Origin of the sequence: Candidatus Syntrophocurvum alkaliphilum, assembly GCF_009734445.1 — a bacterium.
GTDB classification, from domain to species: domain Bacteria; phylum Bacillota; class Syntrophomonadia; order Syntrophomonadales; family Syntrophomonadaceae; genus Syntrophocurvum; species Syntrophocurvum alkaliphilum.
On sequence record NZ_CP046457.1, the window covers coordinates 1,167,672 to 1,283,014 of the forward strand.

Sequence of the window (115,343 nt, forward strand, 5' to 3'; positions counted from 1 at the left end):
TTTATTAGTTTTTCTAAATTGCGTAGCTTTTTATCTCCATGTGGTATTGATGCTAAAATCTCCATATAATCAGTATGTAATAATATTTGATTAAATAAATTTTTAGCATTTTCTATTCCACCTAAGGGCAAAAGTTTAGCAAAGATATCTTTAGCTCTAGTAACAATCCACTTATCATCTGCTTCACTTTCAAAATAACTTAGAAGATTAATTATATTCCCCTCTTCTTTGGAGCGCATTAACCCCGCCATACTTAAAAGCATATCATCAGAAAAACCAAAAATAGGTGACCTAAGAATAGAAAATAGCTTTAACCTATCATGTGGCTCAAAAATAAGTGAATATAATGTTAATATATCCATTATTTCCTGCCTATTCCAAAAGCCTAATCCCCCTAAAACGCAAAATGGTATGCTTTCCTTTTCTAAAGCATTTTCTATGGTCTTTAAGTTAGTTCTACTACGCATAAGTATTGCAATATCTTTGTAATCAAAACCTTCATCAACAAGATTTTTGATTCTCCCTGCTATGATAACACCTTGATAGTCCTTTTTACTCGAAATATTTGACTTCTCATATTGAGCATTTAAAGCTTCCTCAAACTCATCTAAATTTTTATCATCAGCAATTAATTTCTTAACTCTTTCCCACCTAGTAATAGCTTTCTTTTCCTTTATGGTTTCTTTTTCATATGTTATTAGCTCCACCTTAGCACCAGGCTTTACTTTATCAGAAGGACGGTTTAAAGACTCATACGGATTAAGCAAATGATTAAAAACCTTGTTTACTGCATTTATAATATTAGGTGTACTGCGATAGCATGTAGAAAGATGCTCTACTTTCCCACAAGCTAAAATCTGACTACAAGCATCATTAAAAACCTTATAATCAGCACCTCTAAAACCATAAATAGATTGTTTATAATCACCTACTAAAAATAATCTACCTTTTGGTATAATACCTTCTCTAAAAGTTAGCTTATCAATAATCTTTTTTTGCAAAGGATTAACATCTTGAAACTCATCTACTAACAAATACTTAATTTTAGAAAAATAACTATTACAGACATCTTCATTCTGTAGTAGCTCTAATGATAAAACCTCTAAATCATTAAAATCTAAATAGTTTTCTCTCCGTTTATAATCACTATAGATTTTATCTAACTCTACTATAATTTCAGCTGCTACTATTTCTAATACAGTAGTTGGATTATTTAAATCATTCACATCTAAAAGTATATTTTCCCTGATAATAGGTATACCTAATTCTTTCAAAGACTTGTAAGCACTGATAACTGAACCTTTAAGCTCATTTATTATATTAGTTGAATAGTTTTCTATAATAACATTAAGCTTTTCTTCATTTTCTAGATTTGCAGTATATTCATTTATTAATTCTTCCGATAACTCTGAAAGCTTCATCTTTGCATCTACTTCCTCCGTTACTGCAAACAAAGGGTCTAATCCTAGCAAGTAATAATTATCCCTTAAAAGCTTTCCACAAAAACCATGTATAGTATCAATATTAGCTGTAGATATTAACAGCCTTAATTCTGCTAACCTCTTTCTTTCTGCTTCAGAACTACTACTTTCCATGTATTTAGTAAGCTCTTCACGTATCCTATCCTTCATTTCAGTTGCCGCTTTACGAGTAAAGGTTATTGCAACTATATCACTAAGCTCTATATCAGGACTTTCTAAAAGAAGTCTAATAAAACGCTTAGTCAATACTCTAGTCTTTCCTGATCCTGCACCAGCACGCAAAGCAGTATTTGCAAATATATCTAAAGCATTAGCTTGTTCTTCATTAACATCATATTTCTTACATATATCTACCATAATTAAACCCCCTTACCCTCAAACCTTATCTTGTCATACCTACACATCCCATTATATGGACAAACAAAGTAGGTTGCGGGACACTCTTTAGGAGAAAAGAATCCCTTTTTAATCTCATCTATTGTCTTCAATACTTCACCTTCTACCCACTCTAATAATACATACATATTATTTTCATCTATTAGCTGGGGTCTTTTTCTCTTTTCAAACAAGGCTAGCTTCATATCTTTACGGATAATACCTTTCCATTCTAACTTCTCAATACTGTAATATAAAAGAGCTATACACTCAGTTTTTGATACTGCATACTCCTTTTTTATATAATTATCAAATGCGGCATAATAAATAGGCAATTGAAAATCTTCTGTTTCAATGCATTCCTTTATCGTCTTTACATTCCCCTTCTTATAATCATAAATAATATATCTACCCGTAAAGCTTCCTGTATCATCAAACTCCAAATCAACCCTATCGGCTACTCCTCTAATTTTATTATCACCTAAGTAAATTTGGAAAAACTTTTCTAATAACACTGGCTTAAGCCTAAAACCAGTAGCTTCAAAATACCTAGTTAAATTATCAGCATCATGATATATAAAAGCCTTAATAGTATTAAAAAGCTCACTTCTATAATAATCTTTAACTATTTGTGGCTGATTTCCATAATCAAAATCTTTTTCTACACTATCAAAAACAGCCTGTAGCCGTTCTATATCAACTTCCTCTGGATCATCCTTACCTTCATAATATTGTTTTAAAACCTCATGATAAAGAAGCCCTATACTTAAACCACTTAGTGGTTCCTGTTCATCATCATCAAGATTAAGAACCCTTTCCGCAAAATATCTAAAAGGGCAATAAACATAACTATTTAATTGAGATGGACTAAAACCATACCAAGCATCTTGCTGTGAAAGTTTAGGATTATTAAGTCTACCATCAAACTCATCAAAAACAGGATTAAACTCCCTAGAAATCTCCATATAAGCTGCCCGTGATGAATAAAGAAGTTTTTCTTTAAAAGAGCTATCCAGCCATGCATATTCATTAATCAGCTGAACATCGCCATTATTCCAAAGATTAGTGTTTAGTTTTCTTATCGCCTCAACTTTGCTAGCTGGCTCAACATTATATCGCATCCGTTTGCGCATACTTACAGAGTAAAAGGTAACTTTCTCACAACATTCTTCAGTTAAAATTGCCGTAAAATCATTGATAAATCCAGATGGAATCATTAAAGCACCATTTTCATCAGTAACCCTATATGATACGTTTAACCTATTGCGTGCAGTTGCTAAACATGCATTAAACCTTATCTTTTCCCTTTGTAGTTCCCATAAGGGAGTACCTAAATTAATATTTAGTTTAGCTAGCTCTAAAATCTCATCTGCATTAAAAAGATAATTTCCATTTCCACTAGAAGGGAAAATTCCTTCATTAATACCTAGGATAAAAACAGTATCATAATCTTGACCTCTAGCTAAATCAGGATTTAAAAACTTCACTCCACCATAATCCCTATTATTTAGACCAGTTTGCTCTTCACTTAATAACTTCACTAGTTCCTTGTGTAAACTGTCCAACCACTCTACAGGTTTTATGGGCTCAAAACGAACCCAAGTATTTATAAGGTTTTTAATCACCTTTTCAAACCCCTGTAAAGCAGTTAAATCCCTAATGAAAACATCTTGAGAAATAACCCCTTCCTCGTAAAGATAGGTTAGTTGATTTCGAAGATCTAAATTACTAAGTACCTTAATAAACTCTTGTAATGCCTCGACTTGCCCATCTGTATTCTCAGGATTAAACTCATCAAAAACATTAAAATAATCCTCTAATTCCACCGGAATATCTTCAAGACTACACTCTTCTACTAATAGCTGCTTAAAAAAGTCAAAATAATCTTCTGGTTCATGCTCATTTATAACCTTTTTAGCCAACTTTCTAAATAAACTACTTTCGTAATAATCACTAGATTGTATTTGTTTAGGTAAAATATATTTAGAAGTTAAAAGAGTAACAAATGAATCAGCAATGTAATCCTTAACCCTTAGTCTTAAAACACACAGTATATCCTTTATTAGGGGAACAGTTAGTAGATTATTACGCTGATTAATATTTATAGGTAGTCCATATTCATCAAAAACATCTTTTACTTTTTCACTATATTCATCATTATTATTGCAAAAAACAGCTATATCATCTGGTTTAGCCATTTTTTCAATTAATAACTTTTTAATCTCTCTAGCCGTTTGCCGTATTTCATAATCTATACAAGGACTTTTGCTTATAATAACACTTGATTTTAATACTTCTAAATCTCGTTTATTAGAATATATCTGCTGACTTATACATCTTAAATCAGGATTAATATAAGGCTTGTCACTACTAATAACTTCAACCTTAAAATCAAGATTTGAGAAATCTTTAATAATCTCACTATATATAAAATCCATATTATACTCATTTTTAAAGGGAACATTAATATGTATATCTATATCAGTTCTATTTATCATCTCTTTTATAAGATTAACATCAACTGGATCGATATTTATAAACCCATCTATAACAAGCATCCTAGTTTCATCCAGTATTTTAGAATTTTGCACCTGATTTAAGGCAAGCACAGAAAAATCATCTAAGTCATAAACACTCATACCTTTTTTATAATTCTCATAATCCTTATATATCTTTGCTATGGCTTTTAACTTTACTCCTAAAGTCCCATCTATACCTAATGCCTTTTCATTCAATTCTTCTGGACTAATATGTAATCTTTTTAGTTTTCTAATAGTTTGTTTTACACCACTAATAAAGCCTGATTTAGCTTTAACCCTATTAAAAAGAAAATTTTTAGGCTGTTTTTCTAGTATTTTTCTTATCACTAATCCAACTTCGTATTCTGAAAGAACATTATTTTTTCTAATTAAATCTGTAGTTAGCATTTCTTCTAAATCAGTAAAGGTTAAAATATAGCAGTTGTATAAACCACCTAGCTCCTTTATAAACAACTCCCTTACATCAAACATTGCCTCTCTTGAAGGAAGAATATATATAGCTTTCATGCCATTTCTGATACTATCAGCACACTTTATTACTAATTCTTTTCGCATATTACTATGGAAATTGCCAAGGTATAACTTATTCAAAAAATAACCTCCCCAAGCTATTTTTTATCCAAAAAATCTAAAACTACATCAATATACTGCTCTTGGTTTTCTATAAAGCCATTAATATGACCTGCTCCTTCTTCAAATACAATAAAAAATACTACCTGTCCCCCTAAAAATTAAAAATTTATTGGATTGTACGAATATTTTGTAGGTGATAAAATAATTATAGAAAGAAAGATAAAAAACTTACTATATATAACATAGTAAGTTTCCATTCTAATTTTCTAATAGTCACACCCAGTTCTTAATTTTTTGTTTATATTAAAAAGATTCACACCCAGACGACATTTCATTACTATTTATTACTACCTTTATTTATAAAGGGTTTAACATTAACCAAAACTGAAAAATAGTTAAACCTACACTTGGTATATGTATGCAATGCTGAGTATAAATATACGCTCTTGCTCTTATAATTATCCATTCTCTACTAAGCTTTTAATTGGATAATTGATTCTGCTGCAAAAAGTAACTACAACAAACTTAAGGCTGAGCAAACATGTTTATCTAAGTCCCGAATAGCAAGGCGTGGTGCATAGATCACGGTTAAGTATAAATAAAAAATCATTTTAGATAATAAGTGCTAAGCTAAAATGAAGGTAAAGACCGATGAGTGGCGTGATAAACATGTTTGCTCAGCCGATTCCATACTCTAAGTTTAGCTTTTTGCAGTGGAATCATAATTTAAAAAATAAAAAAGGAGGGATAGTTATGTTATTAGAAGTTTTAGGGTTCTGTGTGTTTGTCGCTTTTGTCCTCATAGTAAATAACATCTTATTTAAAGAGGATTGAAAAATTACAGATATGATTGTCAATCATAATAGCATACGTAGTTTGTTTACTTGCAGCAAACCAAAATATATAATGTTTCCTTTTAAGTGATTTGAGGACCTATTGCAGTCTGAAAATTACTATTTTTTTGCTTAAAATAATTGAAAGCCTTAGCAAAAATTTACTAAGGCTTTATAATAATATTGGTTTTCACCCTTCTTTCACCATCAGAAGGTTTGTTTAAAACATCACCATCATAGTAGAAAGTACTAGAGTCTCCTCCATCTAGATTATAGGCATCACGAACATTAAACTCAATTAGCTTTTCCTGTGCTTCTTCTAACGTTACTCCACTACTCCAGCCTTCTCTTCTTCCATCAATAACAATAAAAAGTAAATCTCCATTGGTGAAATGACCAATCATAGTACGAGGCTGCCTAGTATTGGCCCAATCTTCAGGTATAGGTTGCTTTTCACCATCTTTTAATAAAGTTGGTAAGAAACTAGAACCATGCAAAATGTTGTGCTCACTTATCTCTTCTCTGGTTTCAAAAAAACCACCTACTAATTGTCCACTATCATTAAATCCAACAAAACTTAAACTAGTATCAGGTGAAAATGATACAATCTCCCCATCTACCACTGTAGTACCTAGGGTAACAAGCCCACCATCATGCCAATAAAAGCCACCAGCATTCACCGCTAATATCGCATCATTTCGCTCTGCAGCTTCTCGAGTTGTCTCCCCAGGGCTAGGTTCTACCTTGTCCTGAGCTAACACTAATTCTAATGCCTCTATGTCATGCAAGCGCACCTTAGCCATATAACCACGATATCCTACCTCTTCTAGAGAATAGACTTTGGTTGTAGATTTATCACCAAAGGTTTGTCCTATAGGGTCCCCAAGCATATTAGCCAGCAAATAATCCAGCATCTCAGAAGACATTTGGCTTTGTTTGTCTGATTGTTCAAGTAATTCCTGCAATGACGAATGTTGTTTTCTATATTCTTGCAATTCTTCATAGGCATTACTATGGATATAATTTATTAACTGGTATGAAGCTTCAGTATGATTAGACAGATTTCCAATAGCTTCACCTAAATCAACCAATTCATTTGATATTTTATAAGCATCTTCTTGAAACGCGTCATCCTTTATGTATATGTCTTCCATTTCATTTAGTGTAAAGTGTTGAAACTGAGCATATGCCAAACCAACACCTAAAAATGGCATTACGACAAATAAACTAAATAAAGTAAATAATTTTATCTTAAAAAGCACGAACGGCCTCCTCCAGCTTTTCTAGCTGTTCTTCAAAGGTGGTAAGTTGCCTTTCTAACTCTATCATCTGATCCTGCAAGCTATGACGTGTTTCATCAGTCCCATCCATGGTTTCACCAGTTATTTCAAGCATTTCTTGAATCATAGCTATCTCATTGCGAATCTCTATAATCTCTTCATTAGACTTATTTATCTCATCGTAAAAAAACTGCATGGTCTCAGTTATGTTTTGTTCAATAAGCTGATTTTCATGCTTTATTTCCTCAATCTGACTTGCAACTACTGGGTGGGTTTGTTGCAAATAATTTGAAGTAAAATAATACCCTCCATAAAAAAGCCCCGCCCAAGTAAATAATATAAGTACAATATATATTATAGTTCTTTGTTTGTTAGATTCCATAACTCTGTTTTGCTCCCTACCCATTTCCCTTTCATCCATAATTCTCCTGACACCCTTTCTTATAAACAATAAAAATATAAGCTATACCGTTATATAGGTATTTTCACTAGAAGTTTAACATATTAAAAAATGTAATAACATAATTATACACAATAATCCATTTTATTTGTTTGGAATAATTAACCACTAGGTGCAAAGCTTATACCTGTTGTATATTAAAGGTAAATGATATAATATTCGATAATAAAAGAAAAATGTAGAAAAATGTTTTAAGGGTATGGGGAGAGGTACTTAATGAATCATATAAATACAATTTCTAATAAAAAAATAGTTGCTAAAATAGTCAGTGTGTTAGCCATAAGCTTATTGTTTGCTTTTAGTTTTTCCGACAAAGCTTGTGCTCATTTTGATGATATTGCAAAAAATGAGCCAATATATCCTTATTTGGTGTATTTAAACAATAAAGATGTTGTTACCGGTTATCCAGATGCTACATTTAGAGCTACTAATTCTATAAGTAGAGCTGAATTTGTGGCGTTAGTACTACGTGCAAAGGATATTGATATAGTTAGTGGGGACAAGCTCACTTTTACTGATGTTAGCTCTGATTTTTGGGCCTATGATGTAATAGAAACAGCATATAAAGAAGGAATAGTAAGTGGTTATCCTGATGGTACTTTTAGGCCGCAAGCAACAGTAACTAGAGCTGAGGTTGCTACAGTTATGATGAACTTAACTAAATCTACTGGTAGTGCTAAGTTAGAAATAGATGATATAAATGGACACTGGGCTGAAGAACAGATTAAAGCTGTAATTAATGCTAATGTTATGGAATTAGCAGATGCTGGGACATTTTCCCCAAATATTGCTGCTAATAGAGAGCAATCTGCCTATGCTATAGCACGTATGATGGTTTTGGCTCCAGAGCTAAGGAAAACCGAATTATTAACATCACTAGTACCTCTAAAAGGTGAGGTGAAAATCTATAGCGATGAAGATGTTAAAAAGGTGCAAAATGAAACTGTATGTGATATAGGTTATAAGATAACCACAGGAAAAGATGCACAAGCTATATTAACTTTTCCTGATGACTCCAGTATACTTATAGATGAATTAACTGAGTTAAAAATAAATGATGCTATTGGGCAGTCAACAATAGGTGTGGATGGCACTGAAATAGTTGTTGTTGACTGGTTAGAGTTAGAATTATCAAAAGGAAAGATTAATGGGGTGCTAGCTTCTAATTATTTTAGCCAAGATGATAAGGATATCGTTTTGGAAGAAGCCCAAGAAGTTCCATGGTGGAAAGAAGCAACTCAAAAAAGAACTAGAGTAAAAGTACAAATGCCTGGGAGTATTGCCGAAGTAAAGGGAACTATTTGGGAGAATATTGTTGATGAGCAAAACCATAGAGTAAGCGTTCTTGAAGGTGAAGTAGACGTAATATCATCTGATACTAGTGTAAATGTTAATGCAGGACAGGAAACTAATATAGTATCTCATTATTCACCACCAGAAGCACCAAAACCTATGAGTAATCCAACATTAAATAATTGGGCAACTGTCGATGATTGGGTTGAAACAACAGTTAAAGCTATTGAGAATACTAGTACAGTAATGGGTATTGATATTACTCAAAAAACCACTATAGTTAAAGACCAGATTAATAAAATAAAAAACACTACTAATGAACAAATACCTAGTTCACCTAGGCGTTCGTCTAGAAGTAATAGTGGTGGCACGGTAATAACTAATCCAACAATAGAAAGCATTAAAGGCGTAAATAATATAGAAGTAGAATACGGAACAGAAGAAAGTGCTGCTATAGATAAACTAGCTGAAAGCACTACTATACTTGATAGTGATGAAGATAGTCATACTGTAAACTTAAATTGGACAATAAAAGACTATGATAAAAATAAAGCTGGTGCCTACTCTGCAATAGGTGCTTTTGAACTACCTGAGGGAGTAGAACAATCAGACCCAGAGACTGCTTTAGAAGTTGAAACTACGGTAACAGTAAATGAAGAGGTAAAACCAACTATTGATAGCATTAATGATGTTAGTGACATAACAGTTGAATACGGAACAAAAGAAAGTAATGCTATAGAGAAACTAGCTGAAAGCACTACTATACTTGATAGTGATGAAGATAGTCATACTGTAAGCTTAAATTGGACAATAAAAGACTATGATAAAAATAAAGCTGGTGCCTACACCGCAATCGGAACTTTTGAACTACCTGAGGGAGTAGAACAATCAGACCCAGAGACTGCTTTAGAAGTTGAAACTACGGTAACAGTAAATGAAGAGGTAAAACCAACTATTGATAACATTAATGATGTTAGTGACATAATAGTTGAATACGGAACAAAAGAAAGTAATGCTATAGAGAAACTAGCTGAAAGCACTACTATACTTGATAGTGATGAAGATAGTCATACTGTAAGCTTAAAGTGGACTATACAAGAATATGATAAAAATGAAGCAGGTACCTACACTGCAATCGGTACTTTTGAACTACCTGAGGGAGTAAAACAATCAGACCCAGAGACTGCTTTAGAAGTTGAAACTACGGTAACAGTTAAAGAAGAAGTAAAACCAACCATTGATAGCATTAATAATGTAAATGACATAACGGTAGAATACGGAACAGAAGAAAGTGATGCTATAGATAAACTAGCTGAAAGCACTACTGTAGTTGATAGTGATAATGGAGAACATACCGTTTATTTGGATTGGACAATTGAAGATTATAATGGAAATGAACCAAGCTCCTACACTGCAATCGGTACTTTTGAACTACCTGAGGGAGTAGAACAACCTGACTCAGAGACTACTTTAGAAGTAGAAGCTACTATAACAGTTGAAGAAGAAGTAAAAGAAATATCCATAGACAATAATCTAAAAGATATAATAATAACTCAGCTTAATTTAGAAGATAGCAGTATAACAAAAAATGATTTAGAACAACTTACTGAATTGGATGCTAGTAATGCAGATATCACTAATATCAATGGTTTGCAATATGCTATAAACTTAGAAAAGCTAAATATAAGTGATAATGAAATAACAGACTTAGCACCTTTACAAACACTAAGCTTAGTAGATTTAAATGTAGCGGGTAATTCTATAGATGATTTCTCAGTACTAATAGACTGCTTAGATAACAATAGTACTTTAGAAATAAGTCACAACGATATTACAGAAAACCCAAATTCAAGTAATTTTGAAGATTTTGAGCCATTACTATTAAAAGGTGTTAATATAACCTATACACATAACAAGACAAGTATTATCGGTTATATTAATATTAAAAACAAAAATGAAAATAACATAATAATAAATATCTTTAAGAATGATGAACTAATAGAAGAAAAGATTGAAATTCAAACCTTTGGTCAATCTAATGATTATGCAAAACTTAACGAAATAAGCAATTTACAGCCCGGTGAATATAAAGTAGTTTACGAATATCAAGAAGAAGTAAAAAGTACAATTAACATAAACTTAGAAACTAACCAAACAAAATTAATTATGATCCCATAATAATCCTGTAACCTCCTTGAATTAGGTAAGATTTTTTAAATGCTTAATAAATAAGAGAACCCTAGAGATGGCATAGCCTTCTAGGGTTTTTTTATTGAATTATAGTTTAATATTAAAAATATTAGCTATTTTGTGTAACCCCAAGTTTTTTTACTGTATCTCTAAACAATTGTACTTTCTTACTGTTTGTACCCTCAGCTCTACGGTTATATAGCACATCTGGATATGGAAAAGTTTTCTGTAACCATCTTTGTTCTTTTTCACTATAATAAGCACCTATAATCAAATGTTTTTTTAAGTCTACTTCTTGTTCTGAAAAAAAATAAACTATATTACCTACTTTCCTACCTGCACTCTCTAAGCAAGTAATCGAGTATGTTGGTTTTTGCTTTCTTAATCTGTCTATAACAGGTTTACGTACAAAAACACCAATATATATTTGTCTATCATCCATATTAATCACTCCAAAAAGGTCCTTCTAATATTAATAATATGCAAAATAAGTGCCATTTGCTACAAATTAGTAATTATGGTACTAAATAACACAATAGTGTTACTCCTAGACATAAAAAAAGCTAATGATTAACACTTGGTTTTACTTTTATCCTCACTGGAACATAATTTAATCTATTATTTCTACTATACCAGTCTCACCGTTTCTTCTAAAAACTTGACCATCTTTAAGTTCAGTGGTAGCTTGGCAACTGCTATAACGCAGCCTACCTCTTATCATAAATAAGATACTATTTGTTATTAAGGTTATATTTTGCTTTTTTTTTATGTACTGATTGTTCATACATGATAATGAAATAGATTCTCAGATTGACTTCTTTTTTATTAAAGGAATATTTGGTAAAAATGAAGAAATAAAGTTTTAAATGTTAATCACTTAGGAGGATTTTATATGCGAAAGATTGCTATAAGTAATCAAAAAGGAGGTACTGGGAAAACTACTTCAACTATCAATATAGCTTATGGTCTGCAAAAAAAAGGACAAAAAGTATTAGTCATTGATCTTGACCCCCAAGCTAATCTTACTGCCTCCTTAGGAATAAGTGATAATACTGCCCAAAAAAATATTTTTCACATTATGAAAAATGAATGTCATGTAAATGATGCTATATTGGACATACGAAATGTATCAATCATACCTGCAAATATTAATTTGGCTGCTTGTGAGACTGAATTTTCTAACATAGCTGGTAGGGAATTTATTCTTAAAGAATCTTTACATGAAATTAGTGACTTTGATTTTATTCTTTTAGATTGTTCTCCTAGTTTAGGCTTACTTACTTTAAATGCTTTTGTTATGGCAGAAGAGATTATTATTCCTGTTCAAGCAGAATTTTTGGCTTTACAAGGTATGAGTAAATTATTAGAAACTATAGAGATAGTTAAAAATCGTATTAACCCTTCTCTTAAAATAAGTGGTATTATATCAACTCGTTATGATAATAGAAAAATATTAAATCGTGAAGTTGTAGAAAAACTAGAAACACATTTTGCTGACAAACTATTTTCAACATTTATAAGAGAAAATATTTCTTTGGCTGAAGCACCTAGCTTTGGACAAGATATTTTTACATACCGTCCTGATTCTGCTGGGGCGAAGGATTATTTATCTTTATGTGAAGAGATTTTAAAAAGGAGTTGAAAGTGATGACTCAAAAAAAACGAATGGGTAAAGACCCTTTTGAACAATTAGAATGGATACAAGACAGCCGTGATCCTAATATAGAAAAAAATCTAGCTTCAAAAGTACAAACAGAAAATACTAGTCAGGAAAAAGCAAGTAAAACTAGTATTGAAATAAACAATAATCAGCAAGAACAAATTTTGAGTTTACTCAATGAATTAAATGATAAACTTAAATCATTTGAAAAACAGGAAAAAGAGGTTGCACAATTACGTGAAGAAATTTCTGCACTTAAAAAGCAACTTGAACATGATATGATGTTAATTAAAAACCCATGGATGATATGGTTTCCATGGGCTATTTTCAAGAAATAATTCTGCCTGTTTCCTGACTTTAAAATCGAAAAAGTTTAGCCTATTTTCATTTCTTAAATATAAAAGCTCAAAAACAAAAAATAGCAAGAACTATTTCTGTTCTTGCTAATATACTTAATGTTTTAAAATGAACTTTTGCAGACGCATATTCCCATACCTTTTACTAAAAGATAATCATATTTAACCCTAATCCATTATATCTTTTTCACTACACCAATTACTAAACCAAGAATATTGGCCTGCTCGTTTTGAATTTGTATAGGTTCATAATTATTGTTCTCAGGAATTAAAAGAATGGTATCCCCCATTTTCATCCATCGCTTCATTGTAGCATCATCATTAATAGCTACAACTACAATGTCTCGGTTATAAGCCTCCTGTTGTTTTCGAACAAGTACATAATCTCCATAATGAATTCCAGCATCTTGCATGCTATCACCTTTTACCTCTAGCATAAAACATTCGCCTTGCCCTTGTAACCATTCGTTGGGCAAGTAAAATCGTTCTCCTATCTCCTCATTCATATAGAGAGGTACACCTGCAGCAATATTGCCATATATCGAAACACCCCTAGTGTTATCATCTGAGTATATAGTTTCCTCCACACCTTCACCTTCTTTAACCGTCAATACATATGGTTCATAAGGGTCACGAATGATTTCATATTCACAATTATGTTTCAAGTCATTATATATATATTTTTCTATGGAAGAAGGGAGCATAGATGTATGAAATGGAGGAATATCGTCCACTTTTTCATGCTCATTATTTATTACAATCAGTTCATTGCCATCTGTTACTATGCCATACTGACAAGTCTTGCTGTGACTCATATAACTCTTTAGCTGTGAAAAACCCTCTTTAACACCTGTTCCAAAATATTTTACCTCAATAAATATAAAAGGTATGAGATTGTTATTATTATAAATTGACACTGCAATGTCTACAGAACCCACTGCAGAGAAACTATTAACCTTATACTCAACATCTATCAATTCAGATGGGTATTTATAAGTTTGTTTTAATTCCTTAATAACCCACTGCCTAACTTTTTCTTCTTTGGAATAAAGGTTAAATATTTTTTCTCTAAAGGCATAATTATCTATCCTTATATCATAATACTTCCTAAACTTGCTGTATGAATTGATCCTTAAGTAATTATGGTTAATTTCCTTGATGAAAGGAGAAGGGGTACCGCTAGAACTCAAATAAAGAAGTTCATTAGCTCTAGTCATTCCTACATATAATAACTTTCTATCGTTTGACATTTGAACACTTTCGTCATCTATGTCCTGATACGATATAAATGGCACTAGACCTTCATTTAGACCAATAATGAAGACTACTTTAAATTCTAATCCCTTAATGGAATGCATAGTAAGAAGTTTCACCATATTGCTTTGAAAATCCGAATCTTTCTTAGTAATGATATTACATGGAATACCTAATTTATCAAAGTATTCTTTTGCCTCGTGAAGTTGATTTCTATTTTTAGCAATAACCACAATATCTTTATAGTCATACCGTTTTATAAGATTACCTTGTATTTCTTTTGCTACACTATTCAATTCATTCTGTGGTTGCCTAAACCATCGGTATACAGGAAAATAACCTTGACGGTCAATCAAAGATGGTTTTACAAAATTTTCATCATCAATGATATTTTGATCCTTCTCAATTAGGCTATACGCTGCTTGAGCAATTTGCGTTGTAGTTCTATAGTTTTTTGCTAAAGTATTACTTTTCCCCGTCATATCAAAACCAATGGTGGTAAAGCTTCTGCCTTTGACTAACCATGAATGTGGGTATATGCTCTGAGCAGTATCAGTTATAAAGTATATACTACTGTACTCTTCTTTTTGGTACATCAATTTTAGTACCTCAAGCTGTACTCTAGTCAAATCCTGGCTTTCATCAATAATGATATGAGTATATCTCTTACCCACCATTTTCTTAGCTTGCTCTAAAGCAATTAGAGCCATATCCTTAAAATCTATGTATCTTTTTTCCTTAAGGCGTTCATTGTAAAGAATCATGAGATCAAAGATTGCTTTTCTTGTATTGGAATTTTTCATTAATTTCTGGGGGCCTTCCTTGCTCTGATGATTCATTCTGCCCAATCTATCTGCATTTTGATATTCCTCGATCTCCATATAATTACAAGATTTAATCCAGTCAATTTCATCCATTAAAAAAGATATATTCCTATGATCCAATATATTTATATTGGAATATTCCTTTTTTAATTCTGCAACACATGCAGATAAGATTGCATATTTTGTTCTACTGTCTGATATTACTTCACCTATTTGCTTATTGTGCTTTTTATATTGACTAAAATATTTATAAAGAATACTATCGATTGTATGTATATCAACTTTTTTCTTATTTTTGCCAAAAATATCTTGAAATGGCATTTGGTTTTCTTCTTCTACTTTTTCATATAAATGCTGGATGTAATTAACCAGCGTTTTATTGTATGTTACCATCAAAACATTGTCATCTTCCCCAAAACAATAATTAGTTAATAAAAAGGGAATTCTATGAACAGCTACAGTTGTCTTGCCTGAACCAGCTACTCCCTTGATTAAAACATGACCATTTGGCTTAGCTTGTATTAACCTCTTTTGTTCCATATTTAACTGCATAGCAGATCCTCCTCAGAAACTTAAACACTATTTAAATAATTATTTGCTTCGCGGTTAAAACGGTTATTTTTAACATACATTATAATCCAAATAATTCTATATTTCTTTTAAATACCCTTTTTTGTTTTAATTATTGTGTATACATGAAACAATAACACCACAAAGCATTTGTTTATATCCGCGAACTATAAGACCCCAGGGTATAAAAAATCCGTCAGACTAATGTTTGAGGGAGCATAATCACACTTAGATATTTACTTGAAATTTTCTCGCACCCCTAAAAATTTCATTATTATAAAAACTTGCTGTCTTGTTATAACCATATTCCAATCCCCTTGCTAATAAAATATAAACTCTAGTTTTATAATGTTTAAACCGGACACCCTTGTGTCCGGTTATTTTTTAGAACTGTAAATTTTAAAAACGATATTATCTTTACGGTCTAACTACTGTAACGTCCTCATTTACTACAAAATAGTATTTATCACTTTTCTTTATTGGATGTAGTATATAGGGTACACCCCTTTCCATATTTGAAAGTTCATTACTTGCAATTTCTGCTATAAAACATTGAGGGTCGGCAGAAAAATTCCAACCGTTTAATTTGGCTTTAACATCAGCTCTTCCTGGAGACTTAAGAATAAATGGCCAGCTATCATAAGGAAGTTATCTAAAAAAGTACACATTTGCTGATAATCTTGCCCTGTTATCCATTCCTTTGTGAAAATAGCAAACTGCTATTTTTCAAACCTAGCGTAGTACTCCTCTAACTTTTTATTACACCTATCAATTATCCAATCTTTATCATCACTACTAAGCTTTTTGTACACACTTGGGTTAAACATTATCCATTCTATTTCTTTACATCTTTTCACAAAGCTCATATCAGATACAACTTTAAAGGGATTTCTAAATATCAAGTGTTCAACATCTTTTCTACTATAATCACCTTTAGCAAAAATACTTGCTTTCTTTTCAACTACTAATCCTTTATCTTTACGTCCTTCATAATAATCAATAAAAAAATCTATTAAATCTTGAACTTTTACTCTTCCAGTATCATTGCATCTATCAAGCATTGCCATAAATAGAACTGGTTTATAAGAATAACTCATATCCATAGTGTTTATATACTCTATAAACTTCTCCTTTATATTTGCACTAGTAATGAGATCCCAATTAAACTCTTTAGCGTATTTTTCAATACTTTCTTTGTGGAAATAATTAAATCTTCTCGTATCACTTATAGGAACAGATAGATCTGGTTTTATCTTTCCATTTTTTATATATGATTCAATTGTTCCTTCCTGCACATCAACCATACGTACGAATTCAGTCTGTGATAACATATTTTTCGCTTCATTTTGCCAGTCAAATAAATCAATAACCTCAAAGTCCTTAGCATCTATAGGAATATCTAAATACATAGTTGGTTTTTCTCCTTGATAAACCATGTTTTTATCAAATTGCTTTTTATCTGGTGGTGCCACTACATATTCAAATGGACGGTATTCGGCAATATTAAGAATTCGGTGTAAAGAACATGGTGTATTTAACATTCGGGCATTATCAACAAAATCAAATACTAATAAATCCTCTTTACCTTCACATTTTCTTGTTCCCCTTCCCACCTGCTGTAAATATATAGTTTTAGACATTGTTGGTCGTGCCATAAATAGCACTTCAGTTCTGGGACTATCCCATCCTTCATTTAATAAGTCACATGCACAAAGAACATTAACATTACCATTTTCATATTCTTCAAGAATTGAATTACGATAATTTAGTTTATCTTGTCCTGAGATAGGTCTTGCTTTAACACCAGCTGTCTGTAATAATTCAGCTATTTCTTGAGCATGCTTTACACTGGCGCAAAATATAACTGTCTTTTTATTCTTTACGTATTTTAAATATGTATCTACAATTAATTTATTGCGTTCAGGAACATATATCTTACTTTCTAAATCTTGCATATTATATTTAATTCCATTAATTCTAACATCAGATAAATCAACATTTGTTTTAACTCTAATGCATCTAATTGGTGCTAAATAACCATTTTCAACAGCTGTTTTCAAATCCATTTTGTGGGCTGTATTTTGAAAAAGTTCTAGCATATTTTCGCCATCCATACGTTCTGGTGTAGCAGAAAGGCCTAGAATAAATTTTAGTTTGAAATAATTAAGAAGCTTTTTATAAGTTTTAGCAGCAGCATGATGACATTCATCAATAATGATGTAATCAAATGAATCAGGGAAAAAATCATCAAGATTTCTAGAAATGCTTTGTATTGTTGCAAAAATCACTTGTTCTGTTTTACTTTTTACACTCCCAGTATACCTACCTCGACTAGCTTCTGGCCAAATATTAGCAAAAGTATCTTCAGCTTGGTCTGCTAGCTTAAGAGCATTTACTAAAAATAGAGTTCTACCACCTACGGATTTAGCATCTGTAGCAGCTGTAACTGTCTTTCCAATTCCAGTAGCATGATATAATAAAGCTATGCTCTCACCTTTAGCACGCATATTTTGTAAATTCTCTATAGCTTCTTCTTGGTATTCACGCAATTCTATTACCTTTCCTTGTTGAAGTGGTAAATAATCCTCGAAGGCTTTAAAAAATGGATTTTCTCCTAAAAAAGTAAGTAGTTCGTCTTTAACTTTTTCTGGTTGTTTCATTAGCTGTCTATAAGCCCAACGAAAAACTTTCCATTCATTATGCACTAAACTATTTTGTTTTAATAAATCATCATAATATTTGTTTTCTGAAACTAATTTGGGATTATGATAGGTTTCACCATCAATCTCAATTGCAATTCTCATATCTTCATTTTCAAGAGCAAAATCTATGTATCTTTGATTACCATAAATATCTTTAAAAGGATATTGAACATATAATTTTTCTTCTTTTTCAGGACCAAAAGCCTCGCAAAACAGTTGTACAAAGATATCTTCTGCTTTGCTGCTTACAGCATTAACACTTTTCTCGTAGTGATACACAATCTAACACCCCAATACACAGTAATATATCCTCTTCTCCGGTATTACTCCCCTAACTCCACCAGTAGGATTATCTAAATCTCCTTTATACCTTGGGATTAAGTGTACGTGTACATGAAAAATAGTTTGTCCTGCATCTTCGCCACAATTAATTCCAATGTTATAGGCATCAGGTTTATATTTTTCATCTAGTAGGTTTTTACAATCCATAACCAGTTTATCTATAGCCTGTCTTTCTTGTATTGTAGTATCAAAGTAATCAGCAACATGTCTTTTAGGAATTATTAGCATGTGACCAGGATTAACTGGGTATTTATCATATATAGCAAATGCTAAATCATTTTCTAGAACTTTTTCTTTTATTTCACAAAAAATACATTTGTCTATCATATTTCTTGCTCCTAAGTAACAGCATGTTTCTTCCCATTATACAATATTAACCAATTTAAGCGGAAAGAAATAAAAAGAATCCTCATTTTTTTGATACTTCTAAGCAAAACACTTTTAATAATAATTTAATAACATTACACCTATAGCTAATTAAACAACACTTTTTAAAAAACACTTTAGCTTTTAATAACTTATTATTTCTATATTATTAACAGTAAAAATAAGACAAATAACTGCAGGATATTCATCAAATCTTATAGAAACAATTTAATATCTTTTTCAATAAGACACGCAATAATGTACAAATTGCTTTTAAGTTCTAATTTAAACTAAAATAATTAACTTAATTTTGTAGGCTTTATAATATATGAAAAGTATCGAGGGGAGAGAGTATTTTGAAATCCAATTTATCCGCAGAAGAAACACCTTTGCATAAAATTTTTTCTGATGATTATTTGTTCACGATTCCTCCTGTTCAAAGACCTTATTCTTGGACTACTGATGAATCAGGAGAATTATTAGATGACTTACTTGAATTTATAGAACATCATGGAGTATCAGAAAAGAATATTAGTAGTATCCATGAACCTTATTTTCTAGGTAGTATTGTTTTAGTAAAACAAGATGATCCTTCATCAGAAATTTTAGATGGACAACAAAGACTTACTACTTTGACTATCCTAATTGCTGTTTTAAGAGACATTTTAGGAGAAGAATATGCTTCAGAACTTGACAGTATGATTGTACAAAAAGGTAGTAAAATCAGAAATATAGAGGATACATTTCGCCTAAGGCTACGAAATCGCGATAGTGAATTTTTTAAAAAACATATTCAAATAAAAGGATCAACTTTAAAAATTAACAAAAGTACTACTTTTAATACTGATAGCCAAAAAGCTATTATAGAAAATGCTATTTATTTTAATGAAAGACTTAATGAGCTTAATGAAACAACTATAAAAACATTGCCTAGTGTAATTGCTACCCTTTGTTATATTGTAGTAGTCTCTACTCCTAATTTTGATTCAGCATTTAGAATTTTTACTGTATTAAATGACAGAGGATTAGATTTAATGACAAGTGATATTTTTAAAGCTAAAGTTATCGGAGATATAGTAGAAAGTGAACAAGATTCATATACAAACAAATGGGAAGATGTTGAAGTATCATTAGGAAGAGAGCGTTTTAATAAACTTTTTGACCATATAAGAATGATTCTACAAAAACGTAAAGGTAGTGCAAATTACAAAGCAGAATATGATGAAATTTTTTCCCAAATAAATGGTAAAGCATTTATTGATGAAGTCTTAATTCCTTATGGTGAAATATATTTAAAATTAGTAGATTATAATTCATATTATAGTAATAATCCTCGGCTATTAAAAATACTAAGTTTATTAAATAAAGTTGATAACAACGATTGGATTCCACCTGCTATGTTCTACATGTTAAATAATAATAATAATTTAGAAGAATTTTTATATAGGTTAGAAGTTTTTGCAGGTACAAGTATGATTTTAAGAAAAAACTTTAATTGGAGAATGTCAAAGTATTCGCAAATTCTAAGAGAAATGGATAAAGGAGTAAATGTATTTAAAAGTGATTCAGCTTTAGAAGTTAAGAAAGAAGATAAAATAGAAGTACTAAATAAACTAAATGGTGAAGTATATACAGATTTAAAAGATACAGCTAGAAGGTATCTACTATTGCGTTTAGACTCTCTTTTAACTGATGGACAGCCTTACTATGACCATTCTGTTATTACTGTTGAGCATGTATTACCACAAAAACCAAAAGAGAATAGTGAATGGTTAGACAATTTTGATGATCCATCCCAATTTGTTCACAAATTAGGAAATTTAGTATTGCTTACACGAGCTAAAAACTCACAAGCTAAAAACTATGATTTTCAAAAGAAAAAAACATCGTATTTCCAATCAAAAAATGGTATAAGTTCATTTGCTTTAACAACTCAAGTTATTCAAGAAGATTCATGGACACCGGAAGTCTTACAAACAAGGCAAAAGAAATTAATTAATTTATTAAAAAAAGCTTGGAAGTTAAATGTCTAAAAATAAACATCAATTTAAAAAATAATTAAATAAATAGATTATGATGTACCATTTCATGAAATAGTACAGTTCATGGAATAAAGCTATACAATACGGTCTGCTTCCGTTTTTTTAAATGGAAATAGACAATTTATGTTTTTAAATATTTTTGATTACATTTGTAAAGATGTAAAGAGAGTAGTCTATATCTGGCATTATAATTATTGCTACTCTTAAAAAAATACTTAAAGAACTTCCATTGCAAAAAATATTTTAAATCGAGCAAACCAATTAATAAAGGTCTAAAGTTTCAGAATAATAAAAATATGATTATAAATTTAGATATTACCAAATCATATCTTTATGACTACTAAAATTTCATAACATTAAAATTAAAATTTTTTACATCAGAATTCATAAGATTTTCAAGGAGAGTGTCAAGCTGCTCCCCTTTTTTTGAAAATTACCAGTTTCTTATTAGGTATGCTATACCTTTTATATTATTAGATAAAATATTTGAAAGAATAGTAATAATTAGCCTATAGAGGAGCCAATATGATTAATATACCAGGTGAAATACACGTTATAATTACTAAGCTTAATAGTTTTGGAAACTATACAAGATGTTAGTAAAATAAATTTCTATCTAATATATGTAAAAAAGAGATTTATAATCATATCCATTGCCTATACTATTTTCTACATATGTTTTAGCTATATTTTTGTTTAAGCTTTAACCTATAATATGAAATCATTAATGCCTATCTTCTTTAGATAAGTTACTATTAATAACCTGATTCAGCTTATCTCGTAGTTTTATTTCTTCACCACTTTCGTTTGTGGCAACTCTTAAAACAGGTATTCCATATTTATTCAGAATAGTGTCTTTCATCTTATCCCTTTCCAATTGTCTTGGATTGTTAGCATGATACGCATACCCATCAACTTCTACTACTAAAACCGGCATTTTATCTAGTTTATTAAAGATAACAAAATCTGTGTGTGTTAATATATTCATAGCAAATTTATATTCTTCACTATTAAGCTTGTCTGGATTGCGAATAAGCATTCTAAGTGGTTTATGTATAACCCAGTTTAAGTTTGCAAACTGTAGCTCACTAAGCACTTTTTCAATTACAGCATTTATTAGATTTTCCGAATCAAAATAAGACACTTTTTTCCTATTCTTCATTTGTTCATATATTTGTTCAGTATATTTTTTATAAAGTAAATCAAATACTGAATATATTTTACTATCAATAATTTCAAAGTTATTGTATTGAATATACTTTACCAAATCCCCAATATTTGAATTGTCAATTTTTTCGTTGTCTGATACGATTAAGATTAATCTATCAACCGCACGTGATACAGCTACATTAATTAAATTAGGATCATCAACAAATTCATTAATTTCATTTACGACAGTTGATAAAATCACAATATCCCTTTGTCTACCTTGATATTTATGAACTGTGTCTACCTCAATGTTTGTTTCATTTTCCTTCTCTCTTAATTTATTCGTTTGTTTCCTGTAAGGTGAAATTATAGCTACAGAGCTCATGGTATTATGATTTTTTAGCTTAGGTATGATTTCTTGTTGAATTACATCGATTTGCCGTTGATTATATGTTCCTCTAGCATGATTACCCTTAGCTGTTTTATACACAACTATGGGATTATGCCTTTCTTGTTCTTCAGTTAATACTATAAGTTCATTATTATAGAATTTTTGATTGCAAAAACCAATAATTTTAGGGTGACACCTATAATGCTCTTTTAATATCGTTTTACACACTTTGCTACTATACAATTCTGAAATTGAAGATAATATACTATTGTTTTTGTAATTATATGCTTTATTTAGTTTATAATTATTAAATATTTTATTTGTTAAGTCAGCTTCTTTTTTAGGTACAACCATAGGTAATTGTTTTAAGTCACCTACAATTACAGCATTTTTAGCACAAGATAGCGCTAATGCGCCAGTAACAATATCTACTTGTGATGCCTCATCAATAATTACATAATCAAATAAATAATTATTACTTATACAACTCTTTAATGAATGGGTAGTGCTTAAAATAACTGGGTATTCTTTAATAAACTGTTTAAAATCTTTTTCTTTCCATAAACAATTCTTTGTAAACACTTTTCGCTCTTTATTTTTCATATACTTTTTAGCTAAATTTGCCTTAAATAAACTCATAGAAATATTTGTGTATCCCTCAGTAGCATTATCAAACCGAAAACTTTCCAAACGTCCGTTTAAGTTATTAATAATCGCGCTTAACTCTGCAGCCTTATTTTCATAATATAGTTTTTGAAAAAGTGCTATTATTTTTTCATTAGAATTATTATAAAAAGAAAAACTTACTATACCATATAATAATAGATTTTTTAATTTATAACTTAAAGAAATAGCTCTATCACTTTCTATCAATTGCTTGAATTTTAACCATAGTTTTAATACCGTATCAGAGTTATGCTTGAATATAGAACGATATGGCTCCATCCTTAAATTATTTTCATCGTAATAAGTATTAAAATACTCTTGTTCTACTAATAATGCAGATAATTCCTGTTTGTAGATTGCAACCTTATTTTTTATTTCTAAATGCTCTTCTAGTTTTATTTTGCTTATTAATAATTTTTGCTCAAGGTCTTTATAAGTTTTGTTATCTAGATACCATGTCTTCATGTCAGGATATAAATGAGTTTGTTCAGAGAAAAATTTTTGTTTGTTTTCATTATTTCCTAAAAAAGCTGCTATTAAATCTACGCCTTGCTCCTGAAGTTTTTCTAAAACATTTGCTGTTGCAGAGTTATTGTTAGACACAACAGCTACTGTTTTTTCATTTATTATTGCATTTGCAATAATGTTTAAAATGGTTTGTGTTTTTCCAGTTCCTGGAGGGCCTTCAATGATGCTTATTTGTTCGCTAAACGCTTTTTTAGTTGCAGTTTTTTGACTCAAATTAAAACCAAATGGAAATATTGAAAGTATATTATTTTTTATTTTAGGCAACTCAATTGGGTTTATATATTTTGCTAAAACACTACTTGGATTGACATAGTTTATTCTTTCATATTGCTTTCTTAAAAAGCTTTTTTCATCTTCATCTCTAATACTAATTTGTGTAGAAAGATGTTTTAAATAATCATAACAGCTGATCACATCAGAACTTTTTATATCAGAATTATTAAAAGATTTTTCTTTTATAATAATTTCATTACGATGATAAACAATATTATATCCGTTAACAAAAAAGATTCGTACATACTCACCAAAATTAACTATTTTCTTAACTTCAGAAAATGGTTGTTTATTAATATAAACTCTTGTTGTTTCGGGGTTTAAAAGTTTAGGATTCTTTAACCATATTACATTACGTGGATTGTATGAGTATGTTTTATTGTTAGCATATGTAATCATGCACTTACTATCTTTATACTCACATTCTTGTATTGATTGAGTTTTATCTTCACCTTTTACTATAATAAGATGCTTTTCAACATCCATTGTTAAACTGCTTCCTTTCTAATTGGAATATTTAATTAATATTCATCTATAAAGTAATCTGAATCAATTTTCTTTATTTCATATGTATTTACTGTTGTAACTCCAACATCAAAATCAATCATCAAACTAGCCAATTGTTCTCCTTCAATGAGAATAATTTTACTATCTATCAGTTTCACATATTCAATAGCTTCGTTACTAAAATTTGCAGTAGTTATAAAAATGCCTTTCTTTGCACTCTTTCCCATTAAGGCACCTGCAAACTTTTGTATTTCTGGTCTCCCTACTGTTCCCTGCCATCTTTTAGCCTGTATATATATTATATCTAATCCAAGCCTATCTTCTTTTATTATTCCATCAATACCTTCATCTCCACTTTGGCCAATTGCTTCCCCTGCATCTTTCCTTGAGCCTCCATATCCCATGCTTACTATTAGCTCTACAACTAGCTTTTCAAAGAATGTTGGAGAGCATTTTTTAATAGTATCTAAAAGCTCACTAGCAAGCTCACTTCGTATTCTCTGATAGTTCATCTCTAGTCCTTCTTCAGGATCTATTTCTTCAAAACTATTATTTACTGTGGTATTGTTAGAATTTTTTCTAGTATTTTTGAATTCTATAAATTCTGGATATCTCTTTAGAATAGATATATTAATTTCGCTAGGGTTTTCTTTAAGTAACTCTTGTCCTCTACTAGATATTTTAAAGTGAGCTTTTTTGGTGTACTCAATTAACCCAGCTTTTTTCAAATATGTTCTAGCCCAACCTACTCTATTACGAAATACAGCTTGTTTGCCACTAGGTAATAATTCTTTTATTTCAGCGTCTGTTAGTTCAAAATGCTTTGCTAAATAATCATAAATTTCAGCTAGAGAATACTCTCTTCCATCTTCAATATATTTTAATAACGGCAACATAACACTTTGATAATCTGGAATACTCATGTAAACACCTCTTAATAATGATATACATATTGTTTCTATAATTTACCTTTTTCTTCTTTATATACTTAAATACCTTTTATTTTTGTCTTCACTTGCATGTTATTGTATTATATATTTTTCTATAGATGGTGGAAATAGGTGTATAAAATGCTAATACCTTCGCACTATTTTATGCTCGTTGTTTAATATAATTAGTTTAGTTATTAACTTCTGTTACTAATAATAATTTAACCATTTGCACTAAACCTACATTTTGGATAATTACTCTCTTCTCCAGTATTACTCCCCTAACTCCACCAATAGGATTATATATCTCTTTTGTTCTTAACAATTAAATGTATCAGTAAATAAAAATATTGTTTGTCCTTCATACTTGAAAACTTAAACAACATCAACAACTTTATTTGATTTTTTAAGAATAAAAGGTGGTATTGGTTTTTCCAATTCCCAAACAAAACTAATAGGTTTTGATCCCTCATGAGAAACATAATTAGCCTTACCAAGGAAGTAAAATGGTGATGTAATAGAATTTTCACTTCTATACCCCCTTACAAAAAGCAGTATTGTATTTTTATTTTTTCTACTATTAATATATCTTTGGCCAGTTGGCGATGAATCTGATGTCCTGCTTTGTGATTGCCAATGAAACATTTTTTCACTAATAGCGTAATCATCATATTGTGTTGTAGCAGTAAAGTGCTTTTCGGACTTATTTATAGTTATAAAAAATAGATCTGTATTTTTATCTTCTAAATAAAGTACCCCTTCTCTAAAACTCTTTTTATGATCTAAAGTATGCACACCAAAAGCTGCTAATATCTGATCTGTACTATATCTTGCATATACTTCTAGAGGACAAGCATAATCAAGGTTAATTTCTTCTGCCATATAATCAATATTGTCTCTATTATACTTAAGCAGTTCGATTATCTCTTCAAATATGTATTTATTATCATGCTTAAGTTTATTTATATAATAGATTAAGTCTCCCTTAGGTGAGTCATTCCAGACAGTATAGTGAAACATTAGAAGCATTATTTTTTCTTCTTCACTTAGACTCTCTAAAGAATAATTTTCTTGATTTAAATATGAAATTAAGAATTCTAGTAATTTTAAAGAATTTATATGCATTTGTTGTTTTGCACAATAAACTAACCACACTTTAGCACATTAAAAATAAATAAAATCCGTTTTAATCTGCAAAATTAGCAGATTAAAATTCTTTAAAAACCAAAGTTTTGCAAATTAAAACAATTAAAAAAGCCGGTACAAAGACCGGCAAAAAAATATATTACATACCTAAATCTATTGCAGCTAATCGAACTGCCTCGTCATCAATATACTTTAGTCCCTTTTGACAACCAAAAACTAGACTATTAGTCGCTAGGCTATTAATCAAACGTGGCCATCCACGACTTACAGAAGTAATTGCTTCAATTGCTGCATCTGAAAATATAGGATAACTAGATCCAGCTAAAGTCATTTGGTGTTCAATATAAGCTTTAATTTCTTCTCTAGACAAAGCTTGCATTTTGTATCGCATAATAAGCCTTTGGTTTAATGGTTGATGATGTCCTAGTGATAACTTCATACTTAAAGATGGCATACCACACAGTATAAGAATAAAAGGATTTTCTGCATCCATAGAGAAATTAAATAGCATATGTAAATCACTTAAAAAGCTTGAAGTTGCAAATTGTAATTCATCTAAAACAATAAAAGGTGTAATCTTTTTATTATGGTAAAAGCTTAAAATAGCCTCTTGAATTTGTTTAAAAAGATCAATTTTTCTAGAAGCAGGTTCTAAATCAAGACTATAAGCTAAGCCTCTATAAAAATCATTAACAGTAACAGTAGATAAAGGGAAATATACAGTCTTGTATAAAGCAGGATTAAGAGAAGTGGTAAAAGATCTTAATCCTGATGTTTTCCCTGAACCTGCTTCACCTACTATCATGCCAATTCCACGATTATCTTTTAAATAATTAAGTCTAGCAGTTAATTCATTGTAAGAATTAGAAGTAAACATATTCTTAGAATTAATTTCTTTACTAAAAGGTTTAGAAGATAAAGAATAAAAACTTTTAAACATAATTAACTATCCCCCTTTTGCGTTGAAGCCTGATGAAAAGAAAGCTTCTGTTCTGGGTTATCTAGAGAATAGTCACGTTTAATAATAGCATTATCAGCTAAAGATACTAACTTACCATATTCTAAAAACTCATCATTTTCATATACCATTACCTTATCCATATTTTTAGGATCAAATCTTACTTCAACACGTTTACCTATAAAAATAGAAGAGACCTCATAAAACTGATTGTAAAGAGAAATAGTAGAATCATTATTCACCTTGCGTTTCTCTCTTTTTAAAAATAGATTATTAACCCATAAAGGGTCATCAACCACCTTGATTTTGCTTGCCTGGGACATATACTTATCAAGAGGTGAAATTTTCAAAGCAGAATGTATGCGCCTGTGATAATCCTCTTCTAACCATCTTAAAAAAGCGTTATTAAGTTCTTCTAAAGAAGACGGCTTTTTAGGGATTAACGGTAAAAACCTATCTCTTACAGTGCGAAAAAATCTTTCTATTTTCCCTTTACTAGCAGCATCATACGGCTCGGTATGTGAAATAGCAGTTCCCATTCTAGCGCATGCTTCATGAAATAGAGTAGAGCGATAAACCTTAGCATTATCAAGATAAACTACTTGAGGAATACCCCTTCTAAGTAAAGCCTCAACATATATACTCTTCATACTCTCAAAATTTTGCTCTACATCAAATCTAGCAAAAGTAACAAGTCTTGAACAATCATCAATAAATGCAAAAAGATAAGTAGGTTTTCTTTTTCCATTAACATAAAGATAAGGTCCAACCATCATATCGCCTTGCCATAGGTGATTAACTTCATCATAAGCAAATTTTTTTCTAACCTTAGAAGATGATTGTTCTACTAAAGGTTTAGCTAAATTTCTTTTAGCAAGAAAACGGTAAACTGAATGATAAGATATCTGTGAACGTAAAAACAAGCCATCTTTAACCATCTGTTCATAAAGTAGCATTACACTAATACTAGGGTTTTCTTGTCTATAGGATATTATCTTTTCACCTAAAGATGAAGAAATAACTCTAGAAGAGCCCTTGTCTTTTCTGCCTTTAGGTTTCAGTGCATCTAAGCCGCCTTTTTTGTAATCATAAAACCAGATCCGAATTGTTTTAGCATTATACTCTCTTTTACCGTAATAAGGGACATCATGGACTTGTGATGCTAATGTCTCTAAATACTCACTAATATCTTCAATTTGATTATTAAGAATTGGAGCAACAAGAGAAAAGCGAAATAGAGCTATTTGTAGTTTTTGTTCTTCTGTAATAGCCATTTAAACACCTCCAGTTATTATTGGAGGTTAACCGGTTAACCTAATTAAATATATTTTATTAGTAAATACCTATATAAAGCTAGGCAAAAGGTTTGTGGAATAAAAAAATTGTTTAAAAACTTCTTAAAAATGTTAAAATGAAAGTGCCATAAAGTTATTAATTATTTGATCATAATGACCTTTTAAGGTTGTTTCTCTTGGCGGAGGGGTTAAATATTTTAATAACTGAATGGCTTTTTTATTTTCATCTCTAGAAATGCCATACAATTGCTGCTTCTCTCTTAATGCAACTATTAAAGCATTCATATTCCTTAAAAATCTAGCTTTATAAAAGGCTGCTTGTTGCCTTGATAATCTTGTGGGAAGTTTACTAAAAATTTTATTAAGTTCTTTTAATATAAGTGGGCGAGAATGCTGAAAATATGGTAGTAGGAAACTTGGGATTAAAGAAGTGGTTTTCTTGCAAGAGCGACAATAGTACCTACAGATTTTTATCTGGTATTCCTTCTTATAATAAATGACATTTCTATAGTAATACCCATGCCTATATAACTTAATCCTAGCTTTACAGCAAGGACATTCTAAAATATGAGGAAAAGTATTATTTACTGTAGTTTTTATATACTTTGAAATTTTATTTGCCTTTGTCCATATAATTTGCAATATTATTACCTCCATAATAATCTGCAAAAAGTTTAGCAAATTATTATGGCTTTAACATCACTTTTATTAGTTGTAATTTGCAAATAAAGTAAGGGGTTTTGTATAGTTTAATGTGCTAAATAACAGCCATTACCCTTTTAAGAGCAGAGTTTAATTCTTTATCAATACACTCTATATAATTTCTTTTTAAGTTCTCTAAATGACATAATTCAAAAAAAGTAGCAGTTTTATATATTTGCCAAGGTTGTAGTTGATAATGATTTAAGAAATTACTTAATGTAAGAGGCTTATTTGTTTCATGTTTGTAGTTTCTAATCATTTTCCTTAAGTTGTTTTTATTGGCATAGGTTTGTTTAATATTATTTAATATATATTCTTTTGCTTTCTTTTCAAGCTGTACAAAACATCCTTTGGGTAAGGTTGGAAATTCATTTTCTATTTCTTCCTCAATAGAGTTTTCAGTTTTTCCTACTACACTTCTTAATTTACTTCTAAAATTAAATTCTTTATTTGCTTGTCCCACAAAATCAAGAACAGTTAGAACATCTTTATTTTCAGTTATTCTTAGTCCTCTACCTAATTGCTGAATAAACACTGTAGAGGACTCTGTAGGCCTTAAAAATAGTACCGTATTTATTTCTGGAATATCTATCCCTTCATTATATAAATCTACTACAAAAATAAACTTAATTTCTCCCTTAATTAATTGTGTTTGAGCATTGTTTCTTTCCTCTAGTGAAGAATCTGAATCAAGATTAATAGAAAGAATGTTTTTCTTATTAAAATACATACTCATATATTTCGCATGATCTTTACTAACACAAAATCCTAAACCTCTAACAGCAGCAATGTCATTAATATATTTATCTAAAGACCTAATAATAAGGTTCGCCCGCATATCGTTTCCAGTAAAAACATTACTTAACTCAGATATATCATATTTTCCTCTAACCCAATTTATTGAATCCAAATCTACGCTATCTGTTACACCGAAATAGTGGAAAGGACATAGAAGACCTCTATCAATAGCTTCATGAAGCCTGACTTCATACGCTATTCTGTTATTAAAATATTTTAAAATATCTTCTCCATCCATTCTCTCTGGTGTAGCTGTAAGACCTAGAAGTATATCTGGTTTAAAATGATTTAAAATCCTATCATAGGAATCTGCAGTACCGTGATGAGTTTCATCAAGTATAATAAAGTCAAAATAATCTTCATTAAATTTTTTATATTTTGAGTCTGCATTTAATGTTTGAATTGATGCAAATAAATAATTATCAGAACTTGGGCTATGTTCTCCTACCCACAAGTCCCCAAAGTTTTGGTCTTTTAAAATTGTTCTAAAGGTCATTATACTTTGCTGCAAAATTTCTTTTCTATGAGCTAAAAAAAGGAGTCTACAATTAGGATTTTTCTTGTAGTACTCCTTGAAATCAAATGCTGACACCACCGTTTTCCCTGTACCAGTTGCAGCTACTATTAGGTTTTTCCTAGAGTTAAACACCTTTCTTTCAACCTCTAACTTATCTAATATTTCCTGTTGATAAGCATAAGGTCTGATATCAAATGTAATTCTAATTTCATCTGTAGTAGTTTCTTGACTCAATGATTGTTTAAGGAGCTTGGTATCATTTACATTATTTATATCAAAGGTCATAAAATCTTTTGCATTCCAATAGGTTTCAAAAGTTATTCTATACTTTTCTATTACTTCTTTTGATGTATACTCAGATATTTTCATATTCCATTCAGTACCTTCTGTAAGGGCAGCCTTAGATAAATTTGAAGAACCTATATATGCAGTACTAAACCCTGTTTCCCGATGAAAATAATATGCCTTGGCATGAAGCCTAGTTCTTTGTGTATCATAAGATATCCTGATTTCTGTATTAGGTAGCTCAGCTAACATCTTTATTGCCTTAAAATCTGTTGCCCCCATATAAGAAGTAGTTAAAACTCTCAGCTTTTTGGTTTTCGTATGCTCTATTAAGGAATTCATAATAAGCCTTAATCCACTATACTTGATAAACGATACTAATAAATCTACCCTGTCAGCTGTGGCTATTTCTTTATTAATTTCACTATATACAGTAGGTTCTACATGAGAACCAGTGAATAGTGAACTTTTAGATATAGAGGTTATAGGTTGTATTTCCTTAATATCCTTATTAATAATCTCCTTATCAAATACACCTCTTAATAGATGGTTTTCATTTATTTTATAATTCTTAAACTCTTCATCATCTATATATTCAGCAAAGGAATTAATTATTTTATTGGCTATTTCTACTTGTTTTAATACATCTTCTTTAGATGATTTATAGTAATTTAGTCCTTTTTTAAATATATAGCTTAAATATGTAGTTAAAATTAAATTAGCATCTGTATAGTCAATTATTTCTTTATATATTTCTACATCATTTATATTCTTTTTTATCTCTTCATTCAACTCTTCGTTTATGACCTGTTCATATAGTCCCTTCTTAAGGTTCATTTAGACCCCCACTTCCTGAAAAACATATATTTATTAAATCCACATTCTTTTAATATATCCTCTTCTCCGGTATTACTCCCCTAACTCCACCAGTAGGATTATCTAAATCTCCTTTATACCTTGGAATTAAGTGTACGTGTACATGAAAAATAGTTTGTCCTGCATCTTCGCCACAATTAATTCCAATGTTATATGCATCAGGTTTATATTTTTCATCTAGTAGTTTTCTACTTTCCATAATTAGTTTATCTATAGCCTGTCTTTCTTCTATTGTAGTATCAAAGTAATCAGCAACATGTCTTTTAGGAATTATTAGCATGTGACCAGGATTAACTGGGTATTTATCATATATAGCAAAAGCTAAATCATTTTCTAAAAATTTTTCTTCTGTATCGCAAAATACACAACTATTATTCATTACACTAATCTCCTTTGGGTAATTAACACCATTATACAATATTAGCCAATTTTTATGGAAGGATAAACCAGAAAAAGAAAAAGCTGAGATTTAATATCTTCAGCTTAATAAATTCATACTCAAAACTTTCATCTTAAGCAAACTAATATTTTGATGTAAATCCCTCTAAAAGGGGCTAATCCCTTATAGGTACGCTAAAAACAAAGAAATGTAGTAAAGCCAGTTAAGGAGGGAAACAAGTTTCAATTCCTTATAGGTACGCTAAAAACTATTCCACGGTTCATTGAATTTAAGTATTTTATTTTTGTTTCAATTCCTTATAGGTACGCTAAAAACTACAAAGTAATAACATCTAAAACCTGTGCTAAATGGTTTCAATTCCTTATAGGTACGCTAAAAACATTCAAACTCTATTCTTTCTTCATTATCCATGTGTAGTTTCAATTCCTTATAGGTACGCTAAAAACTATATCTAGCTACTTCACGAGCTGATGTTGCTAGAGTTTCAATTCCTTATAGGTACGCTAAAAACCCACTAGGGTGAAGAAGAATACATGGTTTTAGCATTTTTGCTTTTCCATGTTAATTTATTCTAATATTTATATTTTTCTTTGTAAAGCCCTATATTACAAGATTTTTATTTGTCGTCGACCCCTGAGGTTTTTTACACTACTGGAGGTCGACGACAAATTTTATGAGTTATATATTAATACATTTTGAAATATCTGCTTCATCAGACAAACTAGTTTTCATTTATTTAAAATAATCATCTTCATCACTTATGTCAGCCCAGTCATCATCTCCATGATAATAGTTGTAATTTTCATCTGAGTTTAGCTCTTTAATTAAATCGTCTAATTCTTCATCATGGTATTCTTCTTCGCAATGCTCTTGTTCCCAATAATCTGATTCTAAATAGAGTTCCTCATCAATAGATTTTTTAATAGGTGTATTACTTTTTTGATTAATTATATTAGGTTTATTTGTATTTTGTTTTTTTTGCTCATCATTCTCTGCTTTGCTTAGTAATACTAATTTATTTAATCCTTCTAACACTAATCCAGATTCAGTCATTTCTAATCCTATTTTTTCATAATTTTTAAATTCTTGTGCTTGTGTATATAATTGCAAAGCTAGTTCTGGTTCATTATTAAGTGAAGCAATACGCGACATTACATTTATAACATATGAATCTTTTCCAAAGTATTTAATCATCTCATTGCAGTATGCTTCTGCTGTACTTACATTACTTAAATCACAATAAACAGCAGCCAAACCAACAAGTGAAACAGGATTTTTTCTAATTCTTAAAACTTTTTCATAAACAATAATGGCTCTTTTTAAATAAGTATTATCTCGAGTTTTTTTATAAAGTTTTCTATAGGTTGCTCCTAATGTATTATAAGGATATATACTGTTAGGGTTAATTGCTATTATATTTTTAAGAGTCTTTGCAACTGCTTTTTGATTATTTGCTTTCTGATAATGTTTAACCTCTTTCCAGGCGATTCTTAGTTCAGCATTATCTTTCTCTTTAAGCAAATAATTTCTTTTATTCATCTTTACTTCACTCCTTCCATAATTCCCCTTATTTTTCATAACCTTTAAAAATGAATAAAGCCAATATAGTTATTTTACTTTACATTACATTTAAAAGTAGGACACAAGTATTACGAAATAAAAAAAATTCGCTTCAAGCGAATTTTTAAAAGATATTCATAATTTACTTTAGTATTATTAATATTAGATTATCGGATCTGTCTTGCTTTTTCTCTTAACTGTTGTAGATTTATTATTTCTGCTACTTCGAAACTAGTTGAAATAACATTACTAATTGGTTTGAAACGAACTATAGCTGGAAAATGTCCAGCAAGTCCATGAATTAGAGAAATTAATGCTGCTGTACTATAATTTAAAGAAGGTGGATTAATCAAGAAAGGTTCTGTTTGCCACTGATGTGATGTAAATCCAACTTCCTTTATTATAGAAAACAACTGCTCTTCTAAATTTTTTTCTATATCAATAAATGTATCTATATCCCTTATCTCAGTTACTTTAATATTTGTAATTTCTTCAATTCTTTTTATATCTTTATCATGCATGGGATGTGAAAAATTTATAATAATCATTAAATTACACCTCTATTTCAAAATTATCATTATATCTATTAATAGCTTGGGTTAAGGAATGTTGGAGTTTTTCTTTAAGACCTTTTGGTTCTATAAGTATAACCCTTGTTCCCCACTCTCTAAGTTTAGCTAAAATATAAACCTCTTCTTCATCGTAGTAATATGTTTCTAAATAAAACTCTTCAGTATCTTCATGCCAAAATACATGGGTATCTAAAAAAGAAAACGAATTAAATAATCTAATATTTTCTGTTGTAAGTCCTGCTGGAATCTTTATAACCATTTTCAAACGTCTTTGTTCTAATTTATTTTCTAATACAATAACATTTTGTAAGAATTCATCTTCTGAACATTTTAATAATACAACTCCCGATATTAGATTTAATGGTGTTCGCATTATAAAAGGAGCATAATCTCCAGTTTCTCTATACCAAAGCAAATACCATTCTCCTCTGGGATAAAAAAATTCTAGTTTATATGGTATTCCTAGTCCTGAAAATTCTTCTTTATTTCTATTTCTATACTTTAGTTCTAACCTATTTCTATTTCTAATAGCTTTAGATAATAATCGATAAATTGTTTTATCTACGGGTTTAACCTTTGGCAATCCTTTTAAGATAACATGTTCTGGTAATATATAATCATCAACATTATTTAATTTATTATTAATTTTTGAAATTGTTGATTCTTCTAAAAATATTTTTGCTTCTTCTTGTTTGAGCATATATTTTAACCAAGTAATTTCCTTATATGTAGGAGGAAATATAATTTCTTCATTAGTATGACTTAACCTATAGTATTTTTCAAATAAATCAGCCATGTTATTACCTCATTTTTTCATGTGATAAACTCTTCTCTTTTTTTAGTTTAATACTCCAAAAATTACTAAAAACCTTCTATATATTTATAATATAAAAAAATCCCGGTCTGTTAGTTTGTAAACTGAACAGCCGGGCTACAGTAATTTTTTAATTTGTTTGTTCATTATATTGTTGTTAAAAACTTCCATATTGCACTTCCTTTCTTATTTTTAGTTAAACCTTATATTATTTTAATTGCATGTATAAACATTAATATTATTGACATCTTTTTCTCACATCCTTTCATAATTTTTGTTGTTACATTTAACGGTAGTATTTTTTTCATCTCTTTCAAAATCTATATTAATAATACGTTTGTTTTGCTTCTTTTTAAAGGACATATCTATTACGAAGGAGGATTTATTTTTTGAGAATGAGTAAGATTGTCAAATTAGAAAATAAAGATATTTAGATAGGTTTTAAAGAAAAGCTTCATAGGAATAGAGGGGGGGTATCAATCTGTACCCCCCTTTTTAAAGTGTCTATCTCCTTATAGGTAAACTAAAAAATATAGTCAAGCCCAATTAATGTTCGATGCCCCACTGGGATTTCAATTCCTTATAGGTACGCTAAAAACGCTTTTGTCAATCGTGCTTGCTGTAACATGATAGGTTTCAATTCCTTATAGGTACGCTAAAAACGATTGTACTCCATTTGTTCTCGATTTAAAGCCAACCTGTTTCAATTCCTTATAGGTACGCTAAAAACCAGGAGAAAGCAGCTATAAAATACTTGAAACGTTAGTTTCAATTCCTTATAGGTACGCTAAAAACTTGTCCAAGTTTTTTTCACATCCCCCCTTGGATGAGTTTCAATTCCTTATAGGTACGCTAAAAACCCACTAGGGTGTAGAAAAATACATGGTTTTAGCATATTTGCTTTTCCATGTTAATTTATTCTAATATTTATATTTTTCTTTGTAAAGCCTATATTATAAGATTTTTATTTGTCGTCGACCCCCGGGGTTTTTTACACTACTGGAGGTCGACGACAAAAATAATGCTATTTTAACTGCATATCATTTTCAGCTTTGTTCAGCAGAATTAAAAAACTATTCCAATCGTCTGTGTTTTTTTCAAATATTATATTATTAAATCTTTTTTGTAACTCTTTTATTTCTTCTTGTTTATCTAAAGAAGCTAGAAATGGATTTTCTCTATAGCCACAGTGGGTTATATCATTACGCAGTTCTTTTAATTGTTTCCAGAAATCGAGTATTTCTATATCCTTTGAGTTTGTTTTTACTAGCTCATTTAATAGATCATTATATTTATCACGGTATTTTTCAATTAAATAGCCTTCACCACTATAATTTGGATTATTAAGAATCAGTTTAGTTATTAACACTTCATGCATATTTGTCACTGCTTGCCAATATTGAGAATGATTTATTAACCATTCAACCAGATAACTATAGCGTTTATCAAATTCATTTTCATTTAGCTTTTCAAATTCATTTTCAAAACGTTCTAAAATTGGTATGTATGGTTTAGCCCATTGCTCTATTTCACTACTCATTTTAGTGTAGTCAATTTTTTCATATAATCCCATAACCTGCTTTAGTTTTTCACTATTATTAAAATTTAGACAGGAACTAATATTTTCTAAGTTATTAGAAACTTTTTTCATTACTTTAGGTGTTAAGTCACTATTCCTCTGGTATGCTAATTGATGTTCATTATTTATTAGTTTTGCTAATAAGTTTTGGTCACCATAATCAATAAAATCATATATTCCTCGAATCCAATCTAGCATTGTTACAAAACGTGTTAAGTCAAATGTAGGAGATATCTTTACCCCATCTTTATCTTTTCTTGCTTCATAAGCTCCATAATAAACTGCTTCTATAACACAATTTTTCACAACTTTTAAATAATAAATTGCAATTAAATTGATAAAAGGAATAGAACGAAAACCATGAGTAATATCAAATATTACCTTACTATTATCTTCTACATTATTAATAATACTAAAAAAGATATCCCATAATTCTTCCTCATTACGACCATCGGGAATATCTACAAAGTTTAGTCTATCGTATTCGGTTAATTCATCTTCTAGTGCTTTTTTATGAATTCTTTTTGCAGCTTCAGTAACTATTATTATAGTTTTATCAGGTTTTAATGCCTGAACTACCACCTTTTGAAACAACTTTGTTTCCACTCTAATATTCTCATCTTTTTTCTTAAATTCATAGGTTGCTACTCCATAGTCAGACGTTCCTAATGTACTTATTAGTATAGTTTTGTCTGTTTCTTTACTTAAATTAATATCTTTTAAGTTATCTGTTTGAGGCTGTTTGTTATTATCTGTTTCTAATAGAGATTTACCTGTTAGTATAGAGGTTAATTTATTCCAATCGTTTTTACCATTTTCATTTATTACTGATTTAAATCTAGCAAATATATTTTCTATAGATTTTTTATCAAAATTAGGAGAACTGTCTTTAAACCCGCAATGTGCTATAGCATTACGATAATCTATTAAATTCCCCCATAAACTAATTATTTTTGGTTCTTTATTATTTTTTTTAAATTCTTCACTTAGTTTATTGGATATTTCTTCACGTTTTTTAAAGTCATATATCTCATTTTCACTAGAACCATATATCTTTATTAAGATTTTTGATATATAAAGTTCACGCATATAACTAAATGCTTGAGCATATTGCTCATGTGTTAACAGCCAATCAATTAAGTTTATAGAGCATTGAGCAAAATCACTGTCTACCATCATAGAAAAATCTTTTTCTATTTTTGCTAACATAGGATATAAGGGTTTAGCCCTTTTTTTTACTTCTGTTTCGATTTCGGTTCTATTGCTTTTTATATTGATACTATACTTAGTTAAAGCATCACTTAATTGCTTACTCCTACTAAAATGTAGACAGAGATCAATCTCTTGTAAATTATCTGCTAATTCATTTAAATATGTAATAGGCTCGTTATTTTGTTTCAAATCAATACTTTTTATTAATTCTACTATAACTTTACTATCACCATATTTTATAAAATCTTCTAGACCTTTTATCCATTCTAATAAATCTGCAAATATACTCAAATCTACAGCAGGAGTTACTGGAACCCCTTTTTCAAAAGCTCCATAATAAACTCCATTAACAGTACAATTCTTAACTGCTCTTACATAAGCTATAAGTAAGGCTATTATCATAGGTATAGAACGGAATGAGTTAGTTATATCAAATACTAGCTCCTCATTTTCACTTATTTCATTTATAAATATAGAAAAGATTTCCCAATACTCTTCTTCATTTTGCCCTTCTGGTATTATAACTGGTTTTATTGGTATATTGGTATCAAGATTTTCTATTAACAATTCCCAATTCTTTTCATATGCTCGATTAGTTAGAAAAACAATTACTTCAGTAGGTTTTTTGGCTTCGATTATAGCTTTTTGAAAAAAGGAAGTTTCTACACTTATTCCGTCAAACTCGTATACAGTTTTCTTATAATCTGTAGTTCCTAATAAACTAATTAACTTCATTATTCTCCACCCCTGTTTTTCTATTTTCGTTCCATTTTTTCTTTTAGGGCTTTGAGTTTGTCAAAATTTGCTTGGTTTAATGTTCCAGATGATTCATTGTTATGATTATTATTAGTTTTATTATTTTTTTCTATTTGTACCTTATTATATAAAGGGATTGTATTCTCTTGTGCTAAGCGTGCTAACCAACCACTGTAGTAGCTTAATTCACTTATACTTGCACCTTGTAGCTCTTTTCTTAAAGTTTTTTTCTTTTTACTTAAACCAAAACCCATTTCTAAAACAGTTTCATATTGTTCTTTAGAGCCTCTACTAGCTTTTATTAAATGGGATTGTGGTATAGTTTGTAATGTTTTTATTATTTCTGATTCTTCAATACCGTCAGGGTTTTCTCTTTTTAATTGCATTAATATAGTATTTATATTTTGAAAAACACCATTGCCAATGTTGTTTTCTCTGCCTCTTTGGTCTATAAAAGTACCAAATCCAGGAGTAGAGATTACTTTTTCAGCTAATTTTAACATTTTTATATTTTGCAAAATTAATCTCCCCCTTAATATGTTTTATTTCCATCACGTATAGGCCAAGGATTACCAGCAGGATTATCCCAGTTTAATATATTACTTAATATATTAATATTTGTTTTTATATCTTTAGGAGCTTTTTCTCTATATTCTTTAGCAAGTGTTGTAAAATCAAGCTCTTCTTTCTTTAAACCATAACGACTTTTAATATCTTCATACTTTTCAAAAGAAAATCTAACACTACCAAAATAAGCTGGTTTACCATAACCTATTTTGGGGGTTATAGCTTTATCTAGTCCAAAAGAGAAAGCTAATAAAGACAGTTCTTCATAACTTAAATTATTTATTATTACACTACCAACAAGTGTTGTTCCCGCAGGTATGAATTCATGAGGAATACCATTTTTTCTTTCTTCTGTTTCTTTAGAATGATAATAAAACTTCCTACCCCGGAATCGGTAGTTTCGGGAGTTATTATTTAATAATTTTAGTTTTTCTAAATATTCTTCTTTGGTACAAGTATTGCATTTATCAAAATCATTACATACTTGACAATAATATAACCTTTCATTTCCATAGCCATTTTCGGGAAAGGGACGTAATCTATTTTTTGGATAGTCCTTTTTAAAAGGGCTTTGTAATTGTGGTAATAATCTGGTTTCTAACTTCACTTCTTCAATAGGTGAAAAATCTTCAAAAATAATTTGCCCTTTATAAGATACATCTCGTGAGCTAAAACCAAATAATCTACAACTTACACAGGCATCTTGTTTTTGGCATACAAATCTATTACTAGATGGTAAAGCTTGATTTAAAAACCTTTTTGGTGGTTGAGGAGCACATGAATATGATACTGATTCTGTAATACTGCGAATAGCCCCCTTAATGCCGGAACCGGGAATATAAACTCTATTATTTAACTCTGCAGTCATAACAGTAAAATCATTTTTATTATCTTCAAATCGGTATTTGCCCTGCGAAACATGGACTGGACTTAAGGTTTCCATTTTTAAAAACAATTTGCCGCTATATCTGTCTGGATGTATTTTATTATGACCTATGTATTTTTCACTTTCCTTTTTTTCAAGTAGTGGAACAAATGCATACGGTTTTTCTGATAAAATGGTACCTTTACTCATGTTACCCACCTACCTTTGTTAGGCTTTTACTTACATCTACTTCATAAAGAGGACTGCCTTCTTCTAATAGTTCTTCCCAGCCATTTAGATTAGAAGTAAAATAATAAGCCTCTTTTTTATAGTCTAATTTTCCTCCTATATCTTCCTTTTCTCTACCTAGTAAAAAACCCTCTTTATTAGAACGATAATCTCTGATTTTTATCTTAATATCTGATACAGTGACTCTACCCATTCCACGTGTAGTGCCACCACCAATTCCATATAATCCATCATCTAAATCTTTTATAGCCCAAAGACTTAGTTTTAATTGTTTTAGTTCATAATTAGTCAAAAATATAGAAACATTAAAAACAGCACTCTCTACTACTTCTTGGTCATATAAAGCACCCTGTTGAGCAGCTCCTGTAATGCGATTTATTCCTACACCTTTTTTTATGCCTGTAATCACTTCACCTATTGGATAAGCATCAGGAAAAGCTATTCTAGAAGCAGTTAAGGTACTACCAAATAATTGGCAAGCAAGGCACATGTTTTCATATTTTTCTTTTGCAGTATTATCACTTAATTCTTTTTGTTTATTTGAACAAGACTGGGAACTATTAGTAACATTACAGGTTACGCCCCCTAATAGATTAATTATTTGTTCACAACGAGTTCTGATTACCCCTTTTAAACTTGCTCCTGGAATATATACACTTTCTTTTCCTCCATAAAAAGATCTAACACATTGCATATCTGGACGATTAGGCTCTAGTACATTTTCTTGACCACTTCGTATAGCTAAAGGGGAAACAGGTTTTATATTAAATGAGATTATGGCTTCATTTTTCAGATCTTTAAACAAGCTTATCTCTCCCTTCCAGCATTAGATTCCAACACTTGTAGTAGTTGTTCAATAGATATATCATTGGCACCAATTTGCTCAACTGCTTTAAGTAAATCATCACGATTGTATGTTTGAGATTCAAGTGGCTTTATATCCACCTTTGCAAGCTCGTGTTCAAATATAAGTTTTTCTTCCTTTATAGTTTTTACTCCAGAATTATTCTCATCTATATATGTTTTTGCAATAACAATATCTTCTAAATGAACTTTGCCTAGACCACGTGTGCTTTTCCCACCTAAAGAAATATCTCCATTAGATAAAGCAAATAAAGCTAACAAAAAGTTATGCCATGTATCATCTTCTAAATTATCTGCAATAGCCTCGAAATGAAAAACAGTTCCAGCAGGTACAGCTTCAAAGTCATATAATAATCCTGATGATGCAGTTTTAGTATCTCGGTCTATAACTACTCCATTACGTGTTTCATAAAAACCAACCCATTTTTCAGTATCAACTGTTAAGTCTCTTAGTTTTACTTTTCCAGCATAGTTGTGATTTCCAAACAATCTACATACAGGACAAAGGCCTGTATATACCTCATAGGCATTTTCTTCAGGACTTTTTTTGTTATTTTCTTTCCATTTTTCCAAACAAGGTTTTTTAACTATATCACATGCATCTGCCCCATCAGGTTTACCCCAATTAGCATTTATAATTCTTTCCATAAATGAACGCCAACTACCTTTTAAAGAAGATGCTGGGATCAAGGGACGTTGTAAGCTATCCTTTATTACTGGACTATCACTAATACTAGGACGAAAACCAGTCTCATCTCCACCAATATGTAATGCCGTATCACACACTAGGTAAGCAGTAATCTTATATCGATTGTGGAATTGATTTAGCAAATAGTGTATATTTTCACCCATTATCGTTTACCTCCTCTGCCTTTTGGATTAGATTCTTTTTTCCCTTGTTGACGATTATTATCTGAATTAACAACATAAGAACCCTGCCAATAAACATAGCCCAAAAAGCGTTGGATTAGTTGATTTTCTATATTTTTTTTATTTATTTCTTCTGGTAAATCTATTTTTTCAACCTGAGTAATAATTTTTTCTATTTTTGACCACAGTACTTCACCCATTACTTTATTCTCACTACCACACACTTTTGCCCAACCTGAATTTTTATCTCTTCCAATTTTATAAAAAATATAAGCCTTTAACTCTAACGCTACTGTCATTTGTAATGATGCTTCTAGTAATGTTCGGAGTTGTGTTATTCCAAATCCTCTACCTTTTATAATGTTATCGATTCCAGAAGTATTAAAAAACTCTTCACATAATTTTAGTAAAAATTCACTTTGCTCATCTATTATTTGTTGTTCTAGTTGTTTTTGTTTAATTTCATTAACTAACATTACAATTAATCCCTCCCTACTGAATACTTAACATGAAAATCATTACATATTATTATTTCCCCACAACCATTTTCTGTGTTTTTGCCTATGCCATTCGACTCTAAATTTACTAGCTTATTAATAAAGGAACCATCAACTAATTCTTTATTAAATGCTAAAACTATAACACTACCTGCTAATGTCCAAATAACTGGTGCAATCATTTTTTCTGCTGTACCCATACGAGTATCCCAACCTCGGCGTATTTCATATTCTCCAATAAAATCTATTAGTTCAAATTCTTCATCTATTTCTATAAGGTTTAATGACTCCTTAATAGAGTTCTTTATAGCTTGCATATATTCATTATTACTATAATATTTATCAGTAGTAATATATTGGTCTAGGTTTAAATCTGCATCACTTTGCAAATCTAGACTTAAATATATTTTATCTTTTGATTTCTTTGTAATTTTTTTATTAAAAGCATTTATTCTCTCTTTTAAATTGCTAATTACATCAGTGTTATCAGTATAATAATCAATAATTCTACATTTACCTAATCCAGCACGTGTATATGCTCCAAACCTTAAAACATCAAAAGGAATTTTTAAACTCTGTTCATTTAAAGCAATATTTTCTGGTATATCCCATGTTGTTTCCATTAATAATCTTTGTTCTATACTTTGCCAATCAGCTATTGTATCAATGGAATACAAACGTCCTTGTGCATTAGTGCCTGTTGTAGCATCAATACCACCTTTTGTAATCAGTTGTCGTTTGAACGATTGAGGTGTGTTTTTTTCATTTTTAAACTTTGTTGGTGGGCTTTCTAACCTTTCAGAACAGTCTGGACATACTAGTTTTTCAGCTTGAGTTGCATTTAAGCTTTTATGCAATAAATCAACTGGGCGATGACTACTGTTATACTTACACAGCAAACTTGTTTTAGACCAAGGACTACATCCTTTTGCTTTAATATTAGTCAATTTTATTTGGTCAAAGTTTTTACACCATGAAATATATGTGCATTTTTTACAATACTCACTATTTTTAAATTCTAAAATATTAGTAAATGTATTATCTTCATAATCTAACGCTATACAATTATCAAGAATATGCTGTACTAATGAAGCACGCACAACATTACCCGGAATATATTCTAAAGAACGGATATAGTTGTTATTTTGTTTGCGACCACCAGCTAGCAAAGGGGATAATGCTTCGAAAATAATCTTGACTTTCATCATGCACTTCCCCCTTCACTGATATCATTTATTTCATATTCTTTTTCATTCACAAAAAATCTAGGAGTTATATTTACCCAACCTAAACCCCTAGTTTGATTTCCTCCTAGCGTTCTTATATGTTCAATAGATAAACGGAGTAAGTTAATTTGCTGATCTATACTGACAGTATTTAATCTCAATGAACCTTCAAAACTACCGGCAAAAGCTATAGCCTCACTAGGTGAAAATACCTCTTGATTAAATAAGAGTTTATTACCAGCTACACCCCTTTGTCGCTCTATAGTAACACCCCTTCTAGGCATCATTAAGGAAGCAATATAGCTTTCAGACATGTTATCTAAAACAGGATATAAATTATCAAAATATAAAGCCCCCGGATATGTGTTTCCTGCTGCTCCAAAATATGCGCAGACTATACAATTTTTGCAGGGTTCATTACCATTGACATCATTATTGCAAACCTCAATATCTAAAGCTCTAGCCATTATAGTGGTATTATACCTCATTCTACCTTTTATAGTTGTCCCAGGAACAAATGGAATATTTCTAGCATCCCTTAAAACATAAGAATCCATAATCCCAGCCAAACCTGTACCAGAACTAATACTATATGCTGAATCAAACCTAGCTTCAAGCTCTACTTTTAATCTAGTTGGCATTTTTCTCATCACCTACTTTCGGGCTATCTTCTGTATAACTCCATATTTCTAACATATCACTCCAAGGTGTATATAGAATTTCATCTTTCATTCCTTTTTTGAAAAATGGTTCATCACTAATGAAGTTAAAACCTATTTGTATTTTATTTAATGCACTAACTATACGTTCTCTTTCCTTATTCTTTAATCTCCATACATTATATAAATAATAAAGTTTAAATTCTTCGCGAGTCATTTGGAGTTGTGCCTGCATAAATCTGTATATCAAAGATTTTTTACTCTTTGCCTCATCATTAGTTTCAGATAGTATATGAATTGCATCAGTAAGTGCTTCTGTTTCTAGCCAAGTAAGTGGCATTAAGCCATTACTTTTAAGTAAATTTGCTTTTTCTTTGCGAAGTGAAAGAATATCATCAGTGAAGCTACCACTAGATTCAATAACCATTAAATCTAAAGTGCCATTTTTCTTTTCCTTTTCTCGTAATACTTGTGATCGTTTTTTAGCATTTTTAAGTAAAGCCTTACAGTTATCAAACATGTGAATAAGTGGGAAATTATATCTAGCTATAACCACACCAGCAGAAAGGGTGATAGCTTCTTTATCTGAGGAAAGGTTCCGAAAGCTATCATCAAAGAATTTGCCCATTTGAACAGTTAAGGAGATTGCTCGAGATGCAGGTACATACATTAAAACATCGTCTCCGCCCAAAGCTATTATCTCAGCTTTTAAATCTGGCATAACTAAACTCAATGCTTTATATACAGCTTCTTTAGTGACTTTTTCTGTCTTATCACTAAATGTTTTACTAGCTACTAAATTATCTAGAGACATTACAATTTGTCCCATGTTATTACCATCAGCATATATTAATGCAATATGATTATTATTAGAATCTTGCTTAGCTAAACCTTCTAAATGCTGTGGTAAGTTCAATTCTTTTGGTTTTGGTATAGAGTTCAGTTCACAATAGTAAAAATATTCCTTATAATAACTTTTTCTACCTAGATGGGCACCAGCTAATACTCGATGATAACATGATGAGCAAAGATATTCTTCTTCATCTAATAATCTTTTCTTATATGCTTTGCGCATATTACAGTGAGAACATAATGTATCATCTTTACAAAAACTATAAGAATCAGTAATTTTATCATTTTCATCACTTAATCCTGCATTAATATCATTTAAGTTGTTGTCGTGATGAATAATAGGTATTTTAATCCTCTGTCTTCGTTTTAGTTGTTCTTCTAATTTTGCAAGGGTTCTTCTATATTTTTCCCCTAACCACAACATAGCAATATTAATTGTAATATGTGCTGTACTACACTGAGCTGTAACACTAACCTGTCGGTGTAGAGTTTCAATTTCTTGAGTTAGCCTTTTTCCTTCCCCGGCAGGGACAATTGCTAAAACACTTCCACCACCAGCATAAACTACAGACTCAGGAACAAAGAGGTTTCCGATTAGATGTGGAATTCGTTCACGATTTAGAATATCTAGTATCCGGCTAGCACCTCGAATATTAGGCAATTTATTTGTTTCTAAAAAATACTCTTTAACTTTTACTGCACTATATTTAACTATATCAACCTCATGAAGAAGGTTTTTGCTTTCACTTTTTCCTGTAATACAGTTATCAACTAATGAGGTCATCTGTACTAAGTTATTATCTTTATTTGCAAAATCACCTAGTTCTCCCAAACAATCACTTAATAAAAAATCTCTTATTTTTTCGTCCCATTGCTCTCTATCCGACTTGTTTAATAGAGCATAAACTAAACCTATTCTAATTTGTATCCAATCAATCCATGGCCAAAATATACCTTTTGCTCGTTCTGGTTCTAAAGCTTGTGCAGGAACATCTAGTATCAAATTAATTAATTCAAGCTTAGTATTTTGATTATTGATTAAATCTTTATAACCCTTATGCAAGGAATTAGACTTAATATAGTTTGAAAAATATTGCTTTATTTCATCTTTAATTATTTTTAAATCTTCTTTTTTCAAGTAATAGTTTGTTTTTGTCAATGGATCTTGCCATTTAATTGCTTCATTTGGTATTTGCTTTTCCTTAGCTATTTTTTCGATAATTCCATCACGCTTTAATTTAAACCAATCAATACAATACAAGCACTTCACTCCTTTCGTTTATTTCTAATATTTTTTAAGTTTACTGTATATAATGTTTAATTACCTCTTTATTTTATATCATGGCTTATATTTCCAGTAACTTTGACAATAATGTGCCTTATATAAATAAAAAGTTATATTTATATTGAAGTACAGTAAAAAGAATGAACTGTCCTAAGGCATAACTATTAATAAAACCTAAGTGTTTTACGAGTATGTAATGTCGTAATAAATAGTACAAAAGCAAGTATATGGGTTAATGCTAAGTATATAAAAAACTAATCAATTAATTTATACTGGTATTATGAGATAAATTATTACATGTTATTTGTAACCTACAGGATTGTAGAACAATCATAAAATCACCTGCCCATTATATGACTAATACCATCATGATTCTGCATAATTTCACTAAATCCTGCCAAAAAGTACTAGTAGTCTAATACTTTTTTCCTAAATTGTTATGAGGATTGTTTGTTCTTATTAAAGGAAAATGTATCAGTTACTTTATCCTTAACTTTTCCCATAGCCGATACACACGAATCATAGCTAGAATAAACAAAATCAGATGTCACTTTAGTTGTATTTTTATAAAAGAGTGTAGCTACAGATTTTATAGAATTTGATATTATTGACCCTAACATCTTTGAGGCTTCAGCAGTTGCACCTTTTAATATGGTAATCTTCTCTTCTTGTTTTAATGGCATACTATACTGTTTAGATATAAAACCAACACGCATAACCAAAAATGAATTTATAGCTCCTTGAAAAACTGAATTAGCAAATAAAGCCCCAATAGACCCTGCACTGCCAGCTATTGTTACATATATACCTTCTGTGAAGTTTTCCATAAAAGGTTCTAACTGTGTTTGTACTATTTCAATATCATCCATTTCTGTTACCACTAAAACAGTAGCAAAAACATTAATATATAAGTTTTTCAATTCTTTTATAGAAGGTTTTTGATTATATATAAGAGCAATTTTAGTAGTAAGTTTAATGAGCAAAATAAAAACAACTAAGCCATCGAGTTTTCCATACTGTGATATAGAAGTAAATAAAAATACTTTTTTAGCTGTTTTTTTTATTTCTTCATCAGCTAATTCATCCAATTTTTTCATTGCTATATCTACATTTTCATGAGTTTCTAGATTAAATTCTATTTCTTTTAAATTTTCATTATCTATAAGTCTGTTTTCAATAAGTTGTAAGTAGTTTTTATAATCTTCAGTATCTTGTAATGGTGGTTGTGGTAAAACTTCTGGCATTTGTCGCCATATAGATGCAATATATATAATCAATATTGTAAATAAAGCTATTATTATAACAGTTGAAACAATTCCCAAAATATGATTCATTGCAAAAATGCTTGATATAAAGCTAACAATTTGATTAATAAAGAATATTATGAGTATACCTAAGATCATTAATTTTATTGCTTTTAGAATTGCGTTCCACTTATCCAATCATCACACCTTCTTTTTGTATTAGTTTTATATTAATCTTGTATTAAATAGTCTTCTACATGTCCAAATGGTATTTCTACAATATCTTTCATATCATAATAGGTTATAAGTTTAGGGATGTTTGCTAATCTTCCAATAATACATTCTCTTTTATAATCTATTTCATCTATTAATACCCAAATATGCTCAGACCATTTTTTATCTATAGTAATAAAAGGTGCTTTAATATAGGCATTTTTTGTTTGATAGTTTTCTGATACTTCTTTTAGCCAAATGTCCCTAATTTGTTCTTTCCTATTTAGAATCCTATATAAATTAGTTTTTTCCAGATTATTATCTTCAAATCTCATAGTTTGCTCCTTTCATTTTTTAATAAACAGAAAAAATAAGACCTGATGGGTAGGCTACTTAAAAAACATGGGGTTGTATTTAATTGAAAGAATAAAATTATTTTTAATGAGTGCTTGCATCCTTTATTTTTATGTTATATCTATAATAATTTTTTTTATTTTTATAGAAAAGGACACAACTATTACGAAGGAGATTTTTTAATATGAGAAGTATAAAAAGTTGTTGAAAATATTGGTATTAGACATGACATTAATATAAATTCCTTATAGGTACGCTAAAAACGAAGGAGACGAGTTCGAAATTGATGCCGAAACGTAGTTTCAATTCCTTATAGGTACGCTAAAAACGTTGCTTGGTTTCCGTTCTCTACTGGATTATGAGTCGTTTCAATTCCTTATAGGTACGCTAAAAACCGTTGGTACAACCTTTTTCTCACGTAACCATTTATAAGTTTCAATTCCTTATAGGTACGCTAAAAACTTAAAACAAGTAGTTAAAATTGGCAAAAGAGAATTAAGTTTCAATTCCTTATAGGTACGCTAAAAACCGGAAAACTACAAGGGCATTTAATAGCACTTCAAAGTTTCAATTCCTTATAGGTACGCTAAAAACACCAACCCATTCAAAGAGTTCCTGAGTGGGCAAAGAGTTTCAATTCCTTATAGGTACGCTAAAAACACGTGCTGTGAGGTAACTCTTGCAGCACGGATTATGTTTCAATTCCTTATAGGTACGCTAAAAACATGAAAGGATGATTTTAATGAAATTAATAAATTGGGGTTTCAATTCCTTATAGGTACGCTAAAAACTATGCCATGCTTGTTGATCCGAATGTAGTTCTGGTAGTTTCAATTCCTTATAGGTACGCTAAAAACATAATACAGGTGACATAGGAGCACATCAAGATTTTGGTTTCAATTCCTTATAGGTACGCTAAAAACCTGGCGCGCAATTTGAAATAGTAAAGAGCACTGAGTTTCAATTCCTTATAGGTACGCTAAAAACTTTTAGCACTTAAAAAAGTGCGAGGATAGGAGGAAGTTTCAATTCCTTATAGGTACGCTAAAAACTTACAAAACGGGAGAAGCAACCGCAGAATATAGATGTTTCAATTCCTTATAGGTACGCTAAAAACACCTATCTTGGTCAAGGTAAACTTCTCCGTTTTCGTCGTTTCAATTCCTTATAGGTACGCTAAAAACCTTTCACTGATTTATCTATGTCTTTAGCTATATATTTGTTTCAATTCCTTATAGGTACGCTAAAAACGGGGTTTATTGGGCTAATCATTTTTCTACTATTGGTCGTTTCAATTCCTTATAGGTACGCTAAAAACCCACTAGGGTGTAGAAAAATACATGGTTTTAGCATTTTTGCTTTTCCATGTTAATTTATTCTAATATTTATATTTTTCTTTGTAAAGCCCTATATTATAAGATTTTTATTTGTCGTCGACCCCCGGGTTTTTTTACACTACTGGAGGTCGACGACAAATTTTAGAGGAAGTTGTCTTCTCCTCCTTTTTCTACTCCCATTATTTGCCGTTCTGAGTATTTTGTTGTTCTAAAGGTATAAAATATTACTGAATCATATTATTTATCAATTATTTTTGCTAATTCTATTTTTAATTTTTTAAAACTGCTTTCATTGATATTTCCTTCTAAAACAGAGTTTTGGACCCAGTATAAATATTTGCGTGAAGTTTTTAAAACTTTATTTACTCTTTTTTGCCCTACATCATATACCATTATTACAAAAATAATATCACCACCTTGAAACAAATGGGGTAAAATCTTTTTCGCCCATCAAATGTTTTTCTAATTTGTATAATTCCATTCGTATAATTCTTCGATATGATACTTCTCGACCTAGATCTCTATGTTTTATAGTAGTTCTTAGTTTTTCTTCCCAATTTTCCACAAATATCTTTCTTCCTTTTTCATTCATTAATATACCATTTAGTTTTTTTTCAAAATGTGTTTGCCTTAGCATGTTTTTTGCTAATAATGAAAATATCAATCGGTCAACTAGTATAGGTTTAAATATTTCTGCAATATCTAGGTTTAAAGTAAATCTGCGAAAATTTGTGGTATGTAAAAACCCTATTCGTGGGTCTAGGTGAGTTTTATAGATTTCACTTAATACTGCTGTATAGACTAAGGTGTTTCCAAAGCTAATTAGGGCATTTATTCTATCTTGTGGAGGTCGTCTATTTCTTCCTTCAAAAACAAAATCTTTTTTATCTATTATGGTATTGAACGCAGAATAATATATTTCTCTTATATTACCTTCTAATGCCATTAGTACTTCAGTTTTATCACATTCTTCTATGTTATCTGCTAATGCATTTATTTTTTCTATTTGTTCATTTACTTCTTTACCTCTGTTATTATAGTATTTTAAAACTTCTAGCATATTAGATACTGCCCCTTGAACAATTAACCTAGATATATTCATACGTTTATTATAATCTAGATAATATTCTGCCTGTCTTAATATCATATAACCGGAATTTAGATGTTCTCTAGGATAAAAAGAACCAACATAATATCCATAATTATTTAGAAAATGAAGTATTATTTCTTTTTGACTTAGGTATTCTAAAAACCTTTTGTTTAGACTTACTTCTCCAAATATTATTATTTCTTTAACATCTTCTACTGGTATATATTTTTTACCTTCTGCTCCATCAAAGTATATGGTATTATCTTTACGTTTGAATTCACCATCATTAAAGACATATATTGTTTTTTTCAAGATGTAATCACCATCCTTTATGACCAGCAAAATTCATTATAAGCACAGTTATAACAAAGTTTTATTTTTTTAGCTGAAGGAGCTTTTGTTTCAGCTACTATTTTTTTTATATTGGTAATCGCTTTATTTATCTCCTTTTCATCAACATCTTTTAACTCTATTTCTAATTTGTCTTTTTCTTCTGGAAATAGCAGTTCTCCTTTAGCCTCTATACCCATTTCTTTTAATTGTAAAAGGTAAAATTGCAGTTGTCTTTTTGCACTTTCTATATATTTTGAACTTTTTTTAACTTCCCCTACTATTACTTTATCTCCTTTGGTTTTTATTAAATCGATTTTTGCATTTCCTAAATCTATTTCTTTTTTTTCTCGGTTATATGTATTTTCACTTATTATTCTACCTATACGAATATTTTCATTATCTTGATCAGGAAATAATTGATGAGCTAAAAGCCATACTTGTCTATGACATATGTAGTAATACCAAATATATGTTCCAGTAACCTGAAAATCCATTTTATCACCTCTTTACTAAGTTAAAAATATAGCTCATAATCCTCTTTTCCTAGGTGATGGGCTAGTCCTGTTTCCCATGAGTATAAGTCTTTATCTATTAATAAATGTATAGGTAGGTCTTTGTTGCTTACGCTTAAAGAAAGTAGTATTTTAGGAGTTACTGCAACAATAAATTGCTGCATTAAGGCCATAAATAGTTTTCGTTCATTATGGGACAATTGGTTATATTTTTCGCGATCACTGTAAAAATCATATATTTCATCTACTTCATTCAGATTAAAAATTTCCATTATATTTAATGTTTTTTCTATGTTAGTAGAGTTTTTCATCATTATTTTTTCAGGTTTATTTTCATAAAAATTTTTCAAGACAATAAGCTCTTGTTTGGTTGGACGAGCTATAAATAAGCTATGTTTGGTATAGTTTTCACCAAATGGTTGTTGACCTGCTAGTAAGCTCCACTCTCCTCTTGCTGCCTTTGGTAGTAGATTTAATATTGCTTTATTATCATTTCTTTTAAAGGTGTTTTTATAGTAGTCATTTAGGTGCTGTAGAAATTCTTCTTCTTCCCAATCTTTACATTTATGTATTAGTCTATCTGTTTCTTCTCTTTCAACTACTGAGTTATATACCCATTTGCGAGAATCTTCTTTACCATTTTGCAGATAGTTTATTATTTCTAATGTACCTTTTTCTTGTAACATATGGCGATTTATTCGTCCGGCAAATTGAACGTGTGAAGGATAAATAGCTATGGGTCTTATTCCTTTAGTAAAACTTAAATCTACTCCAGCTTCTAGTATTTGAGTTGATATAACGATAATTTTTTTGTTTAGTAATTTTAAGCTGTAATCTATAAAAGCAATTATAAAAGCCTTGTGTATTGGTGTCATTAGTCCATTAAGGTTAAAAATAATTATCTCACTTTTGGTAGATACCGCATCTATTTCTTCATTTCCTAAAATATTGTTTAAACTGATATGGTTTTTTTGTTCAGCCATAATAGTATCTTTGCAATTAATAAATACCTCACATGCATCTTTTATAGTATTCATTACTACACATATACTTTGAGATTCTTCGGTATGTATTTTTTGTGTTATTTCTCTTTCGGAATGAATTAAATCATTATATGAAACAATGTATCTTGCAGGTACTGTAACAGAAGTTTCTATTTTATAAGGTGTATTTTGTAATCCATATTCAAATGGTGGAAGAGTAGCTGATATAAACAAAACTTTACAATTATATCGTTTGCAGGCAATTTCTAATTGGGCTAAAAAGAGATTCCACACTGCTGAATTTATTATTTGTGGTTCATCAATTATAATAAAGGCATTTTGCAAAGCTGGTAAGCGTATAAGTTCTTGAGCTCTTTTAGGAAAAAATGCACGAAAAAGCTGATTAAAACTAGTACATACTATTTCTGATTGCCATGATTCTAATGTAATAATATCTTTATCTTCATGTATTTCTTCAGACATAAATGCTAAATGATGATGTTGCATTACATCTATTTGTGTAGCTTGACTAATTTCTAATGATGCTTGGGATAATATAGATAAATATGGTGCAGTGTAAATTATACGACTCTTCTCATTTATTAAACATGATTCCATAGCTATACGAGTTGCTGTTATAGTTTTTCCTAACCCAGTAGGTAATACTAGTGTATAAATATCGTTATTTGAGTTATTGCGATAAATCTCTAAGGCTTCTTTTTGTGCCTGTAATCTTTTTTCAATTATTGTGCTTGCTTTGTCTTTTTTTATTAGTTCTTCAGCAGATAATTCACAGTATTTTCCAATATGCTCTATTGCGCTTTTCACCTGGTTTTTATCTATTTTTACTTCATCTATTTGTGCAGCATGAAATCGATCAGCACTTATAAATGAGGCTGTTTTGTCTCTTAGACATAACAGCCTAGCTATATAGTTTTCATTAGTATTTTCTATTTTAGCTTTTTTGTTAATAATATTACTCATTTCTAAGGCTTGCCACTTAGCCCATTGTTTTGAAAAAGCTTTTTTATTCTTTAACAATATTTCATTACTAGGTGCTTTTTCATTTAAGCTAGGGTAATATTTGCTAATAAAATGGTGTAATCCTATTAAATCAATATCAATAAAAATAATATCTTTACTTAAAAATTGTTCATATGGAGATTCTGCTATAATATCTTCTAGTTTTCCATGATGGTCACATATATCTCTACTTATTTTTAAAATTGTAGTTTTGGCAATAGTACGTTCGTTTTTATCTGCTAGTAAATCTTTTTCCCATTGCTGGTATAGTTCATGGGCATAAAAAGTAAATATTATAGCACCTAATACTGAATGTATTGGTCTTTTGTTTGCTGTTAGTTTATTTTGCCATTCTGTTCTAGCCTTACCTAAGTCGTGACATAATCCACCTAAGAAATATAATTGTTCTTCATAAGAATTTGCTTGATTTCCCCATGCTTGTGCTACTACTTCTAAGTGGGTGGTTAATAGTTGTTTTTCTCCATTTATATCTGGTCTAGCTAGACAATCTTCAAATTTTATTACCATAGGCATACAATTTCTCCATTATCTAATTGACAAAACTTATAATCTTCTATTTTATTATTTTTTTTAAAGGAAATATCTTTGCCAGAGGTTTCATATATAACACTACAGGTTTTCCCAAATGTTCTATTACCTAAGTATTCGTAATGTAACCCTCCTACCCTTGCATATTGCATATTTTCATTTGGATATAGTTTTTCTATAGCATTTATAGGAATGACAGTTGCACAATTAATTTTGTCATTTACATGACTTTTCAATTCCTCAGCATTGTAGGTTCCTACATATTTAGGAAAGCATAGAGCAAAGGCACTTCCTAAATATGTCTGATAATGACTCCAAGAGTTTTGTAAATAGTGCTTTAGTTTATCTAAATGCTCACCATACCAGTAAATTCTATAGTATGGTTCTACTAATAACTCTATACTGGTGGGACGATTAAAGTCACCACTGCCCATCCAACCTTTACCTAACATAGAAAGCTGTTGCACACTTTTACGAACTGGACTCATAACCCTTATACCAACTTGAGCTTTTCCATAATAATCTGGTAAACCTATTATTGAGCCTGCTAATCCTCTTACAGTAGTTGGAGGTATAAAGGGGTAAGTAGCATGGGTATTCATGGTATCTGGCATTCTAAAATGAGCTATACTACTTTTTAAATCAAAAACTAATATTTCCACTTTTTCACCCCATTCAAATAGCCTACCATGGTTTTTGTAATGTTCCTTCTATATTACCTATGGTTTTTATCCTATTGTCTATCCAGTATCTTACATTTTTTATTTTATCTATATTGGATTTTATGGTTTGTTCTAATACCTGTAAATCTAAGCATATATCTTCTAAACTATTGGGAGTTTTTTCATCGGTATTATGTACTAGTTTTACACCTTCCTCTAGGTATCCGATTCTAAACATAGGATCATTATATTCTATGTGTAATAGGAATAATGGTTGTTGTATTCCTCGACCTCTAGCCTGTCTATGTTTTGTGCCATTCCATAAACCTTCTAGCAATAAATCTACATCCTCAGGTTTCATTTTGCTTTCCTTAGCTATATTAGCATTTATTATTGCTGGTACTGCAAATACAGCAAAAGGCACGATATAACTTGTCCAGATAGTACCTTGACCTACTTCTTTTGTTTCTGCTCCTTCAGCGGTATTTTTTATGTCACTAGATGGCATTACTACTGTGCCTTGTATATATTGACTTTCTACTGGATGCATAGAGTGTGCCCAGCCAAATTGAACTGGTCCAGTTAGTTTAAAGGTTTCTTTTTTAACACTATATACAATCCCAAATGTTCTAACATCAAATGCGTTATCTGTTAATACTTCTTGCATTTTGGCACTTTTATGTTCAGACTTTTTTTTAATTTCTTCGGCTAGACTTGATCTACCTAAAAGTTTTCCTTCTGGAGTTCTTTCTTCTCTAACAAATATATAATTAGTTTTTCCTCCATCAGGATATTTAGCAGCTACATAGTCTCTTATGTCTCTTTTTATGCTTACATCAGATAAAGATATTCTGCCATCTTCTTCCCCAAATATCCTCCTAGCATTAGAGTCATTTAAAGGGTCACGATTAGGTATGCCATCTTTTACACTTTTTACAAAAAGTATTTCACCACTATTTATCATCACCGTTTACCTCCTTATTATCTTGGTTTCCTTTCTTTTTTCGCCCCATTGAATAACCTGCCCAAAATGCACACATAAAACGATCTTTGTCTTTTTTTATTTCATTTTCAAAATCAGGGTAATTCATAGATATAACTGCGGCTCTTTTGAGTAAATCATTACTAACCTCAAGATTTAATCTAGCAACATATTCCTCCATCTTGCCTAGTGCTTTTGTTCTAATGGCTTCAGGAGTTAAACTACTACCGTAGTTTAATACCCTATGTTGTATAAAGTCTTTTTCGTGGTTTTGCATATAATATATGCTAGAAAATCTTTGTACTATTTGACCTGCAGCAAACCCTAATTCATCTATAGTAGTAAAATCCATTTCTTCAACTGGAGTATCAAAACTTAATTTTATTAATTCATTAATGTTTTTCACTTCTAATATCCCCCCTTGCTTCTTTGAAATTTCTTTATTATAACGATTTAATAGAGTGTAGATACTAAAATAGTCTATGGCTTCTTTTTGTAAATTAAATATAGAGGTTGGTAACCTACTTGCTTCTTCTGTCATTTTTAATGCTGTATGACGAAAAAACATTTTATCATCTACCGGGAGTTTTTTAAGCATTTTTTCCATTATTGACCATAGATAAGCTGCTCCATAAGCTGTTGATATTAAATATGGCAGACTAGATATTTGTTGCTTTTTATAAAGCACACCATTTTCACTTAATAAAGTGTACTTTAACATGTTTTCTTCCATATTTTCTCTGATTTCGTCAATTATAGAACCAATGCTTTCTATTGTAGTAGGCATAATATCTTCTATAATGGCTCTTAGATGGATATTTAGTTTTCCAGGTTCACCCGAAAAGTAGATAAGATATAGTCTCCACTCCTCGTTTAAACATTGTTCGGGTATTCTAGATACAAAACCAGTGATATTGTCTAAATGTTTTACTGCTATGTTTTTATTTGGGGTGTTAATAGAGCTATCCATAGAAACCTGTAATGCTGTAATCCAATCATGTATTTCATCATTATCATTTATTTGTTTATCTAGTAAAGGTAGGGCTAATATGCTCCCATATATATCCGCAATATCAGATTTTTTGCCATGTTTTACTTTTGCTACAGGAGCAAAAAGCTCTTTAGTTAAGTTCTTATCTACTAAATGCGCTAGTTTGGCAAAAATGTTTGCTCCTATACTCAAACTAGAATAACATTCCTGACAAAGTGCCATACTATTAATTAAGCTTTTTTCATTACCATAGCTTAATGGAGCCTCCCAAGTTGTAGGTATCCAGTAAAGTGCTTTGTTATATGCCGAAACTACTTCATTTTTTTTATCACAGATTGTGCATATTCCTTTTTCTTTAAATCCACCTTCCCTACCTTCGGTAAATTTTGAGTCCCAGAATTTATCCAGAATTTTAGCTGTGTCTGCTATTATGTAGATATTTTCATCTGTAGCACTTTCTCCTATCAGCACCTCATTATTAGCACATTGTGAGGTTTCAGAATAACGATAAGGGCTATCTTCATTGTCAATATATATAATTGCCATTAGTCCAAGTTGTTTTTTATCTAAAAAGCCATTAATACCTATTAAACTCTCTTGTAGTTTTTTAGCTATAGTCTCTACCACGTCATTGTCTAATTCTAAAGATATGGTTTTTTTTAAACGACCATTAAGAAATGATTCTATATGTGTTTTGTCTTCTATAAAGTTTTTAAAATGAGTTTCATATATTAGGTAGTTTGGAACTGCATATCTTCCCTGAGCATGTAATGGATTTCCTCCACTAGGTATGATAAAAGGAAAAGAAAGTGATTGTTCTATATCGGGCATAAAAACCTCTTTATTTTTGGTTCCTTTAGTATAGTTACCACATTCTTTTTTAGGCCATATACTAACTTTAGAATTAGTAGACCTTTTATCAATTTCTATGATTATTAGATTTGTTAAAAAATTTCTAGCATTAGGACTAGCATTATCAGTTATTAGTTCTAAAATTTTAACATTTGGTATAGTCGATTTTTTAATGTAGTCGCCTATTCTAATGAAGTTTTGAAATAATATAGCTTTCACCTCCTGACTAATAGTATTTTTTTCTCTTAATTAATCTCTTCCCAACATCCAAATCCTTGTGAGTTTTTGGAGCCTAATCCTGTAGAGTAAGATAGTTGTATTAGTTCTGGATTACCTGTTAGTTTAAATAATCCATCATAGCCTATTATTACTGTGTTTTTATACGTTATAATCTTTTTAAACTTTTTTTCTTGATTGCCATTAGGAATAATATTAAAGTTTTTATCTTCTGGCTCTACACCATTTATAGCTTTATATTTGTTTATAAGGTTTTGTCTTATTATTTCAACACCTTGCTGATTCCATGGTGAATAATATTCAGTTTTTTTGTTGTTTTCATTGTTAAGAGTTGTGTAAGCTACCATTGGTGAAATCATTTTCACTTTTTTTTCTGCTGAAAATTGTGGTGTACGATGTACATTTATAGTGCTTACCTCTAATAGGTTATTTCCTAACCAACTATCATCTTTACGCATTAAAGTTTCAGCTAAATCAGTTATAAATTGCTCTACTGCGGAAGAAACAATTAATTTTACTGGTGATTTAAAACTAATAATGCCTTTTTCGGGATTAATCCTAAATGTCCCCATTAGACGTGAAAATGTAAAAAGCTTAAATTTTTTCTGTTCTAATTCATATCCTTTTTCATGGATAAAAGCACTATAGTCTTTATCACTTAAATTGTTGTAAAGGTATGCCTGTAAAAAATAGTTATAATGCAAAGGTAATATAATGTCACGCTTAGAATTAAATTCGATACTTATTCTCAAAAAATCACCCTCTTTACCTTGGTTAATATTTCCAAGTTTCTACAAAATACACCCTAAATCCTGCCATTGTTTTATAAATATGAGTATATAATCTTAGGACTAAGTTTTATAGGTCAAAAGTATTACGATAGTCAGAAATATAAAAAAACCTCTATTAAAATATTTTTAATAGAGGTCAATTCCTTATAGGTACGCTAAAAACAGGCCTTCAGACTTCCCTGTGTTGGATATAGCCAAGTTTCAATTCCTTATAGGTACGCTAAAAACTCAAAGGGTTTATAGATTTCTATGATCCAGACAACGGGAGTTTCAATTCCTTATAGGTACGCTAAAAACATTAACGAGCACGCACAAGAAGATCATGTTGATTTCAGTTTCAATTCCTTATAGGTACGCTAAAAACTGATAATGAATGGGTGTTCGAAGTCTTTGAGGATTTCGGGTTTCAATTCCTTATAGGTACGCTAAAAACCCACTGAAGGGTAGAAAAATACATGGTTTTAGCATTTTTGCTTTTCCATGTTAATTTATTCTAATATTTATCTTTTTCTTTGTAAAGCCCTATATTACAAGATTTTTATTTGTCGTCGACCTCCGGGGTTTTTTACATCACTGTAGGTCGACGACATTTATTATTAGTTATTTAATAAATATATCATTTCCTTAAATTCTTCTTTTATCTCCTGTCGCAGTTTAGAAGGGGCTATGACTTCTGCTCTATGTCCAAAGCTTCTTATCCATGGTTTTATTTCTCTAAACCCATTAACTGTTATTTTATAATCAAAATAACCTTCATTTTCATTATATATTTCTCCCCATCGGCCTTGAGTTATAACTCGTTCTTTTAAAAAGTTATTATTCCCTTTGATGTCATCATGATAAAAACGAATATGTATTTCACAGTTTAATCCTGTTTCTAAAATCCAACTATTAGTCAAGTCATTATCTATAGTATTTTGTAGTGATAAAAACTCGCTTTCATCTATTGTGTTTTCACCTATTTCTATATCATGTATTCGATCTAATCGCAGTCTTTGCATTTCACCTGTAGATTTGTTTTGTGCTAATAAGTACCATCTACCATAACTACAATCAAAGATCAATTTTAAGGGATATAAATTATATTTTTTATATTTTCTATTATTCTGGTTACTGCTACTACTACAATAAGCTATTGGCATATGTGATGGAAAATAGGATACAATAGTATTTTTCCTTTCGCTTATTGCCTGACTTAGTATATGAGAGCAGTCTTCATCTAATATTCGGCTTAACATAAAGTATCGATGTAATGCTACAGGCGAATATTTGATACTGTGCTTATTTGATAAATAACTATCTAAATTATTTAATAACATATATCCTAATACTGAAAAAGGCAAGTAATGAATACAAAAGTATATGTAATCGCACAAATGTACTATTTCATCTTCACTTAGGTTATCAATTAAGTCATTATTTAATGAATAGACTAATCTCCGATTATTTTTACTAGTGGATATAACTTTTAAGTCTATTAAATATTTTATATATCGACGTAGTGTTTTTTCGTCTATTTCATCTTTTTCGCTTAATAAATCTAAAATATTATTAAGCGTTAATTTTTCATGATTGAGAATTTTTATTATTTCTTCATATCGGCTTTTTTCTTTTTCTTTTATACTTTTCAAACAAAAAAGCTGGCTAAGAACAAAAACAGGACTATTTTTATAGTAATCATTATATATCCCCTTAAAAACTTCTCTATTTCTAATGTCTATGGCTATTTCCTCATCCATTTTTTTTGCATCACTTATTTGATACATTGCTTTGTCTACCATATCAATAGATATTCCTAATCTATCAGCTAATTGTTTTCTATTGAATCCTCCCCTAAATAAATATAGGAATCGTATTAGCTCTTTTTCTAGTTTAAATTTTTCTACTGGCATACATATAACCCTTCCCTTTTTTCGCCAATTAGGTAATGGCACATACTTTCACCCACTTTTTTTGGTTATTATTTCCACCATTCTACAATAAACCCCTAAATCCTGCCAGTGTTTTGTAAATATGAGTATATAATCATAGGACTAAGTTTTATAGGTCCAAAAGTATTACGATAGTCAGAAAAGTAAAAAACCTCTATTAAAAATAACTTAATAGAGGTCAATTCCTTATAGGTACGCTAAAAACATGGGTTCTACATGGACCCTGAGTTGATAAAGAAAAAGGTTTCAATTCCTTATAGGTACGCTAAAAACCACCGATCATTATAGCGAGGATAGTTAGTCCGATTGGGTTTCAATTCCTTATAGGTACGCTAAAAACAAGGAGTACATCAAAGACAATTACAAATGCCATGAGTGGTTTCAATTCCTTATAGGTACGCTAAAAACCTAACTTCAATATGTCACCCTTTTCCAGAAAATAGTTTCAATTCCTTATAGGTACGCTAAAAACCGCAGGTATGGTTGTGCCGACATATAAGAAGTTCCGTTTCAATTCCTTATAGGTACGCTAAAAACATAGTCCTAGTCTGTAAGGGTTGTCCTGTATGGGTGAGTTTCAATTCCTTATAGGTACGCTAAAAACCAAATAAAATAAGAGGATATGAATATACCCTCTTATGTTTCAATTCCTTATAGGTACGCTAAAAACACTTAAGTCAAAAGAGTGTTTGGTTTATTGAAGAAGGTTTCAATTCCTTATAGGTACGCTAAAAACCCACTGAAGGGTAGAAAAATACATGGTTTTAGCTTTTTTGCTTTTCCATGTTAATTTATTCTAATATTTATCTTTTTCTTTGTAAAGCCCTATATTATAAGATTTTTATTTGTCGTCGACCCCCGGGTTTTTTTACACTACTGGAGGTCGACGACAATTATTATTAGTAATTTAATAAATATATCATTTCCTTAAATTCTTCTTTTATTTCATTTCATAAGTTTAAAAGGAGCTATAACTTCTGCTCTGTGCCCAAAGCTTCTAATTAATGGTTTTATCTCTCTAAATCCATTAATTATTATTTTATAATCCAAATAATTTTCATTCTCTATATATTTCTCCCCCATCTATCTTGTGTGATTACTCGTTCTTTTAAAAGGGTATTGTTTAAGTAGATATTTCCAAAAACAACCAAGCTTTGTTATTAGTTATTAAACAAAGCTTGGTAACAATCCTTGTATTTTTAGTTAATCTTTTGTTTATCTAAATACATTCTTTTATCAGCTAGTTGTAATAATTTTTCTATATCAACACTATCATCAGGATATGCAGATATACCAATACTCAAACTCAAATCAATATCGTGTGGCCAATTATAATTCGTTATGTTATTTTGCAACCTATGTTTGATTTTTAACGCTTCATCACTTGATGTATTAGGTAAAATTATAATAAATTCATCTCCACCATACCGGGCAATGATATCATTTTTACGACAATGGTATTTTAGATATTTAGCTACTTCATATAGAATTAAATCTCCTTGTAAATGACCAAACATATCGTTATATAATTTAAATTGATCTAGGTCTAAAAACATTATACTTAAGTTGCAGTTTTCTTTACTGTTATGTTTTTTCATATTTTGTAGTATTTTTAATGCCTTATCTCGAGTGTATATCTTAGTAAGTGAATCATATGATAACTTTTTTATTAAGACCCCTTTTTCTTGAAGTAAATATATATATATCAATAAAAATCCTATGGTTATTGATAAAGTAAATATGAGCTCACAATGTCTAGTTACATCAAGCATCACACTTGCTATTCCTGCTAATGTACCAATTATGAAAAAAATATATCCAATACTCTCTAAATAGCTACTTTTTTTATATGATTTATATTTATCTCTATTACCCCAAAAATAACTAAATATTGCTACAATTAATAACAGTATTCTACTAACTAATAAAATAATTTTCACTCCCTCCTGTTTAAAATAAGTTATTTGCATAGTTATTTTAAAGTTAATAGGATTTTTAAAACAGGACAGAAGTATTACAATATAATAATTTGCGTAAAAAAACTACCTGTTGATATATCAATAGGCAGTTTATAATAAATACTGTTTAAATTATAAAATTATAATATAGCTTTTTTTAATATATTGTAATCATGCTTAATATCAGAATACTTAATTAATTTAATCCTCATAGCAATTGCTGTTTCTTTGAGATCAGTAAAATTATTCTTAGGTTCATTGTAGTATACTAAGATTTTGTTTACAAAAGTACCACCTAAAAGGTCCCCATAAACTTCTAACTCTTCTAATGCATTTAGTTGCCAGTTCCCAATTTTACATGAAATAATTGTTAGGCGAGAATTACAGCTTAATACTACATCTAGTTCATTATTGGGTGGATCTATATCAGATAAACTCCAATCAAAAGATAAACTTACCTTTATATCATCAACTTCAGGAAAGTCTTTAACAGTGAAGTATGTATATAATTCAAGGGGAGTTCCCTCTTTTTTTAGTATGCTTTTGTAATTACTAAAACTATTTGTTTCTTCAAGTTCTGGTTTTTTATTATCTTTAATTTCATATTTATTAACAATACCTAATTTTTTTAATCCTGATAACAGTTTATTATCGATTCTAGATAATAATTCGGGATTATTTATACGTGAGAATATTGCTCTCCAACTTTCAATATATTTAAAAACTAAGTCCACATATTCTCTTAATGTTTTTTCATGTTTTAATACTTCTGTTGTTTCTTCTGATTTTATTTTTACTCTACATAGCTTGATATAATCATCTATAATTAGTTTTGGTAATAAATCATTTCCATCTAGGAAATGTAAATCAGTTTGACCAGTGTTTAGAATTACTCCATTTTGTGTATCAACATATATAATATGAGAGTTCTTTTCTACCCCAGCTTGTAATACACCAAAAGACATAGGTTTAGTGCCAGTGGTTGCATTAATTATAGTATTGTTATTACCATATTCATTTATGATTTCTTTGCTTATTTTATAACTAACTGTTGCATCAAATGAATCAGTTACCCGAATATAAATGTTTGTATTTGGTAATTTATTTTTTATAGTATCGCTTAGGTTCTCCATTAGTTTTATAAAACGAAATTCTTCTGTAAATATAAAATAAATATTGCGGGGTTTAAATTTTAAAACAGCTAAATAATTAGGTATTATTTGGTCACTTATTAGTAAAACCATACATTCTACACCTTGCCTCGAAGGTGTTTCAGGTAATAAAACTTTTTCTATTATTTTTTCAGGATATTTATTTACAATATTGGCTTTAAGTATATTAATTCCCATACGGCTAGCTCTTTTTTGAAATTTATCTTTTCTACTTATATCACTATCCATCACTAGAGTTTTGTTAGTAAAGATACCAGCTATATTTCGGGCTTCATTTTCTATAGAATTTAAATATTCAGTTGTAGCTTTATAATCATTAGCATAGCGAATTATATTTAATTGAGAATTTGTACTTATATATAATTCAGAATAATTATTGATACCAATATCATCTATATTTTTGTGATTCATTAATTTATAAAAGGAGTATATTAATGATGGCATGTAAGGTTTAAAAAACCAATGCCTAACATCTTTATTAATAATACATTCAATATGATCAGAGTTTATGTTTAATTTGTTTGTTTTTATAAAGTTAACTTTACTAAGTAAAAATATAATTGATGTATATATTGAAGGAATAAGGAGTTCTGTTTTATTGTAATTATCTTCTTTATTAAAATATTTGCAAAAATCTTTCCATTTATCATTCATGTTTACAATGTCATTAATAATTTGCTCTAAATGTGGTCTTTTTTCTTTTAAGAAATTATTTAATGTTTCATCATAAGCTTTTCCTCTAAGTCTAATAAAGTGATGGATACTTAGCTTTGGTAAATATCCATCTATATCACCTGTTCTCATATTTAAAAAACAGTTGTTATCTGTATTTACATAAATAATGTGGGCATCCATTTCAAAACCTGCTTGAAATGCTCCAAAAGACATGAGTTTTGTGCCACCAGTAACATTTATAATAGTTTTTTGGTTTTCATTTTTTAATATCTCCAAACAAGTATTATAACTAGAAGTTGGATCTAAAGTTTGTAGTTTTTTTTCGATAAATTTAACTTCATCGATTTCTTCAGAAATAGTAGTTTTTAGGTCATTTTTGAGTTTGATCATTCGTTCTTCTTTACTATGAATAAAATAGATAGTGTTTGGTCTATAGTGCATAACACTTAATAAATTAGGAATTGTTTGGTCACTGATTAATATAATCATTGATAAATATTTTTTACTTGTCATAATAGTCTCCTATTAAATAATAGATTTAATTTGGTCTTTGCATAGGTCCCCAACATTCATAACCTTTATTGGGAGTGTTTTGGTATATCAGAGTTGATGTCATATTACTAAGTTCTGCACCAATTACTGCTGCTAACATTATAGGACCTGCCATAAACAAATGTATTTTATCTACACCTTTTTTTTGTATCTGGCTTTTTGATTTTCTAATATCCTTAACTATTTTATCAATATTACTATTATTGATTTCATAATTATGGCTATAATATATAATCATGTCTTTTGGAATTGTACCGTTTCTTTTAAACTGTTCAAATTCAGGTTGATTAGCAATGTAATTTTCTACTTGTGCTTGAATATCTTGATCTACTAAAGCATCTACTATTAAAAATACTGGTCTTTGTCCTGGCTCTCTCCTTATCCTTTCTAGCTCTTGTTTTCTTTTCTTAGTAACAGTTATTAGTAGCCATAAAGCATATAAAACTGGTATAAATGCAATGATGCTAGTAATTGAACCGATGTAAGAAACAATGTCTAAGTAGGGCATATAAACCTCCATTCGTTAGCTAAATGTTTTTAATATACAGAACCATGTTCAGCAACTCTATCATGTATGCTGTAGGCTACCTGGCAATAATATCAGGAAGTTCCTTATATGGAGTTAAAGTAAACTCTTCTTCTAAACCTACTACTCTATGAATCATGGGTCCTGTTTGATTAGTTTCAAGACAACTAACGTTTTCTGTAAAACTAATCTCTATGTCTCTTTTATATACTTTATTTGGTTTTAATCCAAGATCGTTTTCTTTTTCAGGTTTTAAATAAATTATACCTTGAACAGCATTTTGATTTTTTGCATTATTATAAACTAAATGAGTAACACTCACAAAAGATGCGTTACATATATTTAAATGTTCCTCATAGTATTCTTCAGCTACTTCTTTCCCGAAAAAGCACAACCTACCAGTTTCAATAAAATCTTCTGACATTAATTCATATGAAGAGCGGTAGTCACCGTCGCCTATATCACGACCAATTACTGTATAACTTCTATGAATGCCATCGTCTTCCTGAAATGGATCATTATTAATATCTTTATACTTTGGGTAATCTTTAAACCTTTCATAGTCTTCTAAGGTAAAACCAGGCATAATTTCATCATTTTCTATAGCAAACAGTTTGCTTAAGCATTTATTTTTAAAATCCTCTGCTGTCAATGACTCTATAAAATCTATCTGGCTTTCATGACTGGTTTCATTTTCTTCTTTCTTCTGCCCATTATCAGAGCAAGAGCATCCTGACACCATGAATATTATTATTAATATCATGATTGATAAAACGTTTAATTTATTATTTTTCATAAACATCTCCCTTTGTAAATTCAATTTTTACATATCCTTTAATGAGGAATTGAACTAAGTTAGATTCCTCTAATATGTCATTTGTATCAACCTTGGTAATAACTTGTTTTATGTCCCTTCCCTTTTAATGGCAGATTTTATATGTTTGCATATACTCATCTCCCTTAAAGTTTTTTTATAAATTATAATCAAATATTAATCAGGATATATAATTTTTATCTTATATATCCAACTTAGCATAAGATAAGAAAACTTATTGCTATTTAAAGCCTAGGTTCTATTTCCCACCCCCTTATTTAAGAAAAAATTATAACTATGTTTATATAATAAAACCCAATTATTCTTTTAACTATGACAAATGTATTACAATAATATAATTAATACTTCATTTAATTAATTAAATCTAATAATTAATTGTATACGCCATAATATGCCAATAACCTCTTAAAAATAGTAAATTCTTACTAATAAGTGGATATTTTTTATTAAACATTGTAATAGATTTGTCCTAATAACCATTTATAAATTTGATATAATATGAAAAATTAGAAGATTTCAAAAAATGAGCTGGGTGACGCAAAATGATTTATATACCAGATGAAATACACTTTATAATTAATAAGCTTAACAGTTTTGGAAACCATTGCTTTTTGGTAGGGGGTTGTGTAAGGGATTACCTACTTAACAAAAAGCCTAAGGATTTTGATATAGTTACTACTGCTACAATAGATGAAATTAAGCGGCTATTTACTAAGGTTATAAGTACTGGTGAAAAACATGGTACTTTGACAGTTGTTAATGGCAACTATGCTTGTGAGGTTACTTCTATTAATAGTGGTGAAAGTAATTTGGATATTAATAAACTGTTAAAAAGTAATTTATTAAAACGTGATTTTACTATAAATTCACTGGCTATGGATATTAATGGTGAGATTTATGATTTTTGTGATGGGAAAAATGATTTGTTTAATATAATTATAAAGTTTAATTTTGACCCTGTAGATAGGATAAAAGAAGATCCCCTTAGAATGATGCGATTTGTTCGTTTTGGATGTGAATTAAATTTTAAGCAAGATGAGCAGAGTAAAGTAAGTATTTTTAAAAATGCACATTTAATTAATAATGTTTCAAGCGAAAGGATTCGGGATGAGCTTTCAAAAATTTTGCTCTCAGATTATCCTGCTAATGGTGTTAAGCAATTATTTAGTTTAGAGCTTTTGCAATATGTTATACCAGAGTTAATAGACTCATATGGTTTCAACCAACATTCTCCCTATCATGATAAGGATGTTTTTAGCCATACTTTAGAAGTATTAGAGCATAGTCCTAAAAAGTTAAATATTAGATTAGGTGCTCTTTTACATGATGTAGCTAAACCAGTTACTTTTAGTATTGATGAAAATAATATTGGTCATTTTTATAATCATCCAAAAGTTGGAGCACAAATGGCTGAAGATATACTTAGAAGTTTAAAATATGATAATAAAACTATAAATAATGTAAGTATTTTAATTAAAGAACATATGCACAGAAATAGATTTTCAAGCCATGCTGAAGCTAAAAGATTTATAAATCGAGTAGGAACAGATAATATAGATGATTTATTTGATTTACATATAGCTGATATTAAAGGAAGTAAATATTCTAGTGCTATAAGTGATGTTGAATATAATAAAAAGCTAGTTAAAGAAATATTGGAAAGTGATGAAGTATTAAGTATAGCTGACTTAGAAATAAATGGGTATGATTTAATGGAGTTAGGTTTTAAGCCAGGCCCTAAAATAGGTGATATTTTAAAAAAACTACATGAATTGGTTTTAGAAAATCCAGAATTTAATAGAAGAGATAAGTTACTAGAAATAGTGCAAGATGAATACTGCTAGATGTCATATAAAAGAAACCTTCCTAATGAATGATTTCAGGTGCAAATTTGGTGCAAAAAAGATTTAATTAAATACTTTTTTACCTAATACAAAGAAACACAGAAAAAGAAAAAAGCTGAGAACTCTGTCTCAGCAAATTACCTATATAATGGTGCCCGAGGCCGGGGTCGAACCGGCACGAGGGTTTAACCTCGCGGGATTTTAAGTCCCGTGCGTCTGCCTATTCCGCCACCCGGGCATGATAGCTTATTAATTTGTTGTTGCCATTTTTTATTCTATGGAGGGCGGGACCGGATTCGAACCGGTGCATGGTGATTTTGCAGACCACAGCGTTAGCCTCTTCGCCACCCGCCCATAGTGATTTCGGGCAAGCTAATTATATCAATTTTGGGGGACCATTGCAAGAAAAACAATGGTTATATTTATCGCAAAATAAAAGCGCTACCTTTGTAACGCGAGATAATCAATGGAGCGGAAGAAGAGATTCGAACTCTCGACCCTCGCCTTGGCAAGGCGATGCTCTACCACTGAGCTACTTCCGCTTAACTAATGGTGCCTCGAGGCGGAATCGAACCACCGACACGCGGATTTTCAGTCCGCTGCTCTACCGACTGAGCTATCGAGGCTTAGGCACTCTTTAGTGCAAGAATCATTATAAATGGAGCTCGTTAAAAAGTCAATAGTTATTGTAAATTTAGAGATTTTATATTTTTTAAGATCCATTTGTAAATTTATGGCGGAGCTGACGGGAATTGAACCCGCGATCTCCGGCTTGACAGGCCGGCATGTTAACCGCTACACCACAGCTCCGCAACATTAAGAATTATATCACCTGGCATTAGTATAGTCAAGAGTACCATGATAATATTTTTTTAAAATTTTTCTTTTACGAATTATCCATAGTATTGTGCTTCTCTAAGTTCGATTAGTACTGTGAATTTCTCATTGGTAATAGAATACTTAATTTCTATTACCTCCATATCAGTTGTAGATATAAATGTATTAATTAGTTTTTCTAGTTCTCGAGATGATCTTGCTTCAATTACTTTTACCATTCTATTTATTTTCATTTTATCCCCTCCTCCCTTTTATTTATAATATGAAAATAAATATATAACGTAACACAATGCACTAGTTTTCACAGTAATTATGTATCATATTAAAAAAATTATGAGCCAACATATTGCTTTAATAATATAAACTCACCAAGTAAACACTAATTTAAAGGAGGTGATAAAATGCCCAAAGATGTTCAGATGGGTCGTTATAAAAAGGATAAAGAATCAGTAGCAAGTGCCAAAGGTAAACTTAAACTTAGCTATGCATCCGCTGTTTTAGCCAATTTCAATAATCTTTTTCAAGAATTTAGCATTAAGGGTAAGGATGCTTTTAAGAAATATTCAAAAAAATATCCTGAATAATTGAGTATTACACCGAGTGACACTCGGTGTAATGTCATGAATTAAATATATCTTCATAATACTAATAGTATCTTTAAGTACATTTGTTTTACATGATTTTATTCATACACCCCTAAATATAGCCATTTAATTAGGGTATGTATTAGGAGAATATAAAAGTATTAATAAATATATATTATAATTTTCCCTGATAGTTCCTATAATAATCTACTTGTTATTGCATATTAATCTATATGGCATTTGTATATATTAGGTGTTTCTAATAGAATAAATAATATCATAAAGCTTATAATTTATATCCATTTTTGGCATATACTGGCAAATGCTTTTTGGTGCTCAAATTTATTGGAGGTGTATAGTTATTAATACTTTGGAAGTCGATAGTCTAGACTTAAATCATGAATGGTATGATTGGAAATGGCAGATTAAAAATAATATAACAACTATAGAAGAATTAAAAAAGTTTGTTGAAATATCAAAGGAAAATGAAATCAAAATTAAAAAAGCAATAGATCTTTTCCCTATGGCAATTACCCCATATTATGCATCAATTATGGATCGTAGCAACACAAAATGTCCTATTCGAATACAAGCAATTCCTAGTGAACTAGAACTACATACTAGTGATTATGATTTAGAAGATCCATTACATGAGGATGCTGATTCACCCGTACCAGGGTTAACTCATAGATATCCAGATAGGGTGCTTTTACTTTCTACTAATGAGTGTTCAATGTATTGTCGTCATTGTACAAGAAAGAGAAAAGTTGGAGAAGAAGGATCTACTATATCATTATCTGCTATTCAAAAAGGCATTGATTATATAAAAGAAAATAAGAGTATTAGAGATGTAGTTATATCAGGTGGAGATCCATTTTTGTTAGAAACAAAGCGACTAGAAAAAATTATTTCTGAACTAAGAAAAATAAAACATGTGGAAGTAATAAGGATTGGTTCTCGTACTCCGGTTGTACTTCCTATGCGAATTGATGATGAGTTAGTTGATATGCTTAAAAAGTATCATCCAATTTGGGTAAATACTCACTTTAATCATCCTATGGAAATTACACCAGAATCAAAGGCTGCTATTCGAAAGTTAGCAGATGCTGGTATTCCTTTAGGTAACCAATCAGTTTTATTAAAGGATGTAAATGATTGTCCAGTAATTATGAGAGATTTAAATCATCTTCTAGTTAAAAATAGAGTTAGACCATATTATTTATATCAATGTGATTTATCTAGAGGTATTGAACATTTTAGAACTCCTATTTCTAAAGGTGTAGAAATATTAGAATCCTTAATAGGTCATACTTCTGGTTTTTCAGTACCAACTTTTGTTGTAGATGCTCCTGGTGGTGGAGGAAAAATTCCACTACAACCAAATTATCTATTATCTTATGGTTCAAGAAAAACTATTCTTAGAAATTATGAAGGTGTAATCTCTGTATATACCGAGCCAGAAGACCAAACTTGTACATGTCCACCAGATTGTAATATATGTAATAGTAAGAAAAACAAAAAACGGGACATAATAGGACTAGAGAAACTTTATAGTGATGATAATGATACTATAAGTCTTATACCTGAAGGAAATACACGAAATGCAAGAAGGGATAATGATGAAACAGACTAATGATGTACAAATTTATACTGAAAACAATGAACAGTTAAATGTATCTAGGTGGGGTATAACAAGAGAAATAGAAGGGGATTTTTTTAGAGCTAATTTAGATTTTTCTCCATATAATGAACGAATCTCAATTTTAGATTTTAATATTATTAATCCTGATGGTATGAATGAATTTATAGGTATCATTGATGACTTAGCAAATTATAATGAGTTTGGTAAGGTATGGGGAAAAATTGACGAAAATAATTCTAGTTTATTTCTTGATAATGGCTTTAGTGCAGAGGCAGTCATATACGATTATTTTGGATTTAAGAAAAATGCTGTTATATGTTCAAGGTTTTATGGAGATAGAGGCAAATCAAAGACTCATAGTGAAAATTTATCAGTATTAGAAACTGTTTTAGCTAAAGCAGAGGAAGCAAAAAATAATAATAATATGCCAGATGGATATAGTTTTAAAACAGCGGATACAGGAGACTTGAATAATTTAGCAAGTTTATTTAAAGAAGTTTTCCCAACATATCCATATCCAGTTTGTGATCCAAATTATCTTGAATCTACATTAGATCATATTATATATGGTTTGTTATATAATGCTGAAGATAAGTTAGTAGCTGCAGCTTCTGCTGAAATAGATTATTCAGTAGGAAGTGCTGAAATGACAGATTTTGCTACACTTTCTTCTGAACAAGGTAATGGACTTGCATCCATACTTTTGGAAAATTTGGAGTCTACTTTACCTGAAAAAAATATACATTGTCTTTATACTATTGCTAGAAGTACTTCTTTTGGTATGAATATGGTTTTTGCTAAACATGGATATCGTTATACCGGTACTTTAGTTAATAATTGTAATATTTCAGGTGGATTTGAAGATATGAATGTATGGTGTAAAAGCACCTATCCACAAAAAATTTGTTAGATAATTCTTAAAAGGGCTAGTTGAAAAAACTAGCTCTTTTTTTATGCTAAAAAATAAGTTATTGCTTTGAATTTAATATTTTTTGTAAAATTGATGCTTAATTTCACATCTTTATACTAAAAATAGTATAAAAGGATTTCAGGAGGTAAATTAAATGCGCAATTATGTAGCGACCTCTTTGTATAAGGATGTAAGTAAGGAGGATTGGAATAGTTGGCAGTGGCAGTTACGAAATAGAATAACAACTATAGAAGATTTAGAACAAATTGTTAATTTAACTGATGAAGAACGACAAGGCATTGGTAAATCTTTGGAGTTTTTACGGATGGCTATAACACCTTATTATGCAATGCTAATGAATCCTGAGAACCCTATGTGTCCCATTAGGAAACAGTCAATTCCTACAGTAACTGAGATTAATTCAATAGATAATGATAATGATATGGATGATCCTTTGTTTGAAGATGTAGATTCACCAGTTCCGGGAATTACTCATAGGTATCCCGATAGAGCTCTTTTATTGGTTACGGATCAATGTTCAATGTATTGTAGGCATTGTACTAGGCGCAGAATGGCTGGGACTACTGATAAGGCTCTACCTGTAGAGATGTTAGATCAGGCACTTCGTTATTTGCAGGAAACACCATCTATTAGAGATGTAATCATTTCTGGTGGAGATAGTCTTTTAATGTCAGATGCTAATATTGAAAAAATTTTAAGAAAGCTTAGAAGTATTAAGCATATAGAAATAATTCGTATAGGCACAAGAACACCAGTAGTTTTGCCTTTTAGAATTACAGATGAATTATGTAGTATTCTTAAAAAGTACCAACCGATATATATTAATACTCATTTTAATCATCCTGATGAAATAACTGAGGAAAGCAGTATAGCATGTGATAAATTAGCCGATGCTGGTTTTCCTTTAGGTAATCAAACTGTACTTCTTAGAGGTATTAATGATTGTCCTTATATAATTAAAGAGCTTGTTCATAAGTTACTTAAGATACGGGTGCGTCCTTATTATTTATATCAATGTGATATTTCAAGTGGTCTTGCCCATTTTAGAACTTCTGTAGCTCAAGGTATTGAAATTATAGAGTTTTTAAGAGGACATACTTCTGGTTTAGCAGTACCTACTTATGTTATTGATGCTCCTGGTGGAGGGGGTAAGATTCCTGTTTCACCACAATATATGATTTCGCAGTCTGATCATATGGTAGTTTTGAGAAATTATGAAGGCATGATAAGTAGTTATCCAGAGCCGGAAGAAAGGGTAGTTAATCATTGTAATAATTGTGAGGAGTGCAAAAAGCATTATGATGATCCTAAAGTAGGGATTGAGAGAATAATGTATGAAGGAAAAGGAAGACTTATACCTGAAGGTAATATACGGCAGATGCGAAGAAACCGATTTAAAACGTATTAGTGGAGGTTTTATGGGTATTAAAGCTAAAAGAGTTTTTTTTGAAAAAGAAGCACTAGATTATCCTATAGGTAAAGAAATTATAAAAAAATTAAGGAAAGAAGATATACCTATTGATTTTTTAAAATCACATAATAGGGTTACTGGTATTCCTGGTAAGGATTCTAGGGAAGCCTTTTTTCAAGGAAAGAATACCTTAGTAGTAGGAGTAAGACGCACTTTGGATTTTGCCACTTGTAAGCCTTCAGCTCATTATCAGTTGCCTTTGGTTACTGGTTGTGAAGGTATATGTGAGTACTGCTATCTCAATACTCAAATGGGTAAAAAACCATATACTAGAGTATATGTAAATGTAGATGATATTTTAGCCCAGGCAAAAAAGTATATAGAGGAAAGAAAGCCTGATGTTACTTTTTTTGAAGCAGCTGCTACATCAGACCCTATACCAGTTGAACCTTATAGTGGAGCATTAAAAAAAGCAATTGAGTTTTTTGCTAGTGAAGAATTAGGTAGACTTCGTTTTGTTACTAAGTTTAATCAGGTAGATACTTTACTTGATATAGATCATAAGAAGCATACGCGAATACGTTTTAGTATAAACTCTGATAAGGTTATTAAAAATTATGAACATCGTACACCTAAACTAGCAACGCGATTAGAAACTCTTTCTCGTGTAGTAAAGCATGGATATCCAAGTGGTGTTATTATTGCTCCAGTAGTTTTAGAAAACGGTTGGAAAGAAGATTATAAGAGACTTTTAGTTGATATGAAGTATCAGTTAGGTGATAGAGACTATTCAGAAATAGATTTTGAGGTTATATCCCATAGATTTACCCGTAAAGCTCGTTCAAATATTATAGAAGTTTTTCCTGATACTAAATTATCTATGGATGAAGAAAAGGACCGACAATTTAAGTATGGTCAGTTTGGTTATGGTAAGTATGTCTACACCAAGGATATGCTAAAAGATATGGAAAATTTTTTTAGAGAAAATATTAATGATATGTTTCCCGGCTCTGAAATTAAGTATGTTATTTAAAGATAAATGAAACAGGGGACGGTTCTTTGTTCTATCATCAATAGAACAAAGAACCGTCCCCTGTTTCATTTATCTTGTTTTTTGTGTTTACATGTCACACTTAAGCTTTTATAAATGATATACTATAGTAGCAATTATTCACAGGAGTTGATATTAATATGAAGTATCTGTTAATAGTAGCAGACGGAATGGCAGATTATAAAATCGAGGCTTTAGGTAACAAAACACCTCTGCAATATGCTAATACACCAAATATTGATTTTTTAGCTAGTAGCTCTATTATTGGCACTGCCCAAACAATTCCCCCGGGATTTCCACCTGGAAGTGATGTGGCAAACCTTTCGGTTATAGGTTATAATCCCGAGGTTTACTATACTGGCAGATCGCCTATAGAGGCTGTTAGCATGGGTATAAAATTAGATGAAAATGATATGGCATTAAGGTGTAATTTGGTTACCTTATCTGATGAAGAAGATTATAGTGAAAAAACAATGGTTGATTATAGTGGTGGTGAAATAAGTACTGAGGAAGCAGCTCAGTTAATTGGAGCTATTAATAAGGAATTAGGAACTGAAATAATTAACTTTTATGCCGGTATGAGTTATAGGCATGTAATGGTATGGAAAAATAATATTTTGGATACCTTAAACTTAACTCCCCCCCATGATTTATCTGAAAAGAAAATAAGTGATAACCTGCCTAAAGGAGAAGGTAGTTCACTAATTTATGATTTAATGGTTAAGAGTGCAGCTATCTTAAAAGACCATCCAGTTAATCTAGCTCGTATGAAAAAGGGATTGAAGCCTGCTAATTCTATATGGCTATGGGGTGAAGGTAGTAAATTAATTCTTCCTAGTATTAAAGAATTATATAATCTTAATGGCTCTGTAGTTGCTGCTGTTGATTTAGTAAAGGGACTAGGAATTGCCTCCGGACTTGATATTATAGATGTTGAAGGTGCAACTGGTGCTGTAGAAACAAATTTTGCCGGTAAAGGTGAAGCAGCTATTAATGAATTGAAAAATGGGAAAGATTTTGTATTTGTACACATAGAATCTCCCGATGAAGCAGGTCATCAAGGTGATGTGGATAGTAAGGTTTGGTCAATAGAGCAAATTGATAAAGAGGTCATTGGAAGAGCAGTTAATGATTTAGACAGCTTTGATAAATTACGCATTATGCTTTTACCTGATCATTATACTCCAATATCTGAAAAAACTCATACTAATGATTCTGTACCTTTTATGATTTATGATAAGGATTTAAGATGGGTTAATGAAAGTAAAACCTATGATGAGGAATTATGTGAAAATGGAATGCATTTTAAAAAGGGTCATGAACTAATATCTTATTTTTTCTTAGGCACTAAATAAAAGAGTTTAAAGCCGCAGTAAAATACTGCGGCTTTTTTTATACGTATTATTTTGCTTTTATTTATCCTTTATATTTAAGAAATTAAGTACTGTTTTTTCAAGTTCATCTCTGGTGCTTACCCATGTATGTCGTATTTCACGTTTATCTAAATTTTTAAGTCCTTCTGGTATTTTTATATTGGTTTTTTCTTTAAGTATATTTAGTATTTCAAATTCATTTTTGTTATTTATAACTTCCTTATCTAGTACAGCCTTAGCTACACTACTTCCAAATTTGTATGGACTAGCTGTAGAGATAATTACTGTCTTAGTTGCATCTTTTGTTTCTTTAGTGTATTTTTCATAAACATCTTTAGCAACAGCCGTATGGGTATCTAATAAGTAGTGGTCTTTTTCCCAACATTCTTTTATGGTATCTAAGGTTTCTTGATCTGTACTATAGTCTGACCAAAATATTTGTTTTATTTTATCATGAATTTGTTCATCTATTTTATAGATACCCGAATCCTTTAATTCTTCCATCCATTTACTAACTTTGATGGAATCATGATTTGTTAGTTCGTAAAGTAATCTTTCTAAATTAGATGAAATTAGAATATCCATTGATGGTGATAGGGTTTTTTCAAAATTACGATTTTTATTGTATGTTCCAGTATTAATAAATTCGGTTAAAACATTATTAGCATTTGCTGCACATATTAGCTTATTTATTGGTACTCCCATTTTCATAGCATAAAAACCGGCTAGTATATTACCAAAGTTACCAGTTGGAACAACAAAGTTTATTTTTTCTCCTTTTGCAATATTACCTTGGGTTCTTAAATCTATGTAAGCACTGATGTAGTAAACTATCTGAGGTAAGAGTCTCCCCCAATTAATTGAATTAGCCGAAGATAATTTTTTATTATTTTTATTTAATATTTCCGCTACTTGCATATTACTAAACATATTTTTAACTCCACTTTGAGCATCATCAAAGTTACCTTTTACCGCAGATACAAATACATTATTACCTTCTTGGGTAATCATTTGTTGTTTTTGGACTTCACTAACTCCATCTTCTGGGAAAAACACTATTATTTTGGTACCTTCTACATCTTTAAAACCTTCTAAAGCAGCTTTACCTGTATCACCTGAGGTAGCTACCAGTATAACTATATCACTTTTCTCACCTGTTTTTTGTCTGCTTACTGATAAAAAATATGGTAGTATTTGTAATGCCATATCTTTAAAGGCACAGGTAGGACCATGCCAAAGTTCTTGTATATATGTAGTATTGTTTAGCTGTATTATAGGTGCTATTCTTTCATCATCAAAGTTATGGGTGTTATAGGCTGAGTTAACACAATGCTCTATTTCGTCATTGGTGAAATCTGTTAAGTAATTTGCAAATATATAATTGGCTCTTTCTTGATAGGTTAGTTGAGATAGCTCTTCTATATTTTCTAAGTTAAGTGATGGTATAAAATCTGGTACAAACAAACCACCATCAGGAGATATACCCATTTTTATTGCTTGGGCAGATGTTATGCCAGAATATTTTCCTCTACTGCTTTGATATTTCACTAAAAAACCTCCTCTTTTATATAAACACTAAAATTATACAGTAAATATAGCTGTGAACTTATTAAATAATCTGTTATACATTTTATAATAAGTTTACAAAAAGGTAAAAATTTTTGTTCTTTTGTATTTTTTCATAAGTATTGTAAACTAATATTAATTTTTGTTACATATCTTGTATAATATATAAAGATAATAATTAGATTAAATAAGGAGGAAACCTAATGATTCAGCTGATTGGGTTGCTTTTAGTTATAGTCATCACTAAACTTGTTTGGGATTATGTAAAGGAAAGAGAAGGCAAACCTAAGGTTAAACCTTCTAAGCCAAATCAAGGTAAGGTTATAGATGTTGGTGATAGATGGAGTAATAAGAACAATATGCCTTATAGAATGCAAAATCATTTGATAACAGGCAAAGACCTCGGATTATATCAATTATTTTCAGAACTGCTAAAGGATAGTAAATATGCTGCTTTTCCTAGAGTGCGCTTAGCAGAAGTAATAACTGTTCCTATGACTGCTAATAATGCCGAAGAATATTATAATCGAATTAGGGATAAGACTTTAGATTTAGTGATTTTTGAACTTCCTGATTTAACACCTCAAGTAGTAATAAGTATAGAAGTTAGTGAAGATAAAAGACGTGGGGCTGGAGATAGCTTTTCTAAGAAAGCTATTGAATCGTGTGGGCTAGGTTATTTCTCCATTGATATTAATTCACCACAAGATATTGAAAAGTTAAAAGCAGAATTAATAGAATTAGGATTGGAATTATAAATTGTTTTAAACTTTAAAGGAGCTTGATTTTTGAATCAAGCTCCTTTTTATTTTCTTTTTCCTTATTTATTATTCTTAGATTTATTGCTGGTATCTTTGTCAGTAATTTTTTGATTTAACTCATCAATCTTATTTTGCAATTCTAAGTATTGATAAGGTAGAGGCATAAACATATAAGGATTTTGATATTGTTTGCTCATTTCTGTTGTCATTTGTATTGTTTGTTCCCAGTTATCTTTAAATGATTTCATTAGTTGCTCTGAATTGTTGGTAAATAGGTCCATTTGACTTTGTTGGTTTTTTACAAATTGTTCTACCATTGTAAAGAATTGATCACCTAAGGAATTTGAACTAGTTTTTATTTCTTCTTGTGTTTTTTTGCTAGTTTCCATAGTTTTACTTATAGCATTTAAAAATTGTTCATTAATGCTTTCAATGTTTTTATAATTAACTTTGTTCACCTCCCACATCTTTTGCGCCATTTCATTCATCATATTAAAACTTTGAGACCACATTGCCACCGGATTAATATTTTTGTTCTCTAACATTTTAACTCCTCCTTATAATAATAACATAATAGATTAAATTTCTTATCTCTAGAAATTTTTAAGTTGTTAACTTACTAATAGTATAAAGTCTTAAAGAAGATATGTAATTAAGGATAATACCTTAGTTTTTATCAGCAAATACCTTAACTTTTAGTGGAAAATTTATTCATTTTCATGAATTAGGTTTATCTTCATAGCCAAGCGTACTAAACTTGCTATATCGTGTATTTCTAATCGTTCCATCAGTTGAGTACGATGGGTTTCTACTGTTTTTACACCAATACCTAAATTATGGCTAATCTCCTTTGTAGTTAGACCTTGAGCAATTAATTTCCATACTTCACGTTGCCTAGGAGTAAGTCTTTCAAGATAACTTTCCTCTCCCTTTACTCGTTTAACATAATCAGAAACCACATGACTAGAAACCACAGGACTTAAATATGTTTCACCATTTAATACTGATCTTATAGCTAGCTCTAATTCTATGGGAGCTGCATCTTTTAATAGATAACCACAAGCACCTGAACGTAATGCTTGCCATACAAATTCTTCATTAACATACATAGATAATATAATTACTTTTATATCTGGATACTGTGAGTTTATCTTTGCAGTTGCTTCTATACCACCCATTTTTTCCATTGCTATATCCATTAAAACTAACTCAGGTTTATATAAAGAAATAAATTTTATAGCTTCTTCACCATCATTGGCTTCAGCAACTACTTCAATATCTTCTATAGTTTCAACAAGGGATGATATTCCTGCACGCACCAATTTGTGATCATCTGCAATAAGAATTTTTATTTTTTCCATCTTAGCCACCTTTCCTTTTCTTATTTTCTGGCGGAACAGTAAATGTTACTTTTACAGTTGTTCCATCACCTAGTGATGAAGATATTATTTTTAATTCCCCTCCAAAAAGTGCCACTCTTTCTTGCATTCCTATTAAACCTAGACTTTTTTGATAAACTCCTTCTTTAAGTTTTAAGTCTACATCAAAACCTTGTCCATCATTTTGTATTAGTACTTTTAAATGTTTATTATTATATTTTATCTTTATGTTTATTTTGGTAGGATTTGCATGTTTTATTGCATTTGTTATTGCTTCCTGCACAATACGATAGCAACTAATTTCTAAGTCGGATGAAAAACGAATATCACCTAAATTACTATTTAAGTTAAAGTGTATTCCAGTATGTTGAGCATATTTATCTAAATGCCATCTTAAAGCAGATTCTAACCCTAAGTCATCTAGGAGAACAGGTCGCAGAGAAAAGGAAAGGTCTTTTACATCTTCTAGAACATTATTTACCAAATCAATGCTTTTTTCTATATTATCTTCTGAATAACCTTGGCTGTTTATTTGTTGTAAATTTATTTTTAGAACAGTTAAAAGCTGACCAATTTGATCATGCAGCTCTCGTGATAAGTGTTTTCTTTCTTGTTCCTGTACATATATTAACTGTTGAGATAAGAGCTGCATCTGTTTACTAAAATCTTGAACTTGTTCAAACAGGCATATTTTACGATAAGCAACTCCTATTATTTGACCTATTGATTTTAAAAATATTTGATCATGATTATTTACCTCTATATACTTGGTATCAAATAAAAACAAAATCCCTTGCATTTGTTGATCACTTATTATAGGAATAGCTAAACAGCTTTTCCAATAATCTTCCACATTAATTTCTGATGGTATTTCATTTATCAGTTGAAAAATCTTTGCATTAAGATTTATATCATTTTGGGGCTCATAATAATGAGAAACAACTGACAATTGAGGTAGGAAATCTAAGATATCTTTAGTAAGACCCCAGTCCATATTCCTTTTAATTTTTGTTTCACCTATATTATTAAAATATAATGCTCCTCCTGGAAAAGCTTTGGTTTCTATAAATAAGGAATGAAGTAATGATGCGATATCTTCTAAACTATTTGAACGACTCATCGCTTGTGAAATGGTATTTAGAGCAAATAGCTCCTGATTTATTTGTTTTAATTGTTTTTCCGCTTTTATTCTGCGCGTTATATCTGAGTGAGTTCCTGCAATTACTGTTACCTCTCCACTATCACCCTTTTCTATAACTTTCCCCCTTGTAGAAACCCACTTCCATTCTCCAGATTTTGATTGTATTCTATATTCTATTTCCTCAAATTCGAGGTCACTTTCACCTTTTAATAATTTGTTTATCTTTTTTAATAGTTTATTACGATCATTATGATGAACTAGTTCAACCCAAGATGATATATCTGACTTAACTTCATCTAAGTCATATCCTAATATATTTATCCATAAATCATTTATTAAAAGATCTCCACTTTGAACATTCCATTCCCAAAAACCTAATTTACTTCCTTCTAAAATTTGCATTAACCTTTGTTTTTTCATAAACCCCTTCCCCGTATCTTTTTTATACATTTTATATTATAGATCATTTAGTGTATTTTTGTAATCTTTTTCCATTTTTAAGTAATAAAATGGAAGCATTTACTGCTTCCTAGGGTTTGTTATATTAATAGTTATAGTAAGGTTGCCATAATCATCTTCTTGAGAGTTAATAACCTCTCCTTTTATAGTAACATTTTCTCCTTCTCTATCTAATTTTAATTGTATCTGTTCATCTTTCTTAAAACCAGTAAAATGGATAGGCTCTGCTCTAAATAAGTTATCTTGGTCTTCTTTCTCATTAGTTGTTTCTTGATTTGCAGTGAATTCTTCAATTTTATTTGTTTTTTCATTATTATCTTCTGATTCTTCATTTAGTTCTTCTTTATTATTTGATACCTCTTCTCTTTGAGACTTTGTAATCCATGAAATGATATAATCCCTTTGCACTTCTTTAATGTTTATAAATTTAACTCCGACTAAATATTTTTTATCATCATTTTCTTGTTCTTCTTCTACTCTTACTACCTCTCCATTTAAGTGCATTAGTTCACCATCAAGTTCAATGTAAAATTCCACTTCATTAGCTGTAACTAATTCATTGCTTCTAAATAAAAGACCTCCACCACTTATATTTATAACACAACCCTTATAGTAATCCTTTTTGTTATATTTATCAGCTAATGATGAAGGAATCCACTGAATATCTAATTCTGTTTTTAATCTAAACCAATTTCTTTTCTGTCCTTCTACTGCTTGTGGTAAGCGTTTTATTCGTTGTTGCTTTAAAAACTCCTTATAAGCTTGCCGCGCCTCTAAGTTTTGTCTAACAGCTTCACGTCTTAGGAAGTAGATTATAAATGCTATTGTTAATATAATCAAAATCAAAATAAATAGATTTGAAAAACTAAATATGTCTACTTTATTAAAAGACCGAGACATACTACTAGAAAATTCATACCAACTATATGCCAAAACACTATCAATATTTATAAACAAATCATTTATTAATATTATTGATAATATAAAAAGCTTGTACTTTAAAAATAAGTCCCTTTTATTATTAATTTTCATAATCATCACCCATTAATAAAAATTAGGTAAATAATACTATTCTATTATTATATTACGATAAAAAGTACAAATTTTTAAAGAATATAATTTATTTTCTTTTGTAAAAAGCATTATTAAATAAATACTAGGGTAAGATATTTATAGTTAAGCAATATTAAAATTGTAGATTTACACGAAAAATGTAATAATATATATAGTAGTGCAAAATCTTCCAAGCTACTACTAAATCATTTATAAGGGAGTATGATATAATATGATAGTTAAAAAAGACTTAGGCGACATAGTAATTGATGAAGCTGTATTTATACAAATTGCCCAAGAATCAGCTAAAGAAGTAGAGGGCGTCACACTAGTTTCTGATTTTATTGGTGATGTAGGACAAAAGATAGGAGTTTCTACTAATTCAAAACGAGCAACCAAAGTAAAAGAAGAAGGAGAAAACATTGCTATTGCGCTAAATTGTGAAATTGATTATGGATTTAATATACCTGAAAAAGTTAAAGAATTACAAGAAGTAGTAGGTGGTACCATAACTGGTATGACGGACACAATACCTAGTGTAATAAATGTCAATGTGTTAAAAATTAAATTATATGATAATAGCAGACCCACCGGCTAAAACAAAAGAGAAAAATGCAAGGGGCGGGGAAGCACAGTGCTTCCCCGCCCCTGTCTTTAATCTACATAGTAATTAGTATTTGAATTTTGAAATTTGTTCTTGTAACTCTTCTGCTAGCTTTGCTAGTTCGTTACTAGCACTGGATATTTCTTGTATTGAAGCTGTTTGTTCTTCAATGGATGCAGCAGCCTCTTCAGTGCTAGCTGCATTTTCTTGAGCAATAGCGGATAGATTTTGTATTACTTCAATAACTTTATTTTTTTTCTGGTCCATCTCTGAGGCAGTTCTATTAAATTCTTCTATTATTTTTCTATTTCTTTCTATAGCTTCTGCAATTCCTTCAAACTTAGCTTTTGTATCTTCCACACTATTATTTTGCTCATTTGCAATATCTTTAACATTCTTTACAGTTGATACTGCATTAACAGTTTTGGTAGAAAGATCATTAACAATGTATTCTATTTCTTGTATAGAGTCATTAGATTGTTCAGCTAGTTTCCTTACTTCCTCTGCTACAACAGAAAAGCCTTTACCATGTTCACCTGCTCTTGCTGCTTCTATAGCAGCATTTAATGCTAACAGGTTTGTTTGATCAGCAATGCTTTTAATTACTTCACTAGCTTTTTTAATCCCTTCAGCACTGTTATTAGTTTCTTGTATAACATTATAGATTTCATCTGCTGCTATATTGTTTTCTTTTGCTTTAGCAACTAACAACTCTAATGATTTAAATCCCTCGTCTTTAAAGTTATTTATTTCATCAACAGAACTATTTAGTTCTTTTACATATTCATAATCTTCATTCATTACATCTGAAAGTTCATCAATTTTTACTGCTCCTTCTTCAGTATCCTTAGCCTGATCATTTGCTCCTTTAGCCATTCCCTCTATGGTTTTTGCAATTTCATCTGCTGCTGTAGCTGTTTGGTCACTTACAGCACTCATTTCTTCTGAGGATGCTGCTACTTGATTAGAAGCTTGACTAATGTTAATAATAGTTTTTCTTAAAGCTTCACTTAGTGTCTGGAACGACCTAGCCAATTGACCTATTTCATCTTCTCTTCGCATGAATTCTTCCGATAAATCATTACTAATATCTAATTTTGAAATAGAATTTGTTTGCTCTATTACTTGGTTCAATGGCTTAATAGTTATGTGTAATAAGTACCAAAAAATCATACCTGCTATAACTACAGCAAGTGCAGAAATTAGTACTATAATTGTTATAAGATTACTTACAGGCTCTAATAATGCATCATTTTCAACAGTTATTGCCATAGACCAACCTAAGCCATCATAATGTCTATAACCATCCATTGGAGAAAATGCAACAGATTTATCAAGACCTTCAAAATCATAATACATAAAACCTTTTTCACCATCTACCATTCTTTCAGCAACTAAACCTAAATCATCATCCCTTTGAAGAACATTTAATTCACCTATGTAATCACTTTCTGGGTGCCAGACAATGTAGCCCCCTGGTTCTACTATATATGGATAACTTCCTGGAATATTTCTAGCCTGATATGCTTCATATATAGGCATTAGCTTTTCATCTAGAAAGTCCATAATATTAACTCTTCCATTTATGTACCCTATTGTTTCTCCAGCTTCATCATATATAGGCATTACTACAACTATTAGATAAACACCAAAATCAATGCTCATTCTGTGTTCATAATGAAGATCATTTTTTCCTGCAGCACTTTGAAACCAACTAGTATCACTATAATCTTCTCTATATGTATCACCTGTAGTAGTAATAAAAGCACCTTGTGAATCTACCATAATTAAATCATAAAAAGCGTCACCAAATGCATTTTGATAATTGTTTAAAACTGTATTTTTTTCTTCTATGGTTGTATTTGGATCACTTAAAATATTGTTTGCTGATATTACTTGTATGTTACTTGTTTTTTCACTTATAAATAAATCTACTGCATCTCCTACTTCCATACTTGTCTCTTCTAAATTATGTTGTACTTCAGTTAAAATAGCATTTTCAGCAACATTGGTTGCTATTATAGATACTAATAATACAGTAATAAGTATTAATACTATACCTACAATAGTAATTTTCCCCTTCAAACTTTTTAAAAACCGTTTCATTACAACCATCCCCTTATGAATTTTTAATCATGATATGCGGTGTATACAATTCACATTTGTATACATATCATTTTGTAATCATTACATATATAATACTATAAATTTTTATCTACTTCTAGGTAGTAAATAAAATTTATAGGAGTTAACACATTTTTTTCCTTGGTTAATTAAAGGAAGCAAAAGAACCGTCCCCGTGCTTCCTTGCTCTTATACTCTTAAAAACACTTATTTCTGGGCATAAAAAATGGTCGGAGTGACTGGATTTGAACCAGCGGCCTCTACGTCCCCAACGTAGCGCTCATACCAAACTGAGCTACACCCCGACGCCAAAAGATATTTTATAACATAAGTATGTGTTTAGTCAATGTTATTGTATCTTTTTGTTTTATTTTATATTATCTAATTCAAACTTATTGTGCAGTGCATTTACTGCTTTTTCAATTACTTCTTCGTCTATTATGCATGATACTTTTATTTCAGATGTACTTATCATGTGGATGTTAATGTTTTCTTCTGCTAATGCTTCAAACATGGCTGCTGCAATTCCAGGATTACTTTGCATTCCAGCACCAACTATAGATACTTTAGCTACTTTATCTCCATAGGACATACCTGAAGCACCTAACTCATTTACCAATATGTTAACTACAGGTAATGCTCTTTCTAATTCATCGCTTTCAATTGTAAATGCTATATCATTTCTGTCTTCTCGGTTAGCACTTTGAACTACCATATCAACATTTATACCATTGTTTGCAAGGGTGGTAAATAAATCTCTAGCTATACCTGGTCTATCTGCTACGTCATATAATGCTACTTTTGCACAGTTTATATCATGTGCAACTCCACTAACAACTCTTTGTTTCTCCATCTTACTAACCTCCGTTAAAACTGTACCTGAGTTATTGTTAAAACTACTTTGCACTTTCACATCAACATTGTAAAGCATTGCAAACTCAACTGCTCGTGGTTGCAAAACAACAGCTCCTAAACTGGACATTTCTAACATTTCCTCATAACAAATACTTTTAAGTTTACTAGCATTTTTTACTATTCTAGGATCTGCTGTATATATGCCTTCTACATCGGTAAATATAATACATTCATCTGCATTTAAACTAGCTGCTAAGGCTACTGCTGTAGTATCTGAACCACCTCTACCTAAAGTAGTAATGTCATCTTCTGGTGAAATCCCTTGGAATCCAGCTATTACAACTACTTTATCATTATTAAGCTCTTTTAATATTCTTGAGGTAGTTATATCCGTAATACGAGCTCTACTATATGATGAATCGCTTTGTATTCCAGCTTGCCAACCTGTCAGTGATACTGCACTACAATCCATAGATTGAAGTGTTAATGCTAATAGTGAAGCAGATTGCTGTTCCCCAGTCGCTAAAAGCATATCCATTTCACGACTAGATAAATCGCTACCTACAAATGATGCTAATTGGATAAGTTCATCTGTTGTATCACCCATTGCAGATACAACCACAACTACTTGGTTACCGTTTTCCCGCTTTTGTTTAACTCTTGTGGCAATGTTTTTAATTTGTTCCATAGATGAAACAGAACTACCACCAAATTTCTTAACAATTAATCCCAAAATTCTCCCACTCCCTATTTTACTATAACTAAGCCTTTATCCTCTGGTTTTAAGTAATATAATTTACTCTCTACGCCATGAACGTTAAACCCTTGTTGCATTGAGCTACCTATTTTTTCTGGATTGTCATGTGCAAAAGCCAAAAATGATGGTCCTGCACCACTTAATGCAATTCCTAATGCCCCATTATCAATTGCATTATCAACTATGTCATTAAATCCAGGAATAAAATGTTTTCTTAAAGGTTGGTATATTAAATCATCCATAGCTTTATCTAATTTATTATAATCTTTATTATTAAGACTAGCTATTAAAAAGCAAGCCCTTTGTAGGTTGTATACAGTATCTTTTATATTTACCTTTTCAGGTATAACTGAACGAGATTTTTCTGTTGATAAAGTAAAATTAGGCACAACAACTATTATATCAATGTTTGATGGTATTTGTATCTTTTGATAATATATTTCATCATTATAAAGCATAACTGTTACAAATCCACCAACAACTGCTGGAACTATATTATCAGCATGTCCTTCTAATTCAACAGCCCATTTAATCAATTGTTGATCAGAAAATTTATTTCCAATTAGTTTGTTAGCAGCAAACAGTCCAGCAACAATAGCAGCAGCACTGCTACCTAAACCTTTCCCAATAGGAATCTCATTTTTAATTTTTATATTTAAATTTTTTTTTATTATAGCTTTAGATAGTAGTATGTTTGCACTTTTTAATACTAAATTGTTTTCTGGATTGTTTTTTAAGTCTTCTTCGCCTTCTCCTTTAAATTCAATAATTGCATCATCAGCAAAGTCCATTTCAACATCTAAATATAGGCTAAGAGCTAATCCTAGTGTATCAAAACCTGGTCCAAGGTTTGCACTTGTAGCTGGTACTCTTACTGCAACCATTAACGTTTTATGCCCTCCTATTTACTACTTTTTATCCATGCCTTCAAGTCTTATTACATTGTTTATTTCACCCACTATACTCATTCCTTTTAATACAGCTAAAGCATCTCTTAGATTTTGTTCACTAGTATTATGGGTTATTAATATTAATTCGGCCATATCCCAATCATTAGTTTTTTGTAATACTGAAGATAGACTTACATTATTATTTCCAAATACACCTGCGATACCAGCAAGTGCACCTGGGCGATCTTTGACTGCCATTCTTATATAAAATTGTCCCTCTAATTGATTAATATTTAAAATTGGTTTTTGATCATAACAAGTACATCCTATACGAGCATTGCTATTATAATTCTTATTACGTACAATCTCTATTATATCACCCACTACTGCACTAGCTGTAGGCATTTGTCCTGCTCCACTACCATAATGCATAATATCTCCTACTGCATCACCTTTGATAAATACAGCATTGTAAACACCATTTACTGAAGCTAAAGGGTGTTCAATAGGTATAAATGCTGGATGAACCCTAACTTGAATTTGACCTTCTTCTTGTTTAGCAATTGCTAATAGCTTCACTTCAAGCCCTAATTCCTTAGCATACTCCATATCAACTGCATTTATAGATGTTATACCTTCTACGTATACATCATCTAACATTACTCTACTGTTAAATGCTATAGATGCTAGTATAGCAATTTTTCTTGCGGCATCTAATCCATATACATCTGAGGAAGGATCTGCTTCTGCATAACCTAAGTCCTGAGCCTCTTTTAAAACATCATCAAAATCTTGCCCTTCACGACTCATTTTGGTTAGTATATAATTTGTTGTTCCATTAAGTATTCCAATTACCTCTTCAATATTATTGCCTGCAAGTGATTGTTTAAGTGGGGTTACAGCAGGAATTCCACCTGCAACACTAGCTTCAAAATAAAAATCTACTTTTTGATTTTCAGCAGTATCAAAAATATCTTGCCCTTTTACTGCAATTAAGTCTTTATTGGCTGTTACTACATGTTTTCCTTTTTCCATTGCTTCAATAATAAACTCGTCTGCAGGACTTATACCACCTAGTAGCTCTACAATAATATCTATTTCAGGATCATCAACAATATCCTTTATGTCTTCAGTTATGCAATTTTCAGCAAAACCTAATTCTAGACACTTCTCTACATCTCTCTCTAAGATTTTTTTGATTCTAATCTCTTTTCCTGTTTTCTTCAATATTGTTTCCCCGTTTTGTTCTAGTAATTTTACTACACCAGAACCTACAGTACCACAACCTAATAATCCAATATTAATCATAAAAAAATTCCTCCTTTTAACTTGTTCCAACTATCTCTACATTTACAACTCCATCAATTGTATTTAAAGTTGATAAAAGCTCATCAATAGTTATCGTTAATTCATCTACACTGATAGATAAAGTTACATGAGCCACCCCATGTAGTGGTAAGCTTTGATTAATAGTTAAGATGTTACCCTTGTTTAGTGCGACACAATTTAAGACCTGAGAAAGTATGCCCGGTATATGCTTTAGTAAAAGTGAAATATTAATAATATTTAAGCTATCAGCATTAAAAAATGAAAAAACCCCATCTTTGTATTTATAAAATGTGCTTCTAGCCATAGACAATTTATCAACAGCTTCTATTATATTATTAGCATCTCCATTTGCAAGCATTTCTTTGGCAATAGCTGTTTTTAAAATAGATTCAGGTAAAATATCTTCACGAACAATATAAAATTTTTTTTCTTTTTCTGTCATGCTTCACCTCTGTCTATATGTAGCGAATATGTTTCTTTGCAACACGGACATTATAACACTAGTATTTTAAAAAAACAATGAAAAGCAAATAAAAAAAGGGGTAGCAGAGGACGCTTTATTTAGCTTGCTAAACAAAATGTCCTCTGGCTACCTCATTAATGCCATTAAAAAAGGGAAAGCTATAAATAGCTTTCCCAACATTAATTAAATAATTAAAAAATTGTTATTATATTATTATGCATATTAATCCACCACTACCGTCATTGACTATACGTTGTAGAGTATCTTGTAGTTTAACTTGAGCATTTTCAGGCATCCGGTGAAGTTTGTTTTGTATACCTTCTCTGACTAAATCATGTAGTGATTTTCCAAATATATTGGACTCCCAAATTTTGGTGGGATCTTCTTCAAATTCATCTAACATGTAGCGAACTAGTTCTTCACATTGCTTTTCAGTTCCTATTATAGGTGTAAGTTCTGTTGTTATATCTGCTCTTATTATATGGAGGGATGGAGCTTTTGCTTTTAATTTAACACCAAATCGACTACCCTGTCTGATAAGCTCGGGTTCTTCTAAGAACATTTCTTCTAGTCTAGGAGTAACTACTCCATAACCAGTTTCTTTTACTTCGTCTAATGCAGCAGATACCTTATCAAACTCTTTCTTAGCAAAGCTAAAGTCTTTCATTAGACGCATAATGTCATCTGTTCCTTCAACAGAGAATCCACTGACATCACTAAGACTTTGATAAAAGAGTTCTTCAGGAACTGTAACATCAATAGTAGCTATACCAGTTCCTAAATTCATCTCCTCTAGGCTTACATAGCTTATGTGCTCAAGATCAGACAGTTGTTCTATGGCGTTATCAATATCCCTTATTTTGCGAACTTCATTTAATATGTCACGTATAGCAGTTTCTAATGTATCACGTAACCAAAAGTCCTCATCAAGTTCATTTACCCAGCTTGGTAGTTTTACGTTTACTTCATGTACAGGGAATTCATAAAGGACCTCTTCTAAAAGACCGTATATCTGTTCTATAGTAACATTTTCACAGTCAATTGGAATTACTGTAACATTGTATTTTTCAGTAAGTTCATCTACAAGTGCTAAAGTATCCTTGTCATACGGATGCATTGAGTTTAATAGAACAATATAAGGTTTGTTAAGTGCATTTAATTCATTAATTACTCTTTCTTCGGTTTCTATATAGTTTTTTCTAGGGATATCACTAATGCTGCCGTCAGTAGTCATTACAATTCCAATAGTTGAATGGTCAGTAATAACTTTCCTGGTTCCTATTTCGGCCGCTTCTTCGAAGGGAACCTCATAGTCAAACCAGGGAGTTCTAACCATACGAGGTTCATCATCCTCTTCGTAACCCAAAGCCCCATCTACTGTATAACCTACACAATCTACCATTCTAACTTTAAAAGATATCCCATTGTTTGTTGTTATTTCTACTGCTTCATTGGGCACAAACTTGGGTTCGGTAGTAGTTATGGTTTTACCGGCACCACTTTGTGGTAGTTCGTCTTTAGCCCGCTCTTTATCATTAATATCTTCAATATTTGGTATTACCATTAGCTCCATAAATCTTTTTATGAAGGTTGATTTACCTGTTCTTACGGGCCCTACTACTCCCAAATAGATATCGCCTCCCGTTCTTTCAGCGATATCGGTTAAGATATTATTTCCTTCCACTGTCATTTTCCCTCCCTCGTATTCAGACTTTTAAAAGGCACCCTCCCTCCGATTACGGATACCCCTTAAGTAATATTTACTTTATAACTCTATAACACTAATAATATATTTATTAAGATTCGCTAATATAACCAAAAAAGAAAAAAAGTGTGATTTACTCACACTTTTTTTACCATCCATTTTTTTTATTTTTTACCAGCTATCTATATTGTTAACAATTTCTTCGATTTCATGTTTTTTCCGCCGTTGCATTAAGTTTTCTACTTCTTCCTTCGGATTTTTGTTATTATAGATAATATTGTAGCATGCTGTTGTAATTGGCATTTCTATATTTAAATCTTGAGCTATTTTGTATACTACTCTTGTTGTATGAATACCTTCAACAACCATCCCAATTGATTCTAGAGTTTCTTCTAAGGATTTTCCTTGCCCTAGAAGATTACCCGCTCGGTTGTTTCGTGAATAGTTGCTATTACATGTAACTATCAAATCTCCAATACCACTTAAACCTGCAAATGTTCTTGGGTCTGCTCCTAATGCAATTCCCATTCTAACTACTTCAGTTAAACCTCTTGTCATTAAGGCAGCTGTGGTATTATCACCAAAACCTAAACCCCTACTCATTCCAGTTGCTAGTGCCACAATGTTTTTTAATGCCCCACCTAATTCAACACCAGCTACATCAGGATTTGTATATACTCTAAAGGATGTAGACATAAATACAGATTGTAATAAAAATGCTGTTTCTTTTTTATAAGCTGCTACTGTAACTGCAGTTGGAATATTTTTTATAACCTCTTCTGCATGACTTGGTCCTGACAAAACACCATATCTTTCTAGAATTTTTTCTCCAATAACATCTTTAATCACTTGACTCATTCGCATTTGTGTAGTTATTTCTATACCTTTGGATGTGTTTACTATATAAATATTATTATTTATGTAATGTTTAAAGTCTTCAATTACTTCCCTGACAGCTTGAGAAGGTACTGCTATCACTAATAAGTCTGAATTAGTTATAGCCTCCTCCCTGCTAGTAGTAGGATAAATATTTTCCAAAATAGATATACTAGGTAAAAATTTTTCGTTTATACGATGTTTTTTAATATCTTCAATTCCATCTTCTTCTCGTCCCCAAAGTGTTACTTTATACCCTTTAGATGCTAATAACATGCTTAACGCTGTACCCCAGCTACCAGCACCTAAAACTGTTATTTTTTGCATATAGAACCACCCCAACATATTAAATTGCTTTTTCGTTAATTTTTGATTCTGTTCCTTGTCTTAATCGGTATATATTTTCATTATGGCGATATACAACTAATGAAGCTATAATAGCTGCCATTAAGATATATGCAATAGGTTCACTCATTACTATTGTTAATACTGGAAATAATATAGCAACTGTTACTGAAGCTAATGAAACATACCTACTTACAAATGTTATAACTGCAAAAACTACTAATGAAATTATGAAAACCATTGGAGTTAACATAAGCATTACTCCTGCCGCTGTAGCAACCCCTTTACCACCTTTAAATTTTAAAAATATCGGAAAACAATGTCCTAAAACAGCTGCTAATCCACAAACTGCAGCAATAACAGTGCCTCCTATAGTAAGTCCTAAGAATGCGGCAATTAAACCTTTTAATAAATCTGCAAAAAGAGCTGCTACACCTATATAAGGTCCTAAGGTACGATATACATTTGTCGCACCAATATTACCACTACCTTTTGATCGGATATCTATACCACCAAGCAACCTACTTATTAAGTACGAAAATGGTAAGGACCCTAAAACATAGCAAAATATTATTATTAAAGCTTCTAACAATTGTCCTCCCCCCTATTCTTTAGAGTCTCTTTGACGTACATAAAATCTTATTGGTGTACCTTCAAATCCATAATTTTGCCTTAACAAATTTTCTAAGTATCTTAAATAAGAGAAATGAACCTTTTCTGGTTGATTAGAAAATAGCACGAAAGATGGTGGTGCTGTACGTACTTGAGTAGAATAGTATATTTTTATCTTTTTGCCTCCCCCGCCTGGTAACGGATTAAGCATGATAGCTTCGTTTATGATTTTGTTTAAATCTGATGTATTAACTCTTCTGGTATGTTGTTCAGCTACAAAATCAACAAGTTCAATTGCTTTAAATATTCTTTTACGAGTTAATGCAGAAATATATAAAATAGGAGAATAAGCTAAAAATTTCAGTTTATCTCGTATATCCTCATCAAACTCATTCATAGTACGTCCATCTTTTTTAATTAGGTCCCATTTGTTTACAACTATTACATTAGCCTTTCCCTGTTCATGAACATAACCCGCTATTCTTTGGTCTTGTTCAGTTACCTTGTCAATAGCATTTAGCATTATTAAAACTACATCTGCTCTTTCAACACTTTTTAAGGCTCTTATAACACTATATTTTTCTGTAGCTTCATTAATTTTTCCTTTTTTCCTCATCCCTGCAGTGTCAATAAGCATATATTTTTTTCCTTCAAACTCAAAGGGGGTATCTATTGAGTCTCTAGTAGTTCCCGGTATATCACTAACAATTACTCTTTCTTCCCCTAATAATGAGTTAACCAATGAAGATTTGCCTACATTTGGTCTACCTACAATAGCTATTTTTATGCGGTCGGTATCTTCTTCTTCATAAAACTCCGGTTTAAAGTGATCAATTACTGCATCTAAAAGATCATTTGTATTCATGCCATGCATAGCTGAAACTGGTATTGGCTCTCCTAACCCTAAGTTGTAGAATTCGTAATAATCTATGTGTTTGGAAAAATTTTCTATTTTATTTGCAGCCAATACTATTGGTTTTTTTGATTTGCGCAGAAGCTTGCCTACTTCTTGATCTTCATGAGTTATACCATCCTTGGCATCAACTACAAAAATAATAACATCTGCTTCTTCTATCGCAATCTGGGCCTGTAATTTAATTTCACTGGCAAAAGTATCACCATCATCAAAGCGAATTCCACCTGTATCAATTATAATAAATTCTTTTCCAGCCCAATCTGATTTATCATATAGTCTATCTCTTGTTACACCGGCTATATCTTCAACTATAGCTTTTCTTGCTCCAGCAAGGCGATTAAATAACGTGGATTTTCCCACATTAGGCCTTCCCACTATAGCAACAACAGGCTTTGACATATTTATTCCTCCGTACTTTTTAAGCTAATACTGCTCTAATAAGATCTCTAGCACTACCATCTACTATTTTTATATCTGCACCAGTTTTTTCTTCTATATCTTCTAAACTGGTATCATCGAGTAGGATTTGTCCTTCTTTTAATACAACATCAGGTAAAATAATCCTTTTACCCTTATGATTACCATTTATAGCTTTAATTATATCATTTCCTGTTAATAAACCCGTTACTGTTACGTCACCTTTAAAGTAATTGTTTTTTACTGGTATTAATTTAACATCTATATTGTCTATTTGGTTCAAGTAAAACACCAAAGGTTCGAGAACTTTTTGGGCTGATTCCCCAGTTACTATATATGATGATTCTTTGAAGGCTATAGTATCTGGAAGCTCTTTTTTTAATTCTTCAAATTCATCCAGCAAGATTCTGGCCAACCCTATACCATTTTCTATTTGACTAAAATCATCATAGTATTCTGCCTCAGGAAAATCTATATCAGCTTTAATATAAAATTCATCTGCTAAATATACTAATCCACTACCATATTTTTTTCTATTTTTCTTTTGATAATCTTCAATTAGGGGTATTAATTCATTAGCTAACTTAGGTGATACTGGTCTTAAGGATTCTAAATTCTCTCTATACCCTGTTAGACCTACAGGTACTATCCCAATTGAAAGTACTGATGGATATAAATTAATTAAATCATCAATGGTTTGTATCAACTCTTCTCCATCATTAATACCTGGACATAATACTATTTGAGTATGAACTTGAATATTTGCATCTTTTAGCCTTTCTAAGTCAGATTTTATTTTTTTAGCATTTTTGTTATTCATCAACTTTTCTCTTATTTCGCCATTTGTGCTATGTACAGATATATATAATGGGCTAAGACGCAGATTAATTATCTTTTCCCAATCATTTTCATCTAAATTAGTTAATGTAATGAAGTTACCATAAAGAAATGAATATCTATAATCATCGTCTTTAATATATAAGGTTTCTCTCATTAAAGGTGGTAGTTGATCTATAAAACAAAAAGCGCATTTATTTTTACATGACTTTATGGTGTCAAATATAACACCTTCAAATATTAAACCTAAATCTTCATCATAGTCCTTTTCAATTTCTATTGCCCATATTTCATTATTAGATTTTTTAATTTCTATATCTAATAATTCTTCACTAGTATAAAACTGATATTCTATGATATCAGTTATAGTAAAACCATTTATAGATAGTAAAATATCACCTGGCTTTATATCAACTTCTTCCGCAATACTGTTTTCTATTATATCTTTTATTACCGCTGCCATTAAATCCTCCAATTTGCAATAACAATTTTACCATTTAAACAATTATGTACTAAAAAGGATTTAATCGCAAGATGCAAAAAAGGTGGGTAGGACACCCACCTTTTTAGTTTAAAAGTTAAATACTTTTTTCTTGTTAGAGTTGATGAATTTTATAAACTCCTCTACGTTTGCTTTTATAGTATTATATTCTTTGTTGATTATTTTCTCCGCTATAAAAGTAGTGTGAGAATTGAATTTTACTGTAGCTGATATTCTATTTAATAAAAAAAGCGTTCGTTCCCCCTTAATGTGTACAGGTTGAACTATTAAATCGTCTGCAGTAAAACCTAGTATATCTACTAAATACTCTATACTTTTTTTGGTTAATTGTATGTCTTGTCCAACACCTAGTGTGTATACCTGATTGCCATGCATGTCATCTTTTATATATATAGGAAATCCACTAAAGTCTATAGCACTATCATCAAAACCATCAATTAAGGTAACTTTTTTAGGTTTCATGTTATCTAAGTATAAATTAGCCGCAACTAAGGTATGATGTACGCCGGTAGAGCCCAGAAATATTATTTTCATTTGCAACACCTACACTTTTGTCATTACCTTAAGTTTTATTTGGTCTACCACTCTTACTATGTCAAAGAATGAACTTTGGGTACCTTTTATAACTATTGGTCTACCAATCGATACCCATCCTAGTCTCCTAGACATAAAACCTCCAATTTTCATAATAACATTAATATTGTTCATAGTATTTATTGTTAAAATGTTATTTTTAACACCTAATATTTCAGCTATACCCATTAATATATTACTAAATCTATCTCCTAAGCTCTTTTTGCCTAAAACATATATATCATTACCGTATTCATCAATTCCCATAAATCTTATAGTACCAAAATGATTATTATTGGTTTTATCATAATAAGGAATACTCATTAGTTCTTCTGCTGTAGGAGGTCTGTGCTTTTGTAATAATCCCAAATGAATTGATGCAGCTACAACTGATGAATGTGCTCCACCAAAGCAATGATAAATAATTTTCATATATCCTCCACATTATAGTAAGAATTATGATGTTTTAATGTCTTGCTATAAAATATACTCCATTTTCTAAATCATGTACTATTCCACCTAATATACGGGATAAGAGTAATGCTATATACCTTTGTTGCTCTTCGTCTTCTGCATAAAAAATTGGACAACCGCCACCACCAACAAGATCTTTATTAATAGTTATTATAGCTAGGATATATCCTGTTAATCCTGTATCCATTAATCAGCCGCCTTTCTACCATATAAACTTGATAAAGGTGTACCTCGGGTTGCTTCTAATACTGGTACTCTTTTAATAATTTCTACGAGGTATTTAATATCAGGTTCATTTGGTAGTAGAAAGAATCCTAGATAACCTTCATCAATATTTTTTCTTGCTAATGGCATTAATTCTGGTTCATTTATATCAACCTTGGTTCCTAAGATAGATACTGCATCATACAATATAGCCATACGTTGTCCCGGACTATGAAGTGTAGCGCGTGCATTATCATCCTTTGGTTTTATTAATACTGCTAATCCTTCATTAAGTATTTTCTCACGTGTTTCCTCTAAACCAACATTCATTATTACTACATCTTCTACCATTAATAAAGAACCTTCAAAATGTAATTTTGATTCTACTACTTCTGCTATATCCCCTATAATAATACCACTCATTAATTTAATTATTAGGAATATACTTAAAGGTCCAGTTATTAATACCCAATACCAATCTAACCAAAAAGCTATACCACTATTAAATATTGCAATTAAAATTACTAAGTAGTTTCTAGCTTCAAAAACTTTTGCTATACCTTCAATATAATCTGGTCCACGTCCTATAAGTTTGTTTTCATCTGCTTCTTTTAATGTTTCTCTTTCCATTGTTCGTATATCTCGAAATTGTTGTGCAGCAAGAGCCAAAAAGGTTATAGCAACATAATCAGGCTCTGCTATAGCAGGAATTGCCACTGCACCTAATCCTGCTGCTATAAAACCTAATGATAAATGCGTTACATGACCGTGAGGATATGTTGGATAATAGCGATAATCGCTTTTCAGCATAAACCATCTGGCAGCAAATCCAAACACTATACCAGCGATTATAGCTACTGCATAGTCTTCCATATCCTAGCTCTCCGATGACCCACGATTTAGTAGATAAAATCCACCTATTGCTGCACCTAAAGCTATTAATATAATAAGAAGAGTAGTGCCTGCACCTTGGTTATCTCCGCCACCTAGAGGTCTTGCAGCTGGTTCTGCTTCTACACCAACAATTGTAGGAACTATTTCAGCGAATTCTTCTGCTGCTTTTAGAGCATGGTCTTTGGGTGTTTCATGAGTTCCTACTTCTAATAAGATTGCTTGTGGGCTTAAGTCTTGATTATAATCACCTTGGCCTATTAGGATTCCGTTAGAAAGACCGGGTTTTTCTTCATCCATAGCAGCCTTTATTTCTTTTGCAAATTCTTCATTGGTATTACTATTTGGATTAGATCTACCAACAACTTTTTTAATTTGTGCAATTGGTTCACCATCTACTTCACCTTCATACTCTTCTCTGGGTGTAGCATCACGATGTACATCTATTTTCATTGCTGGATCTTGCTTTATTAAATCTGTTGCAGTTCTTCTAGAACGGTGATAAGCATTTACATCATGAGGATTATGATTATTGTCACTATATACTACATTAATACCTAGCTCTTCTATTTCATCTCTCATTCTTTCGGCAACATCATAAATACCTCCACGCCCATCTATACTTTCTTCGCCATCACCTTCTATATATGACTCATCACTATGAGTGCAATAAATAGCAATAGTTACCTCATCATCATTATCCGCTTGAACTGGTATTACTCGGTTAAACCAAGAAGTTGTTTGAGAAGTACGCTTTATTTCAGGCATTTCTTCTTTACCTTTATTTTTACAGTAGGCTGTATATTTTTCGATTCTAACTACTTCATAACGAGTATTATCTGGAGCTATATATTCATCTCCTACATGAATAACTCTACCTGTTTTTATTATTGTCTTTTTGGTTTTTTCATCTACTAATGTAAAGTGTTTTTCAGGAGGTAATTCTTGGTGGACTGCATGTAATTCAGCTGTAACACCAAACATTAGTATTCCAACTAAAAGAAATACTATAAATTTTTTAGTCATTTTTTTCACCTCGCTCTTCTTGGTCTCCTTCAGAATTATCTTCAGATTCTGGTTCCGATTCAATTTGTTCTTCAACTTGCTCTTCTTCTGAAGGTTTTTTCGAAGGCTGAGGCTCTTTTAAGTGTTCAATTAAATTTGGGTCTCTACCCTCAGTTTTAGGTCCGCCTTGTATTCTTTCTAAAGTTTCTCCTACTACTTCGGCTAATAGTACAGCTAATATACCTGCTAGTATTAAAGCATCAAATGCCCCAGCTCCACCTAGAAATACAGTTCCTCTTACACCAGTAGTTGTCAGCCAAATATATTGTGCAATATCAATGGTTAAAACACCTATTACAGCGGCAAAAAATGCTCCTCTACGTGATCTACCCGCCAAATATCCTACTATACCAGCTACAATTGCATACATATACAGGGGATCAACTATAATCTGTTCAGGTTCAGCCCCCAAAAATCTACTTAGAATAAAAAGGGTTAAACCAGTTACACCTGCAGCAATAATAGCTCTGATTTTTTCAAATGATGTACCAGCACCTAAAAGAACATAAAACGCTAATCCTATTGCAATTACTCCACCTAAATTGATAGTAACTCTGTCAGTTACTGGAATATTAATAAAACTTCCAACAATAATAGCGGCTATTATTGCTAGTGCAGCTTTATCACTTAAACGAAGACGATCTAATACTCGATGAGCAACACCAAAGTATATTAATATCGAAACAACTATTAGAGCAATCATCCCTAAAGGGAAATCAGTCATATATTTTACTCCTTTCTTAATTTATATTTTCATAAAATATAATTCCCTTTTTAGATGATATTATGTATGTACGAGTCAAAGGTGAGTCAATGGGGACGGTTCCTTTTGACTCAAAAAATGAGTCAAAAGGAACCGTCCCCATTGACTCACCTTTGACTCGGTCGACGAAAAAAAGCCGCTTAAAGCGGCTTTTTTTTTGATTTTTATTTTTTATTTTTTTGACCATTGATAGGGGTCTACACCTCTTAAAGATAACCATTCTGCAGTATCTTTAGTAATGATAACTGGTTTTGTTTTTATTTCTTTAATGTTTTTTGCTCCTGTCATAAGAGTCACTGCTTTTAGTTTGTAAATATTGCTATCTACAAAACTACTTAATTCATCAACTCCTTGTTGAAGTAGTATTTTTAAAAATGGTGATGCAATGCCTACTAAATCCGCTCCAATTGCTAAGGCTTTAGCGGCATCGTATGCGGTTCGTATACCACCTGATGCAATTATTTGTATTGGATAGTTTAAATCTACTATTTCTGCTAAGCTACAGGCGGTTGGTATTCCCCAGTCATCAAGTTCACCCATAAACATACCTTTTCGTTGATCCTCAATGTTAATAAAATTGGTACCACCTTTTCCACCTATATCAAATATATTAATACCACTATTATATAGTTTATTAACTGAATTAGCTGAAAAACCAAATCCTACTTCTTTAGCTATTATTGGTACATTGCTTTTACTAACTATGGTTTCTATGTTTTTTAAAGTTCCTTTAAAATTTCTATCTCCCTCTGGCATTGCAAGTTCCTGGGGAACATTAAAGTGTAACTGTAATCCATCTGCTCCTATCATCTCAATTGCTTCTAATGCAATATCTGGATTAACACCTGCTGACACATTAGCTAAAACTATTCCATCTGGATTTTTTTCTCTTACTACTGTAAAACTATCTCTAACATTGTGGTCATCAATACCTATTGTTTGAGATCCTACTGCCATGGCTATATTTTTTTGTGCAGCTACATATGCAAGGGAGGCGTTAATTCTTTTGGCCTCTGCTGTACCACCAGTAATAGCATTTATTATTAACGGAGTAGAAACTTTTTTTCCTAAAAACTGAGTAGATATATCTGTATCATCAATGTTTAGTTCTGGGACTGAATCATTTATTAAATGAACATTCTCAAATCCGCTGGTTGAAGGACCATCATTTGCAGCATAAGCGATTGATAAATGTTGATTTTTTCTTTGTTTTCTTATTGAGATGACAATAACCTCCCTGCTAGTTTGTTGGCTCTTGTTAGTGATATTTCATCATTAATGTTTAAAAAAACATCTTCAAGATTATTTTTACTATGTTTTAATAAATTTTTTTCCTTAACAACAAGGGTATTTAGTTGTTCATATATTTTAATTAGTTTTAGTTTTTCATTTATTAAACAATTTTCTAATACCGTAATACAATTTTTAGTATATAAAGCTGATAAGGCCTGATAATAACCATTTATTTCTGGAACAACAATGTCGTGGTTGTTTTTTTTGTTTATTAAATATGAAACTAAATCCATATCAATAAAAGGCATATCACATGCAGAAGTAAATATTGTATCATTAGTAGCATTTACTAATGCTGAGTGAATACCACTCATTGGACCTTTACTAGGATATATATCAGTATAAATTGGCACTCCTAGTTGTTTATATAAATCTGGTTGATTACTAATTATAATAGTTTCATCAAAATAGTTGCTAAATTTAGCCATAATAATTTCAATAATCGGTTTTCCATCGATTTTGGCAAATGCTTTATTATATTTCATTCTTGTGCTTTTACCACCCGATAAAATAACCCCAGTAGTTTTCAAGTTAATCACCTCAGAAACATAAAAAGCTGCCAACTGGCAGCTAAAATTTCATTGCTCACCCACCGGTCCCGGCTGCACTACACCCGTGACATGAATTATTATTGTTATTGCTAGGTTTATTAGAACTACCAGTATTAAATAGAGATAATAACTGTTTTACGTTTGTAGTTTTGCATTTAGGGCATTTCGCTTTATCTTTATCATTATTAGATATCATTAAATCAAACTTATGATCACACTCTTTACATTGAAAATCGAATATAGGCATATAGTCACCTCACATATAACTACTCTTGATTTTCAAGATATTCATCTACTTCATTTCTTTCTACGTCATTTTCTGCTTCTTTAATGGAAAGACTAACCTTTTTTTGTTCAGAATCTATTGATAAAATTTTGGCATTAATTTTTTGATCTACATTCACAACATCCTCAGTTTTTGCAACTCTTCTATTAGCTAACTGAGATATATGCACTAATCCATCTACTCCTGGTATTATTTCTACAAATGCACCAAAAGGAGCTATCCTAACTACTTTACCTTCTATAATTTCACCTTCATTGAATTTTTCTAAAACTATTTCCCATGGGCTTTTCAGTAGTTTTTTTCTACTCAATGATACTCTTTCTTTTTCTCGATCTAGGTTTAAAATGTATACTTCTATTTCATCGCCTTCATTTAATATATCTTTAGGATGTTCTACTCTTACATGATCTAATTCTGATACATGCAGTAATCCTTCGTAACCACCTATGTCTACAAAAGCACCATAATCTACTAAGCGCTTTACTTTGCCTGTACGTACTTCACCTTCATTAACATTTGACCAAAATTCTTCTTTTGCTTTGTTTTTTTCTTCTTCTACTAGTTTTTTGCGTGATAGTACTATTTGAGAACCACGTTTCTTGTTACGGTTAAATTCTATTATTTTAAATTTTAATGTTTTATTTAGATAGTTAGTTACATCTTTTACATACCCATCTTCTATATGAGATGCGGGCAAGAAAGCAACAACTCCTAAATCTACTAGAAGTCCACCTTTAACTGTGTTAATTACTGTCCCCTCTACTATATTATCTTCTTTGTAATCCTCTTCTAGTTTATCTAATGCTTTTCTAGCATCAACTTTTTTCTTAGATAATAAAATGGTGCCATCATCATCCCATTTTAATACTAATACTTCTAGTTCATCCCCAACCTTAGCAATTTCTTTTGCTGAGGATACATCTTGTTTATTGGTTAACTCACGTAATGGTACTATTCCTTCAGATTTTCCACCAACATCAACCATCACTTCATCATTGAGCACTTGAATAACAGTACCTTTGATAATATCCCCTTTATCAGGAGACTCAAAGTCTGCCATTTCTGCCTCTAGATTAGCAAAATTCTCCTCATTATTATTCATGGCTTGTTCTTCTTTTCCAAGCTCGACATTCTTCTCGTCGTTCATCACGTCCAATACCTCCTTAATTATCCAATCCGGAGTTGAAGCCCCGGCAGTAACTCCTATTTTAGTTATACCCTTTAACCAATCTTTTTTTATATCTGAAGCAGATTCAATCTGATAAGTTTTTACTCCACTATTAATACATTCTTTAGTTAGGGTATTAGTATTTGAACTTTGTTTATCTCCTATTACAAACATTAATTCTACTTCTTTAGCTAAGTTGCGTGCTGCTTGAATTCTCTTTTTTGTAGCAGAACAAATAGTATTAAACACTCGTAATTCTTCAGTTTTAGGGAGTATAGTCGAGACTATTTCATAAAATTCTATCTCATCCTTGGTAGTTTGTGCTATAACACCTACTTTTCCTTTTACTGAAATATCTTTAGCTTCCTCTTTGTTCTTTACTACATATACATTTTCTCCAGCCCAACCGACTATCCCAACAACCTCAGGGTGTTTTATATCACCAAAAACTACGATTATATAACCTTCATTTTTCAATAACTTAGCAGTATCGTGAACTTTTTTTACTAACGGACAAGTTGCATCTATAATATTATAGCCTTTTATTTCAGCTTGATTTATCAATTCTGGAGGTACTCCATGTGACCTTATAATTATTCCACCAGATTCAATTTCATTTAAATCATTAATAGAGCTTATCCCTTTATTTTTTAAGTATTCCACTACGGACTCATTATGTACTATTGGTCCGTAGCTATACCACTTATTTGGTTTTTCTGAACTATTTTCAGCCATTTTTATAGCTCTTTTTACTCCAAAGCAAAAACCAGCATTTTTTGCAACCTTTACGTGCAATATTACACCCCATCAAAAATACTATTAATATTCGTAATAATCATATAAATTCCTTCTTTTATTTTGATAAAAGTTTGTCAATTTCCTGCAATATATCTTCACTTATTTCTTCTAAAACAGCAGAATTTAATTTAGATTCATAATATTCAGTTAGATAAATAGGCCTACCAACTTTTACAACTAAAGGTTTTATCCATCCAAATGGTATTTTAGCATTTGTACCAATACAAGCTATTGGCACTATAGGAGTTTTTGATTTTATTGCTATCATTGCTACTCCAGATTGAGCTTTTTTTTTCATTCCAGATTTAACTCTAACTCCTTCTGGAAAAATTCCTAGTACCTTTGAATCTTTTAATACCGCTAAAGCATGTCTTATAGCTTTTCTATCAGCAGTCCCTCTTTTAACTGGAAAAGCATTTAAACTCCTAAAAAATAATGAAAATATTGGATTGCTAAATAGTTCTTTCTTAGCCATAAAATGTATTGGTCTATCTAGTGCTACTGCAATTATTATTGGATCCCAGTTGCTAACATGATTTGATGCCACAATTACTCGGCCTTCTTTTGGTAGTTTATGTAATCCATCAATCTTCAAACCTAAAAAATGAAAAAATATTTTAACTATTCCTCTTAATAGAGTGTACAACATCTATAAATCCTCCTGAACAATACTTATTATTTTGTCCAAAAGTTCATCTATTGTTAATTCACTAGTATTAATGACTATTGAATCTTTTAATATTTTAAGCGCCCCTACACCTCTATTTTTATCTAAATTATCTCTTTCTAGTAAATCTTTTTTAAGATGTTCAAAATCTACTTCATATCCCTGATTTTTTAGCTCTATTAATCTTCTTCTAGCTCTTTCTTCTAAGCTAGCAGTTATATAAAATTTAAATTCAGCATCAGGTAATACACATTCACCTATATCTCTTCCATCCATTACAACATCCTTTTGAGAAGCCATTTCTTGTTGTTTTTGGACCATTATTTCCCTGATTTCATTAATAGCTGCTATCTTGGAAACTAAAGAATTAACTTGAGGAGTTCTTATTTTTTCTGTTACATCTTTTCCATTACATATTATTCTTTGTGTATTGGAATGATTTTCGAAGTGAATATTTATAGAATTGGCCAGCTGATATAGTTGTTGGTTATCTTGATAGTCAATTTTATTTTCTATAATAATATAAGTTAAAGCTCTATACATTGCTCCTGTATCTATATATATGAACCCAAGTTTTTTAGCAACTAGTTTTGCAATAGTACTTTTTCCTGCTCCTGCAGGTCCATCAATAGCAATTTTCATTTCAATAACCCTACTCCTAAATATTCTTATATATTTTAGCATACTAGTATAATTTGTAAAAGTATATAGTCTAATTGGATTACCCATAAAAAAAGATAAAGAGCAATCCTTTTTATTATATAATAAAAAGGAAACAAAATTGTTTCCTTAAATTTTTCTAGTATATATCCCCTCTTGAAATTGTTTTTTTAATTACTCTCCTCCTATAGTTTGATATGCTTCATCAACTACTATTACTAATTCAAATGGTAATTTAAAATCTAAAATATTAGCTACTTCTACATTTAGAGCAATTTGGGGACTACTTTGAAATGTTTGTTCAAGTTCACGTGGTTTTGCTCCTTTTAAACACTGAATTATATTATAGGCTCCAAATCTTCCAACATTTACTTCATCCATTACTGAAACAGTCATTAAGGCTCCATGTTTTACTTCTATATTACCTAATTGAGAAAAAATAGGAATTTTATTATCATAAAATGGCTGAAATAACTCTGGAAGCTTTTCACTTTCTAATAGTGATACAGTTACAAATACTGCATCAACTTGCTCTGATAATTTATTATAGGCTTCTGCTACTTCTTGATAATACCTAGGAAACTCCTCTGGTCTATTAGGCTCATCAACATGATATTCTACTATTTCAAAACCCTTTTCTTTAGCAAGGGTTTCTATTTCATTTATAGCTGAAAAAACTCTAGCAATTTCAGAGTCTTCATATACTATTCCAAGTCTTTCGAATTCTACGATATCATAAAAAGCTCTAAGCTGACGTTCAAAACGATCTTCATCCATATGTGCCCATACATTATCTTTACCCGAGTCATCTGCTGATTCAATTATTCCTGATAATACAGCATTAGAAGCAGCAAAGACAAAAATGTTAGTATTATGTTCAAATTCAGTTAATTTAACCCCTGCTAATGCTCCCATTGTTATCATTATATCTATATCATCTTGTTTTTTTATTCTATTTACTATTTCTATTTCATCTGTTTCCCAAAGGTTATAATAAGCATCATCAACAAACTCAATATAGGGACTAATATCATTAGATGAAAGCCAATTCCAAATGGTTTTACTATCACCTGTTTCTACTACTTGTTCGAAACCATCTAGATTATTAACCCAGCCCATCTCTTCAAGTCCATATATAATATGAACTAATGTATCAGTATACATAGTAAAATGTTCACTTTCACAATAGCCTATTCGCCATGTTCCTTTTATAGAGTCTTTGTTATCATCATAATCATTAGCCTGTGTAGCATAAATAACATTAGTAGTTATAAAACAACATAATATTAATATGCTCATTATTATAAGCTTTCTCAATGTTTATTTACCCCCACTGGACAGTGTTTATTTCCATTAAAAATGTTGTTTAGGATGTTTAAAAATTTCTTTGCAAATTCATTATCTTTGCATACATAATCTTTATTCCATCTTTGTCTTTATATTGAAAAAATCCTCGATAACCATTGTTTAATAACTGTTTTTGTTCTTCTAGTGATGTACTAGATACAATAATTTTATTATTTGTGTCTAGTTTAATGGGATTAATTACATCTTTATATACAACATATCTATCCCAGCCATAGTACATTTCACACAATTTAGCAATCTGTAAACCCATTGAGGTTACAGTTTTAATACTAGGATAATTATACGGTGAGACAGTTGTAAATATATATCTAGAGCCTTTAATTTTATGTGCACGTTCTGCTAATATAGTAGCTAATTTTTGTTGTAGGTTATGACCACGTAAAGCGTTGTGCACTAATGAAAAGTGTAATTGAGCCACTAATGTTAAATCTTCATTACTAAAATTTAATTCTAATCCCATATTTTCTTCATAATCTATTTCATTTAATATAGAACATGCTGCATATAATTCATCATTAATAAATAAACCTATTGTTTCACCTTTTTCAATTAAACCATTTTCAAGTTCTTCTATAGTTATAGGCATATAATATTCTTTATTTTTTAAAGACTCAATTACAGTGTCTTGTAACTGCATGATAGCTGCAAAATCATCTTCATTTAAGACCCTAATTATGTATGAATTATTCCTTAAATCAGAATATAATTTTATTTCACCTTGTTCAATAAAATTTTTATTTAGTAAATTCATAACTACCCCCATAACTATCTAAAAATACTACTAATCTGCTATTCTAAAATGATTTTACATAGTCCAAAATCCAGATATTTTTTCAGCTTGGTGGTAGTTTTTTTTGATAATTTTTTCAAGCTGATACTGTGTAGCGAGACAATGAGGTTTTCCTTCCCTCATGCCTAAATCGGGGCAGCCCCCCATGCATATGGGAAGCATCTTGCAGCGAATGCATTTTTCACTATCAAAGGGCGACCACATAATCCACCTTACATGTTTCATTTTTTCTTCCTTAGTACTTTTTTGTGTAACAATATTACCTATTCTAATGTTTTTGTCTCCAAAATCACTCCAGCATTTATACATATCTCCTTCTGGGTCTATAACATATGATTGAATATGGTCAGCACCACAGTAATTACTTTTTCTTTTAGGTAACAAATGGGTAAAATCTTCCATCAAGCCTTTTTCAACCATCATCTCATATAGCAAAGGTTCAATTTTAGCGTATTCATTTGTACTCATCATTGTGTGTGCAGCTGATTTGCAAGCATCTGTATATGTATATACTTGTGCAAAGTTAACTGAATTTTTAGGTATGCCATTGTTTGCTAATATGTCTAATAATTCTTCTATACCCTCAACATTTGTTTGATCAATGTTCACACGAATTGTAAACTTTATATCATTTTTAATTAGGTTTTTTATATTTAATAAAATTTTATTAAAGGTATCATCATCTGATCCAAAAAGTTTTCTTCTTTTATTGTGTATAGATGGTGGTCCATCAAGTGTAATTTGTATTACTTGTATGTTTAATTCTTTTAGCTTAGCTACTAATTCGGGTTCTAAAAGATAACCATTAGTTACAATCTTAAATACACACTCACAACCATGCCCCTTTGCTAGGGCAGTTATTTTTTGTGATAAATTAATCAATATATCGGGTTCTAAAAGAGGTTCTCCACCGTACCATGTAATACTTATTTCATCTAGCTTTTTAACTTTGTCTTCTATATATTTTAAGATTGCATCTTCAACTTCTTTAGACATTGCCGGACGATTTCTTTCCTCCTGATCACAGTATATACAACGAAAGTTACAGGAAAGTGTCGGTGCAATTGTCAATGATAGTCTTGAAGTATCATGTTTATACTTTTGACTAGAGAATTGTAAAACTTTCAACTCATCTATTGAATGATGGATTAAGAATCCTTTTTTTAGTAAGCTTTTTGCAACAAACTTTTTTCCATCAGCTAATTCATTAATATCAAAGCTACCTTTATCTAATAGGTCACTATGTTTATTATCAATAACTATCATACGTGTAGAAAAACTATTATAAATTAGTAATTTTTTTTCTTCATTCATAGACCAAGAAAAATTATATTGTGAAGCTTTTACTAGCATTAATTAACATCTCCTTGTTCAATAAGTGCACTACCATCACCATTGTGGTTAAAAGCACATGAATAGTTATCCCCAAGCACTCGACAGGGTAGGCAGTTTTGTTCGAACTGGCAAGTTAAGCATTTACTGTCTTTATTTTCTTCATGCTGTCGCAATTGATTTAAAACTGTAGATTTCCACCAGTATTCATGTAGACTTGGATACGATTCCGGCTTCAGCAAGTGACGGCAAGGAATCCAGTTTCCATCTACATCCAGTGCAACTCCTGCACGCCCAGCAGCACATCCTTTACTAATACCAATGTTTTTATTCATAAAAAAAGTTTTACCCAATATAGCTCGTAAAGGAGAAAAGCAAGACTCAACTATAATTAGAGGTGATTTTTCTTTTCTTTGATGACTTTTAATGTGTTCTGCTAAATCTAATAATTGATTATTATTAAGTGGTGCTTGAGCCTGCATATTCGCATCTGGTTTTGATTCAAGAATAGCAATGCCATCTACATTAAATGTTTTTGCTAGTTTCACCAGATTTGGAAAGTCTGCAATATTATCATTGCGAGCTACCCAATTTATAAAAGTAATTATTTCACCATCTTTTTGTAATAACTCAAGTGCTGCTATAGCTTGTGAGTAACCATCTCTAGAAAGACTATTTACTTCTTCCACAGAACCATTTAGGGATACATATATTTCTTTGACTCCAGCATCTTTTAGTTCTTTAAGTCGCTTTTCATCAAATCCCCAACCACTAATGGCAATAGCAGAACTGAGTCCAAGTTCATTTATGAGCTTTAATAGCCTATCTAAATGAGGATATACAAGTGTTTCGCCACCACTGAGATTTAAGTATGGTACTTTTAGTCTAGCAGCTTCATAAATAACTTTTTCTGCAATATCAGGATTCAAATCTTTTCCTTTGTAAAGATCGCAATAGCATTGAGGACATCGTAGAGGACAACGAGTAGTCAGTTCTAGATTAATTAATTCTGGAGCAGTTCTAGACCGCAGTGGTGATTTAACTTGATTAACTTCATTTAGTATGCTTTTTAGTTCGCTTATTTCCAATTTTGAGGTAGGATTTTGAATAAAACCGTCTTCATACAACTTATCTATTAAAGGACTGGGGCGGCTAGTTTCCAACCAGGCAGTCAACTCCTGTAGACTAGAAGACCCAAGAAAAATCCTTTTACCTTCTTGCACAAGATAAGCAAATAGTCCGTTAGGTTCTGCCCGCCACATAGTTTTCACGTATTATGCCCCTTTCTGTCTAATTATCATTTTATTCTTATTTATACTTTTATTTAGTCTAGCTAAAGTTTATTTTATTGCTTACTTTTTAATGAAACAGCTTTTACTCTCAGATAAACCTTTGCACTAAGTCCATTATCAGGTGACCAAGTTAGTTTGAAATGACATATGTTATTTATAAGTGCACAATAACCTGCTTCTTTTCCCATATATTGACCTCGACTTCCGGACCATTTCAAAATCATAGCTTGTTTTTCTGGTATACATAAGCCAGCATCAACAAGAGAGTCTAAAAATAAGGGTAAATCTTTAATGGTTTTCAATTGAATTTCATATCCAATTTTTGATGGAATACCTTGTGTTGTCACATCAATATCAACATTATACCAACTGTCACTATACCTCTCTGAAAGATGCTTCCATTTATTTATTGGAGGTTTTACATCAATCCATTTTAATTTATCAAACCAAGTTTCAACTATATCCCATTTCATGCCATGTGTAACAAGTCGTATTCGATCATTGTTTCTAGCCAACATAGCACCTATCTGAAATAACCTCATACCTTCTGGTAAGGATTTAATAACTTTATATAAATTAGATTCCAGCTCTTTAGTTGTTTCTCTTCCCAATAATATTTCTAATTGATTATTTAACAAAGAATGCTCTATACCCATTTTTGACTTTATAGCCTCACTATTGTAAAAAAAACATGGCTTTGGCAGTGATGTTCTGTATTCTGCTTGATCCATTTCAATCCATATATCTTGTACCTTTGCTGGCCACTTATTGCAGAATTCCATAATTTTATGCCACGAAACTTCTGCTGTAAGTGGATAAAACGAGGGGTTTAGAAAAGCTTCCCTCATTGCTATAGCTTCCTCTTGTAACACTCGAAATGATATATCTACATCTCCAAGTTTATCTTCAAGGCTAGTTTCTAGTATGTATTCGCTAATGGATAAATCAGAGAAAAAATCTGTCAGTCTATGAATATCAGCAGCTGTTTGACTAGAAATTAATCCTTCTGGTGCATAGGGTAATGTCTGTTGTACTAACTCTTGCAAATTAACCGACATATTAATAAACACCTCTATCCAAATAGTGTAATCTTTTCTTCTAAAATATTAGTCGCATTAATGAATTCAAGCTTTTATTACTTTTTTTATTTGTAGTAAAAGCTTGAGTTATCCTATTCGCCACCCTATTGTTTCCTTACCCAACCAATATTCACTAGTATATAGTACATTTTCTTTTTACCAGTGTTTTTTATTTACCAACTCAATCTAACCCCATAACAATCGCCACCGCCGGCTACATCTTCTAAGGATTCATCGGATAATTCTCCTTGCTCAACCTCTTTTACAAATGCATCACGAGCCTGAAGTATTTCATCTACTGTTAAATCAAAACCTTCCTCTTTCAACACAGCTTGTACTTCTTCTGCTGACTCAAGGCTAAAAATCTTATCCTTAAACTCCTGATCATTATTAATTTTATCTATTACTTGTTTTATTTTATCTGCCATTTATAAATCCACCTTTCTTTGGTTAGTTATTATAAATTAATTTTAATAGGTAACGTTCTTAACTGGCTAAAAGTGTATTTACTTTTGAATTGGTAAGTGATAAAAGGTTTCACAAATTGGGTGGCAACTAAGATAACTCAAACTTTCACTAACTTTTTGTCCCCCTTTCATTTTTAATTTTTAGAATTAAAAATGAATACTTTCTACATCATCTGATGCGAGCTCTAATAAATTTGATTTTGATAACTTTAAAAGCATTTCATATCTACCTTTGTCAGAATAGACATATAATGATTTGGTAGTTATTTTCTAAGTACTAGTATCTAAAACTAAGCAAGTTGTCTTTGGGCTAACTCTGTAAACAAGCCACCTTTTTCAAACAGCTCTTGGTAGCTCCCCTGCTCTACTACCTTTCCTTTATCCATAACAACTATTTTGTTACAGTTAGCCACTGTGCTTAATCGATGAGCTATTACTATTCTCGTTGCACCTAAGTTATTTAAACTTTCACTTACTATTTTTTGAGTTTTATTATCTAAAGCACTTGTAGCTTCATCAAAGTATAAAATTTTAGGCCTAGATATAATAGCTCTTGCAATTAATAATCTTTGTTTTTGTCCACCGGAAAGTGTGCCTCCAGATGGGGTAACCACAGTATGCATGCCCATTGGCATACTTTTTATATCATCTTCCATCCCTGCCATTCGAGCAGCTTCCCATGCATCATTAATGGTTAAACCAGGGTGAGCAGCTACAATGTTGTCAAAAATACTTCCATACATTAATTGACTACTTTGTAATACAACCCCTAATTGCCGACGAACCGCACGAATATCAATGTTTTGTAAGTCCTGCTGGTCATAATAAATTTGCCCTGATTCTGGATTTTCAAAACCCAGTAATAATCTAAATAATGTAGATTTACCACTACCAGATGGTCCAACAATCCCTACATAATCACCTTTGTTTATCTCTAAAACTACATCATCCAATATAAGTGGACCATCTTCTTGATAACGGAAATTAACATGACTAACTTCAAGTTTTCCTTCTAGTTCTCCAGGGTCATTTTTTTGTTGATCATATTCTGGAAGAGTTTCTAAGATAGGTTTTGTTCTTTCATATAGTGGTTTAATAACATTTAATTGTATGTATACAGAAGTTATTTCTAACATAGCACGAAGGAAGCTAGAAAATGCTGCATTAAATGCGATAAACTGTCCAGCACTTAAGTTTATTCCTTGGACTCTCATCATGGAATAAAATATTATCCCTGTTGCAATTATGTTTGCTGTAGAATTAAACACTTCTAATTTGTTGGCTAAGTTTTCTTTTCTATAGGTAACATCACGGGTTTTACTAAAGTCTTCTGCCCAATTATTAAATGCACGTTTCTCTGCACCTGAGGTTTTAATTTTACTTATCCCACTTAACAAACCGAATATTTTACCTGTAAGGATATTATTTAAATCTACTAATTGTCGTTCATAACGAATTTGTAAAAATCCAAATAAAAGGGTTACTCCAATTACTACAATAACAACAGCTGTTACTATAAGTGCTAGACGCCAACTATAATAAAAGAGAAGTAAGAAATAAAAAATTGAAAATATTCCAGCAATTAATGAATTAGCAACTGCACCTGATAATATGCTTCTAATTTCACTAATCCCCATAGCACGATTGGCTAATTCACCTGATGAATAATCTTTAAAGAAAGCAGCAGGTAAACTAAGTAGTCTATCCCATATTGCAGCTTGCAGGTCAGCTTCTGTCCTACCCTCTATACGATGCATAGCGAATGATCTTGTTAAATTGAAGGCAAAAATTGCAACTGAAATTGCCATTAGCAAAAATCCAACTTGAGTTAATAAAACACTATCACCATCAGGAATAATGTTGTCGAAAATTTGTCCAGTAACAATAGGAGTTAATACACCTAATAATCCTCCTAAAATCCCCATAATAAAAACAGTATACATATCAGATTTCCATATTCCATCTGCTAGATAGTTTAGCAAATCTTTAATTCCAATAACTTTTGACGGAAGGGGACGGTAAAAGGTGTATGCCTCAACACTTATTAAAGAAGCTATTTGTTTATCAACTAAAACTCGACTCTCATTAGCTGGATCATACATTATATATTCTCTTGGTGATTTTGGTATGAGTGCTACCGGTTTTTTATCTTCTTCTTTGTATGCTAGTAATGCTCCATTATCTTCTTTCCACCAAGTATCTTTTAGTAAAATTTGTCTAGTTCTAATTTGCGAGGCTTGTGCTATATCCCCTAAAAGATCTTTGGATTCAAAATTTTGTTTTTTCATTTCATGTGATGGGAATATTTTTATTTTTTTAGCTTCACCCACAGCTAAGCAAGCCTTAAAAAGTAAATTGTCTATTGCTTCATCCTCTGAAATTAGATCAGGACTTTCATCTAGTTTTAAGGTGCTCTTTAATTTGTGTAAACCACTACTCATTTGTGATTTATCTTTTTCTATTTTTAATTTATTCCTTAATAGTTCATCTTTTTTAGCTAAAAGTGTTTTTTCTAAGATTTGTTTGAAAACGTCTTGGTTGAAATTATTTACATTATTAATTAGTGCTTCATTATTCCAATCAATTTCATAGTTATAAATTATATTTTGACTATCCCATTTTGATGTCCATTGCTTTAGTAACTTAACTAGTTCATTCCAATTATTTTTGGTAATATTATTAGCTAAATGATTGATATCGATTTCTAATAATTTTGTATCAGTATGTCCAACTGCCAGTAAGCTATATTTTTCATCATCTATCACCGTGGAATCCATTCCATATATAATTTCACCTTTATTGACTGTAAAAAGATAGTTTCTACTACCTGTAGTGTTATCACTTAAAACTTTAGTAATAAATAAATCGACCTTCCCATCTGTTACAAACCATATATTTTGGTTATTAAGATGAAAAGGGTTATTGCTCCCTACTTCTAATTCTTTATATTGCAAATTATTAAATAACTCCAAACCTAAGCACCTCTTTCAAGGTAATTAAGCACTAATCAATTGTGCATAAAGACCTTCAGCATCTTTTAGTTCATCATGAGTTCCACGCTCTACGATTTTCCCTTTATCCATAACTATTATTTCATCACAATCTCTAATTGTACTTAGACGATGGGCAACAATGACGCAAGTACAACCACGGCGACGAATATTTTCATCAACCTTTTTTTCTGTATGGACATCTAAGGCACTAGTTGCCTCATCAAGTATTATAATTGAAGGATTACCTGCTAAAGCTCTAGCAATTTCTAACCTTTGTTTTTGTCCACCACTAAAATTAGCGCCACCTTCACTAACTTTATGTTCATAAGCATTTTCTCTCATAGTTATATCATCATGTATGCAGGCATCTTTAGCAGCCCTAATGATGTTAAAATCAGATATTGTGTTATCCCACATTGTAAGGTTATCCCTTATTGTGCCATCAAATAGCATTATATCTTGGTCCACTACAGCCATTGAGTTAATTATTACATTTCGTGGCAATTTTTCACTATTTATTCCATCAAATAATATTTCTCCTGACCAGGGTTTATAGATTCCAGATATTAGTCTAG

Annotated in this window: 92 protein-coding genes, 6 tRNA genes, 1 pseudogene and 5 CRISPR repeat arrays (2 of these 104 cut by a window edge); of the genes and pseudogenes, 13 read left to right on the forward strand and 86 right to left on the reverse strand. The window is 30.8% G+C overall.

Going from position 1 to position 115,343, the window contains the following annotated elements:
• From SYNTR_RS05710 to SYNTR_RS05725, 4 genes are all read right to left on the reverse strand, one after another.
• Positions 1-1,838, reverse strand: the 5' portion of a protein-coding gene (locus SYNTR_RS05710) for a UvrD-helicase domain-containing protein (RefSeq protein WP_156203623.1). Its footprint begins 1,468 nt before the window's first position; 1,838 of the gene's 3,306 nt are visible here — the first part of the coding sequence; the start codon lies at positions 1,836-1,838; its stop codon lies beyond the left edge, outside the window.
• 2 nt (positions 1,839-1,840) lie between these two features.
• Positions 1,841-4,987 (reverse strand): PD-(D/E)XK nuclease family protein, encoded by a 3,147-nt coding sequence (locus SYNTR_RS05715; RefSeq protein WP_156203624.1) that lies wholly within the window; start codon positions 4,985-4,987, stop codon positions 1,841-1,843.
• 979 nt (positions 4,988-5,966) lie between these two features.
• Positions 5,967-7,064: a phosphodiester glycosidase family protein gene (locus SYNTR_RS05720; protein WP_197079213.1), complete on the reverse strand. Its 1,098-nt coding sequence runs from the start codon at positions 7,062-7,064 to the stop codon at positions 5,967-5,969.
• Entirely contained in the window at positions 7,054-7,503 is a 450-nt protein-coding gene (locus SYNTR_RS05725) for a hypothetical protein (RefSeq protein WP_156203625.1), read from the reverse strand. The genes SYNTR_RS05720 and SYNTR_RS05725 overlap by 11 nt, the downstream gene beginning before the upstream one ends.
• Before the next feature lie 255 nt (positions 7,504-7,758).
• Here SYNTR_RS05725 and SYNTR_RS05730 point away from each other — a divergent pair, with 255 nt between their 5' ends.
• Positions 7,759-11,013: an S-layer homology domain-containing protein gene (locus SYNTR_RS05730; protein WP_156203626.1), complete on the forward strand. Its 3,255-nt coding sequence runs from the start codon at positions 7,759-7,761 to the stop codon at positions 11,011-11,013.
• Between the two features lie 121 nt (positions 11,014-11,134).
• Here SYNTR_RS05730 and SYNTR_RS05735 read toward each other — a convergent pair whose 3' ends face one another.
• A complete protein-coding gene (locus tag SYNTR_RS05735; RefSeq protein ID WP_156203627.1) occupies positions 11,135-11,467 on the reverse strand; it encodes a hypothetical protein in 333 nt (110 codons plus the stop codon).
• A 450-nt stretch (positions 11,468-11,917) separates the two neighbouring features.
• Here SYNTR_RS05735 and SYNTR_RS05740 point away from each other — a divergent pair, with 450 nt between their 5' ends.
• On the forward strand, positions 11,918-12,667 hold the full coding sequence (locus SYNTR_RS05740; RefSeq protein WP_156203628.1) for a ParA family protein: 750 nt from the start codon (positions 11,918-11,920) through the stop codon (positions 12,665-12,667).
• A gap of 5 nt (positions 12,668-12,672) precedes the next feature.
• On the forward strand, positions 12,673-13,023 hold the full coding sequence (locus tag SYNTR_RS05745) for a hypothetical protein (RefSeq protein WP_156203629.1): 351 nt from the start codon (positions 12,673-12,675) through the stop codon (positions 13,021-13,023).
• A gap of 194 nt (positions 13,024-13,217) precedes the next feature.
• On the opposite strand, the gene lexA is transcribed toward SYNTR_RS05745, so the two are convergent.
• From lexA to SYNTR_RS05760, 3 genes are all read right to left on the reverse strand, one after another.
• Positions 13,218-15,671: a transcriptional repressor LexA gene (gene lexA, locus SYNTR_RS05750; protein WP_156203630.1), complete on the reverse strand. Its 2,454-nt coding sequence runs from the start codon at positions 15,669-15,671 to the stop codon at positions 13,218-13,220.
• A 737-nt stretch (positions 15,672-16,408) separates the two neighbouring features.
• On the reverse strand, positions 16,409-18,670 hold the full coding sequence (locus tag SYNTR_RS05755) for a DEAD/DEAH box helicase (RefSeq protein WP_156203631.1): 2,262 nt from the start codon (positions 18,668-18,670) through the stop codon (positions 16,409-16,411).
• Between the two features lie 3 nt (positions 18,671-18,673).
• Positions 18,674-19,057 (reverse strand): HIT family protein, encoded by a 384-nt coding sequence (locus SYNTR_RS05760; RefSeq protein WP_420885511.1) that lies wholly within the window; start codon positions 19,055-19,057, stop codon positions 18,674-18,676.
• A 398-nt stretch (positions 19,058-19,455) separates the two neighbouring features.
• On the opposite strand from SYNTR_RS05760, the gene SYNTR_RS05765 reads away from it, so the two are divergent.
• Positions 19,456-21,132, forward strand: a complete 1,677-nt coding sequence (locus SYNTR_RS05765) for a DUF262 domain-containing protein (protein ID WP_156203633.1) — start codon at positions 19,456-19,458, stop codon at positions 21,130-21,132.
• Positions 21,133-21,865: 733 nt separating this feature from the next.
• Here SYNTR_RS05765 and SYNTR_RS05770 read toward each other — a convergent pair.
• The 36 genes and pseudogenes from SYNTR_RS05770 to SYNTR_RS05940 all read right to left on the reverse strand — a co-directional run bounded on the left by SYNTR_RS05770 (position 21,866) and on the right by SYNTR_RS05940 (position 66,751).
• Positions 21,866-24,634, reverse strand: coding sequence for an AAA domain-containing protein (locus tag SYNTR_RS05770; protein WP_156203634.1), 2,769 nt, complete (start codon positions 24,632-24,634; stop codon positions 21,866-21,868).
• A gap of 35 nt (positions 24,635-24,669) precedes the next feature.
• A complete protein-coding gene (locus tag SYNTR_RS05775; protein ID WP_156203635.1) occupies positions 24,670-25,578 on the reverse strand; it encodes a restriction endonuclease in 909 nt (302 codons plus the stop codon).
• A gap of 196 nt (positions 25,579-25,774) precedes the next feature.
• Entirely contained in the window at positions 25,775-25,909 is a 135-nt protein-coding gene (locus tag SYNTR_RS11705; RefSeq protein WP_279285942.1) for a hypothetical protein, read from the reverse strand.
• Positions 25,910-25,959: 50 nt separating this feature from the next.
• Positions 25,960-26,709 (reverse strand): DUF3427 domain-containing protein, encoded by a 750-nt coding sequence (locus tag SYNTR_RS05780; protein WP_156203636.1) that lies wholly within the window; start codon positions 26,707-26,709, stop codon positions 25,960-25,962.
• 160 nt (positions 26,710-26,869) lie between these two features.
• Positions 26,870-27,670 carry an ExeA family protein gene (locus SYNTR_RS05785; RefSeq protein ID WP_156203377.1) on the reverse strand — a complete coding sequence of 267 codons (801 nt, stop codon included), beginning with the start codon at positions 27,668-27,670 and terminating at the stop codon, positions 26,870-26,872.
• A gap of 2 nt (positions 27,671-27,672) precedes the next feature.
• On the reverse strand, positions 27,673-28,956 hold the full coding sequence (locus SYNTR_RS05790; RefSeq protein ID WP_243140260.1) for a DDE-type integrase/transposase/recombinase: 1,284 nt from the start codon (positions 28,954-28,956) through the stop codon (positions 27,673-27,675).
• 138 nt (positions 28,957-29,094) lie between these two features.
• Complete coding sequence (locus SYNTR_RS05795) at positions 29,095-29,625, reverse strand: DUF6431 domain-containing protein (RefSeq protein ID WP_156203378.1); 531 nt, start codon at positions 29,623-29,625, stop codon at positions 29,095-29,097.
• Positions 29,626-29,740: 115 nt separating this feature from the next.
• Positions 29,741-32,122 (reverse strand): DEAD/DEAH box helicase family protein, encoded by a 2,382-nt coding sequence (locus SYNTR_RS05800; protein WP_156203637.1) that lies wholly within the window; start codon positions 32,120-32,122, stop codon positions 29,741-29,743.
• A 49-nt stretch (positions 32,123-32,171) separates the two neighbouring features.
• Positions 32,172-32,540, reverse strand: coding sequence for an HIT family protein (locus tag SYNTR_RS05805; protein WP_156203638.1), 369 nt, complete (start codon positions 32,538-32,540; stop codon positions 32,172-32,174).
• A gap of 172 nt (positions 32,541-32,712) precedes the next feature.
• Positions 32,713-33,072: direct repeats of the CRISPR family, unit length 30 nt; unit sequence GTTTCAATTCCTTATAGGTACGCTAAAAAC.
• A gap of 221 nt (positions 33,073-33,293) precedes the next feature.
• Entirely contained in the window at positions 33,294-34,100 is an 807-nt protein-coding gene (locus SYNTR_RS05810) for a tetratricopeptide repeat protein (protein ID WP_156203639.1), read from the reverse strand.
• A gap of 188 nt (positions 34,101-34,288) precedes the next feature.
• On the reverse strand, positions 34,289-34,669 hold the full coding sequence (csx15, locus tag SYNTR_RS05815) for a CRISPR-associated protein Csx15 (RefSeq protein ID WP_156203640.1): 381 nt from the start codon (positions 34,667-34,669) through the stop codon (positions 34,289-34,291).
• Between the two features lie 4 nt (positions 34,670-34,673).
• On the reverse strand, positions 34,674-35,489 hold the full coding sequence (locus SYNTR_RS05820; RefSeq protein WP_156203641.1) for a WYL domain-containing protein: 816 nt from the start codon (positions 35,487-35,489) through the stop codon (positions 34,674-34,676).
• A gap of 587 nt (positions 35,490-36,076) precedes the next feature.
• Positions 36,077-36,367: direct repeats of the CRISPR family, unit length 30 nt; unit sequence GTTTCAATTCCTTATAGGTACGCTAAAAAC.
• Between the two features lie 164 nt (positions 36,368-36,531).
• Positions 36,532-39,033 (reverse strand): TIGR02221 family CRISPR-associated protein, encoded by a 2,502-nt coding sequence (gene csx2 / locus SYNTR_RS05825; protein ID WP_156203642.1) that lies wholly within the window; start codon positions 39,031-39,033, stop codon positions 36,532-36,534.
• A gap of 20 nt (positions 39,034-39,053) precedes the next feature.
• Positions 39,054-39,572, reverse strand: coding sequence for a hypothetical protein (locus SYNTR_RS05830; protein ID WP_156203643.1), 519 nt, complete (start codon positions 39,570-39,572; stop codon positions 39,054-39,056).
• Between the two features lie 14 nt (positions 39,573-39,586).
• Positions 39,587-40,696 (reverse strand): RAMP superfamily CRISPR-associated protein, encoded by a 1,110-nt coding sequence (locus SYNTR_RS05835; RefSeq protein ID WP_156203644.1) that lies wholly within the window; start codon positions 40,694-40,696, stop codon positions 39,587-39,589.
• 1 nt (position 40,697) lies between these two features.
• The gene (csx7, locus tag SYNTR_RS05840) at positions 40,698-41,540 is read right to left on the reverse strand and encodes a type III CRISPR-associated RAMP protein Csx7 (protein ID WP_197079034.1); all 843 of its coding nucleotides are present in this window, start codon (positions 41,538-41,540) and stop codon (positions 40,698-40,700) included.
• Positions 41,541-41,542: 2 nt separating this feature from the next.
• A complete protein-coding gene (csx7, locus tag SYNTR_RS05845) occupies positions 41,543-42,451 on the reverse strand; it encodes a type III CRISPR-associated RAMP protein Csx7 (protein WP_156203646.1) in 909 nt (302 codons plus the stop codon).
• Positions 42,451-42,945 carry a hypothetical protein gene (locus tag SYNTR_RS05850; RefSeq protein ID WP_156203647.1) on the reverse strand — a complete coding sequence of 165 codons (495 nt, stop codon included), beginning with the start codon at positions 42,943-42,945 and terminating at the stop codon, positions 42,451-42,453. The genes csx7 (SYNTR_RS05845) and SYNTR_RS05850 overlap by 1 nt, the downstream gene beginning before the upstream one ends.
• 5 nt (positions 42,946-42,950) lie before the next feature.
• A complete protein-coding gene (locus SYNTR_RS05855; RefSeq protein ID WP_156203648.1) occupies positions 42,951-44,174 on the reverse strand; it encodes a hypothetical protein in 1,224 nt (407 codons plus the stop codon).
• Positions 44,171-44,833 (reverse strand): RAMP superfamily CRISPR-associated protein, encoded by a 663-nt coding sequence (locus tag SYNTR_RS05860; RefSeq protein ID WP_197079035.1) that lies wholly within the window; start codon positions 44,831-44,833, stop codon positions 44,171-44,173. Before SYNTR_RS05860 ends, SYNTR_RS05855 begins: the two co-directional genes overlap by 4 nt.
• The gene (locus tag SYNTR_RS05865; RefSeq protein WP_156203650.1) at positions 44,823-46,964 is read right to left on the reverse strand and encodes a Cas10/Cmr2 second palm domain-containing protein; all 2,142 of its coding nucleotides are present in this window, start codon (positions 46,962-46,964) and stop codon (positions 44,823-44,825) included. The genes SYNTR_RS05860 and SYNTR_RS05865 overlap by 11 nt, the downstream gene beginning before the upstream one ends.
• A gap of 461 nt (positions 46,965-47,425) precedes the next feature.
• Entirely contained in the window at positions 47,426-48,430 is a 1,005-nt protein-coding gene (locus SYNTR_RS05870) for a DUF697 domain-containing protein (protein ID WP_156203651.1), read from the reverse strand.
• 32 nt (positions 48,431-48,462) lie between these two features.
• Positions 48,463-48,780, reverse strand: coding sequence for a DUF2314 domain-containing protein (locus SYNTR_RS05875; protein WP_156203652.1), 318 nt, complete (start codon positions 48,778-48,780; stop codon positions 48,463-48,465).
• A gap of 253 nt (positions 48,781-49,033) precedes the next feature.
• Positions 49,034-50,117: direct repeats of the CRISPR family, unit length 30 nt; unit sequence GTTTCAATTCCTTATAGGTACGCTAAAAAC.
• Between the two features lie 160 nt (positions 50,118-50,277).
• Positions 50,278-50,541, reverse strand: a pseudogene (cas2, locus tag SYNTR_RS05880) (CRISPR-associated endonuclease Cas2).
• Between the two features lie 4 nt (positions 50,542-50,545).
• Complete coding sequence (gene cas1b / locus SYNTR_RS05885; protein WP_156203653.1) at positions 50,546-51,538, reverse strand: type I-B CRISPR-associated endonuclease Cas1b; 993 nt, start codon at positions 51,536-51,538, stop codon at positions 50,546-50,548.
• Between the two features lie 17 nt (positions 51,539-51,555).
• Complete coding sequence (gene cas4, locus SYNTR_RS05890) at positions 51,556-52,053, reverse strand: CRISPR-associated protein Cas4 (RefSeq protein ID WP_156203654.1); 498 nt, start codon at positions 52,051-52,053, stop codon at positions 51,556-51,558.
• A 20-nt stretch (positions 52,054-52,073) separates the two neighbouring features.
• On the reverse strand, positions 52,074-54,611 hold the full coding sequence (locus SYNTR_RS05895; protein WP_156203655.1) for a CRISPR-associated helicase/endonuclease Cas3: 2,538 nt from the start codon (positions 54,609-54,611) through the stop codon (positions 52,074-52,076).
• The gene (cas5, locus tag SYNTR_RS05900; RefSeq protein WP_156203656.1) at positions 54,599-55,288 is read right to left on the reverse strand and encodes a CRISPR-associated protein Cas5; all 690 of its coding nucleotides are present in this window, start codon (positions 55,286-55,288) and stop codon (positions 54,599-54,601) included. Before cas5 ends, SYNTR_RS05895 begins: the two co-directional genes overlap by 13 nt.
• A gap of 22 nt (positions 55,289-55,310) precedes the next feature.
• A complete protein-coding gene (locus tag SYNTR_RS05905; RefSeq protein WP_197079235.1) occupies positions 55,311-56,252 on the reverse strand; it encodes a CRISPR-associated protein in 942 nt (313 codons plus the stop codon).
• Positions 56,242-58,332: a hypothetical protein gene (locus SYNTR_RS05910; protein WP_156203657.1), complete on the reverse strand. Its 2,091-nt coding sequence runs from the start codon at positions 58,330-58,332 to the stop codon at positions 56,242-56,244. Before SYNTR_RS05910 ends, SYNTR_RS05905 begins: the two co-directional genes overlap by 11 nt.
• A 26-nt stretch (positions 58,333-58,358) precedes the next feature.
• Positions 58,359-59,102, reverse strand: coding sequence for a CRISPR-associated endoribonuclease Cas6 (gene cas6 / locus SYNTR_RS05915; RefSeq protein WP_156203658.1), 744 nt, complete (start codon positions 59,100-59,102; stop codon positions 58,359-58,361).
• 172 nt (positions 59,103-59,274) lie between these two features.
• Positions 59,275-59,574: direct repeats of the CRISPR family, unit length 30 nt; unit sequence GTTTCAATTCCTTATAGGTACGCTAAAAAC.
• 163 nt (positions 59,575-59,737) lie between these two features.
• Positions 59,738-61,075 carry a helix-turn-helix transcriptional regulator gene (locus tag SYNTR_RS05920; RefSeq protein ID WP_156203659.1) on the reverse strand — a complete coding sequence of 446 codons (1,338 nt, stop codon included), beginning with the start codon at positions 61,073-61,075 and terminating at the stop codon, positions 59,738-59,740.
• A 172-nt stretch (positions 61,076-61,247) separates the two neighbouring features.
• A CRISPR array of direct repeats spans positions 61,248-61,808; the repeat unit is 30 nt; unit sequence GTTTCAATTCCTTATAGGTACGCTAAAAAC.
• Positions 61,809-62,271: 463 nt separating this feature from the next.
• Entirely contained in the window at positions 62,272-63,012 is a 741-nt protein-coding gene (locus SYNTR_RS05925; protein WP_197079036.1) for a GGDEF domain-containing protein, read from the reverse strand.
• 158 nt (positions 63,013-63,170) lie between these two features.
• Positions 63,171-65,390, reverse strand: a complete 2,220-nt coding sequence (locus SYNTR_RS05930; protein WP_156203661.1) for a Card1-like endonuclease domain-containing protein — start codon at positions 65,388-65,390, stop codon at positions 63,171-63,173.
• Between the two features lie 25 nt (positions 65,391-65,415).
• Positions 65,416-65,937 carry an SAVED domain-containing protein gene (locus tag SYNTR_RS05935; protein WP_197079037.1) on the reverse strand — a complete coding sequence of 174 codons (522 nt, stop codon included), beginning with the start codon at positions 65,935-65,937 and terminating at the stop codon, positions 65,416-65,418.
• Positions 65,938-66,013: 76 nt separating this feature from the next.
• On the reverse strand, positions 66,014-66,751 hold the full coding sequence (locus SYNTR_RS05940; protein WP_156203663.1) for a hypothetical protein: 738 nt from the start codon (positions 66,749-66,751) through the stop codon (positions 66,014-66,016).
• A 581-nt stretch (positions 66,752-67,332) separates the two neighbouring features.
• Here SYNTR_RS05940 and SYNTR_RS05945 point away from each other — a divergent pair.
• Positions 67,333-68,634 carry a CCA tRNA nucleotidyltransferase gene (locus SYNTR_RS05945; RefSeq protein WP_156203664.1) on the forward strand — a complete coding sequence of 434 codons (1,302 nt, stop codon included), beginning with the start codon at positions 67,333-67,335 and terminating at the stop codon, positions 68,632-68,634.
• 149 nt (positions 68,635-68,783) lie between these two features.
• On the opposite strand, the gene SYNTR_RS05950 is transcribed toward SYNTR_RS05945, so the two are convergent.
• From SYNTR_RS05950 to SYNTR_RS05975, 6 genes are all read right to left on the reverse strand, one after another.
• A tRNA-Leu gene (locus SYNTR_RS05950) sits at positions 68,784-68,872 on the reverse strand.
• A 40-nt stretch (positions 68,873-68,912) separates the two neighbouring features.
• A tRNA-Cys gene (locus tag SYNTR_RS05955) sits at positions 68,913-68,988 on the reverse strand.
• Between the two features lie 113 nt (positions 68,989-69,101).
• Positions 69,102-69,176: transfer RNA gene (locus tag SYNTR_RS05960), tRNA-Gly, on the reverse strand.
• 8 nt (positions 69,177-69,184) lie between these two features.
• Positions 69,185-69,260: transfer RNA gene (locus tag SYNTR_RS05965), tRNA-Phe, on the reverse strand.
• A 108-nt stretch (positions 69,261-69,368) separates the two neighbouring features.
• Positions 69,369-69,444, reverse strand: a tRNA-Asp gene (locus SYNTR_RS05970).
• Positions 69,445-69,527: 83 nt separating this feature from the next.
• Positions 69,528-69,704, reverse strand: coding sequence for a hypothetical protein (locus SYNTR_RS05975; protein ID WP_156203665.1), 177 nt, complete (start codon positions 69,702-69,704; stop codon positions 69,528-69,530).
• Positions 69,705-69,872: 168 nt separating this feature from the next.
• On the opposite strand from SYNTR_RS05975, the gene SYNTR_RS05980 reads away from it, so the two are divergent.
• From SYNTR_RS05980 to SYNTR_RS06005, 6 genes are all read left to right on the forward strand, one after another.
• Positions 69,873-70,055: a hypothetical protein gene (locus SYNTR_RS05980; protein WP_156203666.1), complete on the forward strand. Its 183-nt coding sequence runs from the start codon at positions 69,873-69,875 to the stop codon at positions 70,053-70,055.
• A gap of 370 nt (positions 70,056-70,425) precedes the next feature.
• A complete protein-coding gene (gene kamA / locus SYNTR_RS05985) occupies positions 70,426-71,688 on the forward strand; it encodes a lysine 2,3-aminomutase (protein ID WP_243140145.1) in 1,263 nt (420 codons plus the stop codon).
• Positions 71,657-72,607: a putative beta-lysine N-acetyltransferase gene (gene ablB, locus SYNTR_RS05990; RefSeq protein WP_156203668.1), complete on the forward strand. Its 951-nt coding sequence runs from the start codon at positions 71,657-71,659 to the stop codon at positions 72,605-72,607. The genes kamA (SYNTR_RS05985) and ablB overlap by 32 nt, the downstream gene beginning before the upstream one ends.
• 154 nt (positions 72,608-72,761) lie before the next feature.
• Complete coding sequence (gene kamA, locus SYNTR_RS05995) at positions 72,762-74,036, forward strand: lysine 2,3-aminomutase (RefSeq protein WP_156203669.1); 1,275 nt, start codon at positions 72,762-72,764, stop codon at positions 74,034-74,036.
• A gap of 10 nt (positions 74,037-74,046) precedes the next feature.
• The gene (gene splB / locus SYNTR_RS06000; RefSeq protein WP_156203670.1) at positions 74,047-75,072 is read left to right on the forward strand and encodes a spore photoproduct lyase; all 1,026 of its coding nucleotides are present in this window, start codon (positions 74,047-74,049) and stop codon (positions 75,070-75,072) included.
• A gap of 158 nt (positions 75,073-75,230) precedes the next feature.
• On the forward strand, positions 75,231-76,445 hold the full coding sequence (locus SYNTR_RS06005) for a cofactor-independent phosphoglycerate mutase (RefSeq protein ID WP_156203671.1): 1,215 nt from the start codon (positions 75,231-75,233) through the stop codon (positions 76,443-76,445).
• 57 nt (positions 76,446-76,502) lie between these two features.
• On the opposite strand, the gene thrC is transcribed toward SYNTR_RS06005, so the two are convergent.
• Positions 76,503-78,011, reverse strand: coding sequence for a threonine synthase (gene thrC / locus SYNTR_RS06010; protein WP_156203672.1), 1,509 nt, complete (start codon positions 78,009-78,011; stop codon positions 76,503-76,505).
• A gap of 221 nt (positions 78,012-78,232) precedes the next feature.
• Here thrC and SYNTR_RS06015 point away from each other — a divergent pair, with 221 nt between their 5' ends.
• Complete coding sequence (locus SYNTR_RS06015) at positions 78,233-78,787, forward strand: DUF2726 domain-containing protein (RefSeq protein WP_156203673.1); 555 nt, start codon at positions 78,233-78,235, stop codon at positions 78,785-78,787.
• Between the two features lie 62 nt (positions 78,788-78,849).
• Here the strand turns inward: SYNTR_RS06015 and SYNTR_RS06020 are convergent, their stop codons facing one another.
• The 4 genes from SYNTR_RS06020 to SYNTR_RS06035 form a co-directional block, all read right to left on the reverse strand.
• The gene (locus tag SYNTR_RS06020; protein ID WP_156203674.1) at positions 78,850-79,335 is read right to left on the reverse strand and encodes a hypothetical protein; all 486 of its coding nucleotides are present in this window, start codon (positions 79,333-79,335) and stop codon (positions 78,850-78,852) included.
• A 162-nt stretch (positions 79,336-79,497) separates the two neighbouring features.
• Entirely contained in the window at positions 79,498-80,151 is a 654-nt protein-coding gene (locus SYNTR_RS06025) for a response regulator transcription factor (RefSeq protein ID WP_156203675.1), read from the reverse strand.
• A 1-nt stretch (position 80,152) separates the two neighbouring features.
• A complete protein-coding gene (locus tag SYNTR_RS06030) occupies positions 80,153-81,730 on the reverse strand; it encodes a PAS domain-containing protein (protein ID WP_197079038.1) in 1,578 nt (525 codons plus the stop codon).
• Between the two features lie 99 nt (positions 81,731-81,829).
• The gene (locus SYNTR_RS06035) at positions 81,830-82,801 is read right to left on the reverse strand and encodes a PilZ domain-containing protein (RefSeq protein WP_197079039.1); all 972 of its coding nucleotides are present in this window, start codon (positions 82,799-82,801) and stop codon (positions 81,830-81,832) included.
• Positions 82,802-83,054: 253 nt separating this feature from the next.
• On the opposite strand from SYNTR_RS06035, the gene SYNTR_RS06040 reads away from it, so the two are divergent.
• Positions 83,055-83,420 (forward strand): Asp23/Gls24 family envelope stress response protein, encoded by a 366-nt coding sequence (locus SYNTR_RS06040; protein WP_156203678.1) that lies wholly within the window; start codon positions 83,055-83,057, stop codon positions 83,418-83,420.
• Between the two features lie 72 nt (positions 83,421-83,492).
• On the opposite strand, the gene SYNTR_RS06045 is transcribed toward SYNTR_RS06040, so the two are convergent.
• From SYNTR_RS06045 to SYNTR_RS06195, 31 genes are all read right to left on the reverse strand, one after another.
• Positions 83,493-85,532 carry a methyl-accepting chemotaxis protein gene (locus tag SYNTR_RS06045; RefSeq protein WP_197079040.1) on the reverse strand — a complete coding sequence of 680 codons (2,040 nt, stop codon included), beginning with the start codon at positions 85,530-85,532 and terminating at the stop codon, positions 83,493-83,495.
• A gap of 245 nt (positions 85,533-85,777) precedes the next feature.
• A tRNA-Pro gene (locus SYNTR_RS06050) sits at positions 85,778-85,855 on the reverse strand.
• Positions 85,856-85,917: 62 nt separating this feature from the next.
• A complete protein-coding gene (locus SYNTR_RS06055) occupies positions 85,918-87,138 on the reverse strand; it encodes an aspartate kinase (protein WP_156203680.1) in 1,221 nt (406 codons plus the stop codon).
• Positions 87,139-87,152: 14 nt separating this feature from the next.
• Complete coding sequence (thrB, locus tag SYNTR_RS06060; RefSeq protein WP_156203681.1) at positions 87,153-88,046, reverse strand: homoserine kinase; 894 nt, start codon at positions 88,044-88,046, stop codon at positions 87,153-87,155.
• Between the two features lie 24 nt (positions 88,047-88,070).
• Positions 88,071-89,360 carry a homoserine dehydrogenase gene (locus tag SYNTR_RS06065; RefSeq protein WP_156203682.1) on the reverse strand — a complete coding sequence of 430 codons (1,290 nt, stop codon included), beginning with the start codon at positions 89,358-89,360 and terminating at the stop codon, positions 88,071-88,073.
• A gap of 16 nt (positions 89,361-89,376) precedes the next feature.
• Complete coding sequence (locus SYNTR_RS06070) at positions 89,377-89,823, reverse strand: ACT domain-containing protein (RefSeq protein ID WP_156203683.1); 447 nt, start codon at positions 89,821-89,823, stop codon at positions 89,377-89,379.
• A 226-nt stretch (positions 89,824-90,049) separates the two neighbouring features.
• A complete protein-coding gene (gene spoIVA, locus SYNTR_RS06075) occupies positions 90,050-91,528 on the reverse strand; it encodes a stage IV sporulation protein A (RefSeq protein ID WP_156204711.1) in 1,479 nt (492 codons plus the stop codon).
• Between the two features lie 192 nt (positions 91,529-91,720).
• Positions 91,721-92,752, reverse strand: a complete 1,032-nt coding sequence (locus SYNTR_RS06080; RefSeq protein WP_156203684.1) for an NAD(P)H-dependent glycerol-3-phosphate dehydrogenase — start codon at positions 92,750-92,752, stop codon at positions 91,721-91,723.
• Between the two features lie 19 nt (positions 92,753-92,771).
• The gene (gene plsY / locus SYNTR_RS06085) at positions 92,772-93,362 is read right to left on the reverse strand and encodes a glycerol-3-phosphate 1-O-acyltransferase PlsY (RefSeq protein WP_156203685.1); all 591 of its coding nucleotides are present in this window, start codon (positions 93,360-93,362) and stop codon (positions 92,772-92,774) included.
• A gap of 12 nt (positions 93,363-93,374) precedes the next feature.
• Positions 93,375-94,697, reverse strand: coding sequence for a ribosome biogenesis GTPase Der (der, locus tag SYNTR_RS06090; protein ID WP_156203686.1), 1,323 nt, complete (start codon positions 94,695-94,697; stop codon positions 93,375-93,377).
• 19 nt (positions 94,698-94,716) lie between these two features.
• Positions 94,717-96,015, reverse strand: a complete 1,299-nt coding sequence (locus tag SYNTR_RS06095; RefSeq protein WP_156203687.1) for a DUF512 domain-containing protein — start codon at positions 96,013-96,015, stop codon at positions 94,717-94,719.
• A 108-nt stretch (positions 96,016-96,123) separates the two neighbouring features.
• Positions 96,124-96,588 carry a DUF3189 family protein gene (locus SYNTR_RS06100; protein ID WP_156203688.1) on the reverse strand — a complete coding sequence of 155 codons (465 nt, stop codon included), beginning with the start codon at positions 96,586-96,588 and terminating at the stop codon, positions 96,124-96,126.
• A gap of 9 nt (positions 96,589-96,597) precedes the next feature.
• The gene (locus tag SYNTR_RS06105) at positions 96,598-97,059 is read right to left on the reverse strand and encodes a DUF3189 family protein (RefSeq protein ID WP_156203689.1); all 462 of its coding nucleotides are present in this window, start codon (positions 97,057-97,059) and stop codon (positions 96,598-96,600) included.
• Positions 97,060-97,093: 34 nt separating this feature from the next.
• Positions 97,094-97,288: a capping complex subunit for YIEGIA gene (locus tag SYNTR_RS06110; protein ID WP_156203690.1), complete on the reverse strand. Its 195-nt coding sequence runs from the start codon at positions 97,286-97,288 to the stop codon at positions 97,094-97,096.
• Positions 97,288-98,178, reverse strand: coding sequence for a YIEGIA family protein (locus tag SYNTR_RS06115; RefSeq protein WP_156203691.1), 891 nt, complete (start codon positions 98,176-98,178; stop codon positions 97,288-97,290). The genes SYNTR_RS06110 and SYNTR_RS06115 overlap by 1 nt, the downstream gene beginning before the upstream one ends.
• Positions 98,179-98,181: 3 nt before the next feature.
• A complete protein-coding gene (spoIIP, locus tag SYNTR_RS06120) occupies positions 98,182-99,222 on the reverse strand; it encodes a stage II sporulation protein P (RefSeq protein ID WP_156203692.1) in 1,041 nt (346 codons plus the stop codon).
• A complete protein-coding gene (locus tag SYNTR_RS06125; protein WP_243140146.1) occupies positions 99,215-99,985 on the reverse strand; it encodes a DUF1614 domain-containing protein in 771 nt (256 codons plus the stop codon). The genes spoIIP and SYNTR_RS06125 overlap by 8 nt, the downstream gene beginning before the upstream one ends.
• A 210-nt stretch (positions 99,986-100,195) precedes the next feature.
• On the reverse strand, positions 100,196-101,290 hold the full coding sequence (gene fni, locus SYNTR_RS06130; RefSeq protein WP_320411460.1) for a type 2 isopentenyl-diphosphate Delta-isomerase: 1,095 nt from the start codon (positions 101,288-101,290) through the stop codon (positions 100,196-100,198).
• The gene (gene mobA / locus SYNTR_RS06135; protein ID WP_156203694.1) at positions 101,239-101,802 is read right to left on the reverse strand and encodes a molybdenum cofactor guanylyltransferase; all 564 of its coding nucleotides are present in this window, start codon (positions 101,800-101,802) and stop codon (positions 101,239-101,241) included. The genes fni and mobA overlap by 52 nt, the downstream gene beginning before the upstream one ends.
• Before the next feature lie 100 nt (positions 101,803-101,902).
• Positions 101,903-102,115 carry an FmdB family zinc ribbon protein gene (locus SYNTR_RS06140; RefSeq protein ID WP_156203695.1) on the reverse strand — a complete coding sequence of 71 codons (213 nt, stop codon included), beginning with the start codon at positions 102,113-102,115 and terminating at the stop codon, positions 101,903-101,905.
• A gap of 19 nt (positions 102,116-102,134) precedes the next feature.
• A complete protein-coding gene (locus SYNTR_RS06145; protein WP_156203696.1) occupies positions 102,135-104,117 on the reverse strand; it encodes a bifunctional 4-hydroxy-3-methylbut-2-enyl diphosphate reductase/30S ribosomal protein S1 in 1,983 nt (660 codons plus the stop codon).
• A 58-nt stretch (positions 104,118-104,175) separates the two neighbouring features.
• Positions 104,176-104,769 carry a lysophospholipid acyltransferase family protein gene (locus tag SYNTR_RS06150; protein ID WP_156203697.1) on the reverse strand — a complete coding sequence of 198 codons (594 nt, stop codon included), beginning with the start codon at positions 104,767-104,769 and terminating at the stop codon, positions 104,176-104,178.
• Positions 104,770-105,429 (reverse strand): (d)CMP kinase, encoded by a 660-nt coding sequence (gene cmk / locus SYNTR_RS06155; RefSeq protein ID WP_156203698.1) that lies wholly within the window; start codon positions 105,427-105,429, stop codon positions 104,770-104,772.
• A 192-nt stretch (positions 105,430-105,621) separates the two neighbouring features.
• Positions 105,622-106,764: an ABC transporter substrate binding protein gene (locus tag SYNTR_RS06160; protein WP_156203699.1), complete on the reverse strand. Its 1,143-nt coding sequence runs from the start codon at positions 106,762-106,764 to the stop codon at positions 105,622-105,624.
• A gap of 58 nt (positions 106,765-106,822) precedes the next feature.
• A complete protein-coding gene (locus SYNTR_RS06165; protein WP_156203700.1) occupies positions 106,823-107,566 on the reverse strand; it encodes a hypothetical protein in 744 nt (247 codons plus the stop codon).
• Positions 107,567-107,620: 54 nt separating this feature from the next.
• Positions 107,621-108,958 carry a radical SAM/SPASM domain-containing protein gene (locus SYNTR_RS06170; RefSeq protein ID WP_156203701.1) on the reverse strand — a complete coding sequence of 446 codons (1,338 nt, stop codon included), beginning with the start codon at positions 108,956-108,958 and terminating at the stop codon, positions 107,621-107,623.
• Positions 108,958-110,199 carry a radical SAM protein gene (locus SYNTR_RS06175; protein WP_243140269.1) on the reverse strand — a complete coding sequence of 414 codons (1,242 nt, stop codon included), beginning with the start codon at positions 110,197-110,199 and terminating at the stop codon, positions 108,958-108,960. The genes SYNTR_RS06170 and SYNTR_RS06175 overlap by 1 nt, the downstream gene beginning before the upstream one ends.
• A gap of 83 nt (positions 110,200-110,282) precedes the next feature.
• Entirely contained in the window at positions 110,283-111,287 is a 1,005-nt protein-coding gene (locus SYNTR_RS06180; protein ID WP_156203703.1) for a hypothetical protein, read from the reverse strand.
• A 194-nt stretch (positions 111,288-111,481) separates the two neighbouring features.
• The gene (locus SYNTR_RS06185) at positions 111,482-111,736 is read right to left on the reverse strand and encodes a Nif11-like leader peptide family RiPP precursor (RefSeq protein WP_156203704.1); all 255 of its coding nucleotides are present in this window, start codon (positions 111,734-111,736) and stop codon (positions 111,482-111,484) included.
• Positions 111,737-112,065: 329 nt separating this feature from the next.
• Positions 112,066-114,747, reverse strand: a complete 2,682-nt coding sequence (locus SYNTR_RS06190) for an NHLP bacteriocin export ABC transporter permease/ATPase subunit (protein WP_156203705.1) — start codon at positions 114,745-114,747, stop codon at positions 112,066-112,068.
• Between the two features lie 24 nt (positions 114,748-114,771).
• Positions 114,772-115,343 carry the end of an NHLP family bacteriocin export ABC transporter peptidase/permease/ATPase subunit gene (locus tag SYNTR_RS06195; RefSeq protein WP_320411432.1) on the reverse strand. Its footprint extends 1,588 nt past the window's final position, so only the last 572 of its 2,160 coding nucleotides appear in the window; the start codon falls outside the window, past its right edge; it ends in the stop codon at positions 114,772-114,774.

What these genes read in the sequence shown, in the direction of transcription:
- SYNTR_RS05770 (WP_156203634.1), bottom strand. Translation starts at nt 24,634, where the DNA reads ATGGATGTTGAAAAGCATCTTATTATAGTAAAAGGTGAAGATAAAACT.
- SYNTR_RS05780 (WP_156203636.1), bottom strand. Translation starts at nt 26,709, where the DNA reads ATGCATATAAATTCTTTAAAATTACTAGAATTCTTAATTTCATATTTA.
- cmk (WP_156203698.1), bottom strand. Translation starts at nt 105,429, where the DNA reads ATGAAAATTGCTATTGATGGACCTGCAGGAGCAGGAAAAAGTACTATT.
- cas4 (WP_156203654.1), bottom strand. Translation starts at nt 52,053, where the DNA reads ATGGATTTTCAGGTTACTGGAACATATATTTGGTATTACTACATATGT.
- SYNTR_RS05800 (WP_156203637.1), bottom strand. Translation starts at nt 32,122, where the DNA reads ATGAACCTTAAGAAGGGACTATATGAACAGGTCATAAACGAAGAGTTG.
- SYNTR_RS05725 (WP_156203625.1), bottom strand. Translation starts at nt 7,503, where the DNA reads ATGGATGAAAGGGAAATGGGTAGGGAGCAAAACAGAGTTATGGAATCT.
- SYNTR_RS05850 (WP_156203647.1), bottom strand. Translation starts at nt 42,945, where the DNA reads ATGTTAGTTAATGAAATTAAACAAAAACAACTAGAACAACAAATAATA.
- SYNTR_RS06025 (WP_156203675.1), bottom strand. Translation starts at nt 80,151, where the DNA reads ATGGAAAAAATAAAAATTCTTATTGCAGATGATCACAAATTGGTGCGT.
- SYNTR_RS05860 (WP_197079035.1), bottom strand. Translation starts at nt 44,833, where the DNA reads ATGCCAACTAGATTAAAAGTAGAGCTTGAAGCTAGGTTTGATTCAGCA.
- ablB (WP_156203668.1), top strand. Translation starts at nt 71,657, where the DNA reads ATGCAAGAAGGGATAATGATGAAACAGACTAATGATGTACAAATTTAT.
- SYNTR_RS06170 (WP_156203701.1), bottom strand. Translation starts at nt 108,958, where the DNA reads ATGCTAGTAAAAGCTTCACAATATAATTTTTCTTGGTCTATGAATGAA.
- spoIIP (WP_156203692.1), bottom strand. Translation starts at nt 99,222, where the DNA reads ATGACTAAAAAATTTATAGTATTTCTTTTAGTTGGAATACTAATGTTT.
- SYNTR_RS05735 (WP_156203627.1), bottom strand. Translation starts at nt 11,467, where the DNA reads ATGGATGATAGACAAATATATATTGGTGTTTTTGTACGTAAACCTGTT.
- der (WP_156203686.1), bottom strand. Translation starts at nt 94,697, where the DNA reads ATGTCAAAGCCTGTTGTTGCTATAGTGGGAAGGCCTAATGTGGGAAAA.
- SYNTR_RS05855 (WP_156203648.1), bottom strand. Translation starts at nt 44,174, where the DNA reads ATGATGAAAGTCAAGATTATTTTCGAAGCATTATCCCCTTTGCTAGCT.
- SYNTR_RS06015 (WP_156203673.1), top strand. Translation starts at nt 78,233, where the DNA reads ATGATTCAGCTGATTGGGTTGCTTTTAGTTATAGTCATCACTAAACTT.
- SYNTR_RS06115 (WP_156203691.1), bottom strand. Translation starts at nt 98,178, where the DNA reads ATGGAAGACTATGCAGTAGCTATAATCGCTGGTATAGTGTTTGGATTT.
- SYNTR_RS05905 (WP_197079235.1), bottom strand. Translation starts at nt 56,252, where the DNA reads ATGATAAATAGTGGTGAAATACTTTTTGTAAAAAGTGTAAAAGATGGC.
- SYNTR_RS06110 (WP_156203690.1), bottom strand. Translation starts at nt 97,288, where the DNA reads ATGGATACAGGATTAACAGGATATATCCTAGCTATAATAACTATTAAT.
- SYNTR_RS06045 (WP_197079040.1), bottom strand. Translation starts at nt 85,532, where the DNA reads ATGAAACGGTTTTTAAAAAGTTTGAAGGGGAAAATTACTATTGTAGGT.
- SYNTR_RS05740 (WP_156203628.1), top strand. Translation starts at nt 11,918, where the DNA reads ATGCGAAAGATTGCTATAAGTAATCAAAAAGGAGGTACTGGGAAAACT.
- SYNTR_RS05805 (WP_156203638.1), bottom strand. Translation starts at nt 32,540, where the DNA reads ATGAATAATAGTTGTGTATTTTGCGATACAGAAGAAAAATTTTTAGAA.
- SYNTR_RS05875 (WP_156203652.1), bottom strand. Translation starts at nt 48,780, where the DNA reads ATGAGATTTGAAGATAATAATCTGGAAAAAACTAATTTATATAGGATT.
- csx7 (WP_156203646.1), bottom strand. Translation starts at nt 42,451, where the DNA reads ATGGGTGAAAATATACACTATTTGCTAAATCAATTCCACAATCGATAT.
- kamA (WP_156203669.1), top strand. Translation starts at nt 72,762, where the DNA reads ATGCGCAATTATGTAGCGACCTCTTTGTATAAGGATGTAAGTAAGGAG.
- SYNTR_RS06180 (WP_156203703.1), bottom strand. Translation starts at nt 111,287, where the DNA reads ATGTCGGTTAATTTGCAAGAGTTAGTACAACAGACATTACCCTATGCA.
- SYNTR_RS05930 (WP_156203661.1), bottom strand. Translation starts at nt 65,390, where the DNA reads ATGACAAGTAAAAAATATTTATCAATGATTATATTAATCAGTGACCAA.
- SYNTR_RS06165 (WP_156203700.1), bottom strand. Translation starts at nt 107,566, where the DNA reads ATGAATTTACTAAATAAAAATTTTATTGAACAAGGTGAAATAAAATTA.
- thrB (WP_156203681.1), bottom strand. Translation starts at nt 88,046, where the DNA reads ATGGTTGCAGTAAGAGTACCAGCTACAAGTGCAAACCTTGGACCAGGT.
- SYNTR_RS05745 (WP_156203629.1), top strand. Translation starts at nt 12,673, where the DNA reads ATGACTCAAAAAAAACGAATGGGTAAAGACCCTTTTGAACAATTAGAA.
- SYNTR_RS06125 (WP_243140146.1), bottom strand. Translation starts at nt 99,985, where the DNA reads ATGACTGATTTCCCTTTAGGGATGATTGCTCTAATAGTTGTTTCGATA.
- SYNTR_RS05975 (WP_156203665.1), bottom strand. Translation starts at nt 69,704, where the DNA reads ATGAAAATAAATAGAATGGTAAAAGTAATTGAAGCAAGATCATCTCGA.
- SYNTR_RS05785 (WP_156203377.1), bottom strand. Translation starts at nt 27,670, where the DNA reads ATGTTTAAAAGTTTTTATTCTTTATCTTCTAAACCTTTTAGTAAAGAA.
- SYNTR_RS06065 (WP_156203682.1), bottom strand. Translation starts at nt 89,360, where the DNA reads ATGATTAATATTGGATTATTAGGTTGTGGTACTGTAGGTTCTGGTGTA.
- SYNTR_RS05820 (WP_156203641.1), bottom strand. Translation starts at nt 35,489, where the DNA reads ATGGCTGATTTATTTGAAAAATACTATAGGTTAAGTCATACTAATGAA.
- SYNTR_RS05935 (WP_197079037.1), bottom strand. Translation starts at nt 65,937, where the DNA reads ATGCCCTACTTAGACATTGTTTCTTACATCGGTTCAATTACTAGCATC.
- SYNTR_RS05730 (WP_156203626.1), top strand. Translation starts at nt 7,759, where the DNA reads ATGAATCATATAAATACAATTTCTAATAAAAAAATAGTTGCTAAAATA.
- SYNTR_RS05835 (WP_156203644.1), bottom strand. Translation starts at nt 40,696, where the DNA reads ATGAGTAAAGGTACCATTTTATCAGAAAAACCGTATGCATTTGTTCCA.
- SYNTR_RS05945 (WP_156203664.1), top strand. Translation starts at nt 67,333, where the DNA reads ATGATTTATATACCAGATGAAATACACTTTATAATTAATAAGCTTAAC.
- SYNTR_RS06185 (WP_156203704.1), bottom strand. Translation starts at nt 111,736, where the DNA reads ATGGCAGATAAAATAAAACAAGTAATAGATAAAATTAATAATGATCAG.
- SYNTR_RS06080 (WP_156203684.1), bottom strand. Translation starts at nt 92,752, where the DNA reads ATGCAAAAAATAACAGTTTTAGGTGCTGGTAGCTGGGGTACAGCGTTA.
- SYNTR_RS06095 (WP_156203687.1), bottom strand. Translation starts at nt 96,015, where the DNA reads ATGGCAGCGGTAATAAAAGATATAATAGAAAACAGTATTGCGGAAGAA.
- SYNTR_RS05810 (WP_156203639.1), bottom strand. Translation starts at nt 34,100, where the DNA reads ATGAATAAAAGAAATTATTTGCTTAAAGAGAAAGATAATGCTGAACTA.
- csx15 (WP_156203640.1), bottom strand. Translation starts at nt 34,669, where the DNA reads ATGATTATTATAAATTTTTCACATCCCATGCATGATAAAGATATAAAA.
- SYNTR_RS06105 (WP_156203689.1), bottom strand. Translation starts at nt 97,059, where the DNA reads ATGAAAATTATTTATCATTGCTTTGGTGGAGCACATTCATCAGTTGTA.
- SYNTR_RS05980 (WP_156203666.1), top strand. Translation starts at nt 69,873, where the DNA reads ATGCCCAAAGATGTTCAGATGGGTCGTTATAAAAAGGATAAAGAATCA.
- SYNTR_RS06020 (WP_156203674.1), bottom strand. Translation starts at nt 79,335, where the DNA reads ATGTTAGAGAACAAAAATATTAATCCGGTGGCAATGTGGTCTCAAAGT.
- SYNTR_RS06175 (WP_243140269.1), bottom strand. Translation starts at nt 110,199, where the DNA reads ATGTGGCGGGCAGAACCTAACGGACTATTTGCTTATCTTGTGCAAGAA.
- SYNTR_RS06040 (WP_156203678.1), top strand. Translation starts at nt 83,055, where the DNA reads ATGATAGTTAAAAAAGACTTAGGCGACATAGTAATTGATGAAGCTGTA.
- SYNTR_RS06140 (WP_156203695.1), bottom strand. Translation starts at nt 102,115, where the DNA reads ATGCCTATATTCGATTTTCAATGTAAAGAGTGTGATCATAAGTTTGAT.
- SYNTR_RS06150 (WP_156203697.1), bottom strand. Translation starts at nt 104,769, where the DNA reads ATGTTGTACACTCTATTAAGAGGAATAGTTAAAATATTTTTTCATTTT.
- SYNTR_RS06070 (WP_156203683.1), bottom strand. Translation starts at nt 89,823, where the DNA reads ATGACAGAAAAAGAAAAAAAATTTTATATTGTTCGTGAAGATATTTTA.
- splB (WP_156203670.1), top strand. Translation starts at nt 74,047, where the DNA reads ATGGGTATTAAAGCTAAAAGAGTTTTTTTTGAAAAAGAAGCACTAGAT.
- SYNTR_RS05940 (WP_156203663.1), bottom strand. Translation starts at nt 66,751, where the DNA reads ATGAAAAATAATAAATTAAACGTTTTATCAATCATGATATTAATAATA.
- csx2 (WP_156203642.1), bottom strand. Translation starts at nt 39,033, where the DNA reads ATGAAGTTAATTAGTTTATTAGGAACTACAGATTATAAGAAAACTGTA.
- SYNTR_RS06035 (WP_197079039.1), bottom strand. Translation starts at nt 82,801, where the DNA reads ATGAAAATTAATAATAAAAGGGACTTATTTTTAAAGTACAAGCTTTTT.
- SYNTR_RS06005 (WP_156203671.1), top strand. Translation starts at nt 75,231, where the DNA reads ATGAAGTATCTGTTAATAGTAGCAGACGGAATGGCAGATTATAAAATC.
- SYNTR_RS06030 (WP_197079038.1), bottom strand. Translation starts at nt 81,730, where the DNA reads ATGAAAAAACAAAGGTTAATGCAAATTTTAGAAGGAAGTAAATTAGGT.
- lexA (WP_156203630.1), bottom strand. Translation starts at nt 15,671, where the DNA reads ATGCAGTTAAATATGGAACAAAAGAGGTTAATACAAGCTAAGCCAAAT.
- SYNTR_RS06100 (WP_156203688.1), bottom strand. Translation starts at nt 96,588, where the DNA reads ATGAAAATAATATTTCTGGGCTCTACCGGCGTACATCATACCTTAGTT.
- mobA (WP_156203694.1), bottom strand. Translation starts at nt 101,802, where the DNA reads ATGAAATATAATAAAGCATTTGCCAAAATCGATGGAAAACCGATTATT.
- SYNTR_RS05775 (WP_156203635.1), bottom strand. Translation starts at nt 25,578, where the DNA reads ATGAGTATTCCAGATTATCAAAGTGTTATGTTGCCGTTATTAAAATAT.
- SYNTR_RS05895 (WP_156203655.1), bottom strand. Translation starts at nt 54,611, where the DNA reads ATGCCTATGGTAATAAAATTTGAAGATTGTCTAGCTAGACCAGATATA.